The sequence below is a fragment of the Achromobacter marplatensis genome, assembly GCF_049060505.1.
Lineage (GTDB): Bacteria > Pseudomonadota > Gammaproteobacteria > Burkholderiales > Burkholderiaceae_B > Achromobacter > Achromobacter marplatensis_A.
On the sequence record NZ_JBMGRB010000005.1, the window covers coordinates 280,858 to 396,200 of the forward strand.

Below are 115,343 nucleotides of genomic sequence, written 5' to 3' on the forward strand. Positions count from 1 at the left end.
TCAGAAGTACAAGGACCAGGGCTTGGTCGTGGTGGGCGTGCACACGCCGGAGTTCCCTTTCGAGCGCTCGACCGCCAATGTCCAGAAGGCGCTGGAACGCTTCAAGATCACGTATCCGGTGGCGCAGGACAACCGCTACGCCACCTGGGAGGCCTACCGCAACCAGTATTGGCCGGCGGTCTATCTGATCGACAAGCAAGGCCAAGTGGTCTACCGCCACTTCGGCGAAGGCAACTATGCCGAAACCGAAGCGGAGATCCAGCGCTTGCTGGCTCAGCCGGGCTAGGCGGGGATGGCGAACTGGCCCCCCGTCTGATCCGCGCACCCGTCGCGGATTTTCTCCGGTGCGGGTGGCCTAGCGGCCGGTGTCGGGATAGTTGGGCCCGGCGTCATGGAAGCCGCCGTTGCTGTACGGGTTGGCGGCGCCGGGATGGGGCGGGCCGCCCTTGCCGGGGGCGCACCCCGCAAGCAGCAAGGCGGTGGCCAGCAGGGCGATCAAAGGCTTCAACGAGGATTTCATGGCGGTCTCCTGCGGCTGCCCAAGGCAGGCGCGTTGCGTGCAGCGCATGATGACGATTATAGGGCGGCGCGCTACACATCCAACTCCAGCGTGCCGCAACTCCGGGAGACGCAAACCATCATGCTGCGGTTCGCCGCGCGTTCTTCGTCGCTCAGCACGTAGTCGCGATGGTCCACCTGGCCGGACAGGACGCCCGCCTCGCAGCTTCGGCATAGCCCCTCGCGGCAGGCATGCGGCCAGGCGATGCCGGCGGCTTCCAGTACCTCCAACACGGACTTCCCGGCGGGAACGTGGTAGCTTCCGCCGCTACGGGCCAGGACAAGGGTGAAGCCGGAATTGGGGTCGGCGGCGCTGGTCTCCGTTGCGGCTTCGGCCCCGGCTAGGGAGAAGCGTTCAACATGCAGTTGAGCGGCAGGCAGGCATTGGCGTTCACAGGCCAGCGCTACCGCGTCCATCAATGGCCCGGGTCCACAGCAATAGACATGGGAGCCCGGTTGCAGGACACCGGTCAGATGCGGATCCAGATCGCATCGCGCGCCGCCTTGTTCATCGTCGAAATGCAGACGAAGACGGTTGGCATGGGCCGACAGCTCATTCAAGAACGCGGCGTGCTTGCGGCTGCGCGCGCAGTACAGCAGCGTCCACGATTCCCCGCGTTGTTCGCACGCGAAGATCATGCTCAAGATGGGGGTGATGCCGATGCCGCCCGCGATGAAGTGATGGGCGCCGGCCTGGGGGTGCAAGCCGAAAAGCGAGCGGGGCTCGCCGACGGCCAACAGATCGCCTTCGCGCAGCGTGTCGTGGATATGGCGCGACCCTCCGCGCGAATCGGAGGCCAGCCCCACGCCCAAGCGGTACACGCCACGGTCGGCAGGGTCGCCGCACAACGAATACTGGCGGATCAGCCCGTTTCCCAATTTCACGTCGACATGGGCGCCCGCCGCATAGGCAGGTAAATCGGCGCCGTCGGGACTGCACAGCAGCAGCCCCAGCACGCCTTCCGCCTCGCGAGTGATCCGGCTGATGATCAGCGGCCGCATGTCAGGCGACCTCCCGGTTGGCGGCAATCGGGATGATGCCGGCTGCTTGTTGCCGCTCCTCTTCAAGCCGCCGGGAGACGACCCAGCGGAATTGCGACAGGGCGGCGTCGACGGACAGCGGCACCATCTTGAAGTCCGGCGCCAGCGACAAGGAGCGTTGCTGCGCCGTGATGATGTCGCGGTCTTCGTCGAAAGCGGCAACCACGCTTTGATGGATGGACGCGGTGACTTCAGGCCGGTCGATCGCGAAATTGTGCGGATGCGCAAAGAAGTAGTGGGTCGAGTTTTCCGTTTCCGGCGTCAACGCCTGACAACCCCGGAATTCGGCGGCATCCACACGCTGGCCTTCCTGCGCGCCGGTGCCGGTGGGGGCCATGCCGGAATCCATCAGCAGGATGCCGGGGAGGGTGAAGTTGTAGATGTTCCAGCGGTCGACTCGGCCCGGCCATTGCTTGACCTTGGTGGCGAAGGCGGGGGCCTCCGTGTCGATGGTCCAGCGCGTGATGCGCACGCCGTCAGCCAACCTTTCGACTTTGGGCGACACGGCGGCGTAGTCTTCGCTGCCGCCCAGCGTCGTGGGGTGCACGAACGGTAGATGGGAGAAATCCAGAAGGTTGTCGGCGATCAGCAGATAGTTGACGTCATAGTGGATGTAGCCGTCCTGACTGCGCCAGTCGGGATGGTCCAGCCATTGCGTGTCGGGGATCAGGGCCGTGTCGGCGCGTGCCGGATCGCCCATCCAGATCCAGATCCAGCGATGCCGTTCTTCGACGGGGAATGTGCGCACGCGGGCCTGCGGCGGAATGCGGGGCTGAGCGGGCGCCTCCACGCAGGCGCCCGTCGCATCGAATTTCAAGCCGTGATACAGGCAGCGCACGCAGTCGCCCTCGCGTCGCCCCACGGACAGCGGCGCGCCACGGTGGCAGCAGCGGTCTTCCAGCGCCACCAGCCGGCCGGCGCTGTCGCGGTACATCAGCACGGGAACGCCGATGATCGTGCGCGAGAAGAGGCTTTCCGCGCTGACTTCCTTGTCCCAGGCGGCCACATACCAGGTGTTTTTGACGAACATGATCGATTCCTATTGCACGTAGCGCCACGCGCCGTTCTTGATCTGAACCATCACGGCGGCGCGTGCGTCGTAGCCGACGTGGTCGCGGGCCGACATGGTGGATATCCCTTGCGACGTCACGACGTCCCGGGTGGCTTCGAGCGCGTCGCGCAAGGCCGACCGGAATTCGGCGGTGCCGGGTTTTGCCGTGTCCCGCGCAGCCGTCAACGCCTGTTGAAGCACGATGCTGGCGTCCCATGCATTGGCGGCGAACACCGACATGGAATCCTTGCCGTAGGCGGCTTCGTAGCGTTGCGTCAGGTCGGTGGCGACCGCGCGGATCGGGTTGGCGGCGTCAAGCTGGCTTGCGACCACCACGGGGCCGACGGCGAACACGGCCCCTTCGGCATCTTTGCCGGCGATGCGCAGGAACTCGCGGTTGGCGATGCCGTAGGTCTGATAGATGCCGCCCGGGTAGCCCCGTTCGCGCAGCGACTTCTGGGGCAACGCGCCAGGTGTGCCCGATGCCGCCACCAGGATGGCGTCCGGGCGCGCGCCAAGGAGCTTCAGCGTTTGGGCGGTGACGCTGGTGTCGGTCTTCACATAGCGTTCAGCCGCCACCAGCTTGATGCCGGCCTGTTCGGCCTGCATGCGGGTTTCGGCCAGCCAGCTGTCGCCGTAGGCATCCGCAAAGCCGATGTAGCCCAGCGTCTTGATGCCTTGAGCCTTCATATGGGCAACCGTGGCGGCCACCATCAGGTTCTCGTTCTGGATGACCTTGAATACCCATCGCCGTTGCGGGTCCATCGGTTCCACGATCTTGGCGCTGGCGGCCAGGCTAAGTAGCGGCACTTGCTTTTCTTGCGCGATGGGCACCAGCGCCAAGGTCGCGGGCGTCACCGAAGCGCCGAGGATCACGTCTACCTTGTGTTCGTCGACCAGTCTGCGAAAGGCGCGGGAAGCCTGGGTCGTGTCGGAGGCGTCGTCCAGGACGGTGTAGCGGATCGCCTCGCCGCCCAGTTCGCGCGGCAGCAGGTCGATGGCGTTTTTCGCCGGTACGCCGAGCGACGCGGCGGGCCCGGTCAGCGACAGCACTACGCCCACGTTGATGTCGGCACTGGCGGGGCTACAGGAAAGCAGGGCGCAGGAAAACAGCGCCCCTGAAGTGAGGCGGATACGGGGTTTCAAGATTTGTCTCCTAGTCGGAACGCCGATCTGCGCGGCGCTTGACAGCAAGATAGGCAGATGCGGAATATGCGTCAATGTCATAGGCCTAATACTGGGAATGCACCTTATGCATAACGAGAAGTTCGACCTGAACCTGCTTGCCGTTTTCGACAGCCTGCTGCGTGAACGTAGCGTGACGCGCGCGGGCGAACAGCTGGGTTTGTCGCAAAGCGCGATGAGTCACGCGGTTAACCGGCTGCGGTCGTTTTTCGATGACCCCTTGTTCGTGAAGACGGGGCAGGGCATGCAACCCACGCCAAAATCGGAAAGCCTGGCGCCCACGGTGCTGGACCTGATGGCGACGATACGCGCGCAGATACTGTCCCAGGCCCAGTTCGATCCTGCCGTGGCCAGGCGCGCGTTCACGCTGTGCATGACAGACATGGGCGAACTCGTGTTCTTGCCGCCGCTGATCAGGCGCTTGCGCAAGCTGGCTCCGCATTGCACGTTGCGGTCGCGGCAAGTGCCGGTTCCGCAGATCGAACCCCTGCTGGCCTCAGGCGAAGTAGACCTTGTGCTGGGCTCGTTGCGGGCCGCGCCGTCCGGCTTGTTCCAGCAGCAGCTATTCATGCATAAGTTCGTCACGCTGGTCAGCGTGAAGAACCTGGAGGTGGGCGACACGATGACGCTGGAGCAGTTCCAACGAATGCCGCAGATCGTGGTGACGTTGGCGGGGCGTTCGTCCGAGGCTTATGACAGCGCGATCGAAGAGCAGGGAATCACACGCAACGTCTTCCTGTCGACGCCGCATTTCCTGGTCGTGCCTTTGCTGATCGACCAGCACCCGGACCTGATTGCGACGGTGCCCCAAGAATTGGGCAATGTGTTCGCCGGCTACGGGTCGGTCCGGGTGCTTGAACCGCCCATGCCTTTGCCGTCATTCGCATTGCGGCAGCACTGGCATCCGCGCTTTCACCAGGATCCCGCCATCGTATGGCTGCGGGAGCTCGTGAAAGAGACCTTTGACGCGTATCCGTTGATACCGGACTAGCCGGTTCTGACCATGAACGCGCTTCCCGGCGGTCAGCTGGCCACCGTTTTCCGTTTGGTCCGCGGTTGGTCGCAGCGCTGCCGGTACGCGTTCACCGCCGGGGAGTCGGCCAGCTGGAAATAGGGATGCGGATACTGCGCTTCCCGCATCGCGTCGTGCAGGCGCCGGCCCCATACGCACTGCGCCTGGGCTTCGTCCCACAGCCGCTCGGCCTGTTCCGGTTGGCCGTGCCGCCACAACGTCAGGCCGTAGTCCGCCACGATTTCTTCGTTGCGCGGGATGCGACGGTACGATTCGCGCATCAGGCGCAGGCCCTCTTCGGTGTTGCCCCGCAACGCTAGGATCCAGCCCAGCGTGCCCTGGTTGTAGGGGTTGGGGCCAGCGCGGCGGATGGACTCGCGCACTTGCGCTTCGGCCTGCGGTAGAAAGTTGGGGAAGTCCGCCAGGTAGTAGGCGATTTCGTTGTCGTAGTCCGCGTCGCCTGGGCGTTGCGCCCGTCCGCGCTTGGCTTGTCGTTGCTGCAGAAGCTGCGCATCGGCCAGGGCGAAGGCGGGCATGGCCAACAGCCGTTCCAGGTTCAGGCGGTCTTGCACCAGCGCCGTGTCCGGGCGTTGCAGCGATTCCGGAAAACGCCACTGACGCGCGCGCAGTACCCATTGCCGGGCTTGGTCTTGCTGGCCGGCCATCAACAGCAGGTGGGCCAGGTCCAGCTGTTGGCGTGGCGTGTCGGCGCAACGCATGGCGCCGATCGATTGTTCCGCGCCTTCCAGGTCGTTCCGGGATAGCTTCCGGTTGATGGCATCCAGCTCGCCGAAGCAGGCGCGGTTGTCGGTCGTGCGGGATTCGATGGACAGCGAGATGCTGCCTGCCGGCATGTTGTGGCTGAAGTAGGCCGTCGCGCCCTGGCGGGTGGTGTAGCCCAGGTCGACCCATTGCTCGCCCCAACGCTGGCGCAGCGTCAGAATGTAGGGCCACGCGGGCAGCGGTTCGTTGTCGCCGCTGGAATGCAGCTGGAAGAAATGGCCCCATGGGCCGTCGCCGATGCGCCGGATCAGGGTGAAATCAGCGGCGGCGTGCGGTTGCGTGGTCCAGACCCAGGCGGTTCGGCCCTGTGCGTCGGTGACGCCATGCAGGATGCCGTCGCCGCTGGGCGTGCCCTGGATCGCGTCGTTCTTGGCGGTCAGGAACAGGCGGTACGGCGTGTTGGCGGCGGGCTGGAAGGTGTCGCCGTCGTACAAGCCAAGCGTCAGGCTGCGGCCGTGGCTGCCTTCGCCGTATTCGGGCATGCCGGCCGGGGGCGATGCGGTGCGGGCGGTGGTCTTGCTGGGGGCCGGCGTGTCGGCGGCATGCGCGGCGGGCGGCATCAGGCATAGCGCGGCGGCGAGCACGAGCGCGGTGATCGGAAGGGGCTGCAAAGGCGTCATAAGGACTGCTTGGGATACCGCGGAGTGGGCGTGGCGGGATTGTGCACGACAACGCGCGCCGCGGCGAATCCGGCGCAGGTGGGGGCTGTTGCCCCCAAACACTCAGGTCAGTTCAAGCGTGCGGGCGGACGGGGGTTCAGCCGCCGCCATGCTCCAGGCGATAGAACTGCTGGCTGGCAATCAGCGTGGCGCCGCAGGATGTCTTCATGCCTTCCAGCGCGGTGCGCCGGTCGGAACTGACGCCCGGCGCGCCTTCGACGATGACGTGCTGGCCCGCGCAGGTGGGGCAGGCGACGCGGTCGCCCAACCGGGCCATGGGCTGGCCGAAGATCATCACGCTCTCGTCGCCGGTGACGACCACCCCGCCGTGCGAGGTGCGGTCGCCCTTGCGTATTACGGATCGCTCTGCCATGGCGGTACGGGGCTCCGGAGGGTTGGTAAAAAGTGCTTACAGGTAGGTGCCGTCCGGCGCCATCCTGGGGGTGCCGATCACGAAGGTGCCGTCGGGCGCCATGCGGACCGGGCCATCGCCGCCCAGGTATCGGCCGTTGGGCGCGCGCTGCGGTTTGCCGGCCACATAGGTGCCGTCGGGGGCACGCGTGATGGGGCCGCCGTCGCCGACGTAGGTGCCGTCCGGGCAGCGGCGGGGCGTGCCGTTGATGAAGTGACCGTCAGGCATTTGATGGAAGGATTTGTTCATCGCGTTTCCTTGCGTGCGGGAACACGAATCATATCCAGGGTGCGTGATGCGCTTTGTAATAGGACGTGTCATCTTCGAACGTAAGTGCTGGACAGATATGGGATCATCGGGCCTCTTTCGGGCGGTCGCACCCGCAAGCGGGTGGCCGCGATCTTGCCATTCATCAAGACCAATATGACCGATATCGACACATTGCTGGAGCCCATCCCGGGCGATGCGCCTTGTGGCGCCGACATGGTGTTCTCGGCCGAGTTCGACGCCATCCGCGAAGCCCGCCGCCAGGACGATCCGCATCTGGACCAGGGCGATTGGATCATCGACATCAAAGAGGCCGACTGGCCGCACGTGATCCGCGTCTGCACCGAGGTGCTGCGCGACCGCAGCAAGGACGTGCGCGTGGCGGCATGGCTGGCCGAAGCCTGGGCCAAGACGCGCGGCTTTGCGGGTTTGCGTGACGGATACCTGCTGCTGGATGGCCTGTGCCGCCGCTATTGGGATGGGCTGCATCCCGTGCCCGAGGATGGCGACGTGCAACAGCGGGTGGGGAATCTGGCCTGGCTGCTGTCGCGATCGCAGCAGCTGATCCGCGAATTGCCGCTGACCCAATCCGAAGGCGGCCGTTTTGGCGCGGCGATATGGGAAAGCGCGGCGCAGTTGGCCAACGCGGTCAAGCGCACGCCGCAGCACGCCGCGGACCTGACGCGCGGCAAAGTCACCATGGACCAGTTCGACGCCGCGCGCCGCGATACGCCGCCCGCGTTCTATTCCGAACTGGAAGCCAATTTGCAAAGCTGCTTTGCCGCGGTCGACGTGCTGGAACGCACGCTGGCCGAATACCTGGGCGACGAGGGGCCGGCCTTCTCGCCGGTGCGCGACGCGTTGAAGGACGTGACCGCGCTGGTGCACCGCTTTGCCCGCGAAGCCGGGCTGCTGGTGCGCGCCGACCTGGCGCCGTCCGCGTCCGCAGCGACCGCGCCGGGAATTCCTCCCGCCGCCACGCGATTGGAGCCTTCCTTGTCCGCCGCCAACCCACCGACCGAATCCACCGGCTTTGCCGCGCCGGCTCGCGGTCCGCTGCAAACGCGTGATCAAGCGCTGGCGCAATTGCGTGAAGTGGCCGAGTTCTTCCGCCGTACCGAGCCCCACAGCCCGGTGGCCTACCTGGCCGACAAGGCCGCCAGCTGGGGCGAGATGTCGCTGCACCTGTGGCTGCGCACCGTCGTCAAGAACGGCGAGGCGCTGTCGGGCTTGGAAGAACTGCTGGGCGTGCCGAAACCCTCCGACAACAACGGCTAAAGGCGGTGTCGTCCCGCCCAGGCGGCGGGGCCGCCGGGCGCTAGCGGCTGGCCCGGAATTCGATGCGGCGGTTCTTCGCGCGGCCTTCCGCCGTAGCGTTCGTCGCCACCGGCTGGTCAGGGCCCGCGCCCAGCGTTTCGAAACGCGCGGGGGGCAAGCCCTTGTCCACCAGATAAGCCCTGACCGCATCCGCGCGCGCCTGGCTTAGCGCCAGGTTGGTGCTGCGGCTGCCGGAACTGTCGGTGTGTCCGATGATCTGCACCTTCTCGCTATGCAGCTTGGGCACCACGTCGGCCACCAGGTCCAGCAATTCGCGCCCGCGCGCGGTCAGCGTGGTGCTGCCGGTTTCAAATTCCACGACGCGGTTGGTCAGCACCTTGTCCAGCAGGCCTTGCTCGTCTTTGCTGGCGGACACGCGCAGGCCGTTCACGATCTTGTACGTCGGGTTCAGCGAGGTGGCGAAGGTGCTGGCGATCTGCTGGCGGGATGCCTCGTTCTGGACTTCGCCGCGCAGGCGGATCTGTGTGCCGTCGATTTCCAGCTGGCCGCGATTGATCTGTTTCAGGGGCGGCCCGATCAGCTTGCCCACGTGTTCGGACCAATTGGGCGGCGCCACGACGCCGCCCACGTCGATCTGGTCGATGACATTGCCCACGCCGTAGACCTGCTGCAGCCGCGCCAGCACGTCGGCCTTGGTGGCCTCGTCGGGCACGGAACCGCTGGCGACCACCTGGCCGGGCTGCGGCACGACGTTGGCGGGAACGACCGTTGCGCCGTCCTGCGCCGCCGCGGCGCATGAAAACAGCGCCGCCATGATCAGGAGAGAGACACGCATGGTCAGGCTCCGGTGAAGACTTCGCGGAAAGTGTCCAGCGCCATGCGCAAGGACAGCCGCGGTTGATCCAGATAGCTGGAAAGCTTGGCCAAGCCGTGACTGGCCGAAACGTGGTTGCGCACCCAGGGCGCGTCTTCCAGCACGATGTGCTGTTCGGCAAACGCCTGCGGGGTGGACAGCAGGCTGGCCAGCGTCTGTGCCGACGCGCCACGGAAACCGATCACCAGCCGGTGCTTGCCGGCGATGCGGCCGATAAAGAGGGTGATCTCGAAATCCGCGCGCGACAGGAACGGTGCGATCAGCGTCATCCAGTACGCCGCCACCAGGTTCTTGTAGAGCGGATCGTCCGGCAGCGGCAGGGCCAGCCCCTTGTCCAGTTGCGAAGAGCCGCTGGACATCACCGGTTCCAGCAAGATTCCCAGCGCCAGGATGATGTCGTGCAGGCTGGCGGCGTGGCCGTTTCCGCGAAGCATGGCCTCCAGCCGCTCAATCGTCTGCAAGTCCACGAAGGCGTCAAAGCCGTCGTCGGCGGCCGTGCGGATTTCGCCTTCCAGTTCGTTCAACTGTTGCAGGGCCGCGCTGGGATCGGCGTCGGTCATCAGCATGCCGGCCGCGCCGCTCATGCGGTTCCACATCCTGCTGAAGGCGATGGGGCTGCGCGCGATGAACTCCAGCGGCCGCTGCACTTCAACCGAGGTTGCCGACAGAAACGGAAACCGCCGTCCCGACTGGTCTTGGCTGGGTTGCAGATGGCCGGCGATGGCCAGTTTCCCGCGCGATCCCAGGATGGCGAAGGGGGTGGGCTCGGTGTCGTCGTATAGCGCCTTCCAATGCGGCTCTTGCGCCAGGATCTCCATGGTGTTGGCGACCCACGCGTCCAGCGTGGCCATCAACTGCGGGTGCGACGTGTTCTTCACGAAATCGCCGCGCGTGGGGATCTTGCCGAAGTAGGCCGTTCGGAACAGGGGGGACTGCACGTTGCTCATTGCGGCGCTCCGGGTCGCGGCTGGGCGGAGGGTTCGGGGGAGGCGCCCACCACGGAGGAGGGCAGTCGCAGGTTGCGCAAGCCCTGGCTGCCGGGCTCGCTGCCGCCGGCGCCGGGCGCCTGGGCGTTGCTGATGATGCGCAGCTTGACGGGCACGGTCACATTCGACTTGCCCCAGCTCATGTTGAAGCTGCCATCGGGGTTGGACGTGCGCTGGGCGGTAGAGATCAGGCGTTCCAGGCCGAACCGGCCCGGCTCGTTGACGATCTCGACGACGCTGCCGTCGAACGTCGTGGCGGTGATGCGGGCGCCGGGCGCGCCTTGCGCGTTGGGCCAGACGAAGTTCACCCACTGCGGCGGCGTGTTGCGGTAGCGCAGTTGCTGGCCGTCGATCTCGATGGTGTATTCCGTGACGCCGCCCGCCGGCTTGGGCTGGATCTGGAATAGCGTCTGCGGCTGGGTGGCGGCGCCGGCGCCCGCCGCGCCACCCGACAAGGGGGCGACCCATTGCGCGAAATTGGCCGTGAAGGTCGGCTGCAGGCTGACGCCCATGTCGCCCCAGGTGCGTGCGGTCAGGATGTCGCCGCGGCGCACGGTCAGCGGCCCCAGCGTGTCGTTGACGTACTTCGCGATGCTGCCCTGCGGTCCGAAGACCTGGCCGATCTCGTCGCTGCTGGCTTCGACGCTGGCGCGGCCGGCGAAGGGGTATTTTTCCGCCAGCGTCTGGTTGAAGGGTTGATAGACCTGCGCGTTCCAGACCTTGTTCAGTTCGGATTCGGCGGGCTGCATGGTGACCGAATAGGCCTGGATCAGCGGGCGCACCAAGAGCGGGCGCAACGTTTCGCGCTGCGTGGGGCTCATGCCGGCCAGCATCTGCTCATCCACCAGCTTCAGGGCATCCGCCAGTTCCGAGTCCTTGCCTTCCAGCGTCTGGCGCATCAGTGTCAGCGCGCCGGGGCCGGGGTCGCCCTGGTTGTTCAGCAGGTTGAAGCGCGTGCGGATTTTCGACAACGCGCCCATGTAGTTGCCCAGCAGCGATTGGTTGTCACGCGTGACCACCAGGCGCGCCACGTCCGAAAACTCGCGGCCGACGGGGCCCATGGGCATCGCCTCGCCGTTGGCGGCGGCCGCTGCCGGCGCGGGGGGCGTCTGGCGCAGGATCACGCGCTTGAACCAGCCCACCACGCCACTTTGCGCCTGTTGCAGCCCGGCGTTGATCAGCGAGGGGTTGTCCCAGGACGTTTGCTCATAGGTCGTGTTGATGAGCTTGGCGATGGGGGACGTCTGCGGGTCGCCCAGGCGGTTCATCGCCGCGACCGATTGGTCGAAACTGGTGAACGGCTTGATCGTCACGCCGCGCAGGAACTTCTGCCATTCCTCCGCGTACTCCGTCTTGTACATCGTCGCCAGGCTCTTCTGGATCTGTTCGGGGCTGCCTTCCAGGGTCAGGTCGTCGCGGGCGTTCACACCCAGTACCCAGTCGCTGGTCTGCACCTCCTTCTTGGCCGCTTCGCCGATGGCGGGCTGGATGTACTGCTCCCAGGCTTCGCGCGTGAACGTGCCCGGAATGGCGTAGCTGCCCGCTACCACGCCGGCATCGTTTTCGCCGACGATGCGCGCCACGGTCATGGTCTGGAAACGCGTTGCGGCGCGCGCTTTCAACGTGGCGTAGGCGCGTTCGCGGGCCGGCATGCCTTGCATGACCGAGCGCAGGCTGCCGCGCGTCTTCTCGACCAAGGCCAGATTGGTGTCGATCTGCGGCCAGCCGGCGTCCGGCGCGCGGCTGACGTAGAACGAGATCAGGCGTTCGGCGCTGCGGATCAACTGGTCGCGCGGCATCGCGCCGCGGTTGGTCTCCAGCCAGCCGCGCCAGAAGCGCGTGATCTGATCCGACAGGTGCGTGGGATCCACGTGCTGATGGTTGGCCATCATCAGGTACGTCTTCAGCGCGTTGTAGGCGTCATCCGCGTTGGTGGGCGAGGCATCCTGGAACAGGGTGTCGCCACCCGCGTTGTGCGACGCGCGGGCGGCCTGCGGCGCGGGCTGCGGCGTGCCGCCTGTAGCGGCCGCGGCGGCCGAGATGTCCACCTTGGCCAGGAAGTCCTCCAGGCTGGCCTTCACGGGCGTCAGCATGAATTGGCGAGCGCCGTTGTAGTACTCGGCCAGCAGGCGTTCCTTCAGCACGTCGCCCTGGTACAGGCCCAGCCCCAGCGACCACGGCCGGCTGGACGAATAGCGGTCCAGCTGTTCGATGCGGTCTTGCAGGATCTCCATGGCTTCCAGCCGGCTCTGCAGGTCGGTGCGTTCGCTTTGCAGACGGACCACTTTGTCCATGTCGGCCTGTACGTTCTGCGCCAGCTGCCGGTTGCCCAGGTACGACCAGCTCCAACCGCCCAACACCAGGCCCAGCGCCAACACCAGGCCAAAGAAGGTCAGGTAGCGCATGCGGGTCTTGGCCGGGCTGGCGTGCTGGCGCACGAGTTTCTTGTCGGCGAAGATGACGCTGGAAAACAGGTCGCGCAGGAAGAACCCATTGTGCGACGACACGTTGCGCGCTTGCGCCCGCTGAGCGGGATGCAGGTCGAAACGTTCGGCCAGCCGCTCGGTGGAGGTGCTTTGCGACACGCCTTCCTGCAAGGCGCTGGTGAAGTAGAAGCCGCGGAACACGGGCTTGTACTGGAACGGATTGGTTTCGAACAGGGTGGACAGGAAGGTCCGCAGCGCGGGCTTGATGCCGGCGAATTCCAGCGGGAAGGTCAACAGGCCGGGGGGCAGTTCGCGGTTGCTGCGCAACGAGATCTGGGCGGTGCCCATTTCCTTCAAGCCTTCGTACAACTCGTCGAAGCGCTCGTCGAACAGCGCCAGCACGTCGCGGTTCTCTTCCGCGCCGTAAGGCAGGGTGGCGCCCCAGACGCGGTCGCGTTCGTGCTGATCGTAGTCCGAGAAGAACTCGCTGAAGCCGGAGATCAGGTCGGCCTTGGTGAAGATGATGTAGACCGGCGCAAACACTTCAAGCCGGTCCGTCAGCTCCTGCACGCGCTGGCGCAGGTTCTTGGCCAGGTTGATCGCGAATTCGGGGCCAGAGCCCGTCAGTTCTTCGATGCTGGCGGCCACGATGATGCCGTTGATGGGGGCCTTGGGACGATGGCGCTTAAGCAGATCCAGGAACCCCATCCACTCGTTGCGGTCTTCTTCGTGCACCGAGTAGCGGCCCGCCGTGTCCAGCAAGATACCTTCCGTGGTGAAAAACCAGTCGCAGTTGCGTGTGCCGCCCACGCCGCGCACGGCCGCGCCGTTCTTGTCGGCGAACGGGAATTGCAGGCCCGAATTGATCACCGCGCTGCTTTTGCCGGCGGCCGGGTTGCCGATCACGATGTACCAGGGCAGTTCATACAAGGCCTCATTGCCCGACACCTGGCCGATCTTCGAGGTCTTGATGGTGCGCACGGCCTGCGTCAGCCGGGCGCGCAGCGCATCCACCTCGCCGCGGTTGGCGGCGGCGCCGGTCTGCGCCTGCTGCTCCAGCATGTCGCCCAGTTGCTTGTTGGCATGCCGCGCGCGCCGGCGCCGCCACACGAACACGCACAGCCACAGGAACAGGAAAATGCCCAGGGCGATGGCGGCCCAGGTCAGGCCGATCTCGACGGTGTCGGCAAACAGGAACAGAAACACCACCAAGGCCAGCAGGCCGATCGCCATGAAGGTGCGCGGGTTGGCCAGAAGGCGCGACGACCAATGCCGGCCTTCGCTGAGCGCGCTGGATATTCCGGAAAAGAAACCTGAGGGGCTACGCATGATTTTTGACTGTTTTTTTGTGGGTCAGGCGGAGGGGGGAAGCGCGGGGGCAACAAGCGCGCATGCGCGTAGCGCGGGGTCCTGGGTCAACACGACAAGCACGGGGCCTTCCATTTGGGCGCAGGCCTCATTGGCCACGACAAGGGTCAACAGGTGTGAGGCCGCGCCGGTGTAGCCGCACGCGGCGCCGACGGCCAGGCAGTCCTGGTTCGGGTCCAGCTTGGGAAACAGCGTGGTGGCCAATCCGGCCGCTTCCAGCGGACGGCTGCCGCGATGATCGGCATCGCTGACCAGCGCGACGATCGCGTCGGCGGGTTGCGCGCGCCGTTCCAGAAATTGCGTCGCCAACGCCGCCAGCATGGGTTCGTTGAGGGCGCCCCGCGCATCGGCCGCGGTGGCGCGTTGCGCCGTGGGTGACAACGTCAACGTCATTGCGCCGTCTGGCGGCGCAACCGGCGTTCCGGCGTCGTGCCAGCCCAAGGCCAGGTCCACGAGCAGTCCGGCCGCGGCTTCGCCGGGGATGCGGCCCTGCGGCGTGGCGTTGCCGGCCAGCGCGCCTTGTTGCTCCCAGTCCTGCACGCGATTCGCGTCGATGTAGGAATCGGCCGCCGCTACAAGGCGCAGCGTGGCGATGGCGGGCGTCAACGGTTCCTGGGCCAGCTGGCGCAGCAGGCTATCGCTGTCCAGCGCGTTTTTCGCGGCGTGGGGGCGCATGCCAAGACGGGAGTCTGGCCAGACGGCCGCCGCGCGCGCCTGCTTGCAGGCATGGTCGCGTGCTGCTTCAGGCCACTGCACGGGCAGCGCCAGTTCCAATTGCAGCAGCGGCCACGCGTCGTCGCGTTCCGGCGTGCCGCTGTCCAGCACCCGTGCGCGGGCTTCTTGCGACAGGGTCTGGACGACATCGCCCAGCAACGCGGTGGCCCGGACGATGTCCTCGGCCAGGGCCACTTTGGGAGCCTGCTGCCCCGCTGCCGCGTCGCGCAGTAACTCCGTGTCCAGATGTGCCGCGCGCGCGGCGAAGATGGGAAAGCCCTTGGCGTTGATCAAGGACACATCCAGCGCGGGGCGCTGCTGTTCGGCCACCGCGGCATGGATGGACGCGGGGTCGTTGCCCAGCGCGGCGCGCGCGGTGCTGGCCAGCACGACCAGGCGAGCCGTCGCTGGCGTGGCGGGGGCGGTTTGCCCGTCGCCATCGGTGGCGGCCGGCGCCGGGTTGGCGCGGGCTTCGCGCCGCGCTTGCACGATGCGCTTGCCCGCCCATCCCGCCGCGATCAGCGCCAGCGGCAAGGCGAACAGGTACAAGCCGATATCCACGCCGGTGGGCAGCGTGTGCGACTCCTGCCACCAGATGATGACGGCCAGCCAGACGACGCCGAAGACCATGGCCAGCACGAGGCCGGTTTTAAGCACGCGGGTCATGAGGCTCCATGAAAATAGCGGTTGCGGGGGCGCGCGAAGGCGGCGTTCGTTGCATGCTGACGTGGCGGCATGACGGCATCATGGCGAGGCTCCGGCGCCGCGCTGCATGACGCCCGCGCGACGCAGTTCCGTGTGACCGAAGTCCATCAGCTTCCAGCGTCCGCCCCACGTCAATCCGACGCGTTCGGCGGTCTGGCCGAACAGTTCGTAGCCCCGCATGGCCCACGGGTCTTTCTCTGACACGACGACCTTGCCGTCGCGCAGGAATGCGCTGTCCGCGGCAAGGCCATATTGGTGATAGCTCTGGTAGGCGCCGGCGTTGGTTACGTGCGACCCCTTGGCCGCCAGCTCGGTCTGCCGCTCCGGGCTCCGATAGCCTTCGATCAGCACCATTTCATAGCCGTGTTCTTCGCGCATCACCCGGTATGCGGCCAAAAGACGTTGGCGGTAATCGGCATCCAGCAGGTTCCAGTCGCGGCTGGCGCCACCCAGGTTCGGGCGTACCAATTCGACCTCGCGCGTGGTGAATATTTCGGGGGGTAGCGGGGGCGGCGGAACCAGCCGTTCACCGGTCAATAACGCCTGGATTCTAGGGTCCGGACCTGCCGTTCGGTCCTCGTAAAAAAATGTGTGATTGTGTCGCATGACGAAAGCGAAAAGTGACGGAAGCAACACGACTGCCAGCCCCCCGGCGATCTGCCAGCGATAGGCCGAGAACGTGGCTCCCGCCTTTCCCAAACCCGTTCGAACGCCCTGCGCGGAGCCCCCCACGACACCCGCTGCCTCACCCGCGCGACGGGCCAGCGCACGGCGCACGCCCAGCGCCAACGCGCGGACGCTTCGCGCCGTTCCCATCCGAAAAGACGGGAAGACGAGCAGCGCCGATACGCCTATCGCAAGCAGAAAATAAAGGGGCAGCAGAAGTAGCAACGGTATCCCTCAATCACGAAGGCGTAATCTTTTGTTCTATTTGGGATTGAGGCAAGCGCTAGGGCGTTGCAAACAGCGTCTGTGCCTTAGGAATCGTAACAAGAATCGGTGATCAAAATGCGTGGCTCGGGTATTCTCGATCACCTTGGTTACGAGGGGTCCGTGGGCCCTTCGCCGACACGGGACCTTGCATGGCAGAAGACGAAAAAAGATCGCGCACACCGACCTCTATTCCAAGTTTGCTAGCCGGGCGCGCTTCTCCAGACGAGGCGCGCGAATCGTCGCGCATCCTCGCCGCGCTGGAAGGGCGCGTGCCCGATGCCGAGGTCAAACACCTGGCGCCCAAACGTCGATCCAAGGGGCCGATGTGGGTGTTGCTGCTGCTGTTGCTCTGCGTCGTAGGCGCGGGAATGTGGGCGGTGTTCGACACGCCCGCCTTGCCCGATGTCGTGGCCAGGGCAGACGCGCCGGCAGACGCGCCGGACGCTTCAGCGCGCGCTCAATCCGCATTGCCAACTGCCGCGATGGCGCCCGCGCCCAGCGCGCCCGAGCCACCGGCCTCCAACGCGGCCACGATCGTGGAAGACCATCCCTTGGCGCAGCTGACGCGGGACCGCGACCGCGATGCGGGCGAACCCACCAATCCGCTGTCCGCGCTGGCAGTGACCGCGGCTGCGCCCAAGCCCGCCGCCGTATCCGCGGCGCCCCATTCCGCTAGCGCCAAAGCGCCGGGCCCCACGGTGCAGCGCGCCGAGCACGCGCGTGATCCGGCGGCCACCGCCAAGGCTTCCGCCGCGCGTGGCAAGCCGGCGCCGCGCAGCGATAGCGATGCCGCGCTGCTGGCCACATTGATGTCCTACGGCTTGCCGCCGGCCTCGCCGCCAGGCACCAAGGTCTATAAGAGCGATGGTATTTTCATACGTGAATTGCCGGGCTCGCCGTTGTCGGCGCGGCTGGCCGAATGCCGCAAGCTGGGCTTCCTGGAAAGCGAGCAATGCCGCCTGCGCGTATGCGCGGGTCACTGGGGCACCGCTGCGGAATGCCCCAATGCCCAAGCTCACACCGAGCCCTGATGCGTCCTTGATGAAGGTTCTTCCGTGATGGATTCCACAGCGACGAACGGTCTGTTCAGTTCCGCCGCCCGCCTGTACCGCCTTGAGGGTGAAGGCGCGCTCGCCGCGCTGCAAGTGGAAGGCTGGGTGGCGCGTGAGGCCCTGTCCGGCGTGGCGCAACTGCGCATTGTGGCGCTGTCCGACAACGCCGGCCTGGCGCTTCACGACATGATTTCACGCCCGGTGACGTTGTGGACGACGCGCGCCGATGGCAGCGAGATCAGCCGCAGCGGCCTCATCCGCGAGGCCGAGCTGCTGTCCGGCGACGCGGGCCTTGCGCGCTATCGGCTGACGGTCGTGCCGTGGTTGTGGCTGGCCACGCAGCAGCGCGCAAGCCGCCTGTTCGAAGACAAGCCGGTGCTGGACATCGTGCGTCATGTGCTGGACTGCTACGAAGGTTACGTTGCGCGTATTGCGCCCGGCGTGGACCAGGCGCTGGCCGATCTGGCGCCGCGTCCGTTTGTGACGCAATACCGCGAGACCGACTATGAATTCATCAGCCGGCTGTTGGCCGAAGCGGGATTGGGTTGGACGGTGATCGAGGCCGCCGACGTGCCCGCGAAGCATGCCGTGCTGATCTTCGCGGATAGCCGAAACCTGGACGAGGACGCCGAATCGGCCAGTGGCGGCGTTCGTTTCCATCGGGCAGGCGCCACCGAAGCGCGCGACACGGTGCAGGCCATTGCGCGCCGCCGTCGTCGTATTCCGGACCGCATCACGGTGCTGGGCTGGCACCCCAGCAGCAAGCGCGCCATCGCGGCCGAGGCGCTGGTCAACCCGGCCAACGGCCACGACGATGCCGCTGGACTGGAATGGTACGAGCCGCTGGGCCACGGCGGCGTTGCCGACGAGGCCCAGGCCAAGCGCCAGGCGGCATTGGCCATGGAAGCGGTGCGTGCGCAGGCCGAGATCTTCGTCGGCCAGGGCGGCGTGCGCACCTTCCGTTCGGGCACGCGTTTCACGTTGCAAGCCATGTCGTCGCTAGGCCCCGTCAACGAAGCGGGCTTCGAGCCCGTCTTCGCGCTGGACCGTGTCGAGCACGTCGGCATCAATAACCTTCCACCCGAGACCCGCGCGTCGCTGGCGCAGCGGCTGGGCGGACTGGACGCGCATTTGATGCTGGACGACGATGCCATCGCGGCGCCGGGCGCGGAGCGGGACGACACCGTTGAGCCGGCCCCCGATGCGGCCGTGTTGGCCAAGGCGCACGAGGTCGGCTACGCGAACCGTTTCGACGCCGTGCGTTGCGATCGCCCGTGGCGGCCCCAGCTGCCGCAAACGCGCGGCGCCCGCCTGGCTGGCGCGCCGTCGGTCCACGGCGTGCACACGGCGATCGTGACGGATGCGGAAGGCGCCACGCAGGTCAAGGGGCAGGACGAGATACTCAGGAACCACCGCGGTGACGTGCGTATCCGTTTCCATTGGCAAGCCGAGGGCAAGGACGGAGAAGCCAAGAGCCGTTGGGTGCGCGTGGCGCAGCGCCAGTCAGGCGCTGGCATGGGCATGAGCTTCGTGCCACGCATCGGGCAAGAAGTGCTGGTGCGCTTCCTGGACGACGATGTCGATCAGCCCGTGGTGATCGGCGCGCTATACAACGGGCGCGGCGAAGGCGGCACGCCGGCTACACCGGGCGGACGTCCGGGCGGCCAGGCCGATACGCAGGTCTACGCCGCGGCGCGGGACGGCATGCCCAGCGCGCAGGCGAACCTGGCGGCGGGCAATGCGCCGGCCTGGCACGGCGCGGCCGGCGGCGACGAGAACCACCGCAATGCCGCCGCGCTGACCGGTTTCAAGAGCAAGGAGTTCGGCGGAGCGGGCTACAACCAGATCGTCTTCGACGATACCGACGACCAACTGCGCACGCAGATCAAGAGCACGCAGGGATCCAGCGAACTGAACCTGGGCCATCTGATCCATCAGGCAGGCAACTACCGCGGGGGGCTGCGTGGCCTGGGCGCAGAGTTGCGCACCGATGGCTACGGCGCCGTGCGCGGCGGGGCGGGCGTGCTGCTCAGCACCTACGCCACCGACGGCAACGCCAGCGCGGCAGGCGATGCGGCTGGCTTGCTGGCCCTGGCCAGCCAGACGGACCAGATGGCCCGATCGCTGGACTCGGTCGTGGGCGCTCATCAGGGCATGCGGCTGGCTACGGTGCTGGGCACCAAAGGGCCCGCCGCAAGCGTGCCGGACGCCGAGCGGGCGCCGCTGGCGGCGATGCACCGCATCACGTCCGGCACCGTGGCCGCGGACGGTCTGGCGCCGGCGCAGGCCGACGCCTCGGCCAAGCATACGCAGGCCGCCCAGGGCAAGGTTCCGCATTCCACCGACCCGGTGGTGCTGATGGCCGCGCGGGCGGGACTGGCGCAGATAGCGGGGCAGCACATGCAGTACGTGGCAGGCGACTCGGTGCATTGGTCATCGGGAAAAGACCAGAACCTGGCCGTGATGGGCGCATTGCGCCTGCATACGGGGCAGGGCCTGGGGATCGTCGCGGGCTTGCAGCAAGGCGGCGCCGATTCGGGGCTGGACCTGATTTCGGCGACGGGCGACGTGGACGTGCAGGCGCAGCACGACATCCTGCGCGTCCAGGCCCAGAAAGACATCACGATCGGCAGCGCGCAGACGGCCGTCGACTATGCCGCGCCCAAACGCATCCGCATCGCGAACGCGGCGGGCGCCAGCATCGTGCTGGAAGGCGGCAACATCACCGTGACCGCGCCGGGCCGCATCGATGTGAAGACGGGCAACAAGCAGTTCGCGGGACCGGATCAACTGCCTTATCCTTTTCCGCAACTCCCCGAGAGCGTCTGCGTCAGTTGCGCGGTGGAGGCGGCGGCGGGCGGACATGCCATGACGGTGAAGAATGCTTGAGGACCGCGATACCTGGATCGATCCCGCCCGGCCCGAGGTGGGCGACGCGCTGTTCGACGAGGCCTGGACGCATCCCGACGACCCTGGAAGGTATGTCCTGCTTGATGCCAGCTTCTCCCCCGGCTTGCCCGAACGGCTGTCGCGGTGGGTGGAGGCGGGAGATTTTTGCTCGCTTTACGCCGGGCGCTACGAAGGCGACGGCCTCGATCAGGTGGCGCCCTATCTGTTGCGGTTGCCCTGGGTGCCCGCGCTGCGCAAGCCCTTATGCGAAAAGCTGATGCGGGTGACACAAGGCAAGCCGATGCTGAACCTGCTGCGGAGCGAGGCGTCGCTGGAGCAACTGGCGGGTCACTTAAGCGCGCAGATCGAGGCGGTCAATGCCGAAGGTAAGGCGTATCTGTTGCGCCTGGCCGATACGCGCTCGTTCGCTGCCCTGATGGAAGTCCTGGCGCCGGCGCAGCGCCAGCGTTTGCTGGCCGGCATCCGGCGCTGGGCCTATGTGGACCGGTCAGGCGCGTTGCGGCAGATAGAAGGAAGCCCCGATTTCGACCCGGACGCCGATACGCGGCCGTACCTCATCGCCGCGGATCAGCATCGCCATTTGAACCGTCTGGCATTGCCGGATGCCATATTGCGTTTCGTGCAGCTGCGCGCGTCGGTATTCGGCGCGCTCGACTGCACGCCCGCGGCTGCGCATCAGCTTATCCGGGATGGCGTGATGCGCCTGGCGCGCCGTGGGCTGGACAACGAAGCGCTGGCTTATCGGCATGCGCTGACGTTGCTGCGCAGCCGAGGTTTGCTGGTTTCTGTCCGCCATTCTCAAGAGTCCGCCGCTTTCGGCGTGGAATCGTAATCATGACTTTGAAATTTCGCTTCGCGAATCCCTGCCGTGAAATCCCTTCGGATCTGGATTTCAAGGAACAGCGCAAGGCTTGCCAGCGCATGGGCGAGAAGGCAGGAACGGATTGCTCGATCGAGCTGTTCTTCGGATTCTTCTTCGACGGCACGCGCAACAACATGTATTTGTCCGACAAGGCCGGGGACCACACGCAGACCAACGTGGCGCGCTTGTACAACGTATTCGACGACACGAATGATCCCAGCTACAGCGCGCGTCAGCACCGCTTCCGGACTTATGTGGAAGGCGTGGGCACGCCTTGCGTTGACAAGGTAGGCGACCCGGGCACCGGCGCGCATGCGCAGGCCGGCGCCGCCGCCGGCTGGGGCGGTGAAGCGCGCATCAATTGGGCCTTGCTGGAATTTCAGAATCACCTGTATTCCCACTTCACGTCGCGTGAACTGTTCGAAGATCTGGGTCAGGACCCACGGACCCTGGTGCGCGAAATGAGCGCCGACATGTCGTTGTCGCGCCTACAGGTTGAAGACCTCGCCAAATCCGCCAAGATCCCGCTGTCCGCCTATAGCGACATGAAGCCCGGCGATGCGGCTGAAGTGCTGGCCAGGCGCACGCAAGGCTTCGTGGATACGCTCTTGCGAGTCCGGCAGGTCAACTATACCGAACCGAAGGATATGGCACGTTATACGGTGCTGTCGCGGCGCAACCGGGAGCTTCGGGAGCGGCTCTCCGGCTACTTGACGGCCAATCCGAAGATAGAGCGCATCCGCGTATCCATCTTCGGGTTCTCGCGTGGTGCGGCTGAAGCGCGTGTATTCGCCAACTGGCTGAAGGATGCTTGCGATGTGCCGGAAGGAATGTCGTTCTACAATCCTCGCGGGGATGGGGTGTTGCGGCTGGCGGGTATCAAGGTCGACATCGATTTCATGGGGCTATTTGATACGGTGGCTTCCGCTGGCATCGCCCAAAGCGCCGCCGAGAACATCTGGGACGGACATGGGGCCTGGGCGCGTAAGCCGGACATGGAGATTCCCAGCCATGTATCTCGATGTGTTCATATGGTCGGCGCACATGAGGTACGGGGTTCTTTTCCGTTGGATTTGATCGATGGGGCGGGCTGCGAGGAGATCGTCTATCCCGGCGTCCATTCCGATGTGGGGGGCGGCTACAAGCCGGCAGAGCAGGGGCGCGGCCAGAATGACAGCGACAAGTTGTCGCAGATCCCCTTGTGCGACATGTACCGAGAGGCCGTGCAAGCCGGCGTTCCGCTGAGGCTGCACCGTGCGCCAACGCGCTTCAAGGTCCAATTCGACGTGTCGCCTGAGTTGCGAACCGCGTTCAACGCCTATGTGGAGGCAACTCGGGATATTTCCGCCCGGCAGGCGTCGACCCGCCAGATCATGTATGGTCATTATGTGCAATATTTGCGTTGGCGCCGTCTGCGCGCGGAACGCGGGCCAGAGTGGATCGGTGGCATACCGAGCGCGCTGCGGGCCAAGGCGAACTATCCGCAAGACTATGAGGATCTGGTCCAGGCCAATGACGAGTTGTTGCTGGAAGTGCGAAAGCTGACGACGGACAACGCGCTTGAGCGAACGGGCATGCCTTCCATCATGCCCGGCCCGGGCGCGGAAGGCGCTCGGCTCTACGACAGCATCATGCTGATGCTGCGTGGCACGAAGGAGAAAATGTGGTTGGAGCAGATTCGTAACGTCTGGAACCTGCCGGGCAGACCTGCCGCCGGGGTGGTCACTCTGCTGGACAACTTCGTGCATGATTCGCGGGCCTGGTTCAAGCCGCTGGGCAAGGACGATGACGTCTGGGGCGAGATTCAACGAGACCGCGTTAAGCAGTTGGAACAACGCGAAAAGCAGGCGGCTCACTACGCTGCCACCGCTCGGCCGGATTTGGCGCTGGTGGCAGGGCTGAATAAGGAAGAGCGGGAGGAATTGGCTAGATACCGTGCTAACCCGAACGACTTGGCGCTGCAGTCAAACGGGCGGGAATTCTATTGGCAATGGGGGTACTTGCGCTGGCGCTCTATCTATGTCAATCCTCAGGTCCGGGCGCAAAAAGAGGCGCAAAAGGATCAAGAAGACACGATCCGGGCGTTGCAGAACATGCCGATAAACTTTAATGCTCTTCCTCGGTTCTGATCATGCAGATATTGCACTTGCCGACGTCTTGGTCTGCGCTGTTCCAACAGTTTCGCCTTGGCGTCAAGCTCGCACTCGGGGGCCTCGTGATCGCTTATGCCCTTGACTGCGGGGCCGTACAGGCGCAGCCCATGCCGATTCCCGAGACGATCGCGGTGCGGCTGGGTATTATCAACTATCTGGATGAAGGTCTGGCTCCTGTCTACATCAATCAAAGCTGGGCCGGGGGCGTCCGAGGCCGTGCCTATACCTCGGGCACCTGCTGCGTTTCAATTCCCTCCCAGTGGAAGCCTGGCATGACGATGCGGATCGAGTGGAACTCAGATTCGATGTTCGAGCGTGGGGAAAACGATCTGGCCGCGCGGGATGCTCCAGTCTTGCCCTACCCGCCGTTTCACAGTGGTTATGCTTGGGCGATCTTCCTGCCTGGTGGTGAAATGCGTGTACAGCCCGGCCCGACGAGGCCGGGGGCACCGGATTTCTTGCAAGGACTACCCGAGCCCGGAGAGGCGACCGAGGTTGAACTGCGGAGCTTTATCGAAAGGACCAGGCCGAAGCCATAAGCGAACGTTCTGGAGTGCAGATGCACAAGCGCATAATCACCGGTCTTGCATTGGCGTACGTCGGTCTGCTGTCGGGTTGCAATGGTGAGCCCCGCTACCAAGGACTTTCCTTTGTGGCATACAACTACACGCCCTGGGACCTGGACAGGATCGAGTTGAAGGACGGAAAAGGCAATTCGGCGGTCTCGGGCTCGATCGGAGCCGGCGGGGGCGAGGGCTCGGTGACATGCTGCTATACCTTGACGGGCAGCGACTTCAAAGTCGAATGGCGTGGCGCGGACGGCGAATTGGCCAGAAAGCACATGTTCGACGGCAAGTTGGACGAAGTCATCTTCAATAAAGAAACGCCGGTCCATTTCCCGCCTTCGGAGATGCCAGCAGGCGATGGGCCGCTTTATCTCGAACTGCACATCTATCCCGACGAACACATGGAAATAGCGCTCAGCCGCAAGCTGCTGGGCCAGGTTCGGATTCCCATTGTCGATGCGACGCGCTGGCTGTATGCGCAGCATCGCGACGCATTGGGAAGTTATCGAAGCAGCTCGGAACTCAGGCGCGTGGTCGCCAAAGTCGCCAAGAGGGCGTGGGTCAAGTATCGCATCGAGGACCCGCAGGACATGCGGCAGTACATGTTCCTGTATTTCACGGTGGCATCGAATTTCGATACGAACACCGAGATTGCCGCGATGCTGGAAAAGCCTGGCCGCAAGCCCGGGGAGTTCGCGGTTGCCGTGCAAGGAATGCCGCAAGAGAAAATTGCGCAGCTAAAGGCGGTGGGGACACCGCCAGGAGAAAAGAATGGCTAACCCCTACGCTGGCGAATTGTCGCCGATCGACCGCACGCCGGCCTCGGTGCTGAAGAAGATCGCCGAGTGCGAGGCCGCGTATCCTAAGGACGACCGCCAGGAGTGCGCTGCGGTCGTGCGTATCGGCTTTTTCTTTGACGGGTTTGGCCGTGGGTGACGTGGCCGAGCCCCGAGGCGCGACAGTGAGTATGCGCAGGCGCATGATGGCGGCACTGATCGCGGGCGGCTTGCTGACCGGCTGCAATGGCGAACCAAGCTACCAAGGATTTTCGTTCGTGGCGTATAACTACACGCCCTGGGACCTGGATGCCGTTCAGATCACCGACAGCGAAAGCCGTTCTGCGGGCACAGGGTCGATCGGTCCTGGTGGTGGAGAGGGCACCGTCACCTGCTGCTTCACGTTGCGAGGTACCGATTTTGCCGTGAAGTGGTCGGGTCTGGACGGCGAAGAAGCGATCCGGCACCTCTATGACGGAAAAATGGACGAGCTGTTTTTTCACAAGGAAGCCCGCGTGCATTTTCCCGCATCCGATTTGCCGCCGGGGGACGCGCCGCTGTACCTGGAGCTGCATATCTATCCCGACGAGCACGTCGAAATCGCGCTTAGCCGAAAGTTGCTTGGGCAAACGCGGATTCCGATTATTGAAACGACTCGATGGCTGTACAGGCAGCATCGCGACGCCCTGAACGCGTATCGTGATATCTATGAAGTGCAGCGCGTGCTGGCAAAAGTCGCCAAGACGGCCTGGATCAAATACCGACTTGAAGACAGGCTGGACCTGCAGCAGTACATGTTCCTGTATTTCACGGTGGCATCGAACTTTGATTCGGATCCGGATATTGCCGCTTTACTGGCAAGTCCCGGCAGGAAACCCGGAGATTTCGCGGCGGCTGTCGAATCCCTTTCCCCGGAGACGGTCGCCCGACTAAAGGCGACGGGAACGCCGCCAGGCGATAAGGTCGCCGGATAGACCGGGAAAAAAGGCGACTCAATTTCCCACAGGATGCCGATCATGCAGACATCGCAATCGCCAACGTTCTGGCCGCTCGGACTTCGCTTGCTCCGGTTTGGCATCAAACGGATGCTGTGGCTGTGCATGAGCGCTTCTGGTCTTGCGGGAGCGATCGCGCAGGCGCAGCCTATGCCGATTCCGGAGACGATCGGGGTGCGGTTGGGGATCATCAATTACCTGAATGAAGCGCTGGCTCCCGTCTACATCAATCAAGGCTGGGCGGGAAATGCGCAAGCCCTTGCCTCTACCTCGGGAACGTGCTGCGTTTCGATCCCTTCCCAGTGGAAGCCGGGCATGACGATGCGGATCGAGTGGAACTCCGATTCGATGTTCAAGCGCGGGGAAAATGAACTGATCGCTCGGGATGCGCCCGTCCTGCCATACGAACCCTTCCACAGCGGCTATGCCTGGGCGATTTTCCTGCCTGGGGATGAAGTACGTGTGCAGCCCGGCCCGACGAGCCCGGGGGCACCGGATTTCTTGCAAGGGCTACCCGAGCCCGGAGAGGCAACCGAAGCGGAGCTGCGGCAGTTCATCGAAAGCACCAGGCCGAATCGCTAGGCCATCGGGGTCATCACAAGGAAGCGCTATTCAGGGGGGAAGGATGAATAAAGGGCTGATCGTCTTGCTGGCGGGGCTTGGAATGCTGTCGGGTTGTACCGATGAGCCTGGTTACCGGGGTTTGACGTTCGTCGCCTTCAACTACACGCCCTGGGACATCGACACCATACAGATTATCGATAGCGACGGACATACGGCGACTTCCAGTGCGATGGGCGTGGGTGGTGGAGAAGGATCGGGAACGTGTTGCTATACCTTGAATGGCACGGAGTTCACGGTGAAATGGCGTGGTGCCGATGGGGCTCTGGCTCAAAAGCACATGTTTGATGGAAAACTGGATGAGGTGATCTTCAACAAGGAGGCTCACGTTCATTTTCCGCCGACCGATCTGCCGCAGGGCAAGGGCCCGCTACCTGCAGCAGTACATGTTCCTGTATTTCACGGTGGCATCGAACTTTGATTCGGATCCCGACGTGGCGGCGATGCTGGCCAAGCCGGGTCGGAAGCCGGGCGACTTTGGCGCCGCCGCCGCTGCCATGTCGCAAGCCCAGATAGCGCGCATCAGGGCGGCCGGGTCGCCGCCGGGTGACAAGAACGGCTGATCAGGCCGCGCCTACCGCGGCGGCAGCACTTCGATCGTGACGGTGTTCGACCGCAAGCCGTTGGACTCGACATACACCTCATACTTGGCCGGGCTGGCCGGTAGCCCGGCGCGGGCCGCCAGGTCAGTGCTGAACTGCGTGCCGACACTCATGCCTGGTGCGACGGGTTTCCCCCGTGGCGGGCGCGAACTTGCGATGGTGTCGACCTCGACGCCGGGACGTGTCGGCAGCTTGTATTCGAACGCCACCTCATCGTAGGCCTTGCGTGTTTCAAGATCGGTCGCCACGATGCGCGGCAAGGTCGGGTGCTGCACGGCAGGCACGATGCCGCGCACACACACGGGAATGACCAGCACGCCGGGCCCCCGCGGCCAGACGCGGGCAGGCGCCGCGATGTGGAGCTGTTCGTCGTAGCCGTCGTTGGCGGGCATGCAGGCATGGTCGCGCATGCTGTTGATCGGCACGGATGCGAAGGAAGCGGGTTCGGTCCAGTCGGAATTCATGGTCTTCTGCGGCGTGACGGATGGAGGTTGGGCGGACGCTGCCGGGGTGAATGCCCAGGCGGCGGCGGTGAACAGCAGGACAAAGGCGCGCGCCGGGAAGCGGCGCCGCGCGTCAGGATGTGGTCCAGCCATTGGACATGTCCACCTTGCGTACCGCTTCCGAGCACGACGGGCAGAAGCGGATGCTCTGGCAGTCGCCGCCGAACATCACGCATGCGCCGACGTTGCTGGAATTGGCCTGGTTGGCGGGCAGGCCGAAGTGGCAGTGGTTGCCCGCGTCTGAATAAAAGTAGCGTCCCCCGTCCAGCTTCGACGCGTCATACAGTTCGCCGCCTTCGTTGGCGTTGGCCCATTCCGGCCCGCTGGGCGTCATGCCCAGCAGGTGGCCCATCTCGTGGACCAGCGTTTCCTGCTGGTACGCCATCGTCGCCAGCTGCCAGGGTGTGCGCACGGCGACGCCCAGGATGTTGGTGCCCAGGAAGGCCACGCCGCCGGCGGCGCTCTCCAAGAGCTTGACGCGCAGAATGATCCGGCCCGACGTGGGCACGGGTAACAGGCCCGCCATGCGTACCCTGACGCTCGGGCACGCACTGGGTTCGCTGGCGTCGCCTGCGATCGGCGTGACGCGATCCTTCGGCACCACGGCCCGTTTGACCGTCCCCGCGGCATCCGTATATTCGAACAGGCATTCCAGGAACCAATCGTCGTTCGGGTCGATGTTCAGCCAGAGGTAGGCGGGGTTGCCGTCGGGGCCAAGCAGGTCCATTTCAACGTCGCCCACGCCGGGGCCGGCGTTGGCGCGGATGATCAGTGGTGCGACCGGCCATTGCGCCGCCAACCGGTCGATATGGCAGACCGCGATGGTGTAGGGCTCGTGCCGGGCGCCTTCCGAGCGCGGATAGACGGACTGCACCAGCTGGCGCATCCGCGCGTCGCCTTCGTCCGTCCAGACATCCGAATTGGCGTCGCCGCGCGTCTGTACGTAGGGTAGTTGCAGCACGTCGATGCCATGGCGCGCGTATTCGTCGGCGGTCGGCTGAAAGCCGTAGCGGCGCTCCATGTTTTCCGGGCCGGGCATGCGGATCTCCTGGATGTACATGCGGCGCACGGTTTCGATCATCTCGGTCATGACCGTCTGGTTCTGGTCGTTCAGAACCTCGAACAGATAGCTGTTCAAGCCCGCGGCGGGCAACGTGATGTTGTCGACGACCTTCGTGCCGTCGGGATCGGTCACGTACTGGTAGGTGGACTGGTCGGGGTCGCGGTACAGGGGCTGCCGATCGCGTTCGCGGGCCGTATAGACGGCGTTGGTCCGGCGGGCCATGACTTTGACCGTGAACCGGTGTTCTCCGCGGCGATTGAACGACACGCGGATCTTTGGCCGGTTGGTCTGGCGGTCCAGGCTGTTCAGCGCCTGGCCGTCGTTCCAGCGCGCTTCCGAAGTCTTCAGGTTCACGTACTGCAATTGCGCGCCGCTCTGGCTGCGGTAGGTCGACACGGCGAGCGTGCCGCCCGGGGCGCCGCCACCGTCCGCCGGACCGCTCGCGCCGCCCGTGCCGTCCTGGCCGGCGGGCCGCGTCGCGGTCCCCGGCAGTCCGATGCCTGCCGCGTCCATGGCGCGGCGGACCAGGCCCGGATAGGGCGAATTCGCCACGGCCGGGATACTCATGATGGTTTCGGCCACCTTGGGGAGCGTGATGCTGGTCACGCTGGGCGACTGGAGGATCGCGCCCACCACGGTAGGAATGGCGGAATCGCTAAGGCCGGGCGTGCTCAGGATCGCGCCGGCCACCGCCGGGATGTTGTCCGCGTTGACGTCCGGCATGGCCAACAGCGTGTTGACGGCGGATCCCAACGTTGCGCCCTTGTCGCCCATGGCGTTCATCGCTTGCGTCATCAGGGGCTGGATCGCCGCGCCGACGCCGCCCTGCGAGCCGCCCGCCGCGGCCAGGCCGGTGGCGGCTGACAACGTCGAGGCCATGTTGCCCGCCTGCGCGGCCATATCGCCGGCTTGCGCCGCCATGCCGCTGGCCCGGGCGGCGGCACCGGCGGCCTGCGTGACCGACGCCGGCATCGCCGACGCCAACGCGCCCGCCGCGCCTTCCGTCAACGACGGCGCGGCGCCAGCCATCAGCGACGGCGTCGCATCGCCCATTAATGATGGGGTAGCTCCGCCCATTAGTGACGGCGCCGCACCGGCCATCAGGGAAGGCGTCGCGTTGGCGATGGCGCTGCTGGCCATCTGGCCGGCTCCGGTGCTGCCGATGGCGGCGCCAGCCATGTCGCCCGCCTTGCCGGCCGCGGCGGACATCATGCCCGTACCGGTCTGCTGCACCGAGGCGACTGCGTTGTTCGCCCGGGCGGCAATGTCCTGGATGGGCTTGAGCGCATCGCTGGCCATCGACTTGGCGCGGTCGAGCATGCCCGACGCGCTGTCCTGCAGGGATGCCAGACCGCTGGATACGGCGCTGGCGCCCTTGGCCAGCGTCGCCCCTATCCCACCCTCCGCCGCAGTGCTCGAAGCGGCTGTAGAGGCTGTGGTGGCCGCGGCGCTGCCTGCCAGCGCGTCGGATGCCCCGGCAGCGTTGACGGCCTGGCCCGATCCCGCCAGGGCTTGCAGCATTTGCTCGGGCCGGTGCACCAGTTCAGCCTTCACCAGCATCACGTCGCCCACCTGCGTGGAGGGCAGGGCCGGCAAGGCCGCGGCGTCGCTGGCCGGACCGATCAGATTGTGCGACGCGCCTTTCACCGAGAACATGCCCGGCCCCTTGAACACGATATCGGCGCCGTCCATGATGATGCTGCCGCCACCCGCCTGCAGGGTGATGCGCTGGTTCGCCAGGATCTCGATGCTGTCCGTGGTCGACGTGATGGTGACGTCTTTTCCGGCCAACAGTTCCAGCATGTCGGTATGCGCGTGTATCGACACCGGCGCATTGGCCGCGATGGCGCGGATGCCGCCGTCCTGCACGAACAGGCTGGTCGCGCGTCCCGATGCGCTGGCGAAGGTCTGGCGTGCCGCGACATGGCCGTCGGCCTGCGCGGTGACGTGCAGGTTTTCGCTGGCGTGCACGATGGCCGACGCGGGGGTGGCAAAGTTCAGCGATGCAGGCGCGTCGATCAGCATGCGCGCGCCATCGATACGTTCGACGGGGTCCGTGCCGCTGCGTTCGCCGTTGGTGGCTTTGACCGCTTGCTGGCCGCCGACATTGGCCGGATAGCGCCCCTTCGCCTTGGGGTCCACGGCGTCGATCAGCGCATCGAACGTGTCGGTCGCGGCCAGTGGCCGCGCTTGGCGCTGTGTGGCGGCTGCGTTGATGCGCTGGGCGGCATGCTGCGCGCCACGCATGAGCGCCAGCGCTTGCGGGGCGTCCGCCAGCGTGGATCGGGCATTCGTTTGCGCATTGGCCGACAGCAGCATGCCTTGCCCTGATCGAACCACGGTCCACGCGTCCGAGCGCAGTTCGAAACCGGTGCCGCGCCATTCGCCGCGATGGGAGTCGTCTGGCGCCTGCTTGACCAGATAGCCCAAGCCCAGTTGTGAAGCCGCGATCGAACTGGACAGCCGCGTGCGGACCTGGCCCGCCGTGTCGTCGAACAGCCATTGGCTGTGGCCTTGGCCATCCAGGCCCTGGCTGTGCCAGCCGCTCAGCGTGCCGGGGTGGTTGGCCTCGGCGTTCACGCCGGCCGACCACGGGGGTAAATCGGCGTCGTTATACAACTGCGCGACCACGACCGGCTGATCGATGTCGCCGTCCAGAAATTCGACCAGCACTTCGGTGCCTTGGCGCGGCAAGTGATGTGCGCCCCAATTGGGACCCGCCTGCGCGCCGGTGACGCGCAGCCACGTGCCCGAGCTGTCGTCGCCAGGCGCATTGCCGGCATCGTCCCCATGGCTGCGGTGGGGCAGGCCGCCGGACAGCGGGCGCTTGCCGCGCTGCCAGGGGAATTGGACTTTGACCCGCAGGTCGCGGCCCGAGGTGATGGGGGCGTCCTGCGCCGTCACGACCACGGCCGTCACGCCTTCCGGCGCGGTGGGCTTGGCGCGCCAGCCCGGCAACAGCGCGGCCGCCGCCGGCACGGCGCTGAACGTGTTGCGATACGCGCCGCGTTCCAGGTCCGGCGCGTCCAGTACCTGCGCGGCCTGGGCGCCCAGGTTGTTGACCGCTTCGTGCGTTACGCCCAGCAGCGTATAGCGGTTGCCTCCCATTTCGTCCAACGCCTGGCCCGACCCTTCCGCATAGCGGTCGTGCTGCGTCAGGGCGAACGTGTGGCCCGGCATCATCTGCCGCGCGGTGCCGCCGCCGTCGAACCGCACCGTGCGCGATTCATGCGCTTGCAGGCTGCGTGCCGCAAGGGCTTCGGCGCCGGCATCGTCCGTGTAGCGGCCGTGGCCGTCGAAATCGTAGTCTTCCAACGGCGGCACTGCGCCCACGTCCAGGTCCGAGCGGGCCTCGGCCCCGTGCGCAAGCAGGGCCCGCTCGTTCCAGGCGACACGCGTGACGCGGTTCGGCTGGACGATGCGCGCCGCGCCGAACCGCAAAATGCTGTCCTCGGATTCGGTCGCGTCGGCGCGATGGAACCGCAGGGGCGACGCAGGAGTCTCCGGGCGCGCGGCGCCGGCGTCGAACACGACAAGGCGATGCTGCGCGCCGCCCGTGCCGCCGCCCTCCTGGCCGTCGCTTTGTTGGTGGTCGAAGCGGAAACTCAGCCCCGACTCGGCCATCAGGCGCAGCACGAAAGCCAGATCGGTTTCTCGATATTGCGTGCGGATCGGGCGGGGCGCCAGCGGCTCGGTGATGTCGAAGGAAAACGACGCCAAGGGATAGTCCGCGAAGATCTCGCTCAGGATATCGGTGGCCGATTTGTCCTGATAAAGAAAGCTGTCGCGGCGCAGGCGCAGGGTCGCCAACCAGGGCGCGGCGTGCAGCCGGTAACGCGCCAGGCCGCCGTCGGCGCCCAATGCGTCTACCCCTTCCACGACGGCATGCCAACGGCGGCGGCTGCCGTCGGCCAGCAGCAGGTCCACGCTGATTTCCTTGCCCAGCAGCGGTTCCACGTCCAGCTCGGCCGAAGGGGCCAGGCAGTCCAGGGTCAACGCGAAGAGTTCCGAGACACCTTCTTGCAGGCGCATGCGCTCGGCCGTCAGCGCGTCGCCCAGCGGCGTGCGCACTTGAAGCAGGCGCGCGTTCTGGGATAAGGCGGCGGCGTCCAGGCTGCTGTAGCCCTCAGGCGAGAAAGAGCGATCGATCATGGTGCGTGGCCGTCCGGGGTGGACCGTCAGGGAAGCGAGATGGTCAGGTGAGCGGCGCGCGGGCCGAGTTTGACGATGTCGTGATACGGCGCCATCGCCGTCTGCATGTCGCCGTTCAGGAAATGGCTCATGCCCAGATACGCCAGCAAACCCAGCAGCGCGAAGATGGCGCCGATGCTCCACAGCGGAACATCGCGCTTCAAGGTGTGCGCGATCTTGTCGGGCAGCGCCCAGTGCGGCGCGAAGCCCGCGCGCTTGCCGCGCAACAACGCGATTTCGTCGCCCAGGCGCGCCGTCAGGTAGCCAAGCTTTTCCTGGCCTTCGATCATGTACTTGCCCTGGAAGCCCAGCAGCAGGCACATGTAGAACACTTCCAGGGATTGCAGCCGGGGCGCGCCTTGCGCGCGCAGGTCTTCAAGACGGGCGAAGAAATTCTCGCCTGCCAGTTGCTCGCCGAACAGCGTCAATTGCAGGGGCTGCAGCATCCACGCATCGCGGATCGAGAATCCGGAATTCAGCACGGTTTCGTCGACGGCGGCGCAGAACGCGTACTTGGTGGCGTACACATCTTCGGCTGGGATTTCCAGCTTCTTCGCGGTGCGCTCGAAGTCCGCCAGGAACTGCTGCACGCGCGCCGAGAAAGACGCCGCGCTGGCGGGTTGCTGTCCGCTCTTGAGCAGGAACAGCATCAGGAATCCGTCGTACAGCAGGTCCAGCAGAGACTTCGCGGGCCGTGAGCCGTAGAAGTCGGCGGCACGGGGAGGAAGCGTGGTTCCGGGCATCAGAGAGGGCGCGTCGGCGGTCATGGCGGGCTCTTTCGGTGGACAGCGGTTAGCGGGTGACGGCGATCAGGTCCAGCTTCAATTCGGGGATGCCGGACGGGGCATAGATCGCGATGCTTCGTGCCTGCAGCATGCGGTCGTAGAGCGATCCGCGTGTTTGCAAGGTGAAATAGCAGGCGCCTGGCTTGACGGGCACGGCGGGCGGCACTTGCGGCGTGTAGACCAACTGCACGCCGGGCATGGCGGAAAGCACCAGCTTTTCCACATCGTCGGGCGCGCCGACCTTGAAGCGCAGCGGCACGGTCTCGGCCAGTTCGCTGGCCGGCGTGGCGGCCGACACCGACAGGTACAGCGCGGTGGTTTCATCGAGCTTGCCGGAATCCAGCCGGCCGACGTGGAACGACGGCCGCACCTCGTCGAGGACAACCGAGAAATAGCGGGTCGAAATGACCGTGTCGAGCAGGTCTCGCAGAATGTCGTCCAGTTTCGCAAAGGCGGCGCCGGGCTGGTCGTGGCGGTACGCGGGCAGGTCGGCCAGCGTATGCACCTTCGAGAACGTCATCAGCGCGCCGGCCAGTCGCAGCATTTCCTGGAACAGGCGCTCGGGGTGAAGTTGCGGGTTATGGAACAGGTGGGACAGCGCCGAATAGGCTTCATTGGCCGTGTGCAGCAGCCAGAACGACGCCACATCGCCGGAGCGGAACTCGATGATGTTCTTGCTGGGTTCGCGGTGAAAACCGTACAGCGCATTGACCTTGGCTTGCAGCGCATCCAGCAGCCGGCGCAACTGTTCGAACAGCGCGCCGCAGGCCTGCACGGTCAGGCTCGGCGCGATATAGCCGGTGTCCAGTTCATAGCCCGCGCTGGCGGTGCGGCGCACGCGGGCCACGGGGATGGTCAGCAACGCGTCGCGGGGCTCGTGTTCGGACAACAGCCGCACGTTCTTGCGCAGAAAGGCCAGGTTAGCCGTGCTGGCGTTGGTGTAGAGGTCGGGCGCCGGGCTGTCTTGATGCGCGTAGCGGGCGTCGAAGCCCGGGCCTTGCGCGCCATCCCGGTAGTTGCCGCCAATGTCCTTCATGGGGTGCAGCGCCAGATAGAACACCGCGTCGCTCGCGCCGTCCAGGCCATCCAGCGCCACGGCCGGCGGCAGGTCATCGTTGTGGGGCGCGTTGTAGATTTCGCCGTCAGGGAAAATGGCCGACAGTTCGGTGGCGCGCAGCATGCCGTTGGCCAAGGCCGCGGCGTCGAACCGCACGGTGCGCAGGCCCCATGAGTACGGGTGCAGCGCGCGGCTCATCTCGGCCAGGCGGGCCTCGTGATAGGCGTCTTGCCGCTGAAAATGTTGGGGCCGTAGAAACAGGCCCTCACCCCATAGGACTTTCGCTGAATAACTCACGTTGGCTGGCTCTTATAGATATATATAGGTAGCGGGCGTTTCGTAGTGACGTGGGTTGCAACTGCCTTCAGTTCGGACACTGCACCGAAGCGAGGCGGGACGGATCGAATTCAGGCACGCCGGGGGGCAAAACGATCTTGCCGGTCGCGACGGTCATCGCGCAGGCATGGGCGCCCAAGACAATGCCGGAGTCCTCGGCGGACTTCACTTCAAACACATATTTCCAGCGCTGCGGCGCAGGTGCGTAGAACAAGGCCGCCACTGCGATATACGTGGCGGCCTTAGGCACTTTTTCCACGCTCTCGTAACGCTGTCCGGGTGTCAGGATGACCTCGCGTGAAGCGATGAGGCTATCGCCCAGTGCCGCCTTTTCCTGCGCAGTATCAACCAATTGTGTGAGCGGCGCGCGCAGGAATGCCTCGGCATTCTTCAAATAGTATGTTTTCGTAACGATGGCCATGGGTTGGCCACTGCTCGCGTTCAAATTTTCTCCGGCATGGATCGCCAATTTCACGTCGATCGGCGCATTCGGGTCCTTTTTCAGGCCCGTAATGTCGAGCGCGCTGCCGGTCATTCCGGCCACGGCGCCGATCGCCGAAACGGCCGCACAACCGCTGATTGCCAAGCTGGCCGCAATCAACGAAAAGGCCGCCAAGCATCGCGATAAATTGAGATGTTTTGACATGGCTCTTTATACCGGAACATTGCGGCAGTATGAAGATCGCGGCACGTTAGGCGACGTTTCGCGCAGAGTTACATCGCGTTAATCACTGTAGTGGTGTACTAACAAAAAGTTGTTGAAATACGCGGCCTTGGTTACAACCCCACGTGCCCAGAAAATGCAACTTTCCCGTCTCTTTCTGATCGGCGGAATGGTGGCTTTGATGACAGGCTGTGCCGCCTCCGTCAAACCGCAGACCGACGCCGAATTCAAGCAATCGATTACGCAGGCCACGCAGAGTCTTGCCTCGAAGGGGGGCGAGCAGGCCGTGGCGGAATTCGAGGAGATCGCGCAGCGCAATCCCTCGCGAGGCGAGCCCTGGTCGTACATCGCGAAGATCCGTTTCGATGAGCAGAAATACGGCGAAGCGATCGTGGCGGCAGACGAAGCCCTGAACCGTGACCCGGAAGATTTCACCGCCAAGACGGTGCGCGCCGTGGGTGGGCTGCGCGTGGCCATGCAGTCGCTGGCGGATCTGCGCGCGGATGCGCTGCTGGCGGGCAATGCCCGCACCGACGCGGTGGCGCTGGCCGCCGCGATGCGCGAAACCCTGGGCCAGGATGTCCTGTTCCCCGAAGGACGCAAGCCGCCCGCGCGGTCGCGCCAACCCGGCAAGCGTGCTGAACCGCCCGCGGCGGACGCCGGCACGCCGTCCACCGCTGCGCCCGCCGTGGCTACGCCCGCCAGAACCGCGTCACCCGTTGCATCTCCTCCGAACCAGGCACCCGCCGCGCCGTCCGCGACAACGCCGGCCACGCCCGCCGCTACCGGCGGACGCGCGCCGGATCCGTTCGGCAATCTTCTCAAACCCTGACCGGCTTGCGGGCGCCGGCGCCACCGGCCTTGTCAGCCTTACCAACACGCACCTCGCTGGGAGCCCTCATGGCTAAGAAAGAAAGCGTTCAGAAACGACTCCAGAAAGTGCGCCCGCCGCGCGTCCAACTGACTTATGACGTTGAGAAGGGCGATGCGATTGAACAGAAAGAGCTTCCGTTCGTCGTGGGGGTGGTGGGCGACTTCAGCGCGCAATCCGAAGCAGAGTTGCCGCGCCTGAAAGACCGCAAGTTCGTCAACATCGACGTGGACAACTTCGATGACGTGATGAGCGGGTTGGAGCCGCGCGCGGCCTACCGCGTCAAGAACCGCCTGACGGACGAGGGCGGCACCTTCGGCGTGGACCTGAAATTCCGTTCAGTGGAAGACTTCCGGCCAGAAGCCGTGGTGCAGCAGATTGAACCGCTTAAAGAGCTGTTGGACATCCGCACCAAGCTGGCCGACCTGCGCAACAAGCTTGCCGGCAACGACCGGCTGGAAGATCTGTTGGGCGAGGTGCTCAGCAGCACTGAAAAATTGCAGCAACTGACCAGTGAAGCCGGCAAGAACGGCAAGGGAGGCAGCCATGAGTAATTCCGCCGCCGCGCAGAACTCGGCCGCTCAAGCCGCCGAGGCCGATTCGGGCCTGCTCGACCAGATTGTGGAACAGAGCCGGGTGGCGAAATCCACCGCCGAACACGACCGCGCCAAAGATCTGATCGGCGAACTCGCCCGTGAAGTCATGAAAGGCACCGTCGTGGTGTCGGACAATCTGTCGGCCATGCTGGACGCTCGCGTCGCTGAACTGGACCGCCTGATTTCCGCGCAGCTCAGTGAAGTTATGCACGGCGCCGAATTCCAGAAGCTGGAAAGCACATGGCGCGGCCTGCACTACCTGTGCCAGGAGAGCAACACCGGCCCGATGCTGAAGATCAAGGTGTTGAACGTGACCAAGCGCGATCTGGTGCGCGACTTCCAGACCGCTATCGACTTCGACCAGAGCTTGATGTTCAAGAAGGTCTACGAAGAAGAGTTCGGCACGTTCGGCGGCTCGCCATTCGGCGCGCTGCTGGGCAACTTCGAGATCACGCGTCAGCCCGAAGACATGTATTTCATCGAACAGATGTCGCACGTGGCCGCCGCGTCGCACGCGCCGTTCATCGCGTCCGCGTCGCCCGAACTGCTGGGCCTGGATAGCTTTGCGGACCTGGGGCGCCCGCGCGACCTGGCCAAGGTGTTCGATACCGTTGAATACACCAAGTGGCGCAGCTTCCGGGATTCGGAAGATTCCCGCTATGTCGGCCTGACCATGCCGCGCTTCCTGGGCCGTCTGCCATACGACCCGAAGGAGGGGACGTCGGTGGAAGGCTTTAACTTCGTCGAGGACGTAGACGGCACGGACCACGCCAAGTACCTGTGGTGCAACGCTGCCTGGGCGTTCGGCGCGCGCCTGACCGCTGCATTCGCCGATTTCGGCTGGTGCGCTGCCATCCGTGGCGTGGAAGGGGGCGGTCTGGTGGAGAACCTGCCCACCCATACCTTCAAGACGGACGATGGCGAAATCGCCCTCAAGTGCCCGACCGAAATCGCGATTACCGATCGGCGCGAAAAGGAACTGAGCGACTTGGGCCTGATCCCGCTGGTGCACTGCAAAAACTCCGACTATGCGGCCTTTTTCGGCGCGCAGTCGGTGCAGAAGGCAAAGAAATACAACACCGATAGCGCCAACGCCAATGCAGTGCTGTCGGCCCAGTTGCAGTACATCTTTTCGGTGTCGCGCGTGGCCCACTACCTGAAGGCCATGATGCGCGACAAGATCGGCAGCTTCGCGTCCGCGCAGTCGGTCGAAAGTTTCCTGAACCGCTGGGTCTCGCAGTATGTCCTGCTGGACGACAACGCCAGCCAGGAACAGAAAGCGCAATTCCCGTTGCGGGAAGCCTCGGTGCAAGTCGCCGAAGTGCCGGGTCGCCCCGGCGTGTTCCGGGCCGTGGCATTTTTGCGGCCCCACTTTCAGCTCGACGAGCTTTCGATTTCGTTGCGTTTGGTCGCGGAGCTTCCCGCCCAGGCCCAGAAGTCCTGATGCCCGTCCGATAAGCGGTTTTTCAACTTGAGAGGCTATGAATGAAGGACATTTACGTCAAATTTGGCAATCCTGCGCTTAAAGGCGAGTCCCAGGACAAGGACCACCCGGACTGGATCGAAGTCGGCTCTTGGCGCCACGAGATCATCCAGCCGCGTTCGGCCACGGCCTCGACCTCGGGCGGCCACACCGCCGAGCGCACCGAGCATGGCGAAATGGTCTTCACCAAAGATCTGGATGTCGTCAGCCCGCTGCTGTATCAGCACGCGTCCGGCGGTACGACTTTCGACGAAGTGACGATCGATTTCCTGCGTGCCGACGGGGAAGGCAACCGCGTCAAGTACCTGGAAATCAAGCTCAAGTACGTGATTATTTCGCGCGTGGCGCCGGAAGTCGTCAGCGAAGGTCTGCCGCACGAATCGTTTTCGCTGAAATATGCCGCCGTGCAGTGGAAATACACGCAGCAGAAGGTGGGCGGCAACCAGGGCGGCAACGCCCAGGGCGCGTGGAGCCTGACCAAGAACGACAAGACGTACTCGGTCTGAACCCGACCGCGTAGACAGCGCGCGCCGCGCCCCTTGCCCGGCGCGCGGCTTGCGCCGAACGGAGGTCCGTAATGAAAGGGTTCGAGCCGAGCCTGTTCGACAAATTGTTCGACGGCGACGGGCAGGCGCCGCATGCCTTGCGACGTTTGTCGGTGGAAGAAATCAAGGAAACGGTCGCGCGCGACATCGAAGCGCTGTTGAATACGCGCATGGTCTTCACGGAAGAATCGCTGAAGCGCTACCCCAATTGCCAGCGGTCGATCCTGACCTATGGGCTGTCGGATTTCTCGGGGCTCAGCCTGGCCAGCCACTACGACCGCGAGTTCATTTGCCGGTCTCTGGAGCAGGCCATCGCGCGGCATGAGCCGCGGCTGACGCACGTGCGGGTCGTGCTGCAAGTGGACAGCCGCGCGACGTCGGTCCTGTATTTCGCGATCACCGCGATGCTGGATGTGGGTCCGGCACACGAGCCGGTGACGTTCGACGCGACGTTGCAGCCGTCGACCTTGCAGTATTCCGTCAGCAAGGGATGGGCCAAGGCTGCGGCCGTCGCCGGATAGACAACAACGTACACGGGCGCGGGCGGCACGCCGCCGGAGAGGAAGGAAAAGATGGAAGAACTGCTGCCCTATTACGAACGCGAACTGGGTTTCTTGCGCGGGTCGTCACGCGATTTCGCGCAGCGCTATCCCAAGATTGCCGCGCGGCTAGGCTTGTCGGGCGAAACGTGCGAAGACCCGCATGTAGAGCGGATGATCGAGTCGTTCGCCTTGCTCGGCGCGCGCATCAACAAGAAGCTGGACGACGACTATCCGGAGTTCACGGAAGCGCTGTTCGAGGTGATGTACCCGCATTACCTGCGCCCGTTCCCGTCGTGTTCGGTGGCGCAGTTCGATATGGGCGGCGTGGCGGCCCAACTGACGGCGCCGGTGCGGATGCCGCGCGGCACGGAACTGAAATCCCATCCCGTGCGAGGGGTGGCCTGCCGCTTTCGCACCGCCTACGACGTCACGCTGGCGCCGGTGGCCATCCGCCGCGCCAGTTTCGCGTCCACGGCCAACGCGCCTTCGTCGACGTCGTTGCCGGCCGGCGTGACGGGCCGGCTGTCGCTGACGCTGGCGTGCCTGGCCGAGACGCAGAATTTTTCGAATCTGGCCGTGGACACGCTGCGCGTCTACCTGCATGGCGAACCGTCGTTTGTGGCCGCGTTGCGTGATTGCCTGTTCCTGCGCACGGCCGCCGCCTATATCGAAACGCTACCCGGCCGCTGGCACCGCCTGGATGATGTGCCGCTGGCGCAAGTGGGGCTGGCGGAAAACGACGCGCTGATCGATTTTCCGGCCAGTTCGCACCCGGCCTACCGGTTACTGGCCGAGTATTTCGTCTTCGCCGAGAAGTTCAATTTCGTCGATATCGACCTGGCCGCGTTGCGGCGCGCGGCAGGCACGGCGCGCGAATTCACGCTGCATCTGCCCGTCAAGGGCCTGCGCGCCGATTCCAACACGGCGCGCTTGCTGGAATCGGCGTCGCCCGACCATTTCCGGCTGGGATGCACGCCGGTCGTCAACCTGTTCGCGCAGCGCGCCGACCCCATCCGCGTGACCCATGCGGCGGCGTCCTATCCCGTGGTGGCGGACGCCCGGCGCGCCTATGGCTATGAGGTGTATTCGATCGATCGTGTTCGGCAGGTTCGGCAGAACGCGCAGGGCGATTCGGTGGTGGAGTTTCGTCCGTTCTACTCGCTGCACCATGGTGAAACGCCAGAGCGCGCAAGCCACTACTGGACGGCGCGGCGCGATGCGATGGTGGCGGAACGCAGCCCCGGCTACGAGATGGAGATGTCCATCGTCGATATCGATTTTGATCCCTCGGTACCGCAGACCGAGACCCTTAGCCTGGACCTGACCTGCACCAATCGCGACCTGCCCGCGCATCTGGCGGTGGGCCAGTCGGGCGGCGACCTGTTCCTGGAAGGGGGGTCCGTCGCTCGCGAAATCCGCATGCTCCGCCGGCCAACGCATACGCATCGATTTCAGCAGGGCCGCGCCGCGCATTGGCGCTTGATCTCGCATCTGGCGCTGAACCACCTGTCGCTGGTGCAAAGCGGCTTGCCCGCCCTGAAAGAGACACTGCGGCTGTATGACTTGTCGCATGCGGCGGTGGCCGCGCGGCAGATCGAAGGCCTGGTGGGGTTGGACTACAAGCCTGCAACGCACTGGATGCCGGGCGAGCCGTTCGCCACTTTCGTGCGCGGCATCGAGATCCGGCTGACGATCAATGAAGACAACTTCGTCGGAACCAGCCTGCATGCCTTCGTGGCGGTGATCAATCGCTTCTTCGGCCTGTACGTGCACGCCAACAGCTTCGTGCAGCTGGTCGTGTTGTCGCGCCGTGGCGCGGAAGAAATTCTACGGTGCCCCCCGTGCAACGGCGACGCGATCCTAGCGTAATCGAAGCGCTGCTGGCCGAGCCGCAGCGCTTCAAATTCTTCCAGGCCGTCCGGGTCCTGGAGCTGTGGTTCGCCCGTCAGGAGGGCACGCGCGCGAAAAATGCGGTGCCTGCCCACCTGCGATTCCTGAACTCGTCGTCACTGGGCTTTCCGGCAAGCGAGATCGCGGCGCTGATGGCTTACGACAAGGACGGAGTGCCATTGGAGGACACCGCGTCGCGCCTGGCCGCGCTGGCCGAGGGCAAGTTGGGGCGGGTGGAAATCGAGCCCGCTTTCTTCGGCCTGCTGGGCGGGCAAGGCGCGTTGCCGCTGCATTACTCCGAGATACTGAGCCACCGCGAGAGCGCCAAGCGCGATCGCGGCGCGCGTGCCTTCTTCGACATCTTCTCGAACCGGGCGTCGGCGCTCTTCTACGCGGCATGGAAGAAGTACCGCATGCCGATACGCCACGAAACCGAGCAGGACCACCACTATCTGCCGCTGCTGCTGGCGCTGGGCGGTATCGGCCATCCCGCGCTGCGCGATCGCCTGCACCAGGGCGACGGGCAGGTGTTCGACGAATCGCTGGCGCACTACGCCGCCGCCGCGCGGCAGCGGCCAGTGTCGGCGGCATTCCTGCAGCGGGTGCTGTGCGACTACTTCCAGGTGGACATGCGGGTGGAACAGTTCGTCGGGCGCTGGTATCACGTGCCGCCCGAACACCGCACGCAGTTGGGCATGCCGGGCGCGGTGCTGGGCGTATCCGCGATGGCTGGCGACCGCATCTGGCAGCGCGACCTGCGCATCCGCCTGTGGATCGGCCCTTTGTCGCGGGCCGCCTTCGCGGATTTCCTGCCCGGCGGCGCGCGCGCGCAGGCGCTGGAAAAGTTGCTGACGATGTTTGGCGGCATGAGCTTCGAATACGAGGTGCGGCTGATCATGGCCCAGGCGGATGTGGCCGGCAGCGTGCTGGGCGGTGAGGGCGAGGGGGCCCGCCTGGGCTGGAATTCTTTCCTTTGCACCGCCCCTGTCGACGCCGACCGCGACGATGCCAGCTACGAACTGCACACCATCCATTGAGCACACAACGAACGAGAACATGGCCATTCCGCTGAAAACCCTGATCGCGAAGCTGAACCAGACCTGCCGCCAGGCCGCCGAACGCGCCGCAAGCCTGTGCATGGCGCAAGGGCACTATGAAGTGGATCTTGAGCATCTGTTCCTGGCCTTGCTGGAGCGGCCCGCCAGCGACTTCAGCATGGTGGCGCGGCGCAGCGGCATCGAAGCGTCGGTGCTGGAAGCCGACCTCAATGCCGAGATCCGCGGCTTTAAGAACGGCAATACGCGCACACCGGTTTTTTCGCCGCACTTGCCGAAGCTGTTCGAACACGCCTGGCTGATTGCGTCGCTGGATACGCAGACCACGCGCATCCGCTCCGGTCATCTGCTGCTGGCGCTGTTGGCGGAGCCCGACCTGGCGGCGCTGGCGCGGCGCGGGTCGCGCTTGTTCGAGTCGTTTCGGCTGGATGCGCTGAAGCATGACTTCGCGGCGTTGACGGCGGGTTCGGAAGAGGCCGGTCAGGCCGTTTCGCTGGGCGACGGCGTCGATGGCGCCGCCGGCCAGGATGCCGCCGCGCCAGCTGCCGCCTTGTCCAAGACGCCGGCGCTGGATCAATACACCACCAATCTGACGGAGCGCGCGCGCGAGGGCAGGATAGACCCCGTGATCGGGCGCGACGCCGAAATCCGCCAGATGATCGACATTCTGACGCGGCGTCGCCAGAACAACCCCATCCTGACTGGCGAGGCCGGCGTGGGCAAGACGGCGGTGGTCGAAGGCCTGGCGCTGCGCATCGTGGCGGGTGACGTTCCCCCTTCGCTGGCAGGCGTGGCGCTGCGCACGCTGGACCTGGGCCTGTTGCAGGCCGGCGCCAGCGTCAAGGGCGAATTCGAAAACCGCCTGAAGCACGTGATCGACGAGGTCAAGCAAAGCCCGACGCCCGTCATCCTGTTCATTGACGAAGCGCACACGATGATTGGCGCGGGCGGCCAGGCGGGCCAGAACGACGCCGCCAACCTGCTCAAGCCGGCGTTGGCGCGCGGCGAATTGCGCACCATCGCGGCCACCACCTGGAGCGAATACAAAAAGTACTTTGAGAAGGACGCGGCGCTGGCTCGCCGCTTCCAGGTCGTCAAGGTGGAAGAGCCCAGTGAGGCGCTGGCCGCCAGCATGCTGCGCGGCATGGCGCCGCTGATGGAAAGCCACTTCGGCGTGCGTGTGCTGGACGAGGCCATCGTGGCCGCGGCCCGGCTGTCGCACCGCTACATCAGCGGCCGGCAATTGCCCGACAAGGCGGTTAGCGTGCTGGACACGGCATGCGCCAGGGTGGCGTTAGGCCGCAGCGCCACGCCGGCCTTGATCGACGACGCGCGCCATCGCCTGGCACGGTTGGACACCGAGCGCGCGGCGCTGCATCGCGAGGCCGCGACAGGCGGCCCCGCCACCCGCCTGCGCGAGCTGGACGAGGAAATGGCTGCCGTGCGGCAGACGCTGGCAGACGCTGAAGCGAGATTGACGCAAGAAAGCGAGCTGGTCCGTCAGATCCATGCGCTGCGCGAGGAGCTGGAAGCCGCGGGCGTTCCGGCAACGCCCGAGCCCGCAGGCAAGCGGCGGCCAGCCAAGGCGGAACTTTCGCCGGGCCAGGCGCAGCTGGCGGAACTGCAACAACAGTTGCGTGCGCTGCAAGGCGACGCGCCGCTGGTGCCCGCGTTCGTCGACGCCCAGGTCATCGCCGAAATCGTGTCGGCCTGGACCGGCATTCCGCTGGGCCGCATGGTGAATGACGAAATCCGAACGGTGCTGGAACTGCAGCCGCTGCTGGCGGAACGCGTGATCGGGCAGGACCACGCGCTGCATGCGATTGCGCAGCGTGTGCGAACGGCGCGCGCCGGATTGGAGGACCCCAACAAACCCAAGGGTGTGTTCCTCTTCGTCGGGCCGTCGGGCGTCGGCAAGACCGAAACCGCGCTGGCCGTGGCCGACGTGCTGTATGGCGGCGAGCGCAAGCTGGTCACCATCAACATGAGCGAATACCAGGAGGCGCACAGCGTGTCGGGGCTGAAGGGTTCGCCGCCGGGCTACGTCGGGTACGGCGAAGGCGGCGTGCTGACCGAAGCCGTGCGTCGCCAGCCCTACAGCGTGGTCTTGCTGGACGAGATCGAGAAGGCCCATCCAGATGTGCTTGAGCTGTTCTTCCAGGTGTTCGACAAAGGGGTGATGGACGACGCCGAAGGCCGCGAGATCGACTTCCGCAATACGCTCATCATCCTGACGTCCAACGTGGGCTCATCGGCCATCATGCAGGCCTGCCTGAACAAAAGCGCGGCCGAACGGCCTGATGCCGAGGCGCTGCAGGCCCTGCTTGCCCCGCAGTTGTACAAGGCCTTCAAGCCCGCCTTTCTGGGCCGCATGAAAACCGTTGCCTACTATCCGATCGACGACGACGCGCTGGTGCGCATCATCGGACTGAAGCTCGGCCGCATCGCCGCGCGCGTGCAGGCCAACCACCGCGCGGCGTTCGAGTGGGACGATGCGCTGGTCGAGGCAGTGCTGGCGCGCTGCACCGAAGTCGATACCGGCGCGCGCAACGTCGATCACATTCTTAACGGCACGCTGCTGCCGCAGATTGCCGAGCAAGTCCTGGGCCGCATGGCGCAGGGCGAGGCAATCGCGCGTATCCGCGTGACGGCGGGCAAGAACGGCGATTTCCGCTATCGCCTGGCCTGACCCCGGAACCCAAGCCATGCCTCCCGATTCCGCGTCCCTCTCCCGCCTGCCTGCCGCCGCCGCCGATCAGGCCAACCGGCTGCTCGACCTGGGCACGCCGCTGGGGCCCAACAAACTGGTGGCCGAAACGCTGGAAGGCGTCGAAAGCCTGTCCGACGGCGGATTCCGCCTGGAGCTGACGGCGTTGTCCGAAGACGCGCATATTCCGCTGAAGGCCCTGCTGGGGCAGCCGGTGACGCTGCGGCTGCAAACCGCGCTTGACCGCAGCCAGCCTCGCCTGTGGCACGGCCACGTGACGGGCGCGGCGTATCAAGGCGCCAATGGCGGCATGGCGCGGTACGGCCTGACCGTGGAGCCGTGGCTGGCTTTCCTGCGCCAGCGGCACGATAGCTTTGCGTACCAGGACCGGACGGTGTTCGAGATCGTCGAGAGCATCTTCGCCGACTACAAGGGCAGCGGCGTGCTGGCGCCCCAATGGCGCTGGGACCTGCGGGACCGCGCCAGCTACGCCAAGCGCAGCCTGACGATCCAGTACCGCGAGACCGACTATGCGTTCGTGGACCGGTTGCTGGCCGAAGAGGGGCTCTTCTACTGGGTAGAGCACGACGCCGATGGCCACACCCTGGTCATCGCCGACCACAACGGCGCCTTCAAGCCCGGGCCGCAAGCCAGTGTGCGTTTTGCCCGCGCGGATGTCACCGAAACCGAAGACAGCATCCAGCAATGGAGCCGGCGCCAGCGCTGGCAGACCAACGGCGTGCGGCTGGCCAGTTGGGACTATCGCGGCGCGCAGGCGCGTCCCGTGTCCGCGCAGGCCGCCGCCGGCAAGCTGGCCAACGACAGGGAACTGGTGCACCACGACTACCCGGGGCAATACGCCTACGAGGACAGCGCCCAGGGCGAACGGCTGGCGCACAATGCCTTGGCCGCGCTGCGAGCGCGCCAGGACTGCGTGGAGGGCGCCGGCACCGTGCGCACGCTGGCGCCCGGGCAACGGTTCGAACTTACCGGCCATTACCAGCAAGACGCGCAGCCCGCGTATGTGGTGATCGCCATGACGCACCGCGCGCGCAACAATTTTGATGCCGACCTGGGCCGCGCCGTCAGCGAATCGGGCGCCGCGAAGGCGGACGAGGAGTTCTACCGCAACCGCTTCACCTGCATCGGTATCGACACCGAGTTCCGTCCCGTGACGGCGGACGGTCATGGCGCGCGGGTGCATCCGCGCCCTACGGTGTTCGGTGCGCAGACGGCGCTGGTGGTGGGCGCTGACGCCCCGGTGCTGACGGATCGCGACCATCGGATCAAAGTGCAATTCCACTGGCAACGGGGCAAAGCCTCCAGCAGCCGCCTGGCGCATCCATCAGGTGACGAAAACGCGCCCGCCAAGGACGAACTGGGCACCTGGGTCCGCGTGGCGGAGCCGGTGGCCGGCGGCGACTGGGGCGGCCATTTCGTGCCCAGGGTGGGGCAAGAAGTGCTGGTGGAATTCCTGCACGGCGATATCGACCGGCCCGTCGTGGTGGGAGCGCTGTACAACGGCGAGGGCGCCGAAGACGCGCCGCACAATCAGGTGCAAGCGGGCGGCGCCAACGCAACGGGCAACGCGCCCGCCTGGTTTGCCGGGGGCCAGGACGGCCATGCGCACAACGTGGTGATGTCCGGGTTCAAGACCCAGGCATTGTCCGACAGCGGGACGGGCACGGGGGGATACAACCAGCTGGTCCAGGACGATACGCCGGGCCAGTCGCGCTTGACCGCGTCCACCACGCAAGCGGACAGCCGTTTGAACCTGGGCCATATCAAACAGCAACGCGACAACGAGCGGCTCGATGATCTGGGCTTCGGCGCCGAACTGTCCACCAAGGAAGCGGTGGCGGTGCGCGGCGGCTCGGGTCTGCTGATCAGCGCCGACCTGCGCGAAAACGCCGATGGCGCGCTGTTGGACAGCGCCGAAGCGGCCAAACAGGTCAAGATCGCGATGACGGCCGCCAAAGAGCTTGCCGAGACCGCGGTCAGGCAAAAGGCGATCTTGAAGGACGACCCCCAGACACTGCCCGCGCAAGAGGCGCTGGCCCACATCCTGGACGTGGTGGAGACCACGCAGGACGACCCGAACACGGCCGGCGTGGCGGTGGCGGCCTATGGCGAACCGCACATCCAGGTCAGCGCGCCCAGCGGCATCGGCCAGTACACGCCCGCCGACGCCTTCCTGGTGGCGGGCAAGACCTTCGCCCAGGTGGCGCCGGACGTGAACTGGGCCAGCAGCGCCAATCTGGCGATGGGCGTGGCCGCGGGGGCCGTCCTGTACACCATGGGGCTTGCGGCGTCCGGCGGCCGGCCCGTCAAGGAAAGCGGCCTGCGGCTGCACGCGGCGGGCGGCAAGCTGCGGGTGCATAGCCAGGACGCCAAGATGACGTTGACGGCCGAAAAGGCCGTAACCGTCGCGTCGGCGGACGCCAGCGTGACGGTCCAGGCGGCCAAGCGCGTGCTGGCCACGGCGGGCGGCGCCTATCTGCGCATCGAGGGGGGCGGCATCCAGTTGCATGCCCCGGGCAAGGTGGAACTGAAGGCGGGCGTGCATAACTGGGTCGGGCCGCAATCCGCGCCGATCCCCGACATGCTGCCCGCAGGGGATTTCCAAGGCTGCCAATTGAAGATGCAAAGCGCGGCGGCGTCCGGCGCGGCGGTGGTCGACCTCTAGGACGGATGCGGAAATATGAATTCCTATACGTCGGGCATCGAATTGGCGGAGACCGTGCAGCGGCTTGCAGCCTCCCGTGGGGATTCCCGCTGCCTGCTGCTGATCGACCCGTTGCTGCGGGACCCGGCCGACGACCCGGAATGGGAAGGGCTGGCGGGCGAACTGGCCGCGCGCGAGACGCCGGTGCGGCTGGCGCACCCGGACATCGACCCGCGCGTATGGCCGCGCCTGATCGGATTGGATTTGACGCGCCCGCGCGATGCGGACATCAGCCGCGCCGCCGCAGGCATGGCGATCAAAGATTGGGAGCCCGCCGCTTTGGGCCAGGGCGATGGCCGGCGGATAGGCGGATGGATATTCGGGGCGGGCGCCGCAACGGCGTTGGCCAGCCACCTGGGGCGCACCTTGTTGGCGGTCCGGGCGGACGGAGGAAGAACCCTGTTGCGGCTGCACGACCCGGCGGTGCTGGATCTGGTCTGGCGCCAGGTTTCCCGGCAGCAGAAAGCCGACCTGTTGGGTCCGGCAGGTCTTTGGGTGAACGTCGACCGTTGGAAACGGTTGGCCCGGTACGACATCGACGAGCCGCGTACCGGCTCGGCCATGCGTTTGGACGGCGATCAGTGGCGGACGGTCCGGACTTTCGCCGCAGTCAACCGCGCGTGGCGCGCGGTGGCGCCCAGGGCCGGCGAGATATTGCCGGAAACGTTGGAGCAGGTCGTCGCTTGCGTGCGCCGAGGGGCCGAAGCCGGGCTGCGTGACCTGCGCGATTGGGAGGCCATCGCCTTGCGCGCGCTGACGGTGCATCCCGAATTCGATCAGCATCCGACGGTGGCGGAAATGCTGGCTGCCCGGCCCGACGATATCGGCTTTTCGCGGCTTGTCATGGCGTTGACGGATGCGGACTGGGCGGCGATCGCGCATGCCTGCCGGCAGCCAGGCCGCGCGCACATTCCAGGTTAGGACACACGAATGAGTAATGCTTGTAGCGTATGCCAGGCGGGCGGCTTGCCGATTCTTCCCACGCGGTATGCGGTGGTGCCGGCGAGTTTTCCACAGGCCGGCCTGAGCGACTTCAGTGGTGAACGCGTGACCGGCGTGGAGTTGGACGCGTCGCGCTACAAATACGTGACGCGCACGCTGCGGCAGGGGTTCCTGTACCTTTTCTACGAGAAAGGCCCGCAGGGCGCGAATTACTGGGAAGTCTATTCGGTAACCGCCGACGGCACACTGTGGCGCTGCGACGATGCGGACAGCGCCCGGCTCGAACCCTCGATGAAATGTGCAAGCCAGGGACACAACCCGCTTCGCATGCACTACATCGTCATCGAAAAGCCGGAGCAGTGCGGCACGGTATGGCTGGCCTACAGTGAACACAAATGGAGCCCTCAAACGCGCGCACGCTACGCCACGCCCGCGCATCGCGCATCGCGGATGCAAGCGATCGAGCCTTCCGTTTGGGCCCAGGGCACCTGCGAGGCCAAGAACCATCAGTCCATCCTTGCCGTCGAATCGAATTTCAAGAAAATCCTGGAGTACGGGGACCATCAATTCAGCAGCTTGACCGGAGAGCCCCCCGCACTGCCATGCACGGGCTTTGATCGCGTGCGCGTCCTGAGCCGCGCGGACGGGTCTTACGATGAGGCGTTGTTGACCGAGCAATTCACGAAGACGCCTTGGTATCCCCGAAATCGGCCGGTTGGCGACCGAAAAGACCTGGTGCTTCAGCAGCTGCTGGCGCAGATGCTGGACAAGTGCGGCGACCCCACCATGGGCGTCAGCTACTGGCCGATGGCCTTGGCGCTCTGGGACGCCATCGGCATCGCCGATGAACTCAATGGGTACTGCAACGACGCGCTGGGCGCGATAGCCCGGTACGGCGAAGAACGCGCGTTGGAGATCACGGCAATCAGCAATATCGAGGGCGCGAAGGCGGCGCTGGAAGGCAAGGCCGATGACGCGGCAAGGCGCACGGCCGAGGCCGTGCAGCTTGGCCAGCGCAGCGGAAGCCGGCACTACGAGGTGATGCGCCGCAATCAGATCATCAACCAGAATGTGCAGGATATGCCAGGCAAGCAGGCGCTTGCGGGCTTGGAAAACGAGCGCTCGAACGGTGTGATATCCAATGCCGAGTACCAGCGCCGCCGGGGCTTGTTGCTGGACCAGTACGTGCCGGCGGCGCGCAGGGCGCAGGCAGAGGCGGACTTCAACGCCTACGACGCCGAGATCGCGCTGGCGGACCGCACGCGCGACCAGAATCTGGAGAACTATCGCCAGGACCGCGTCCGGCAAGCCTGGGATCGCTACAACGACAATATCGATTGGGACAAGCTGCGGCGTTTCAAGGGAAACTACGACCGGTTCCAGGAGGCGGCGACGACGCTGGCAAACGCCAGGACGGTGGAACTGATCAAGTGGCTGGAGTGGGACCTTCTGTTCGATACGCTGGAGGACTACAGCGAAGACGTCGAAGACGATGGCCACGAGTTCATTGAAGTCGTCGCCGACATGACCGAAGGCATCGGCGCCAGCGAAGCGGGGGCGCGCTACCTGAAGACGCTGGTGGAAGTGCGGCGGGACGCCAGCGATCGAAGGTCGCTCTTCTGGCGGGCGGTGGCCGCGAACCAGAAAGCGCTTAAACCGCAGGTCACGGCCGCCGTGGATGAAGCCGTCAAGGGCAAGCAGACGCTGCTGTCCGTGGGTTTGGCGATTGTCGAACGAGCGACCAGCAACCTGAAGACGTTTGCCGGGTACTACAAGCGAGCGGTGTCGCTGGTTGGCGAAAGCAACGCGCAGAAGTTGGGGCCTTTGCCGCGCGCGATGAAGAACGCGGGTGTCGACAAGCTGATGATGACGGCCGGGGACACGGTATTCCGTTGGCTGCGCCTGAACGGCCTGGGCGATTACGTTGGCGAAAAGATCATCCAGAATATATTCCTGATGTCCACGGGCATCAGCGACGCCGACGCCCTGGCGCTGGTGCGCCAACAGGCACGCTACGACGGCGTGGCGCGCCAGGTCGCGCTGCAACGGTTGCGCACGGCACGCACGTTCCTTGAGGCCAACGAGGCCATTGCGAAAGAGCCTGGCCACCAGGTCATGCGCGACATGTGGAGCAAGATTCGGCCCGCGAACGGGCGCAATGGTGCGACCACCATGCGGATCACGGTCGTGGTCGGCTTGATTGAACTCGTGAATTTCACGAAGCTCATCGCGGCGACCGACAAGACGACCACGACGTATGCGAAGCTGATCGCGTCGGCCGCCACATTGAGTGCCGCCGTGATCGACATTGCGATCGTGCCGTATCAATTGGCCGGAAAGAAAGCCTTTGGATTTCAAAAATGGAAGCTGATGGGCGGCATGCTCGGGGCCGGGGCCTCGTTCATCACGGCGTCGATCGATTTCAACGAAGCGACCGAACGCAGGGAAAAGAAGCAATACAAGCTGATGGTGCTGGTCGGCATAAAATCAGCGCTTGGATTTACCGCCGCGGGCGCCGCGGTGATCACGGCGATCGCCACTTCCGCACCCCTATTGAAGATCGTGGGCCGGCGCTTGGGGCTGAACGTCGTCGTGATCGCGGTGGACGGCATCGCCGCGCGGGTTGCCGTCGCATCCGTCGCCCGCGTGCTCGGTCTGCTGGTGGGCTGGGAAATCGCGGTGGTGCTGGTCGGTATACAGTTGCTGGCGTGGTACTTCACGCCCGACACCCTGGAAGAGTGGTGCGAAACCAGCGCTTTCGGCCGCCGGACTTTCGGCACGCCCGTGGACGACCCCAAGAAGCAGGAAGAAGGTTTCGTCGCCGCCCTGGCTGACGTGGTGTAAGGAATACGATGACCAAGGAATCGAACGATCCCCTCCGCAAGATCACGGGAACCATCAGCGGCCTGAGCAAGTCCCGCCGCAATCGGGATTTCGTCCTTAGCCAGATGGGCAAGGATGTTGGCGCGTCCGCCGTGTCGGCGGGCCTGGCAGACATGGGGGGCGCGGGGATCGCCATCGCCACGATGGACACTTCGGAAACAGCGGATTTCGTAGAGTTCCAGGTCAACGGCGAATCCGTGCGTGGCTGGTTCTGGCGGTTTCCATTTCAGGACGGCGATGCGGTCGATGTGGTGGCGGAACCCGACGGCCAAGCAGCCTGGACGGCGTATGGCGTCCGGCGCGATGCCGATGCCCTGGTGGCGGTGTATCCCCATTGTTTCGAGGGACGCCGGTCGCACTACCGGTCTACGTTCCGGTTCTGGGGCATTGTCGTCGCTGCGATTTTCATCTTCATGATGTGCCTGGATGCCGTGCTGGCGTTGTTCAAGGGCACGTTCAGCATCCAGAACCAGTTGGATGCCTATGGAATCTATGCCATGTATCTGCTGCCGGGCCTGCTGCTGGTGTTCGGCTTCCTGGCATGGCGCGGGGGCCGCAAGACGGAAGGCTTCGCGCAGGTGGCTGAAACCATCTTCAAAGGCTTCGGGTGGGCCGATCCGGGCGGCATCAATTTGCGTGAAATATCCAGGAAAAAGCGCCGCGCAGGCGATGGGAAGGATTACGGCATGCGCTATTTCCGGTACTGAACCGGGCCGCGCGCAATGGACTTCACCGGTTTCATTTCAACGTTCCAGAACAACCGGCCACTAGGGGACTTCGATCGGCAGCATCGCCTGGCCCAGAAAGTGCGCCTGGATGTTCCGCTGCTGGCCCAGCATTGCGTCGTGACGATGAACGCCAATAGCCTGGTGTCGGTGGACCGCTGGTATGGATGGCGCGGCTTCGTCGCGTTGCTCGGCGCGATAGGGGTGGGCTTTGGGCTGGGTGGCATCCTGATGCTTGCCTGGATCCTGGTCGTAGATGGCCTGCCCAACGAGAACGGCCTCTGGGAGGCGGTCTTCATCAGCATGGCGATGCTGGCCGCATTGGCGGCAGCTGGGGCCTGGCTGGCCGGCAAGGAAATGTTCCGCTGGACGCATTACCCCATCATGCTGGATCGCAAGCATCGCCAGGTGCACGTGTTTCGCCTGGACGGCACCGTATTGTCGGCGCCGTGGGACAAAATCTATTTCACGCTGGGAAAAGGCAGGGGACCATTCGGTGCGTTCAACTGGGACATTCGCGGGCTGGTGCTGGACGACGACGGCCAGACCGTGCGCGAGACCTTCGCCTTCGCCATTGCCACCAGCCGGCAGGAGAACGCCTATTCCCATTGGGAGTTCCTGCGCCGCTACATGGAGGAAGGGCCACAGGCCGTGATCCAGGAGGTCACATTCTGCATGCCGGTGGACGGCAGGCGCGAGACCTTCGCCTTCAGCAAGGAGCGGGTCTTCGCCAACGACGCGCAAAGCCCCGCCCTGATGTACGTCACGATGATCCCTTTCAACTACCTGCACACCCTCATGCGGTGGGCGGTGATGCGGACCAGCCGGATTCCGGCGTTTCCCGCCGACATCGCAGCGTCGCTTTCGCCGGATCCCGGCGACCCGTACATGCGCGACGCATCCATCAACCCCGAGGACCTGCGTCAGGCCCAGGCGCGGCTGCCACGCTAGCGGCCCGCGTCCTCGGCCTGCGCCGGACCGCGACCTGTGGCATGCTGCGGCCGGTCCATTTTCCCGCGCGGCGACACCGTCCTGCCATGTCCACGTTCCTGCTCCGTGTTTGCGACTTCCTGCTGCTGGCCGCTGCCGCGGCGATCTTTGGCGCCTGCCTGACCTCCGTGCTGACCACCGACGCCTATGGCTGGGTAATTCCGGACGCGCCGTACGTCTATGAACCGCGCGACTTCTATGCCGACGCCGTGTTGGCGGGGCTGGCGGGCCTGCTGGCCTTGATCGCGGCCGAAAGGGGGGTGAAGGCGCCGCAGTCAGCCGCGTGGCGGGCCGGGGCGGGATTGGCTGCTGCGCTGGTCGCCGTGTACCTGGCGCCGCCCTCGCCGCAGGTTTTCGGCAATACCTGGGCGCCTGGCGAAGCGACGCGGGAACTCTTCCTGGGGCAGTGGCGGCTGGCGCTGCCGATCGCGCTGGGCGTGGCGGCGCTTCGGGCCGCCCTGTGGCGCCTGTCCGGCCGGCGGCTGCGCTAGGGGCAAGGGCCGGCGCTGAGCCGGCCGGCAACCCCGAAATCTCGCGGAATTCCCGGGATTTGCGCTAGGATTACCGCGCACATCCCGCCGCAGAGTATCCGCCCGCCAGGAGAACCCCGCATGACCTCGCTTGATTCGTTTGCCATCACCAAGAAGTGGCCCGCCGCCCATCCCGACCGCATCCAGCTGTACTCGCTGCCCACGCCCAACGGCGTGAAGGTCTCGATCCTGCTGGAAGAACTGGGCTTGCCCTACGAGCCGCACCGCGTCAGTTTCGACACGAAGGACCAGTTCACGCCCGAATTCCTGTCGATCAGCCCGAACAACAAGATTCCGGCCATCCTGGACCCCAATGGCCCGGACGGTAAACCGCTGGCGTTGTTTGAATCCGGCGCCATCCTGATCTACCTGGCCAGCAAGACGGGCCGGTTCATCCCGGCTGACACTGCGGGGCGCTACGAGACGCTTCAATGGATCATGTTCCAGATGGGCGGTATCGGGCCCATGTTCGGCCAGTTGGGTTTTTTCCATACGTTCGCCGGCAAGGAATACGAAGACAAGCGTCCGCGCGACCGCTACGTGGCCGAGTCCAAGCGCCTGTTGGGCGTGCTGGACCAGCGCCTGCAAGGCCGCGATTGGGTGATGGGCGATGAATACACCATTGCAGACATCGCGATCCTGCCGTGGGTGCGCAACCTGGTCGGCTTCTACGGCGCTGGCGATCTGGTCGAGTTCTCGCAGTTCAAAAACGTGGCTCGCGTGCTGGAGGCCTTCGTCGCCCGCCCGGCGGTGGTGAAGGGCCTGACGATCCCCGCCGCATAACGGCGCGGGCAAACAGCCGCCATGGAACTCCGCCAGCTGCGTTACTTCGTCCGCGTCGTTGAAGCGGGCAGCATCGGCCGCGCGGCCATGTCCCTGGGCATGGTCACGTCCGCGCTCAGCCAGCAGATCAGCCGGCTGGAAGGCGAGCTCTCGACCCGCCTGCTGCAACGCAGCGCCAGCGGCGTCGTGCCGACGGATGCCGGGCTGGCGTTCTTCCGGCAGGCGCAGCTTGCCTTGCGGCACGCCGACGATGCCGTAACCGCCGCGCAGCAGGCCCGGCTGGCCGGCCATGTCAGCGTAGGGCTGCCGTCGACCACGGCGGCCATCCTTGGCGCGCCCTTCCTGCAAGCCATGAACGAGCGCTATCCGGATATCCGCCTGCATCTGGTCGAGGCGCTGTCGGGTCATTTGGCCGACATGCTCAACGGCCGTCTGCTGGACCTGGCGATCGTGTTCCATGCCGAGTCCGCGCGGCGCTGGAGCATCATGCCGCTCCTGGATGAACCGCTGTACCTTTGTGCCCGGCGCGACATGCCGGGCGTACCCGATGGCGACACGACGCGGCTGGACGCCATTGCCCATCTGCCGCTGGTGTTGCCCAGCGGCCGCCATGGCCTGCGCGCCCTGGTCAACAACGCATTTCAGCAATTGGGGCAGACCCCGCGCGTGGTGGCCGAAGTCGATGGCCTGTCGTTGCTGATGGATGTCGTGCAATTGGGCAATGCCGCCACCATCCAGCCCAGCTCGGCCACCGCGCGGATCGCGCCCGGCCAGTTGCACATGGCGCGCATTGACGACGCGCACCTGTTTCGCCCCAATCTGCTGGCCAGCCTGTCCGACGAGGAACTCTCGCCCGCGGGGCTGGCCGCCCGGCTGGTGCTGGCGGACGTGTCGCGCACGCTGGCGCGCGACGGAAAATGGGCGGTCGTGGCCCTTCACGAATCGTGAACACCCGTTGACGCCCGCCTGATATCGCAACTGCCGGCCGCTGAGTACAGTCGCCCCATTGATTTGGGGACGATGGCATGGTGGACGTCTTGGTGGTGGGAGGGGGCAATGCGGCGCTGTGCGCGGCCCTGATGGCGCGCGAGGCCGGCGCAAGCGTGATGCTGCTTGAAGCCGCGCCACGGGAATGGCGCGGCGGAAATTCGCAGCACACGCGGAATCTGCGTTGCATGCACGATGCGCCGCAGGATGTGCTGACCGACGCCTATCCCGAAGAGGAATACTGGCAAGACCTGCTGAAGGTCACCGGCGGCTTGACCAACGAACATCTGGCGCGGCTGGTCATCCGCGAATCGTCGACGTGTCGCGACTGGATGCGCCGTCACGGCGTGAACTTCCAGCCGCCGCTGTCGGGCGCGCTGCACGTGGCGCGCACCAATGCGTTTTTCATGGGGGGCGGCAAGGCGCTGGTGAACGCGTATTACCGCAGCGCCGAGGCGCTAGGCGTGCAGATCCGCTACAACGCGCCGGTCGATGCGCTGGAGCTGGAAGCAGGGCGTTTCAAGGCCGCGCGCATCGGCGCGGAGCGCATCGAGGCGCGCGCCTGCGTGCTGGCGGCGGGCGGCTTCGAATCCAACCGGGAATGGCTGCGCGAAGCGTGGGGCCAGAACGAGCGCGGCGAATGGCCGGCCGACAATTTCCTGATCCGCGGCACGCGCTTCAACATGGGCGTGCTGCTGAAGTTCATGCTGGATGCGGGCGCCGACAGCATTGGCGATCCGTCGCAATCGCATTGCGTGGCGATCGACGCGCGCGCGCCGCTGTACGACGGGGGAATCTGTACGCGCATCGACTGCGTATCGCTGGGCGTGGTGGTCAACCGCGACGCCGTGCGCTTCTATGACGAAGGCGAAGATTTCTGGCCCAAGCGCTACGCCATCTGGGGCCGCCTGACGGCCATGCAGCCGGGGCAGATCGCCTATTCCATCATCGACGCCAAGGCCATCGGCCGCTTCATGCCGCCCGTATTTCCGGGCGTGCAGGCCGATACCCTGCCGGAGCTGGCCGCCAAGCTGGGCCTGGACCCGGCAACGTTCGAAAAAACCCTGCACGACTACAACGCGGCTTGTCGCGTCGGCACGTTCGACCACACCGCGCTGGACGATTGCCATACCGAAGGCCTGACGCCCGCCAAGACGCACTGGGCCAGGCCGATCGACACTGCGCCGTTCTACGGCTACGCGCTACGCCCGGGCATCACCTTTACCTATCTGGGCCTGAAGGTGGACGACACCGCCGCCGTCCGGTTCAACGATGTGCCCAGCGACAACCTGTTCGTTGCTGGCGAAATGATGGCCGGCAACGTGCTGGGCAAGGGCTACACGGCGGGGGTGGGCATGTCCATCGGCACCGCGTTCGGCCGCATTGCCGGCACTCGGGCTGCCGCCGCCGCGCGCGCCCAGACCCTTGCGAAGAGCACGATATGAAGCAGCTTGAAGCCCTGACGCGCGAAGCGCAGTCCTTTTCCACCCCGCATGCCGAGGCGGCGCCCGGCATGGTCGAGCAGCCTGTGCGCTGGCTCGGCAAGCAGGCCCCCCCCCAGCCCGACCTGCTGACCGCCGACGAGACCGAAGTTGCCCGCGTCATGCAGATCTGCAACGCCTGCCGCTACTGCGAGGGGTTCTGCGCGGTGTTCCCGGCGATGACGCGCCGGCTGGAATTCGGCAAGGCCGACCTGAACTACCTGGCCAACCTGTGCCACAACTGTGGCGCCTGTCTGCACGCCTGCCAGTACGCGCCGCCGCATGAATTCGCGGTGAACGTGCCGCAGGCCATGGCCAAGGTACGCATGCAGACCTATACCGATTACGCTTGGCCTGCTGCGCTGGGCACGCTGTACAAGCGCAACGGCCTGGCCTTGTCCCTGGCCACGGCCGGCGGGCTGGCGCTGTTCCTGGTGCTGGCGGTGCTGATGGCGGGGGGCCTGTTCCACGAACCCATGGCCGGTAATTTCTACGCCGTGTTCCCGCACAACACGCTGGCGTTGATGTTCGGCGTGGTGTTTGGATTTTCGATGCTGGCGCTGGGGGTAGGCGTCACGCGCTTCTGGCGCAACGTCAGCCCGGGGGCGGCCTCGGGCGCGGCGGTGGCGGAAGCGGCGCACGACGCGCTGCGCCTGCGCTATCTGGATGGCGGGCACGGCAAGGGCTGCAACAACGCGGACGACGCTTTCACGCTGTGGCGGCGCCGCTTCCATCACTTCACGTTCTACGGCTTCATGCTGTGCTTTGCCGCGACCTGCGTGGCCACGCTCTATCACTATCTGCTGGGCCAGCAGGCGCCCTATCCGGTGCTGAGCGCCCCGGTGCTGCTGGGCACGGCGGGCGGCATCGGCCTCTTGATCGGTCCGGCGGGGTTGCTGTGGCTGAACCTCAAGCGCCATCCGCAGCAGGGCGACGCGGCACAAAAGCCGATGGACCGCGGCTTCATCATGCTGCTGTTCCTGACCAGCGCCACGGGCCTGGCGCTGCTGGCCGGGCGCGATGGCGGCGCGATGGCGCTGTTGTTGGCGATCCATCTGGGCGTGGTGATGGCGCTGTTCCTGACGCTGCCCTACGGCAAGTTCGCGCACGGCATCTATCGCTCCGCGGCGCTGCTGAAGTGGTCCATTGAAAAGCGCCAGCCCAACAAACTGCAACTCGGATCCGACTAAGCGGAGCCGTCCATTGTGGGCATGACGGCGCCTCTTGAAAGCGCCGCATTCGAATACAAACCAGGAGACATTCATGTTCCGTACCCGACTGCTGGCGCGCATTGCGCTGGCTGCCTGTCTGGCGCCGGCCCTGCCGGCCGCGCAGGCGCAAACCTTCCCCGTCAAGCCGATCACTGTGGTGGTGCCGCATTCGGCCGGAGGCACCTCCGATATCCTGGCGCGCACGATCGCGGCCGAAGCCGCCAAGACCTTGGGCCAGACCATCGTCATCGACAACAAGGGCGGCGCCAATGGCACCATCGCCGCCAAGCAGGTGGCCTCGTCCGCACCGGACGGCTACACGCTGCTGCTGGCCACCGCCAGCACGCACGGCATCAATCCATCCCTGTATTCGCGTATCTCTTATGATGCGGTGAAGGACTTCACGCCCGTGACGCTGCTGGCGACCGTGCCGAACGTGCTGGTCATCGGCCCCAACGTGAAGGCAACCAGCGTCAAGGAATTGATCGCCTACATCCAGTCGCAGGGCGACAAGATCAACATGGGGTCGGCGGGTGCCGGCACGCCGGGCCATCTGGCCGGCGAGATGTTCAAGAGCGCCGCCAAGCTGCAATTCACGCACGTTCCCTACAAGGGCGGCAGCCCGGCCATTACCGACCTGATTGGCGGCCAGATCGATTTCATGTTCACCACCATCCCCGGCGTGTTGCCGCACGTGAAGGCGGGTACCTTGCGCGCGCTTGCGGTGACCTCGCCCGAGCGTTCGCCGGCGATGCCGGACGTGCCGACGATGGCGGAATCGGGCCTGCCGGGTTTCCAGGCGGTATCGTGGCATGGCATCGTCGCGCCGGCCGGCACGCCGGATGCGGTGGTGGCCACGCTGAATACGGCGCTAAGCAAGGCGCTGGCCGCACCCGCGGTCAAACAGCGCTTGATGGAAGAGGGCGCGCAAGCGTCCAGCGTGAACACAGCCGCATTCGGCACGTTCATCCAGTCGGAAATCGCCACGTGGGCGCAAGCCGTCAAGGACTCGGGCGCGACGGCGAATTGAGGCCCGGCGGCGTAACGCATGCGGCGACGCCCGCGCGGGGCTGAGCGCCGCCGCATGCTAGGATTCCCGCCATGTTGACGACCCTGTTGTTCTCGCTGCTGGCGGCTGTCCCGGGCAACGCCACCTTTGATCTAAGCTGCTATTACGCCCGAAAAGACGCGGGTGGGATGCTCGAAACCGCCGAACATTGCGCGCGCGCGGACAACGACGCGCTGGTGCTCCGGCCCGAAATCCTGCGGGCGATGGATTTCAATGCCGACGGCCTGTCGCCATTGTTCACCAACCAGTCCTGGCATTGGGTGCGGTCCGACGGCAAGTCAGTACCGGTGCTGACCTACGACAACTTTGCCGATGATTTCGAAGCCGGCCTGACGCGCGGCCCGTGGTCTGGCGGCATGGCCTATTACGACACCGCGTTGAATCGCGTCATTGCCACGCCCTTCGAGTGGGTAGACCGGTTCAGCGCCGGGCTGGCCGTGGTGTGCGAAGGCTGCCGCAAAGCGTTCACGCCGGATGGCGAACACAGCTTCATGACGGGCGGCGAATGGGGGGCGATCGACCGCCAGGGCAAGTTGGCGCTGCCCCTGCGGCCGGATGCGGCCTCGTTGCTGCGCGAGGTCGAGGCGGCACGCGCCGCCTCTGCGCCCACCGCGCGATAGACGGCCTGCAACGTGTACCGAAACTGCAAATATGCTGCGCGGGGCGCCGTAGGAAACCCCGTTGTCATTGCCGCCGGCATCAAGCCAGGATCCGGTCCGGCTTACCGCGCCTGATACGCGTCGCACAGCGCCAGATATTCGTCGCCGTCAATCTCCAGCGCCATCGCCGAGATCAGCACGCGCTTCCTGTCCGGCAGGGACGTCTTCAACTGGATCTGCTTGGCGGTCGGAATGCCCACGTAGTTCTGGTTGACGTAGGTGTTCTCGGTGATGGCGCCCCACGGAATGACGGTGCCGTCCGTCAGTTTCAGACCGTCGCGGGTGAACGTAATGACCGGCGTGGCGGGGCCGAACGCGCGCTTCAGGCATTTGACGACCAGCCAGATGGCGATGGCGGTGATGGCGCCGAAGAACACCATACCGCCGGTGTTGCCGCGCGCATTCAAGGTCAATGCGCCGAAGGCCAGTGTGGCCAGCAACCACACGACGGCGCCGGCGATCAGGCGATTGCGCGAAAAGTACACCGGACGGTCCGCAAGCGTTTCGGATTGCCGGGCGGTAGAGCTATAGATTTCCATGTCGTGGCTACAAAGAAAGATGATGGGATGCCTGGCCGGCGAAATACCGGTCAGCGCGTTGGCTTATGCGCCGGGCAGGTACTGGCGCAGACAGGCCAGCATGACCGGTTCATTGACGATCTTCGAGCGGTCGATCTTGTGGGTCTTGCCGCGCGCGACGATGATGAGGGTCTCGTCGGTTTCCATGCCTTCGCTATCGGACTGCGTGCGGATGGAATCGATGGCGGCCCACGGAATCAATTGGCCCTTGTAAGTCAGCCCTGACGCGCTCATGGACAGCGGGCCGAAACCGACGGTGTCCTGGGCCTGTAGCCGGCGTAGCGTGGCGGCCTCCAGATTGCCGCCGATCGATGCTTCAAGCTGGTCGGCCAGCCCATAGCCGTCTTCCCAGATCGCCAGGCGGATGCGGACGCGTTCGCCGGTGCGCGTGGTCAACACCAGATGGTCGCGGTTGTGCTGATGGCGAATCGACGCCACATCGGCATAAGCCAACTGGCGGGGGCCGATGTGCAGTGCGTGGCTGTCCAGGGTCAGTTCGCTTGGCGCGCGCCACCAGGCCACCAGGTCCGACCCGCGCCACAGCAGATAGCCGACGGCCGGCAAGGTCAGGAAGAAGACCAGCCACATGGCGCGGTAGCGCAGCATCTCGATGAGCAGGCGGCGAGGCAGCAGCCAGATGTCCAGCGCGGCCAGCAACTGGGCGCTGAACAGGTAAAGCAGGGCGAACGCGCCGGCGTAGCAGCCCAACGCATAGCGCGGCAAAACACGAGGATAAGAGGCGGTCATAGGCAAGGGGCCGCAACGCGGCACCGCTGGAAAATGAAAGCCTGGAACTCTAATGGATGGCTGTGGCGGGCCCGGTTTCTATCTGTATCAAGAAACGGATTTTCATGTCCTGAACCTGTTAAGCAGCTGACTCAGGCACTGCCCAGCAGCTTGCCCAGCGTCGCCATCCCTTGTTCCAGGTCCACGCTCCACGGGTGGCCGTGGTTCAGCCGCAGGAAATTGCCAAACGCACCCGATGAGGAGAACAACGGGCCCGGCGCAATGCTGATGCCATGGTCCAGCGCGGCACGGTGCACCTTCAGCGTGTCGATATGCGCCGGCAGTTCCACCCACACGAAATAGCCGCCAGACGGCCGCGTGGCGCGCGTGCCCTTTGGAAAGTAACGGGCCACGGCTTGCAGCAGTTCGCCTTGCTGCAAGGCAAGCGCCTGGCGAAACTGGCGCAGATGGCGGTCGAAACCGCCTTTTTCCAGATAGGCCGCGATGGCGGCTTGCGTGGGCGCGGCGGTGGCCAGGCTGGTGGTCAGCTTGTTGCGCATGATCTTGCGCGTGTAGCGTCCGGCCGCCACCCAGCCCACCCGGTATCCCGGCGCCAGCGTCTTGGAAAACGACGAGCAGTGCATCACGATGCCTTCTGTGTCGAATGCCTTGGCCGGACGGGGCCGCGTTTCGCCGAAGTAGAGTTCACCGTAGACGTCGTCTTCGATCAACGCCACGCCGTGCCGCGTCAGCAGCTTGACCAGCGCTTCCTTCTTGCCGTCGGGCATCAGGCTGCCCAGCGGATTCTGGAAGGTCGTCATCAGCCAGCAGGCGCGCGGCCGGTGCTGCAGGATGGCCTGTTCCAGCGCTTGCAGGTCGATGCCTTCGCGCGGATGCGTCGCCACCTCGATGGCGTGCAATTGATTGCGTTCCAGCGATTGCAGCGCGGCGTAGAACGTAGGGGATTCGACGATCACCGCGTCGCCCGGGTTCGTGACTGCGGCCAGGCTCAGGTTCAGCGCATCCAGCGCGCCGTTGGTGATGATGATGTCGTCGACCGGCACGGACACGCCGTCCGCCAGATAGCGCAGCGCGATGGCGCGGCGCAGCGCCGCGTCGCCGGGACTGAGGTCGTCGATGGAACCCCATGGATCCAGCTGCTGCACGGTGGACGCCATGAACTTGGCCAAGCGTCCGTAGGGCAGCAGGGACGGACTGGGGAAGGCCGAGCCGAAGGGAACCATGTCGCGGCGCAAGGTGGCGTTCAGCACCTGCAGCACGTTGTCGCTGACATCCACGGGATGGCGGCCCGCGCTGGCGGTCGACAGCCCGTCCGGTTCGGGCAGGGCGGTGTGGGGGGCGCGCAGGACGTAATAGCCGGAGCGGTCCCGCGCGCGGATCAGTCCGCGTGCTTCCAGCAGGTAATAGGCCTTGAATACCGTAGACGGGCTGACCCCTCGGCTGGTGCTGGTCTGCCGCACGGAGGGCAAGCGGTCGCCCACTTGCAGCAACCCTGATCGGATCGAGGCGGTAATGTCTTCTGTCAGGCGTTCATAGCGCTTCATGAAAGCTCCGTTTCTTTGTGGCCGTGTTCATGGGAATCAGAGCGACATCCCGATAGCGCGCATGACAAGGCGCAGCGCGTAGGCGGTCACGCCAAGCGCGGCCACGCTGGCGGCCCAGATCAGCGCCAGCCACAGCAGACGGCTGCGCCATGACGTCGGTGCGGGGGCGGGGCGGTTCATCGCGTTCATCAGTGGAACTCCTCGCCGGTACGGACCTTGCCGCGAAAAACGTAGTACGACCAGGCGGTGTACATCAGGATAATGGGAATGATCAGCAAGGCTCCCACCAACGCGAAGCCCAGGCTTTGCGGTGGCGCAGACGCGGTCCAGATCGATACATCGGGCGGGATGATCGCGGGCCAGATGCTGATCCCCAAGCCGCTGTACGCCAAAAACACCAGGCACAGCGACAGCAGGAACGGGCCGGCGGCGGGCAGCTTGCGCACGCGGCGAATCAGGTCGAAACCGGCCGCCGCCACCAAAAGCGGCACCGGGAAGAACCAGAACATGTTGGGCAGGCTGAACCACCGCTGCGCGATCTGCGGCTGCGCCAGCGGCGTCCAGATGCTGAGCACGGCGATGACGGCCAGCAGCGCCAGCGTCAGCGGCCGGGCGATATCGCACATGTGGCGGTGCAGCCGGCCCTCGGTCTTCATGATCAGCCAGGTGCAGCCCAGCAGGGCGTACCCCGCCAGCAAGCCCACGCCCGTGAACATTGAGAACGGGCTGATCCAGTCCCATGCGCCGCCGTGATACGCGCGATCAACCACCGGAATGCCCTCGATGTAGGCACCCAGCGTCACGCCTTGGAAAAAGGTGGCGCATACGGAACCGAACACGAACGCGCGGTCCCAGAAGGGGCGGTGATGTTCGTCCGCCTTGAAGCGGAATTCGAAGGCCACGCCCCGGAAGATCAGGCCCAGCAGCATGAAGACCAGCGGCAAGTGCAGCGCGCTGAGAATGACGGAATAGGCCAACGGAAATGCGGCCATCAGGCCGGCGCCGCCCAGCACCAGCCAGGTCTCGTTGCCGTCCCACACCGGCGCCACCGTGTTGACCATGACATCGCGTTCATCGCGGTCGCGGATCAACGGGAACAGGATGCCGATGCCCAGGTCGAAGCCGTCCATCACCACGTACATCATCACGCCGAACAGGATGATGACGGCCCATATCAGTGCAAGATCGATGCCCATGGCCTCAGACTCCTGATTGCGTGCGTTGCGCGGGCTGGGCGCCCGCCTGGGTGGATGCGGCGGACAGCGGCCGAGACGGCTGGCGCGGTTCGCCCGGCCCGCCGGACAGCGGCGCGTGGCCGGGCGCGGGGCCGGGGCCCATGCGGATCAGCCGCAGCATGTACGACACGCCGGCGCCGAACACCAGCAGGTACACAACCACGAACAACGCCAACGTCAGCGTCAGTTCGCCCAGCCCGTGGGGCGTGGCCGCATCCGCCGTGCGCATCACGCCATAAACGATCCACGGCTGGCGGCCGATCTCGGTCACATACCAGCCGGCCAGCATTGCCACGATTCCGGATGGCCCCATCCATAGCGCAAAGCGTTGCAGCGCGCGCGATTCGTACAGCCGGCCGCGCCAGCGCGTCCTCAGCGCCCAGCCCGCCAGCAGGATCATCAGCGTGCCCAACCCGGCCATGACGCGGAACGACCAGAACACCACGGTCGCGTTGGGGCGGTCTTCAGGCGGATACGACTTTAAACCGGGAAACTGGCCGTCCCAGCTATGCGTGAGGATCAGGCTGCCCAGGCGCGGCACGTTCACCGCGTATCGCGTTTCCTCGCGCTCCATGTCGGGAATGCCGAAGAGCGTCAGCGGCACGCCCGCGCCCGGTTCGTTTTCCCAATGGCCTTCGATGGCCGCGATCTTGGCGGGTTGGTGCTTCAGCGTGTTCAAGCCATGGATGTCGCCCACCACGGCTTGCAGCGGCGCGACCAGCAACAGCATGCCCATCGCCATCGCGAACATCTTCTTCACGGCCGGGCTGCGGTCGCCGCGCAGCAGGTGCCAGGCGCCGGACGCGCCGACCAGCAGCGCCGTGGCCAGGAAGGCGGCGATGCCCATGTGCGCCAAGCGGTACGGGAACGACGGATTGAAGATTACGGCCAGCCAATCGGTGGGCACCACGCGGCCGTCCAGGATTTCGTACCCGGCGGGCGTCTGCATCCAGCTGTTGGACGCCAGGATCCAGGTGGCCGACACCAGCGTGCCCAACGCCACCATGATGGTCGAGAAAAAGTGCAGGCCCGGGCCCACGCGCGACCAGCCGAACAGCATCACGCCCAGGAAGCCGGCTTCCAGAAAGAAGGCGGTCAGCACTTCATAGGCCAGGAGCGGCCCCGTGACGCTGCCGGCGAAATCGGAAAAGAAGCTCCAGTTGGTGCCGAACTGATAGGCCATCACCAGGCCGGACACGACGCCCATGCCGAAGTTGACGGCGAAGATCTTGGTCCAGAAATGGTACAGGTCTCGGTAGACGGTTTTTTGCGTTTTAAGCCACAGACCTTCCAGCACGGCCAAATAGCTGGCCAGCCCGATGGTGATCGCGGGGAAAACGATGTGGAAAGAAATGGTGAAGCCGAACTGTATTCGGGCAAGCAATAGCGCGTCGCTATCCATAGCGGTCTTCCTGACTTCGTCGCCGGCGCGGGCAACCGTCACAAGACGGCACGCGCGGGCGGGTGTTGAACCTACCGCACGAAGTTAGGGTATGGCGACTGCGTAGTACAGATTCAGAAAACGCTTAAAAAAGCGGATCAGTTTTATGAAATACAGGCGGTTTCGCGAACCGTCATAGGGGAAAAGCCATCAGTTCAGATGCAATGCGGGGGGGCGAGTTACAAAAAAAGCAGTACAGGCGCTGCGGGTGCGTCCCCTGATCCGCAGGCCGGGACGCACGGCTCAGGGCGCAGGCCTGACGGCCAGCGGGGCTGCGGGCACCCGTTGCGCGCGCTGGCTTAACCAGACGCTGGCCACCACGATCGCCATGCCGGCCATTTGCGCGGCGCTCAGGCTTTGACCCAATACGCCCCAGCCCAACAGCACTGCGGATATCGGGCTAAGGAACCCCAGCGATGACACCACTGCGGGCTCCAACCGGGATACGCCGCGAAACCACAGCACGTAGGTCAACGCGGCGCCGATCAGTCCCAGATACGCCAGTCCTGTCACGTTCAAGGCGGTAAGCGGCGGCAACGCGGGCTCTGCCAGCAACGCCACCGGCAACAACAGGATGCCGCCCGCGGTCAATTGCCAGGACGTGAAGGTCAAGGCCGACACGGGGGGCTGCCAACGCCGGCTTAGTACAGTGCCCAACGCCATCGACGCCGCGCTGGCCAGGCCGGCGCCAATGCCCACCGGATCCAAGGCAGCCTTGGGCGTCAGTACCAGCAGCGCCACGCCAGCCAGGCCCGTGATCGCTGCCACCACGGACAGGCTGCGGATGGGCGAACCCAGCAGCGCGCGAGCCAGCAGAATCACCCCCAGCGGCTGAAGGGCGCCCAATGTGGCCGCCACGCCGCCGGGCAGGCGGTACGCAGCGACGAACAACAACGCCCAGAACACCGAGAAATTCAGCGCGCCCAGGATGCAGGCGCGCAGCCACCAGATGCCGTGCGGCAACTGGCGCACCGCCAGCAGCAGCAGGACGCCTGCGGGCAGGGCGCGCAACATGGCGACGGTCAGCGGGTAGTCCGCGGGCAGCATCAAGGTGGTGACGACGTAGGTGCTGCCCCAGATGGCGGGCGCCGTCGCGGTCAGCAGAAGATCGGAACTGCGGCTCATGGGGGTTTCCAGTCGGTAGGGGTGTCGCCGACGCCGTTTTTCGCGTTGCCGGATCCATATCCACAGGCTAATTGAATCCAGGGGATACGATAATATCCATTCCATTCGCAATATCATTCACTGTAGGTGAATAATAAATGGGCCGTGCTGACAGCACTGTAGGTGAATAATCAATGGACCATCTGACGGCACTGAAGGTGTTCAGGCAGGTCGTGGAGCAGGGCGGCTTCGCGTCGGCGTCGCGCCAATTGGGCCTGTCGCCCGCCGCAGTCAGCAAGAACATTGCCGAACTGGAACGCCATGTGGCCGCAAGGCTGCTGAACCGCACCACCCGGCGCATGAGCCTCACCGAAGCGGGCACGCGCTATTACGAGCAGGTCGCGCGCATCCTGGATGACCTGCAAGAGGCCGAGCAATCGCTGGGCCCTTTGCAGAGCGAACCTTCGGGCACCCTGCGCGTCAGTGCGCCCCTGTCGCTAAGCCTGCTTCGCATCTGCCCCGCCATTCCGGCATTCCTGGAACGCTATCCCCAGGTGTCGCTAGACCTGAATCTGGAAGACCGGCGCGTCGATATCGTGAAAGAAGGATTCGACCTGGCGATCCGGGGCACCGATCGCCTGGAAGATTCCAGCCTGGTCGCCCGCAAGCTGATGACGCTGGACCATGTGCTGTGCGCGGCCCCGTCCTACTTCCGGCGCGTGGGCATGCCAGCTTCGCCCGAGGCCGTGCGCGCCATGGAGCGGGTGCAGTTCACGTTGTCCGGCCATGCGGACGAATGGGTGTTCACGCGCGCCGGGCAGACGCAGCGCGTGCCGGTTCAGGGGCGCTACAAGGTCAGTTCCAGCCTGGCCGTGCGCGATGCCGTGCGGGCAGGATTTGGTGTCAGCCTGATGCCGCGCGTGTATGTGCAGGACGATCTGGACAGCGGCGTGCTGCAAGCCGTGCTGCCAGATTGGCGGCCCGTCGAGACTTATGTCTATGCGGTTTATCCGTCGCGCCGCCACATGGTGGCCAAGGTGCGGGCGTTTGTGGATTTTCTGTTTGAAGAACTGGGCGCGCAGCCTGCTTGACCGCCGCGCGCCGTCAAGACGTCAATCCATGTGCTGACCGCCATTCATGGCCACGTTGCTGCCGGTCATGAAGCCCGCCGCATCGCTGCAGATGAATGCGACCAAGGCTGCGACTTCCTCGGGCTGGCCCAGTCGGCCGACCGGGATCTGCGGCAGGATCTTTTCCTTCAGGACTGCTTCGGGCACCACCTGCACCATCCGCGTGTCCAGATAACCGGGCGATACGGTGTTGACCGTGACCCCCTTGCTGGCGAGTTCCAGCGCCAGCGATTTGGTGAACCCGTGCATGCCGGCCTTCGAGGCCGCATAGTTGGTTTGCCCGAACGCACCCTTGCTGCCGTTCACGGACGAAATGTTCACGATACGGCCCCATCCGCGGTCCGCCATGCCGCCGCACAGCGGCTGCGTCATGTTGAACATCGAATCCAGGTTGCTGCGCAGGACTTCCGACCAGTTCTCGTAACTCATTTTGCGCAGGCGGGCGTCCCGGGTGATGCCGGCATTATTGACCAGGATGTCGATCTGGCGGCCGTCGCGTTCCAGGCGGCCCATCAGTGACTGGCACGAGGCATAGTCGCCCACGTCCACCTGGTAGAGGTCGAAGCGGCGTCCGTTGGCCGCTTCTTCATCGGCCCATGCCCGCGTGGCGTCTTCGCTGGCGTGGTAGGTGACGATGACGTCATGGCCGGCGTCGCAGAGCGCCCGCGCGATGGCCCGCCCCAGGCCGCCGCCGCCAGTGACCAGCGCCGTGCGTTTAGCCGTCATGGCGGCCGCCCGGTTGGCTCGCATCGCGTAGCGCGGAGCACGCTGCCGCCATCTGGTTCGACATCGTGGACCACATTTGCGTCATGGGCGAGGCGTCGGCGGCCATGCCGGCGCTGGTGGCGCTTTTGAACCAGCCGCTCATGGCTTCGCCCAAGCCGGCGGCCAGGGCCGCCTGTTCTTCCAGGGCGGCGTGGGTAATGGCCTGGCTGGCCTCCAGTTGGCATTGCCATTGCTTGCGCGTGATCTCGCCCAGGGCGGGGGCGATTTCCTGCCAGTTTCCACCGTGGTTCAGCGGGCCGAGAGTGGCCAGGTAGCGGGCGGCGTTGTCGTCGGCCAGGCGGCGGCCAAGCGTCATCCAGCGTTGTTGGCTTTCTTGCGCAAGTTCAGCCAGCCGTTGGCAGTAGGCGGCGTTGGCGCCGGCGATTCCTTGGGTCGTGGGGGCAGTAGTCTTCTTCATCATCCGTCCTTTTAAAAAAGTGGTAAGGGGAAACGAATCAGCCCTCAAGCCGTCTGGCCCAGGGTCTTGCGAATATGCGCCGCCGTGTAGTTGCCCGGGAGGCGTAGCGAACCGAACTACGAGCGTCAACAATAGCCCAGCCAAGGGCGGTACGGCCAGCCCCGGCCCCTTTCATTGTGGGCGCCGCTGCCCATGCGTTCCTTGACGCGGGTCAAGCCGGACCAGCGTCTTGACGCTGAGTCGCGCATAGTGTCCTATCCATCCAGGGAGTCATTTCACCGTGACGGAATTTCCAGCGAGGCACTTTTGTCGACATCAGGAATGACGGTTCGGGTGCCATCATGGCGCTATCTGCCGGTGGCGTTCGCCCTGGTCGTTCCCATTTTGCTGTGCGTGGCCTGGACATGGCTGCATGCCAAGAGCGAACAGCGCCATGCGGCCGAAGCCGCGGCAAAGATCGTCCGCGTCCAGGTCGAGAATATCCTCTCGCAGGCCTGGGACCTGCTGGATCGGGTAGCGGAACTGACGCCCCAGCCGTGCGCTGCCGTGCTGCCTTCGCTGCAACGCTGGAGCGCGCTGAACCCGTACTTCCGCGCGCTGGTGCTGGCCAACAGTGACCACATTTATTGTTCGTCGGTGATCGGCTCCGTCGATTTCTCCATTGGGGACTTCCGCAAATGGCCCATCGAGGGCACGCCCGACCGCTGGCTGTTTTCCGTGGCCGGCACGCCGTTGGCGCCCGGCCGGCCGGCGATCCTGCTGGGCAAGCCAGGCGCGCCGGGATACAGCGGCGCGGTCGCCGTGGATGGCCGCTACATACTCGACCTACTGAACGCCGTCGCGACGCTGGGCGATTACCGGCTTGAACTCAGGGTGGGCGACGGCGCGCCGATCCGCAGCGAATCCGGGAATGGCGCATCTGGCCCGGCCGGCCTCGTGTACGAAGAAGTCACGCGCAACAGCGGCCGCGTGGCGCTGTCCATCAGTGTCAAGGCGCCGCCGGAAAGCCTGGTCACCGCCTGGCAGCAACTGATGTTGAGCTATTTACCCGTGGCCATGCTGATTGGCGCAGCGCTGGCGATCGCCGCCTACCGCCTGCAAGTCAACCGCCTATCGTTCAAAGAGCAGTTGCGTCGCGCCATGCGGGCCGACGAATTCCAGGTGTACTACCAGCCGGTATATGGCCAACAGACAGGCCAATGCGAAGGCGTCGAGGCGTTGATGCGCTGGAACCGGCCCGGGGTGGGATTCGTGCGGCCAGATATCTTCATCGCGGCCGCCGAGGCCGAGGACATGATCGTTCCGCTGACGCGGCATCTACTGCGGCTGATCGAACGCGACCTGCAAACCTGGAACACGCCGCCAGACTTCCATGTCGGCGTGAACCTCGCGCCCGAGCATCTGTCCAGCAGTGGGCTCGTGGCTGAAATCCAGGCATTCCGCGCCAACGTCGTGGCGCGCAGGCCGCTGATCGTGCTGGAAATCACCGAGCGCAGCCTGATCTCGGACAACGGTCAGGCGCGCCGCAACATCGATGCGCTGCGCGCCGAAGGCGTGCGCGTGGCTATCGACGATTTCGGCACGGGCCACTGTTCGCTGTCGTACCTGCAGAAGTTTCCGGTGGATTACCTGAAGATCGACAAAGGCTTCGTGCACGCCATCCAGCCCACGGGCGAAGAGGCGCCCGTATTGGATGTGATCGTCACGCTGTCGCACCGGCTGAACTTGGCGGTCGTGGCGGAAGGCGTTGAAACGCAGGCGCAGTTCGATTACCTGACCTCGCGCGGCGTGGCGTTCATCCAGGGCTACCTGTTTGCCCGGCCCATGCCTTCGGCGGAATTCGTGCGCTGGTACGCGAGCCACTCGCCGCCGGGTTCCCAGCCCGCCTGAACTGGCCTGTCCGGTCAGGACGGCTTGGTCGCCGTCGCGGCTTTGGCGAAGAACAGGTCCGTGATGGCCTGGCTGTCCATGGGCTCGCCATTGATGGCGCGCGTCAGCAGTTCGGCGCCCAGCAACTGCACCGAGAACACCATGTCTGGCTGCACGCGCCGGATCTTTTCCAGATGCTTGCTGGTATTGACCAGGGCAACCGTCTTGGCGCCGCTGTCGCCGGTGGCTTCCTTGGCCGCAAGCACGATGAATGCGTTCTCGGCATCATCGGCGCGCAGCGCCAGCACGTAGCGCGCGCGCGTGACGCCCGCGGCGCGCAATACCTCCACGCTTGAGGGATCGCCTTCGATCAGGTCCGCCGCGGCGGGATATTCCTGCGGTGAACCCGAGGGCACGATGACCGTGACCTCTTCGCCGCGGCGGCGCAGCCCGTCGTAGACGCTTAGCGCCAGCGGGGTCTCGCCTGCAATGATGATGTGATTTTTACGCATGGCGGTGGAGAACCTGCCTTTGACCAGCCGCTTCAGGTTTCCGCCGATCACCGGGCCGGCGATCGCGCTGATGGAAGTGGCGAAAACGGTGATGCCAAGAATAATAATCGACGCCGTGAATAGCCTGGCGGTGATGGTGTGCGGCGTGATGTCGCCATAGCCCACCGTGGACATGGAGACAATCGAGAAGTAGAACGCGGTGCCCGCGTCCAGGATGGGCGGATTGAATTCGTTGCCCAGGTACAGCGTGCCGAACACCGCGTAAATCAACAGCGATAGCACGCTGACCAGCGCGAACAGCGAACCCGCCGTGACGCTGGCGCGGTCGAAGCGGCGCCAGTAGGCGATCAGCGCGATCACCAGTACCAGCGTATAGATACCCAGTCCCGCGCGCCCGCCCTGGCCCAGGATGCCGAAGGTGCCGATGCCGATCAGCAGCACCAGCGAGAAGGCCCATGCAATGCGAGCCTTCAATATCAGGCCCAGCGCGATCACTTGCAACCCCACGCCCAGCACCAGGCGTGGAATTTCCAGCAATCCCACCACGCGCATGACTTCATGCCAGTTATCCAGCGCCAGCCAGAATGAATATTCGCGGGCGCGCACTTCGCGCAGCACGGGATGCATGAAGGCATATCCGTCCAGCGCCACGAGGATGGCCAGGCACCAGTTGGGCGGAAAGAACGCCAGCACTTTTCTGAAACGCTGCCGCAGGGAAGGGGACGTGAGGGGCATGGGGGCGTGTCCTTTTTCGCCATTTTAGGGCGGCGAGCACACCGCGCTGCTATATCTAATAGGTATAGAAGGCTATCAACAAAGAATTACTGGATTGAGGCTCGAAGTCCTAAACTCCCTTCATCACGCGGCTATCCAAGAGGAAAACCGCTGATACGGGCGATAAGCCCGCCAGTAGTCAGGGCGGGCCCAGACCCCGGGCGTTGATCACGTTGCAGCTTGCGCGGGGACTAGAGACCCCGTTCAAGTTCACGGTCGGACCGTGCGTGAGCAGTATGAGGCACGAATGTTGGAATCGCGTGATCCAGGTAGAAGGCATCAGTGCCGGCTGATGACTCCGGGTTCACGTGTTGTTTTAGCGCGGCGTCTTACCTCTCGGGGGCAGCGCCGCGTTTTTTTCGCCTGTTGCATGGCGCGCGGCCCACGCCGCCCGGCCATCGCGGCTGCGATTCGTCTTAGGTTGACGCGCCTGCGTCCGCCGTCTCGCGGCGCCAGTCCTCCAGCCCGTCCGCGCGGCTGTCATGTCCAGCATCCCGATAGTCCAGATCCAACGTGATGTCTGCGGCGAACATGTAGCCCCAGCCATGCACGGCGCGGATCGGCAACGTCATCTGATTGGCGGCCGCCTTGCGACGCAGGCGGCTGATCATCACGTCCACGAAGCGACGGCGCGTGATGCCGCTATCGGCGTCTTCCGCGCCATCGGCATAGAAAGCATCGCGGCTGATCTTGCGGTCGGGTGCGGCCACCAGGCGCGACAGGAAGTCGCGTTCGCCCGTCGTCAGGCCCAATATGCGGCCGCCGGGGCTGACCAACGTCCATCCTTTATTCGCCAGCCGCCAGGTTTCCTGGGCGGGTTCTTCCGTGTGCGCGTCCGACGCCGCGTCCATGCCGTCCAGCCCCACGGCGCGGCGCACCAGCGCCTGCAGCACCGCGGCAAGTTCCAGTCCGCTTACGTCGGGCGGCAGGCAAGCGTCCGCGCCGCAGAGCAGCGTGCGGATGCGGCTCTCGGTATCGGCGAACGTGGCAATCGCCACGATGCCCAGGCCGCGGTCCACCGCGCGCAGCCGGACCGCGGCGTTGTGGATGTCGGGTAGCGGCGCTTCCAGCACCACCAAGGGGCTGGGCCTGCGGGAGTACCGGTCATAGACATCCACCAGGTCGTAGCAACGGCGGACGCTGAAGCCCAGGTGGGACAGGGCGTCTTCCAGCCTGGCATGCCTGGCGTCGTCCTGCCCTAGGAAAATGACATCCAGCGTGTTGTTCATTGATGCTTCCAATGAGGTTGCGCCGCGTGGGGGCGGCGCTTGAAAGGGAAGCGCGTCGGCCTCGGCTGTCCTGGCATAGCTCCCCTCTTTAAGCTGCGCGCCATGACGGGACCGTCTGGCGGTGTTGTTTGAATGTGGGCGGAAGGTCTGGACCTTTGTCCAGGTTCTATGCGCGCTTGCGGCCAGCCTGACCGGGCCGGGATCCTGCCTGGCGCGTGCCGCGGCGTTGTCGCCCCTGGCCGCCGATGACCCGATCCTGCATGGAAGTCACGCCCGTGTTTCATTTAAACACGGGCGTGTTTTTTTGTGAAGATACGTTTCTGTAGTTTCTGATGGTAACTTCGCGTTCCGGCCAAACCCCCTGGAAGCGGGTGAAACGCTGTTCATGGGGCGTTAATGACGGCAGATTATTTAGTATTACCGATACATTATTTTCTATTTTTGACGCCGGATTGCCCATAAACTTATGCGGATTTTTCCAGGCGGGTGCGGGCCTTGCCTCACGCAAGCGGTTCCGGCGCCTGTCTTGGAAAGTCCCGGTAAGTCAATAGCGGGTATGGGTTTTTCTGGATTACGCCAGCGGTGCCGTGCAAGCCCCGGCCAAGGGATAACCGGGGCAAACAGGTAAATAATGCGATTTATGGATTAGCCCGCAAATTGGGGTGTAGTCCGTTTCTTTGGCGCCAGTATTGAGATGTTTTAATCAAATAAATAAATTCATATTAATGTCTCAGGTTGATCGATTGGACACGTTTAGCCATCGTCTGCGCAACGCAAGAATGCTTCAGGGATGGACTCAAAAGGACTTGGCGGTCGCAAGCAACCTGTCGCAAAGCGCCATTGGCAACTACGAAAGCGGGCAACGCCTGCAACCCTCCAGTGATGCGCTCATCAAGTTGGCCCGCGCATTGCGGGTCAGCCCGATGTGGCTCAGCACCGGAGAGGGGCCGATGCTGAATTCCGGTTATTCCGAGCCGGCCGCCAGGGCCGGCGATGTCGACCCGCCGCCCGCCTGGCCGTTCGAATCGGTGTCTTACGCGACCTATTCGCGGTTGAGCTCGCAGGAAAAGCGGCAGATCGAATTGGTGCTCGCCGCGTATATCAAGGCGCGCGGCGAATAGAGCCCAACGCCTGGCCCGGCTGCGCGGGCCGTCGCGTGTTCGCCGCTGGTGTCTTTTCGCCCCTTGGCGGGTCGCTGCGCAACCGGCTGCGTAGACGTTCCACCGGATCCGCGATCAAGCCGTTAAGCAACGCCGAAAATCCGATACAACCCGTGACCACCAGCGCGGCAAAGAGCATGGGCTGGTTCGCTTCGACGTCGTTCAGCAGCCAACTGAAGAACATGATCACCAGCGAATGGCAGATGTAGATGGGATAGCTCAATTCCCCAACCGCCTTGTCCAACCGGTGGCGCGACTGGAACAGGAACGCCAGCGGCAGCAGGCCCGCGAACAGCATTACCGCCAGCGCATCGCGCACGTTGTGGTTCAGTCCGATCGAAAAGTGCAGCAGGCAATAAGCGACCAGCACGGCGGTGCCCGCTTCGGGCAGCCGATGGATGCGCCGGGTCCAGGCTTTGCATCGCGGCAGCAGCACTTGGTGGGACAGCGACCCAACCAGGAACAGCGCAAGTTCCGTTGGGAAGAAGCGGTAGGTCCACGGGTCGCTCATGCCGATGCCGGTGGCGATAAGCACGGCGCGCAACGCCAGCGACGCCGCCAGCAACGCCATCAGCCGGCGCGGGGAATGCAGCACGAAGGGCGCCACAAGATAGAAGCTCATCTCCACGCCCAGCGTCCACGCTTGCGGCACCAGCAGCCCCTGGTACAAGGGCACTTCACTGTGCGCGAAGCTGCCCGTGAAGGCCAGCGCGCCGTGTTCAATGCCGAAGAACATCAGCCAGTCCTGGCCCAGGATAAGCAAGTTCGCCACCATCAGGAACAGCTCAGCGGAAAACGGCAGGGTGTCGTAGATGCGAAAGAACGCGCCGCCGCTCAGCACGTGCGCCATCAACGTCAAGGCCGCCACCGCCAGATAGACGGGGAAGAGCCGCAGGAAGCGATTCGCGTAGAACTTGCCTGTGGCGCCCTGATAGTTGTCCGTCCCGGTCAGGACAAATGAAATCAAGAAGCCGGAAATCACATAAAAAAGCTGCACTGCAAGCCGGCCGCCGACCAAATGATCGGCGTAGCCGCCGCCCAAGTGATCCAGCACCACTGATAGCGCCAGTAACGTTCTCAAAAAGCCCATCGCCGTGTCTCCCCGTCGTTTTATTGTTGGCCCCATGGGCCGGACACCTGCGTTCGCGGTAGGTATGTGACCGACGGCGTTTCCCCCTGCTGCCCGGGGCGTGCCGGAAATATGGTCTGCAATGATTCTGCGCGTCACCTGAAAGCGCCGCCATGCGGCATTCGATGCAGCTGCCTGCATCATCGGTGTGGGCGTCGGTCTCCGTTTGCTGCTTTTGGATACGGCTGTAGGGGGGAGGAAAGGACGTCCTGCCCCGGCGCCGGTTACAGTTGGGGGTGTGATTTTTTTAGGAGTGCCATCCATGCTTACCCATTTGTCTTCGCGCGGCCGGGCGCTGTGCCTGAGCCTTCTGACTGTCGCATTGACGGGTTGCGCGGGGTCCACAGGGGGCGCGCGCCCGGAAGGCGCTGCGGCGGCCAATGCGGCAAGCAGCGCCGATTCGTTGGCGCAGACCAGCTGGGAACTGGTGCGCTGGACGCAAGCCGGCGGCGCGTTGCGGGACATTCCGCATGGCGACAATGGTGAGCCGGTGCGCCTGACGTTCCTGGCGCAGGGCAAGCAATACCAGGTGAATGGCTTTTCGGGCTGCAATCGCTACATGGGTTCGTACAAGCTGGAACGCGGCAAACTCTTCATCAATGCGCCGGCCTCGACCCGCATGGCTTGTCCGGCGCCCGAACGCGCCAAGCTGGAAGCGGACTATCTGCGCGGCCTGACGGCCATCGATACCTTCACGCTGGATAACGGCGGCGCCCCGCGGCACCTGACGTTCAACCTGCGTGGCGGCGATGTGCTGGAATTCGAACGGCGCCAGGATCCTCCCACGCCATAATGCCCCACGCCGCGGATAGCCGTTTCAGGGTGTTTTCGGGCTGAAAACACGGCCGGGACGCGCCTACAATGGCGCTGCCCGATCGTGGCCGCCTCGCGCGGAGTCGGGCCGTTCCTTGCCGAGATTCCGGGAGACCCCCATGTCCTTTACCGCTTCCTTGCGCTGGTTGGCGCCCTGCATGCTGTCCGTCGGCCTCGTTGCTTGCGCATCGTCGCCGCAGCGCGCCGCCGACGGGCAGGATCCCCGTTACCAGCCAGCCTCGGCCTCGGACATCCTGGCGCAGACCAGCTGGGACCTGGCGCGGTGGACCCAGCCTGGTGGCGGGTTGCGCGCCATTCCGCATCCGTCCTCAGGGTCGCGGCCCCTGACCGTCACCTTCATCCACGACCGGGGCGCCCCGCGCATGTCTGGCTTCGCGGGCTGCAACCAGTACAACGCGCCCTATACCGTGGCCAACGGCCAATTGATCGTGCAGGCGAATCCGGTGGCGACGATGATGGCCTGCGCTGCGCAGAACATGGCGCTTGAGCGCGCCTTCCTGGACGGCCTGACCCGCATCACCGCCACGTCACTGGACAACACCAATAACCCACAGCGCATGACGTGGGTGCTGAGCACCGGCGATACGCTGGACTTCGGCCGCCGCGTCGACCCGGTGGCGGGCGGCCAGGCGGGGCCGACCAAGCTGGTCTACGTGAATTCAGAGCGCGTGCCCTGCAACGCCGGCGCGGGCCGCACCCTGTGTTACCAGGTACGCGATAGCGCCGCGCAGCCGTGGCAGTTCTGGTACGGGGATATCACCGGCTTCAATTTCCAGCCAGGCATCCGCTACCGCCTGCGCGTGGTCGAGGTCGCCGACCCGAATCCGCCAGCCAACGGTTCGTCCATGCGCTGGGTGCTGGACGCCGTGATCGAGCAGGAAATCGTTAATCGTTGAGCCGGATCAAGGCGGGCGGGGCGCAGGGTAACGCGCCCACCGATTACTATTACGGGCTTCGCCGTCCGCTTTTCTTCGCTTTGCCATGACTTCCGTCGTCAATATCGCCGCCTATAAATTCGTTTCGCTGGATGCGCTGCCCAACCTGCGCGCCCGCCTGCTGGCCTTGGCCGGCGACGCCGCGCTCAAGGGCACCATCCTGTTGGCCGAAGAGGGCATCAATCTGTTCCTGGCCGGCTCGGCAGAGGGCATCGAGCACTTTCTGCAAACGCTGCGCGCGGATGCGCGTTTCGCCGACCTGGAAGTCAAGTTCAGCCACAGCGAAGGCGTGCCGTTCCGCAAGCTGTTGGTGAAGATCAAGCGCGAGATCATCCGCATGGATCACCCCACGATCCGTCCCGAGGCCGGTCGCGCCCCGGGCGTTGACGCGCAGACGTTGGCCCGCTGGCTGGACCAGGGCATGGACGACGCTGGCCGCCCCGTCGTGATGCTCGACACCCGCAACGCGTTCGAAGTGGATGAGGGCACGTTCAAAAACGCGATCGATTGGCGCATCGACCGCTTCACGCAATTCCCCGCCGCAGTCCAGGCGCACCGCGCCGAACTCGAAGGCAAGACCGTCGTCAGCTTCTGCACGGGCGGCATCCGCTGCGAGAAAGCGGCCATCTACATGAACGAAGCCGGCATCCAGAACGTGTATCAGCTGGACGGCGGCATCCTGAAGTACTTCGAGGAGACCGGCGGGCTGGGCTACGAAGGCAAGTGCTTCGTGTTCGACGAGCGGCATTCGCTGGACCCGGGGTTGGCGCCTAGCAAGGCGTAGGTCCGGTCGCACAACAAAAAGCCCACCAGTTTCTTGGTGGGCTTTGTACTTGCTGCGCGGGTTGCGTGATCAGCGCACGCGCATGCCGGGCTTGGCGCCCGGAAACGGTTCCAGCACGTAGATGCCGGCGTCCACGGCTTCGTCCGCGTGGCTGGCCGCCAGCACCATGCCTTCGGATACGCCGAATTTCATCTTGCGCGGGGCCAGGTTGGCCACCATGACGGTCAGTTTGCCGATCAGGTCTTCGGGCTTGTAGGCCGACTTGATGCCCGAGAACACGTTGCGGTGGCGGCCTTCGCCCACGTCGAGCGTCAGGCGCAGCAGCTTGGTCGAGCCTTCGACGTGTTCGCAATTGACGATCTGCGCGATGCGCAGGTCGACTCGGGCGAAGTCGTCGATCGAGATCGTTTCAGCCACCGGCTCGCCGCCGGGCACCACCACCGGGGCGGCGGGCGGTTCGAACAGGTCTTCCAGCATCTGCGGTTCGACGCGCTGCATCAGGTGCTTGAACGGCGCGACGCGCTGCGGCAGCACGGCGGCGTCGGCCCACGTGAACGGAGCCTGGGCGCCGAACAGTTCCAGCGCCACGCGTTCGGTCAGCGACGGCAACACAGGGGCCAGCATCACGGACAGGGCCTTGAAGCCCGCCAGCGAACGCGAGCAGATGTCCTGCAGCGCGGCTTTTTGCGCGCCGTCGGCGGTCGCGATGCCCTTGGCCAGCACCCACGGCTGGGCCGTGTCGAATGCCTGGTTGATGCCGTCGGCATACGCCATGATTTCGCGGATGGCGCGGTTGTATTCGCGCGCTTCGAAGGCGGCACGGATGGATTCCGCCTGTTCGGCGTATTCGGCGGACAGCGCGGCGGTGTCGCCCGAATAACCCAGTGCGCCGTCGAAGTGCTTGGTGATGAAGCTGGCGGCGCGGCTGGCGATATTGACGTACTTGCCGACCAGGTCGCTGTTGACCCGGGCGATGAAGTCCTCGGGGTTGAAGTCCATGTCTTCGACCCGTGCGTTCAGCTTGGCGGCGATGTAATAGCGCAGCCACTCGGCGTTCATGCCGATTTCCAGGTAGCGCAGCGGCGAGATGCCGGTGCCGCGGCTCTTGGACATCTTTTCACCGCTGACGGTGATGAAGCCGTGCACATTCACCGCGTCCGGCGTTTTGCGGCCAGCGAACTTCAGCATCGCGGGCCAGAACAGCGCGTGGAAGTACACGATGTCCTTGCCGATGAAGTGGACTTGCTCGGTCGTGCCGTTGGGATCCAACAGGGCGTCGAAATCCAGGCCCTTGACCTCGCAATACGATTTCAGCGACGCCAGGTAGCCCACCGGCGCGTCCAGCCATACATAGAAGTACTTGCCCGGCGCATCGGGGATCTCGATGCCGAAGTAGGGCGCATCGCGCGAAATGTCCCAGTCCCCCAGCTTGGCTTCGCCGTCTTCGGCGCCCAGCCATTCGCGGGTCTTGGCCAACATTTCCGGTTGCAGGTGTTTGCCGCCGTTGGCGTTCGACCCCGTGGTCCATTGCTGCAGGAATTCCACGCAGCGCGGGTCGGACAGCTTGAAGAAGAAGTGGTCCGACGACTTCAGCACCGGGGTGGCGCCAGTCAGCGCCGAGTACGGGTTGATAAGCTCGGTGGGCGCGTAGACGGCGCCACAGACCTCGCAGGAATCGCCGTACTGGTCCTTGGCGTGGCACTTCGGGCATTCACCCTTGATGTAGCGGTCGGCCAGGAACATGCCCTTGACCGGGTCGTAAAACTGTTCAATCGAGCGCGTTTCGATCAGGCCCTGGGCCTTCAAGGCGCGATAGATATCGTGGGACAGCGCGACGTTCTCGGCGGAGTCCGTGGAATGCCAGTGGTCGAAACGGATGTGGAAGCCGTTCAGGTATTGCGGACGCTCAGCGGCGTAGCGGGCAACCAGCGCCTGCGGCGTGATGCCTTCCTTTTCGGCCTTCAACATGATGGGCGCGCCATGCGCGTCATCCGCCCCTACGAAGTGCACCGTGTGGCCCGCCATTCGCATCGAACGGACCCAGATATCGGCCTGGATGTACTCCATGATGTGGCCGATGTGGAAAGATCCGTTGGCGTAGGGCAGCGCAGTGGTGACAAATAGGGTGCGAGACATGGTTGTCAGTAGAGGTTGAGGGGAAAAAGGGAGTTAGCCGGCCATTTTAGGGCAACGGAGACGACTTGCCCGGCCAGGGGCGGGCCGGTGCCCGAAAACGACGCAACCCGCCTATCGCAACGCTGCGAAGGAGGCGGGTTGAAGGAATGCGGGGACAGGCCGCGCGCCGGCGGTCTGCGCGGAGACGCCCGGGCGACACGCCGCGCATTGGCCGGCTTGCGCCGCAGGGCGGCGCAAGCGCTCACGCAAAGCCGCCGTCAGCGGATTTCGCGGGCTTCGACGTCGATCACATCGCCGCGCGGTTGCGTGGCGAAGGGGGCGGTGGCGGACTGGAACGGACCCGGTCGAGCGCCTTGGCGCTGGCTCCAATAGGCGCGAACGCCGAAAGGTTTGCCGCGCACCTTGGCGACCACGTACAGGATCGCCACGGCGAGCGCCGTGGACAGCATGAAGACCAGCGCCATCGCCATGCCGATCAAGGCCAAGGCGGCGAATAGGACGGCACGGAAGAAGCGGATAAGTGTGTTGGTCATGAAGGTCGGATGCAAAACGCAGCGAAAGGTTCCCGTGTATCCGCTATCCTTTAGGGGACGGCGGCCCGCAGAAGCCGCGCTGCCTACGGAACCATAGTGACATGAGTATAACGATAGAACACATCCGCGCCGCTTTGCGCGCCGCGCACGACCCCAACACCGGACTGGACCTAGGCGTTTCTGTAAAAGATCGTGACATTCAACTCGCGGGCGGCCGCGCCGCGCTGACGCTGGAACTCGGCTACCCGGCCGACAGCGTCCGCGACCAGGTCCGCGACATCGCCGTGGCGGCGCTGGCTGCCGCCGGCGTGCCCGACGCGCAGGTCACCGTTACCTGGAAAGTTGCCGCCCATGCCGTCCAGAAGGGCTTGAAGCCCCTGCCGAACGTGCGCAACATTATTGCAGTGGCCTCGGGCAAGGGCGGGGTGGGCAAAAGCACCACCGCCGTGAACCTGGCGCTTGCACTGTCCGCCGAAGGCGCCAAGGTGGGCGTGCTGGACGCCGATATCTACGGCCCCAGCGTGCCGACGATGTTGGGTATTTCCGGCCGTCCCGAAAGCCTGGACAACAAAAGCATGGAGCCGCTGACGGGCCACGGCCTGCAGGCGAATTCCATCGGCTTCCTGATCGACGCCGATTCGCCCGCCATCTGGCGTGGCCCCATGGTCACGCAGGCGCTGGAGCAACTGCTGCGCCAAACCAATTGGCGCGATCTGGACTATCTGATCGTCGACATGCCGCCGGGAACCGGCGACGTGGCCCTGACCCTGGCGCAGAAAGTGCCGGTGGTGGGCGCCGTCATCGTCACGACGCCGCAGGACGTGGCGCTGCTGGACGCGCGCAAGGGCTTGCGCATGTTCCAGAAGGTCGAGGTGCCGATCCTGGGCGTGGTCGAGAACATGGCCATCCATATCTGCTCACAATGCGGGCACGCCGAACACATCTTCGGCGAAGGCGGCGGCCAGCGCATGGCCGAGCAATATCAGACGCCCTGGTTGGGCAGCCTGCCGTTGACGCTGGCGATCCGCGAGCAGACGGACGCCGGCACGCCGACCGTGGTGTCGGACGCGGGCAGCGAAGCCGCCGCGTTGTATCGGGGGATTGCCCGGAAGCTGGCAGCAGGCGTCGCGGCGCTACCGCGCGACATGGCCGGAAAATTCCCGTCCATCGTCGTACAACAGCCGACCTGACGCATGCGGTGGGCAGCCCGAGCCTTCTTGGCTGGACTTTGCATGGTATCGGGCGAGGCGCTGGCCAAACGTCCGGAGATCATCGTGGACCCCGGCGGCGTGCCGCCGGCCGCGCTCCAGGCGATTACCGAGGCGGTGGGCGCGATCGCGCGGCTGGCCGAAGACCAGGACGGCGGTGAAATCAACCGGTTGCGGCGTCGCGCGCGCGACGCGACGCTGGCCGCCCTGGCTACCCAGGGCTACTTTTCGCCCACGGTCACGCTCGAAGCCGGCACCGATATCGGCGGGGAAACCTGGGATATCGGCATCGTTTCCGGCAAGCGCACGACGGTGTCGGAAGTCGACCTGACGTTCACGGGCCGCATCACCCGCCCCGAATTCGCGCAGCGCGTGCAGAAGCTGCGCGACGACTGGCAGCTGAAGGCGGGGCAGCCGTTCATCAACAGCGACTGGAACAAGGCCAAATCAAGCCTGCTGGACCAGGTCTCGACCCGCGACTTCATGCTGGCGCGCATGACTGCGTCACAGGCCGACATCCAGGCGGATGCGGCGTCGGCTGTGCTGCGTGTCACGATCGACAGCGGGCCCCAGGTTCGCATGGGCGAACTGAATACCGAGGGCCTGAAGCGGGTGCCGGACAAACTCGTCCAGCGCTACGTGCGCTATTCCGTGGGCTCGGCCTACGACCAGGACCGTCTGGACACCTGGCAGCAGGACCTGCAGTCCACCGCGTTTTTCCGTGGCGCCTTTGTCTCGCTCGAGCAGCCGGGGAGCGCGCAAGAGCAGCTGGCGCAAGACGTGAAATCGGACCGGGCGCGCGCGCCGGGCTCGACCGATCTGGCCGCGGCCACGCCTGCGGGCGACCCCTCCGTGTCCGGCGCCGTGCCGCCGCCGCCCGCCGCCTATGACTCCGACGGCGAAGTGACGCTTCCCGTGCAGGTGCGCGTGGTCGAAGCGCCGCCCAAGCGTTTCACGGCGTCGCTGGGCGTGGACGACGAAGCGGGCGTGCGCGTGGAATCGCTGTACCGGCAGAACGTGGTGTTCGGCCAGCCGGTCACCATGGAGACGGGTTTCAGCGTGGACCGGCTGCGCCAACGCGCCTATGCCGACTTTCTGTTGCCGCCCACCGCGCGCGGCTATAAGGATTCCTTCGGCGTGCTGGCGGACCATTCCGATATCCAGGGTCTGGACGTCACCCGCTACGCGCTGGGCGCGACGCGGCTGCAAGAACGCAAGGGCGCGGGCGACAGCCGCGTGGAATACGAAACCCGCTGGGGCCTGTTGCTGGCGCAGGACCACGTGAAGATCGACGGCGGCGATGAATACACCTTGCCGACGCTGACCGCGACGGCCGAGTGGCTGCGCCGCGATGTGGACAACAAGTACGACCCGCGCGAAGGTCACCTGATCGCGGTGGGTGGCGGCGTGGGCGTGACGCTGGACACCGGCGAGCCCTACACGCGCGCCCGCTTGCGCGCCCAGAAATGGTGGCCCATCGGCAAGCTGGACGTGCTGACCGTGCGGGGCGAAGTCGGCCGCGTCTGGTCCAGCAGCAAGGTGCAGGTGCCGGACGATTTCGGCTTCCGCACAGGCGGCGCGCGCTCGATTCGGGGCTACAAGTACCAGAGCATCGGCGTGCAGCGCGACAACGCCGTCGTGGGCGCGCCCACGCTCGTCGTGGGCAGCGTCGAATACGACCACTATTTCGATGAGCGCTGGGGCATGGGCGTGTTCGTGGACGCCGGCGACGCCGCGGAGTCGTTCGGCGACATGTCGCTGGCGGTGGGCTATGGCGTGGGCGCCCGGGTGCGCACGCCGGCGGGCCCGCTGTTCCTGGACCTGGCCTACGGCCAGCGTGAACGCGACCTGCGCCTGCACTTTTCGTTGGGGATCGCGTTTTGAAGGTGTTGCGCAAAATCCTGCGCCACATCCTGGTTTGGTGGTTGCCGGGCCTGGCGATGCTGGCGCTGCTGGCCAGCGGATTCCTGTTCTGGCTGGTGGGGTCGCAAAACGGCACCCGCCTGCTGTTGACGACGGCGGCCCAGCAATTGAACGGGCAGGCGCTGGCGGTGAATGGTTCGCTGCTGCGCGGCGTGTCGGTGGGCAAACTGGACCTGGATGTGGGCGGCACCCGGATCGACATCACCGATCTGCATCTGGACGTGCATTGGCGTGCGCTGGGCGACCGCCTGCTGCATGTGCGCGACGTCTCGGCGGGGTCGGTGCACGTGACGCTGAGCGCGTCGCCCGAGACGACGCCCGAGGAAGACGACGGCACGCCGTTCACGCTGCCGTCGCTGCCGGTGGACATTGCCGTGGACAGCGTGGCGCTGGGCGACTTCCAGCTGGACCAGGACGGCCAGCCGCTGCCCGTCACGTTGGGCGGCCTGAACGCCACTTTCGCGGCGGGCAAGCAGGGGGCGCAACTGCGCATCGCCAACCTGCGCGTCGGCCATGAGGTCGGGCAGGCCGAGGTATCGGGTCAGGCCGATCTGCAAGGCATGGCCGATCCCTGGCCGTTCACCGCTCGGTTGGACGTGACCGCCCGGGGTTCCGGCCCGGATTCCCCGTTGTGCCAGGCGGACAAGCTGAGCGGCGTGTTCGACACGCGCCCGGGCAACGCCAATACAAAGGCCGATCCCAAGACCAAAGCCGATCCCAAGACCAAAGCCGACCCCAAGGCCAAGGCCGATCCCAAGGCCGCCAGGCCGTCCGAGCCCGTCGGCCCGCCCGCGCCCGCTTGCCAGGTGCTGCTGCGCGCGGACGCCGCGGGTTCCCTGGACGGCATCCAGGCCAAGCTGGACGGCGTGGGTTCCGGGTTGCTGCTCGAGGTGGTGGCCGACCTGGCGCCACGCACCGCGCTGGTGTTGCGCAGCGCCCGCGCCAATGCGCAACTGCCCGATAAATCAACGCTTGCCGCGCAACTCGATCTGCAGTCCGATGCCGCCCAGGGCGCGGGCCGCGACCGTATCGTGGGCACCATCAGCGCCCAGCGCCTGGATCTGGCGCCCTGGCTGGGCGAGGCTATACCGCCCGCCGTGCTGACCTTGCGCGGCGACGTGCAGGCCGATATCGAAAACCTGAGCCAATTGCGGCACGCCGCCGTCGACTTGCGTTTCGAAGACGGCACGCGCTGGAACAAACAGCCGCTGACCGGGGCATTGAAGGCGCAGGTCGACCTTGCCGCGCCGGAGGCCTCGGCGCCGGGCGCGGCGACGCCTCCCGGTAGCGCCGAGCCGGATCCGCTGGCCGGCTTGCGCATTCATGGCCTGGACGTGGACGTGAAGCTGGGCCGCAACCGGATTCAGGCCAAGGGCGAACTGGACGCCAAGGACGGTTCCTTGACCCTTGACGCCCAGGCGCCCCAATTGGACGCCTTCTGGCCCGGCATTCCGGGCGGTGCTGAGGTCAAGGGCAAGTTCGCGGGCACGGTGGCCGCGCATCGCGGCGAGGTGACTGCCGGCTACACGCCGCCCAAGCCGCGTCCCGGCGTGTTGGGGCAGGCTCCGGCCAAGGCCAATATCGTATTTACCGGCGCCTGGGGCAAAGGCGCCGCCGGTCAGCCTGATGCCGAACTGCAGGGATGGCGCGGCGCATTCTCCACGCTGACGGCCGATACCGCCGGTTTTACGGTGACGGCGGACCGACCGGTGACGCTGGCCTACCTGCCTTCCGCCGTGGCGCCCCAGTGGCAATGGCAAGTCGGCCAGACCGCCTTGAGCCTGACACTCCCGGGCAAGGAACGCCTGACCCTGGCGCACCAAGGGTCGCGCGGCGGCGGCAAGCGCTGGGAAACAGCCGGCCAGGCCGATAACCTGGTCATCACCGCCGCCATGGCCCGCCAGGTGATCACTGCCGTCGATCCCGAGGCGGCCTCGAAGTTGGGCAAGGGGCCCAGCCGGGTGAATGCAATGGTTCCCGAAGGCCAGCGCCGCATCGCGCTGGACGTGCTGTGGGACCTGAAATTCGACGGGCGGCTGGGCGGCAAGGCCCGTATCGCTCGCCGCGACGGCGATTTGCTGATTCCGGGAGATCCGCCTATCCCCTTGGGGGTAAAGGCGCTGGTGCTGGACCTGACCGCCACGCCCACCTCGGCCAATGCCAGCCGGCTGGACGCCAAGATCAACCTGGCGACCGACAAGATGGGCACCGTCAACGGCACCGGTTCTGCCGTGCTGGTCGTGGATGCCAAGGGCGGCATGGCGCTGGACCCGCGCCAGCCCCTGCGCGCCAAGTTGGACGCCGATATCGCCGACCTGGCCTGGGTCGGCCTGTTCGTGGGCGATTCGATGGAGGTCGGCGGCACCGTCAAGGCCAATCTGGAGGCCCAAGGCACCGTGGCCGGAAAGTGGTCCGCCAGCGGCACGATTCGCGGTGACAAGCTGCGCGTGGTGCGTATCGACGACGGCGTGCGCCTGATCGACGGCACCCTGTCCGCGCGTCTGGACGGCGACCGGCTCGTGCTGGACAGTCTGCGTTTTCCGGCGTCGTTACGGGTAATGCCAGCGGAATGGCGCACCAAGGAATGGATCACGACCAACCCCGAGGCCAAGGGCGGCTATGCCGAGGCCCGTGGCCAGTGGAACATCATGGACGGCGGCGGCGACATCAAGCTGACCTTGCACCGGTTCCCCGCGCTGCAGCGCTCGGACCGCTACGCCATGGTGTCCGGCGTCATCGACCTGAAGGCGGCCATGCCGCGCATCGAAATCGTGGGCGACCTGAAAGCGGACGCGGGCTGGTTCAGCCTGGAAATTCTTCAAGGCGTGCCCTCGCTGGATGACGACGTCAAGGTGGTCCGCGCCGGGCAGGACCCGACAGCGGTGTCGACGCCGTTGCAGACCAGCATGAACCTGAAGTTCGACATGGGGCCGCGGTTCTATATCACCGGAATGGGCCTGGATGCCGGCTTGCTGGGATCGATCCGGATCCTGCTGAACGAGGGCCGCTTGACCGGCGTGGGCCAGTTGCGCACGCGGGGCGGCGGCATCGAGGCCTATGGTCAGAAGCTGCGGCTGAGCCGGGGCACGCTGACCTTCCAGGGGCGCTTGGACAATCCCCTGCTGGATATCGAGGCGCTGCGCACCGGTGAACAGGTCGAGGCGGGCGTCAAGGTCGTGGGCACGGCGCAGCGTCCCCGAATTGACCTGGTGTCGTATCCCGACGTCAGCGACGTGGAAAAGCTCTCTTGGCTGCTGTTGGGCCGGGGCCCGGACGAAAGCGGCAGCGACGCGGCCCTGTTGGTGTCGGTGGGCACGGCGCTGTTGGGGGGCGGGCAACCGTTCTACAAGCAATTCGGGTTGGACGATGTCAGCGTGCGCACGGGCAACATTGGCAGTTCCGGCAGCATCCTGCCGGACCGCACTGTCGCGGGCGACGTCAACCGGGACAGCGATAGCCAGTTGGCGACGCAGTTCCTGGTGGCGAGCAAGTCGTTCGCCAACGGCATCACGCTTAGCGTCGAACAGGCGCTGGCGGGCAGCGACACGGTCGGACGGGCCAGCTACCGGCTGGCGCGCGGCCTGTCCGTGGACTTGAAGGGCGGTTCCGTCAACGGCATCGCGCTGGTCTACCGGACGTTCTGGGGGAATTGAACGCGGGCGGGCGGGGCGGGATAAAGGCGTCCCGCCCGGCCCGCCGGCGGGCGGGGCGCGCTCGGGATAAAATGAGGCCCATTCCTTCCCCTTAGCACCATTCCCACCATGAGCATCAAAAGCGACCGCTGGATCCGCCGCCAGGCCGAAGCCGGCATGATCGAACCCTTTGAAGCGGGTCAGGTCCGCACGGCCAATGGCGGGCGCATCGTCAGTTACGGCACCAGCAGCTACGGCTACGACGTGCGTTGCGCCGACGAATTCAAGATCTTCACGAACATCAATTCCACCATCGTCGACCCCAAGAATTTCGATGAAGGCTCGTTCGTGGACTTCAAGGGCGATGTCTGCATCATTCCGCCGAACTCGTTCGCCCTGGCCCGCACGGTCGAATACTTCCGCATCCCGCGCAGCGTCTTGACGATCTGCCTGGGCAAGAGCACCTACGCGCGTTGCGGCATCATCGTCAACGTGACGCCGCTGGAACCCGAATGGGAAGGCCACGTCACGCTGGAATTCTCGAACACCACGCCGCTGCCCGCCAAGATCTACGCCGGCGAAGGCTGCGCGCAGATGTTGTTCCTGGAAAGCGATGAAGTGTGCGAGACGTCCTACGCCGATCGCGGCGGCAAATACCAGGGTCAGCGCGGCGTGACGCTGCCGCGCACCTGATCCGTCAGCCGCCCTGGCCGGGCGCGGGGCGCAGGTAGTCGATATCCCACTCGGTTTCACCGGTCTGGATAAACCCGTGCCGGCGGTAGAAACGGTTGGAATCGCTGCCGCGCAGCGCGCCCACGGATACCGGCAGCCCCCGGCTGTCGGCGTCTTGCAGGATCCGGCGCATGACCTCGCTGCCCAGGCCTTTTCCTTGCGCGGACGGCGCCACGTACAGGTGGTCCAGCCGCAAGCCCGTGCCCTCCGGCCGCAGGGCGTAAAACCCCACCATTTGCCCGTTGTGCTCGATCGCCCAGGTATGTTCGGGGCGGAAAGTGTTGCGCAACCGGGCCCGCGCCCGTTCCGGGTCGAACCGGCCCAAGCGCGTCAGGCTGTCCCGCATGGCATCGATCCGCAGGTTCGCCAACGCGTCGAAATCCGCGTCCGACACCGGCCGGTACTGCGTTGCGCCCTCTGACAGCGCATCGTAGCCCTGGCCCAGGAATTGCAGGATGCAAATGCCGTGGCCATACGGGTCGCTAAGGTGTGCGATGCGGCCCCAGGCGTGAGAGGCTGCCGGGTCTTCCAGGAGGGCGCCGGCCGCGACGGCCTGCTGCACGGCGCGGTCCACGTCTTCCACCACGACATCCAGGTGCACGGGCGTCCAATGCCGCGCGTAGTCGCGCGTTTGGCGCGCTGCGCTTGCCGCGGGCGTGCCGGCGGGTTTCTCCAATAGATAGATGGGCGCATCGGCACCCAGCATTTCCGCCGCCTTCGGGCCCAACCGCCGATGCAGCGTCAAACCGAAGGCGCGTCGATAAAAGTCGATGGCGTGTTCAAGCTCGGGGACGTCGATGTTGACCAGGATCCGCATAAGGGTTTTCCTTTTGGGGGAAGCAAGAAACCATATCACGGGCCCGTGGCGGCATGCGGGCCTTCGTGTCTGCCGCGCGCGCTAAAGAAACCGGCTGGCTTGGCCGTAAAAAGGATATATGTGTTTGCCGATTTGGCGACGTCATCTCTGCAAGCTGAGCAAGGCCCCGACCCCCGTGCGTTACCCCCATATTCCCTGGCTGCCCCTGTTGTTCTATCCCGCGCTGCCAGTGGCGGCTGCGGTCGGCCTGATGCTGTGGCGCGATTGGCCGCCGGCGCTGACGCTGATCGTGCCGTTCGTGCCGTGGGTGATGGCGCTGATCGGCGCGGCGATCTGCTTGATGTATCAGCGGTCGCAAACCATGGCGCTGATGCTGTGCGTGCTGGCCGCGACCGCGGTCTGGCCCACACTGGTGCGGGAAGCGCCGTGGGCGTTGGGGCCCGCGTTGGCGTGGTGGTCGGTGGCCTATACGGTCAATGCGCTGTGGTCCGAGCGGTCAAGCATGCTGTTGGATATGGCCGCGCGCCTGGGGCTGATGGCCGTGGGCGTGGCGGTGATCGCGCTGGTCGGCAAGGACGGGTTGACCGACGTCTTCGGTACGCTGGCGGTGCAGGGAAAGCTGGCGCGGCTGGGCGTGCCGATCGAAACGCTAGTGGCGCTATTGTTGACGGGCCTGACGTTGACGTTGCTGCTGCTGCGCTACGGGCGTCCGCAGCAAGCCGGGCAATGGTTGGGGTTCGTTTGCATGGCATGGGCGTTGCCGCGTGGCGCACAGCATCCGGTTGAACTGGCCCTGATGTCGGCCGCGGCGTTGACGGCGCTGTGCATTTCACTGGCGCATGAAGGCTTCCACATGGCGTTCCGTGACGAGCTGACCGGCTTGCCGGGCCGGCGCGCGCTGAATGAACGGCTGCAGCGCATGGGCCGCGTCTATACGCTGGCGATGGCGGACGTGGATCACTTCAAGGTTTTCAACGATACCCACGGGCACGACGTGGGCGATCAGGTGCTGCGCATGGTGGCCTCGCAGCTGCGTCGCGTTCCCGGCGGCGGGCAGGCGTACCGCTATGGCGGAGAAGAGTTCACGTTGGTGTTTCCCGGCAAGACCGCGGCGGAGAGCATCCCGCACTTGGAAACGGTCAGGCGCGCTATCGAGGCCTATCAAATGCGCTTGCGCGACAAGCCGGCCCGCCCCAAGGCGGACCAGGCGGGCCAACGCCGGCGCGGGTCGCGGGGAGGGCGCGGCGCGCGTCCGCTGCGGGTGACGGTCAGCATCGGCGTGGCCGAGCGTGGCGACGCCTTGCGGGCGCCGGACGCGGTGATCAAGGCGGCGGACCAGGCGCTATACAAGGCCAAGGACGGCGGCCGTAATCAGGTCTGCGCGTATGGTATTCGGCGCAAGGCCGGGGCTTGAATCGCCCCACGGCGCTACCTGCCTGACAACGCCAGCGCCATCAAGGTTTCGTCGTAGAGTTTCCCGTTCACGCATAGCGCTTCGCGTTCCGTGCCGTATTCCACAAAGCCCAGGCTGGCGTAAAGCGCCGCCGCGGCGACGTTGTTGGCGGTCACGCTCAATTGCACTTGCCGGATGCCGCGCATGGTCTGCGCATGCGCGATCGCCGCATGCATCAGCAGCCGGCCCAGGCCGCGCCCGCGTTGGGCAGGGGCGACGTACATGCTCCAGATGTGCGCCTTGTGGCGCATCTTCAATTTGCGCTGACGGCCCACGCCGACCATGCCGGCAAGCGCGTCGTCCGCGAACACCCCGAACAGCGCGCCGTCGTCCAGCGGCGTGATCCACCCCCGGATGTCCTCCAGTGTCAGCGTGTGTTCCTCTTCGTAACTTGATCCGAACGATTCGGGCGTTTCCACCAGCGCATCCAGGCGCAATCGGCGCAGGGACGGGGCGTCAGGGGCGGTCAAGCGTCTGACAAGCGAATCGGGCATGGGCGCAAGTGTTGGGAATACGGAACGGTCGGGGGGGATTCGGGCAGTATAGGCGGGCCGCTTGCCTATAATAGGCACATTGCCGCTTGCGGTTTTCACAAAGGAGCCAACGATGTTCGGTTTCCTCAAGATAAACCAGGACGCCAAGCGCGACGAAGTGCAGGAAGAGTTCGTCGCGCGTGTGGCGGATGCCGCGCAAGACTTTGTACAAGCCGCCAGTTCCACGGGCGCAGTGTTGGACTATTCCCTGTCCAGCGTCCACGCGCTGGATGACGCGCTCGAGGCCGCCCACGTCGGGACCTTGCCTCTTACCCCCATGCAGACTGTCGGCGCCGCCGCCTACCTCTACGAGATCGGGCGCCGGGCGCACGGTGGCCTCTACGAGGTCTGCGACGACGAAGACCCGGTCGTGCTGGTGTGCGGCGACCCCGGCTCCGAAGTCTGTTTTGGCGCCATTGCCAAGGTCGAACGGCGCATCCGGTACGGCGCCTCCGAGGCGATCCCCGCCTATTTCGAGATGTTCACGGCTGCCTTGCAGACGGGCGAAGCCCAGACCATCCGCTAGGTTTGATCCCCCCGCCGCCGTTGCCGCTGTGCTGAAAGCGCCCGCTTTTGGCGCGATGACAACGGCCGTTCAGGCCTTCTGGGGATTTCCCTTAGGACTGTAAGAAAAACAGCCCTACAATTCCGCCATTCCCGCCTCCCCGGCGGGTGCTCGCGCCGTCTGTCATCAGGCGGATTTTTACTAGAAGTACATTCGCGCCGCGATAAGCGTCCGATCCCGTCTTGCCCCAGGAGCGCCTGCATGAAATTCCGCTTCCCCATCTTCATCATCGACGAGGACTACCGTTCCGAGAACGCGTCCGGTTTGGGTATCCGTGCCTTATCTGAAGCGATCGAGGCCGAGGGCGTCGAGGTGATCGGGGTGACCAGTTATGGCGACCTGAGTTCGTTTGCGCAGCAGCAAAGCCGCGCCAGCGCCTTCATCCTGTCGATCGACGATGAAGAGTTCGACGTGGATTCGCCCGAGGACGTGGCCAGCGCGATCAAGAACCTGCGCATGTTCATCGGCGAACTGCGCTTCCGCAACGCCGACATTCCCATCTACCTGTATGGCGAGACGCGCACGTCGGAACACATCCCGAACGACATCCTGCGCGAGCTGCACGGCTTCATCCACATGTTCGAGGACACCCCCGAATTCGTGGCGCGCCACATCATCCGCGAAGCGCGCAGCTACGTGGATTCGCTGCCGCCGCCGTTTTTCCGCGAACTGGTCAAGTACGCGCAGGACGGTTCGTATTCCTGGCACTGTCCCGGCCACTCCGGCGGCGTGGCGTTCCTGAAGAGCCCCGTGGGACGCATGTTCCACCAGTTCTTCGGCGAGAACATGCTGCGCGCCGACGTCTGCAACGCCGTGGACGAACTGGGCCAGTTGCTGGACCACACCGGCCCCATCGCCGAGTCCGAGCTGAACGCCGCGCGCATTTTCCATGCGGACCATTGCTTCTTCGTCACCAACGGCACGTCCACGTCCAACAAGGTCGTCTGGCACGCCAACGTCGCTGCCGGCGACGTGGTGGTGGTGGACCGCAATTGCCACAAGTCGATCCTGCACGCCATCACGATGACGGGCGCGATCCCGGTGTTCCTGCGCCCGACTCGCAACCACCTGGGCATCATCGGCCCGATTCCGCTGGAAGAATTCCACCCGGACAATATCCGCAAGAAGATCGAAGCCAACCCCTTCGCGCGCGAAGCGGTGAACAAGAATCCGCGCATCCTGACGTTGACGCAAAGCACCTACGACGGCGTCATCTACAACGTGGAAATGATCAAAGAGCAGCTTGGCAGCTATGTCGACACGCTGCACTTCGATGAAGCGTGGCTGCCGCATGCCTCGTTCCACGAGTTCTATCAAGACATGCACGCCATCGGCCAGGACCGTCCGCGCAGCCACGACGCGATGGTCTTCGCCACGCACTCCACGCACAAGCTGCTGGCCGGCATTTCGCAGGCCTCGCAGATCATCGTGCAGGAATCCGAGACCCGCAAGCTGGACCGCAACGTCTTCAACGAGGCGTACCTGATGCACACGTCGACCTCGCCGCAGTACGCGATCATTGCGTCGTGCGACGTGGCCGCCGCCATGATGGAGCCGCCCGGAGGCACCGCGCTGGTCGAAGAAAGCATCCGCGAAGCCCTGGACTTCCGCCGCGCCATGCGCAAGGTGGAATCCGAGTTCGGCAAGAACGACTGGTGGTTCAAGGTCTGGGGCCCGAACCGCCTGGTGTCCGAAGGCATCGGCAACCGTGACGAATGGATCCTGGAAGCCAACGACCACTGGCACGGCTTCGGCGAAATGGCCGAAGGCTTCAACATGCTGGACCCGATCAAGGCCACGGTCATCACCCCGGGGCTGGACATGTCGGGCAGCTTCGGCGAAACCGGCATCCCCGCCGCGCTGGTGTCCAAGTACCTGACCGAGCACGGCGTCGTGGTCGAAAAGACCGGTCTGTACTCGTTCTTCATCCTGTTCACCATCGGCATCACCAAGGGCCGCTGGAACACGCTGTTGACCGCCTTGCAGCAGTTCAAGGACGACTACGACCGCAACCAGCCGCTGTGGCGCATCCTGCCGGATTTCTGCAAGGTCCATCGCCGCTACGAGCGCATGGGCCTGCGCGATCTCTGCCAGGAGATCCACGAGGCCTACCGCGCGCGCGACGTCGCCCGCCTGACCACCGAGATGTACCTGAGCGACATGGTGCCGGCGCTGAAGCCGTCGGACGCCTTTGCCCGCATGGCGCACCGCGAAGTCGAACGCGTCGACATCGACAAGCTGGAAGGCCGCGTGACCGGCGTGCTGCTGACGCCGTATCCCCCGGGCATCCCGCTGCTGATCCCGGGCGAACGCTTCAACCGCACGATCGTGCAGTACCTGCAGTTCGCACGCGAGTTCAACGAGCGCTTCCCCGGTTTCGAGACCTATATCCACGGCCTGGCCGACGAAGTGGGTCCGAATGGCGAAAAGCGCTACTACGTCGATTGCCTGATCGAAGAGTAAGACCCGCGGGTCTGGAGTCCTGATGTTTGATGTAGCCGTACTCGGCGCCGGCGCCGCTGGCATGATGTGTGCAGCGGTGGCCGGCCAGCGCGGCTTGCGCGTGGTGCTGGTCGACCATGCCGACCGCCTGGCGGAGAAAATCCGCATTTCGGGCGGCGGACGCTGCAATTTCACCAACATCGGCGCCGGACCCGCCAATTTCCTGTCCGACAATCCGCATTTCTGCCGCTCGGCGTTGTCGGCCTATACCCCGCAGGATTTCCTGGCGCTGATGAAGCGCCACCATATCGCCTGGCACGAAAAGCACCGCGGCCAGCTCTTCTGCAACGATTCCAGCGAGTCCATCATCGACATGCTGCGCGCCGAGTGCGACGCGGGCAATGTGCAATGGCGGATGGGTTGCCCGGTGTCCGAGATCGGGCACGGCGACGCGGGCTTCGAACTGCGCACCGGCCAAGGCGTGATTCGCGCGGCCAAGCTGGTCGTGGCGACCGGCGGCATGGCGATTCCCCAACTGGGGGCCACGGATTTCGGCCTGAAGATCGCGCGGCAGTTCGGCCTGAAAGTGGTCGAGCCCCGGCCGGCGCTGGTACCGTTGACCTTCGACCCCGCGCAATGGCAAGCGTTGTCAGAGCTCTCGGGTGTGGCGCTGGAAGTGGGCCTGCACACGGGGCAGGGCAAGGCGCGCGGCGAATTCCTGGAAGACCTGCTGTTCACCCATCGCGGCCTGTCCGGCCCGGCAATCCTGCAGATCTCCAGCTATTGGAAACCCGGCGAACCCATCGTGATCGACCTGGCGCCGGGCCGCGACCTGGCCGAAGAACTGCTGGCGTCCAAATCCGGCAACCGGCAGCAACTGCACACGGTGCTGGCGGGCCTGTGGCCCAAGCGGCTGGCTGATCGCTGGTTGCATCTGGCCGAGCAGGGCGGCAAGCCGGGGCTGGCCGCGTTGCGCCTGGCCGACGCGCCAGACAAGACGCTGCGTGCGCTGGCGCAGGACATCCATCAATGGTCACTGGTGCCCAGCGGCACCGCTGGCTACAAAAAGGCCGAAGTCATGCGCGGCGGCGTGGACACGCGCGGTCTGGACCAAAAGTCGATGCAGGCAAAAACCACGCCGGGCCTGTATTTCATCGGCGAAGCGGTCGACGTCACCGGCTGGCTGGGCGGCTACAACTTCCAGTGGGCCTGGGCATCGGGCGTGGCCTGCGGCAAAGCGCTGTAGGGCTGGCGCCCGGCGCATAGCCGGGCGCTATGACGCGAATTGCGACAATACCATTGTGATATCAAATAAAAATACATATCATTTATGTTTTCGATATTGACTTGCGCCTTCCCTCTGGAGGGCGGGTCCACCGGAGACATGCATGGCCTACACCCTTCCGACCCTGCCGTACGCCTATGACGCCCTGGAACCTCACATCGACGCGATGACGATGGAGATCCACTACAGCAAGCACCATCAAACATATGTCACCAGCTTGAACGCGGCGCTGGACGGGGCTGGGATCAGCACCGACGAGCCCGTCGAAGCGCTGGTGGCGCGCCTGGATCAACTGCCCGAGTCCATCCGCGGCGCGGTGCGCAATCACGGCGGCGGCCACGCCAACCACAGCCTGTTCTGGTCGGTCATGTCGCCCGAAGGCGGCGGCGAGCCCGACGGCGCGCTGGCGGCGGCCATCGAATCCGAACTGGGGGGCCTGGCCGCCTTCCGCGACGCGTTCACCAAGGCCGCGCTGACCCGCTTCGGCAGCGGCTGGGCCTGGCTGTCCGTGACGCCAGCCGGTAAGCTGGTGGTCGAAAGCAGCGCCAACCAGGACAGCCCGTTGATGCAGGGCAACACCCCCATCCTCGGTCTGGACGTGTGGGAGCATGCCTACTACCTGAAGTACCAGAACCGCCGCCCGGAATACATCGGCGCCTTTTACAATGTCGTGAACTGGCCCGAAGTGGCTCGCCGCTATGCGGCCGCGAAGGGCTAACGCCATCTCTCTCAAGGAGGGTAGCGGCCCTATGAACACTTTCAGCCGTCATCGCGTGCGGCCCGCGGCCACCAGCATCAGCGTGTGGACGCTTGCCGTCCTGGTGTCGTGCCTGGCGCTGCATCAGCTCTGGGCGTACCTGGACGTGCGGGCGCCGCATGTGGCCGACGCCCTGCTGGGCGGCTTGGTGGCCGCGGCCGCCACGGCGCTGGGCACCTTGCCCATCCTGTTCGCCCGCACCATCCCGCAAAAGGTGCAAGACAGCATGTTCGGCTTCGGCGCCGGGGTGATGCTGGCGGCCAGCGCATTCTCGCTGGTGGCGCCGGGCGTCGAGGCGGCCGAGTCCCAGGGCATGGGCCCGTGGGGCGCCGGCCTGACGGTGGGCGCCGCCATCCTGCTGGGGGCGGCGGTCCTGCTGGTCATGGACCGGACCTTGCCGCACGAGCACTTCATCAAGGGCCGTGAAGGCATCGAGGCCCACCGCCTGCGCCGTACCTGGCTGTTTGTGTTCGCCATTACCCTGCACAACCTGCCCGAAGGCCTGGCCATCGGCGTGGGCTACGCGGGCAGCGACCCCGTGCGCGGCACGGCGCTGGCCACCGGCATCGCCATCCAGGACATCCCGGAAGGGCTGGTGGTGGCCGTGGCGCTGTTGGCCGCCGGCTACAAACGCGCCTTCGCCGTGGCGCTGGGCATGTTGTCCGGGCTGGTTGAACCGCTGGGCGCGGTGATCGGCGCGGCTATCGTCGGGTTCTCCGCGGCAATGCTGCCCTGGGGCCTGGGTTTCGCCGCCGGCGCCATGCTGTTCGTCATCAGCCACGAAATCATCCCCGAATCGCACCGCAAAGGGCACGAGGTCTATGCCACCTGCGGCTTGATGATCGGCTTCGTGTTGATGATGCTGCTGGACACGGCGTTGGGGTAGGCCTGGCGGGCCTCTCGGGGCGTTCGGCCCCGAGAAGTCCCGCTTTTCCAGCCTCCAGATTCGTTGTATGCTTGGCGCCGCTGTCACGCATGTTTGCGGGAGAGAGCGGCCTATCAATACGGGCCGCCGCCGAAGGCGCAATTCGCCCAGAATCGCTCAGGTAACCGATATCGCACATGCTTGCCCTGTCCCGGCCTTCTTGCCGTGTGGACGGGGCAAAACAGTACTCTGGAGAGACCTGGCGCCGCCCCTGAACAAGGGACACATAGCGTGTAGCCCAGGCGCCGAAGGTGCAAACCCGCCACGCGCGGGGCAACTCTCAGGCAAAAGGACAGAGGGGCGGAAGATTCAGCCGTAGCCGCGCGGGCGTCGTCCGCCTGTCGCGACCGGCATTCCGTAACCCTGGCAGCCCACTGCCGTCCCGGAGTTTCCGCGCATGTCCGCAACCCTCAAACGCACCCCGCTGGCCGAAGAACATATCGCCTCCGGCGCCCGAATGGTCGATTTCGGCGGATGGGACATGCCCTTGGCCTACGGCTCGCAGCTGGAAGAGCACCATGCGGTGCGCCAGGATGCCGGCATGTTCGACGTGTCGCACATGCTGAACGCCGACGTCGTCGGCCCGGACGCCTTTGCCTTCCTGCAGCGGTTGGTCGCCAATGACGTGGCCAAACTGACCGTGCCGGGCAAGGCGCTGTACACCTGCATGCTGAACCCGCAAGGCGGCGTCATCGACGACCTGATCGTCTACTTCTTCGCCGCGGATGAATGGCGCGTGGTGGTCAACGCCGGCACGGCCGACAAAGACATGGCCTGGATGCAGCGCGTGAAGCAGGCCGGCAATTTCGATGTCACCATCACCCCGCGCCGCGACTTGGCCATGGTGGCCGTGCAGGGCCCCAACGCCCGCGCCAAGGTCTGGGCCGCCCGCCCGGCATGGCAAGCCGCCACGGAACCGCTGACGCCTTTCGTCGCCGCCATCGTGGGCGACGACACACTGGTCGCCCGCACGGGCTATACCGGCGAAGACGGCTTTGAAATCGTTTTGCCCGCCGCCGACGTCGTGCAGCTGTGGCGCGACCTGGCTGCCCAGGGCGTGCGTCCGGCGGGCCTGGGCGCGCGCGACACGCTGCGCCTGGAAGCCGGCATGAACCTGTACGGCCAGGACATGGACGAGCTGACCCACCCCAACCAGGCCGGCCTGACCTGGACCGTGTCCCTGAAGGATGCCGAGCGCCACTTCATTGGCCGCGACGCACTTGAGCAGTTCGCCACGCCCGCCACCTTCATCGGCCTGAAGCTGCAAGAGCGCGGCGTGATGCGCGCCCACATGGCCGTGCGCACGCCGGCCGGCACGGGCGAGCTCACCAGCGGCACGATGTCGCCCACGCTGGGCGTGTCGATCGGTTTTGCCCGCCTGCCGCAAGGCGTGCGTCCGGGCGATACGGTCGAGGTCGATATCCGCGGAAAATGGGTCCCCGCCCAAGTCTGCAAACTGCCGTTTGTCCGTAACGGCAAAGCCGTCGAACACTCGTAAACTCGAAGCTTCGCGCGTGCGCCGGCCCGGTCCGGGCAAGCGTCGCCCGCGCGAGGCGCGCAACACCATTCATCTACCCGCATTCCCTCAGGAGTTCCCATGAGTCTGCCCACCGATCGCAAGTACACCCAGTCCCACGAATGGGTCAAAGCTGAAGGCGACGTGTTCGTCGTCGGCATTACCGACACCGCCCAGGATCAATTGGGCGATCTGGTCTTCGTTGGCGACGTGAAGGTCGGCGCCAAGCTGAACGCAGGCGAAACCGCTGGCGTGGTCGAATCGGTCAAGGCCGCCTCCGACATCTATGCGCCCATGGCCGGCGAAATCGTCGCTTTCAACGACGAGCTGGAAAACAACCCCAGCCTGATCAATGAATCGGCCTTCACTGCCTGGATCTTCAAGATCAAGCCGGTTAACGCGGCCGATGCCGACAAGCTGCTGGACGCCGCCGGCTACGAAGCCGTCGCCAACGGCTAAAGCCGGTCCGAGGCGGGCGCGGCCTGTGCGCCGCGCCCGCCCTGACGCACCACCACCCCGAGATTCCCCATGTCGCGCGCCCTAGACACCCATACCGACTTCATTCCCCGCCACATTGGCCCCTCCGACGCCGACCAGGCCGCCATGCTAAGCGTGATCGGCAGCCCCAGCCTGGACGCCCTGATCGAAGAAGTCGTGCCTTCGAAGATCCGCAGCCAGGCCCCGCTGGCGCTGCCGCCCTCGCGCAGCGAAACCGACGTGCTGGCCGAGCTGAAGCAGATCGCGGGCCGCAACAAGGTCTACCGCAACTACATCGGCCAGGGTTACTACGGCACGCAGACGCCCAACGTCGTGCTGCGCAATATTCTTGAGAATCCCGCCTGGTACACGGCCTACACGCCGTACCAGCCGGAAATCTCGCAGGGCCGCCTTGAAGCCCTGCTGAACTACCAGACCATGGTCGCCGACCTGACCGGGCTGGATATCTCCAACGCCTCGCTGCTGGATGAAAGCACCGCTGCCGCCGAAGCCATGACGCTGGCGCGCCGCGGCGCCAAGTCGCAAAGCCCGGTGTTCTTCATTTCGCGCCATGTGCACCCCCAGACCATCGAAGTCGTGCGCACGCGCGCCGAAGGCTTGGGGCTGGAAATCGCGGTGGGCGACGAGGCCGAAGGCCTGCCCGAGTGCTTCGGCGTGCTGCTGCAATACCCGCACAGCACGGGCTCCGTCGCCGACTACCGCAAACTGACTGAAACCGCCCATGCGCAAGGCGCCGTGGTGGCGTGCGCGACCGACCTGTTGGCGCTGGCCGTGCTGGCCGCGCCGGGCGAGTGGGGCGCGGACATCGCCATCGGTTCGGCGCAGCGCTTCGGCGTGCCGTTCGGCTTCGGCGGCCCGCACGCCGGCTTCATGGCCTGCAAGGATGGCTTCAAGCGCAACATGGCCGGTCGCCTCGTCGGCGTGTCCAAGGACTCGCAAGGCAATCCCGCGATGCGTCTGGCGCTGCAAACGCGCGAACAGCACATCCGCCGTGAAAAGGCCACGTCCAACATTTGCACCGCGCAGGTGCTACTGGCCGTGATGGCCGGCATGTACGCCGTCTGGCATGGCCCCGAGGGCATCCGCCGCATTGCGCAGCGCGTGCAGCGCAGCACCGCCATCCTGCGCGGCGAACTCATCAAGCTGGGCGTGAAGGTCGTGAACGACACGTTCTTCGACACGCTGTTGCTGGAAACGGGCGCAGCCACCCCGGCCATCCTGACGGCCGCCGAGTGCGAGCACATCAACCTGCGCCGCGTCGATGGCGCCCGCCTGGCGGTGTCGCTGGACGAAACCGTCACCGTCGCCGACCTGCAAGCGTTGGTCAACGTGTTTGCCGCCGGCCTGGAACGCGATGATGTCGAACTGGACATCGACGCGCTGGATGCGGCCGCCGCCAGCGGCATTCCCGCATCGGTCGCGCGTGAAAGCGCCATCCTGACGCACCCGGTCTTCTCCAGCGTGCAGTCCGAAACCGACATGCTGCGCTACTTGCGCCGCCTGGCCGACAAGGACCTGGCCCTGGACCGCACGATGATCCCGCTGGGTTCGTGCACCATGAAGTTGAACGCCACCGCCGAGATGATCCCGATCACCTGGCCCGAATTCGCGCTGATCCACCCGTTTGCCCCCGCCTCGCAAAGCCAGGGCTACAACGAGCTGATCGACCGCCTGTCGGCCGCGCTGTGCGAAATCACCGGCTACGACAACATCAGCCTGCAGCCCAATTCGGGCGCGCAAGGCGAATACGCCGGCTTGTTGGCCATTCGCGGCTATCACCAGGCCAACGGCCAGCATCAGCGCAATGTCTGCCTGATCCCGTCGTCCGCGCACGGCACCAACCCCGCGTCGGCGCAGTTGGCCGGCATGGACGTGGTGGTGGTGGCGTCCGATTCCAACGGCAACGTCGATCTTTCCGACTTGCGCGCCAAGATCGAACAGGTCGGCGACAAGCTGGCCGCGCTGATGATCACGTACCCGTCCACGCACGGCGTGTTCGAAGAAGCCGTGACCGAAATCTGCGACCTGGTCCACCAGGCCGGCGGCCAGGTCTACCTGGACGGCGCCAACATGAACGCGATGGTCGGCGTGGCTCAGCCGGGCAAGTTCGGTTCGGACGTTTCCCACCTGAACCTGCACAAGACGTTCTGCATCCCGCACGGCGGCGGCGGCCCCGGCGTGGGCCCCGTGGCGGTGCGCGCGCACTTGGCGCCGTACCTGCCGGGCGTCGTGAACGAGCAAGGCAAGTTGCCCGGCGACGCGAAGGTCGGGCCGGTCTCGGCCGCGCCGTTTGGCTCCGCCGGCATCCTGCCCATTCCGTTCGTGTACATCTCGCTGATGGGCGCCGACGGCCTGCGCCGCGCGACGGAAGTCGCCATCCTGAACGCCAACTACATCGCGACCCGTCTGCGTGACCACTACCCGGTTCTGTACGCGGGCCGCAATGGCCGCGTGGCGCACGAGTGCATCCTGGACGTGCGGCCGCTGAAGGAAGTCAGCGGCATCAGCGCCGAGGACATCGCCAAGCGTCTGATGGACTACGGTTTCCACGCACCGACGATGAGCTTCCCGGTAGCCGGCACGCTGATGGTCGAGCCGACGGAATCCGAAGGCGTGGCCGAACTGGACCGCTTCATCGACGCGATGATCTCGATCCGCGAGGAAATCGCCCAGGTCGAACGCGGCGAACGCGATCGCGAAGACAACGTCTTGAAGAACGCGCCGCATACCGCGCAGATGCTGATGGCCGAAGAATGGCTGCACGACTACCCGCGCCAGCAAGCCGCCTATCCGGTGGCGTCGCTACGCGAGGCCAAGTACTGGCCGCCGGTGGGCCGGGTGGACAACGCCTACGGCGACCGCAACCTGGTGTGCGCGTGCCTGCCGATCGAAGCCTACGCCTGATGGCATGACTGCCCGGCGCAAGCCGGGCAGGGATCCTGATGTGAGGGATCCCGCAGGCAATAAAAAACCCCCATCTTTTTTCGATGGGGGTTTTTCTTTGGGCGGGGCGACGCAGGCTTACTTGGCCGCCGTGCCCTTGCTCAGCGTGCCGAAGTCTTCGGCGATGCTGATGAAGGTGTTCAGCAGGATTTGCAGGTTTTCCTTGCCGATGCCGCCTTCGGCGTTCATGTCCATCTGCAGCACGGCCTGGTTCTTGTCGTCCAGGTAGGCGCGGGTCCAGCGGTATTCCTGGTTCCAGGTGTTGATGGCCTTCAAGGCCATCGGCTTCTTGGTCTTGTAGGTGGCCGTCACGACCAGGTCCAGGCACTTCTCGGTGAAGTCGTTGCACAGGAATTCCAGGCGCAGGTCGCTGGCGCCGGTGGTGCCGGGATCCAGCACCAGCACCGGGCCTTCGTCGCCATCGCTCTGCTTCACGGTGTAACCCATGTCGTCGAGCATGCTGCTGACCATGTCCAGGTCGAAGTTCTGCATCATGCCGGCGGTCGGGGTGTCGGTCACCGCGGGCTCTTCCTGGCCCGGCATCGTTTCCTCTTCGGGCTCCTCATCCATGGAGTCCATGCCGGCTGCACCCAGCAGGCCCGAGAAGAGTTCGTCGGCCGGGATCTTCTTGCCGTTCAGATCGCCCATGCCGTCGGCAAAGGTGAACTTGCCGACGATGTTGTCGCCTTCGTTCTTGCCGACGTTGAACATTTCAGCCATGCCCGACATCTGGCGCACGTTTTGTTCGGCTTCTTCGGCGGCCTTGTCGGCAGCCATGCCATCCTTCTTGACGGCGTATTGCGTCATCAGGTCTTTGACCATCGGCTTGGAGATGATCAGCGTGGCGTCGATGCGCTTGATGGCTTGAACCGCGATTTCCTGCGGCGTCAGGTTCTTGACGTCGGCGGGGTTGGCCAGGTCCAGCGTGAAGTTCAGCTTGCTTTCGCCCTTGCCGGTCTTCCAGCTGATCGGATCGATGCTGAACGACGGGTTGCCGGCCAGCAGCTTGCCCGCGTTGTCCAGCAGCACCTGGATCTGCTCGTCCTTCAGGCCTTCGTCTTCCGTGCTGGCCATGTATTGGCGCACCAACTGGTTGTAGGTGTCGGACAATTGCTTGACGGCCTGGCCGTCCAGCTTGGCCAGCTTGATCACGGCTTGGCCGTTGCCGAGCGCGACGTCGTTCACGATGATGTCGCCGGTCTGGTAGGCGGCTTGCACGTTGATCGATTTGTCGTCTTCCGACAGCTTCACGCCGTAGCCGAAGTTGTCCAGCGACAGCTTGATGTCGTCTTCGGGGCGGGTGACGTCGATGCGCTTGATCTTCAGGTCGGAATCGCCGATCGACACGCCAAACTTGCCCACGCGGCTATTGGCGTCGATCGTCATGCCGGCGATGGAAACCTTGGCGGGGTCGCTGCTCTTCGAGGCGTCGATCGTCAGCGTGTCCATTACGCCGCGTGCGGTCACGCCTTGCAAGGCGCGATCGAACTCGCCGGTCACGACCATGCCGCTGAAATCCACCGAGGTGCCTTCGTGCGTGACCTTGACCGGGGCGATCTTGGACGTGGAGCTGGTGATGCCGCTATAGCTGATGGTGGCGTCGCTGATCAGCGGCGATACGCCCTTGGTCAGTTCGAACACTTCCTTCAGGTTGTCCGTCTTGGCCATTTCGGCATGGACGTAAGCCAGCTTGGGCGCAAGGGCGCCGGTTGCCAGGGCGCTCTTGGGGAAGGGGCCGTGTTCCACGACCGCGTCGAATTCAATCATGCCGGCGGGCATGGCGTCGGGGCTCTTGTCGTTCTTGACAAGCGACAGGCCATAGCGGGCCTGGGTCGAGAACAGGCTGCGTTCGTACTTCAGCTGGTCGATGCGCAGGCCGAACAGCGGCGTCAGCTTGGCCAGCTTTTCGTTGGCCTCGGCCAGATGGCGCTGCGAGCTTTCCTCAATACGTTTGCCGGTGTACCACGTGGCGCCTACCCAGCTTCCCGCTCCCACTATGACCACGCCGAGGGTGATCGCTACGCTCTTTTTCATCGTTCTGCTTTTTTCGTTGATTATCGAGTCATATCCGACAGGCGAGGCGTTTATTGCCATCGCGCCTTGGCGGCCAGCAGCCGCCGTCGGTATACACGTATTCATCGGCCTGTAAGGGCCCGCGGCGAGTATACCGAGGCGCGCCGTAACCTGAGCGTGCGCGCAGTTACTGAAGATTTCAAAATGAAAGGCCAGCGCACAAGCGCTGGCCTTCTACCGATGGGCGGGCGCCCGGTAAAGCCGCCTTCGGGGGTAGCAAGCATGCAGAGCATGTGCGCGGCGTGGGGCTTTATTCCTGCAATATGACGGCTTGGCGCCGGATTACAGCGGATCCAATGGGTAAATCGGGCGGCGAACGTGCTTGAAATCCAGTTGACTGTAATCGGATGTCGTGACGCCCACGCCCGTGCATTCGATCACCTCGGTCGCCATGTCCGAGAATCCCGCGCGCCAGTGCACGCGGCTTTTCAGCACCACATAGCGCTTTTGCAGCGGATCGATGCCGGCCGACAGCAGGCAATTGATGTCGAAGGGTTCCTGGTGGCGCGACACCACCACGATGTCGACGCGGCCCGTGTCGATGACGACGGTCAGGCCCGTGTCATTGCGCACGCCCCGATACATTGGGCCGCGGTTCAGGTAGACGCCGTCGAACACCAGTTTGACGCGGCCGGTCACTTCCAGCGGTTCGCTGGCTTCCTTGATGGCGGGCATGGGCAGCTTGCCGCCCAATTTCAGCGTGAGGGTGGCGCCTACGCCGGCGGCGGCGGCTTCGTTCGCGGCCTGCGGGTCGCAGATGGCGTAGAAGACGACGTTGTCCAGTTCCTGGCGCAGCACTTCGGCCAGCACGGCGGTGGTGTCCATGGTGCCGCCGGAACCGGTGTTGTCAAAGTGGTCCAGCAGCACGACGGGGCCCTGTTCGATCGTCTTCGCGCGGGCAATGGTGGGCGCCAGCGGTTCAGGGTGGAACACCCAGTCCGCGCGGCCGGCCCACGCGCGTTCCAGAAGCTCGTCGCGGTATTGCCGCGCCTCGTCCGGCTTGCCGTCCGTACAGACGACCGCGCTCAGGCCGGCTTCGCGGATGTCGGCATGCGGAAAGCCGACGAACACGGAGGCCGCCAGCACGCCATTCGCCTCAAGTTCCTTGCACCGTTCCTGCAAGGGCTTGTTCGGCGCAGCGTGCGTGCCTTGGCACATGATGTGCGGCAGCATCGGCTTGTTGGCCCAGCTCATGACGGGGCGAACCTCGCCTTTGAGCGTGCGCACGATCACGTTGGCGGCGCGCACGCCCGCTGCGCGGATGTCCACGTGGGGATAGGTGTGGAAGCCGCTGATGACGGTGGCGTTGTTCACGATGTCGTCATAGATGTTGGCGTGCATGTCCAGCGTGACGGCGACGGGCGTCTTGGGGTCGATTTCACGCAGCCGGCGCAGCAGGTCGCCCTCGGCGTCTTCCACCCCTTCGGCCACCATCGCGCCGTGCAGATCCAGCAGAATGGCGTCAAAGCCGCCCAGCTTGACCTGGTCCAGCACCAGTTTGCACAGCCGTTCATGCGTCTGGGCGCTGGCGGGGCCGCTTGGCCAGGACTCGGCGGCCACGGGCACGACGATGTCGACGCCTTCGCGGCGGGCCACTTCGATATACCCCCCCAATCCGCTATCGGTATTCTCGTAGGCCTTGATGGCGCGTTCGCCGGCCAGGATTTCGGGATTGCCGCGGAAAAAGCGTTCCAGCGGGGTCGGCACGGGCGAATAGGTATTCGTCTCGTGCTTGATCATTGCCAAAAGCCAACGCATGGGAATTCCTGTGGGTTGCTGTGGAAAGTCAGTTCGCTTTGGGCGGCTGGGGCCACGGATGCTGCGCGGGGCGCATTTGCTCCCAGGCGCGCGCCACGCGCAGCACGCCCAGATCATCAAAACGCGCGCCGGCGATCTGCAGCCCGATGGGCAGGCCAGCCCGCGTATAGCCGCAATTGACGGACGCGGCCGGCTGTTCGCTCATGTTGAAGGGCAGCGTGAAGCCGATGTGGTGCATGGTGGTGGCGACTTCATTGGTCGGCGACGGCCATTCAGCGTTGTAGGCCACCACGGGCGCCACGGGCGAGAGCACGTAATCGAACGGGGCGCAGGCCGCCACGGTCTTGGCGCGCACGTTCAGGGTGTCGTAGTAGCTGCGGAAGACGGCTTCGCCGGACTGCCCGCCGCCACTTTCCGCCCAAGCGCGAATGAATGGCAGGATTTTCGCGCGGCGCGCGTCGGGCAGCGCGGCAAGGTCGATCGCCGAGCGCGTGCGCCAAAAACGGTCCACGCCGTCCAGCATGTCGGGCGTCATCCAGGGCAGCATCGGGGTGACGATGGCGCCGGCGGCCTCGAAGGCTTGGGCCGCGGCTTGCACCGCGTCGCGCACCTCGGGGTCTAGCGGCAGCCCGCAGCCAGCTTCCATCAAGAGGCCGATTCGCAGCCCGCGCACGTCTTGCGCCAGGTTCAGCCAGTCGAAGTCCTGGAAGGGAAGGCTCATGTGGTCGCGCGCGTCGGGTTGCGACAGCACGCCCATCATCAGCGCCGTGTCCGTGATCGTGCGCGTCATCGGGCCGGCGCAGCGGCCCATGAACGGCGGATCGATGGGAATGCGGCCCAGGCTGGGTTTCAGCGTGGCGATGCCGCACCAGGCGGCCGGCAGGCGGACGGAACCGCCAATGTCGGTGCCGATATGCAGCGGCCCATAGCCGGCGGCGGCAGCGGCGCCCGCGCCGGCGCTGGAACCGCCGGGATTCTTGGAGAGGTCCCAGGGGTTGCGCGTCAGTTCGTGGAAGCTCGACAGCCCCGAGGACAACATGCCGTAGTCGGGCATGGTGGTCTTGCCCAACAGCACGGCGCCGGCTTCGCGCATGCGGGCGGCGGGGGGCGCGTCGGCGGCGGCCGGGGTCAGGTCGGTGGCGGCGGTGCCCAGCGGAATGGGCGTGCCACGGGTGGCGATGTTCTCTTTGATGGTGGCGGGCACGCCGTCCAGCGTGTAACCGCCCGCGGACAGCGGTTCGCCTTTCAGCCAGCGGGCTTCGGAGGCTCGCGCCATCGCCAGCGCGGCTTCGGGATCCAGCGCATAGGTGGCCTTCAGGTGCGGTTCCCAGCGTTCGATGTGTTCCAGCACGGCGCGCGTGGCTTCAACGGGCGAAAGCGACTTGTCGCGGTAGGCGTGCAGCAATTCCTGGGCGGACAATTCATGCGGTTGTGACATCTTGGTTCCAGTGTGCGGATGGAGACATTCAGGGCGTCAAGGCGTGGGCGCGTGTGCGTGTGCGTGCGCCAGCGTGGCCGCGACGGGCTGGAAATTGCGGAAGTCCCAGTCGCGCCCGGGCGCCGCGTCAATCAAGGCGCGGGTGTACTCGTGGCGGGGCTCGGTCAGCACGGTTTCCGCGGAGCCGGTTTCGACGACCTTGCCGCGCTGCATCACCATGATGGTGTCGCAGATTTGCGCGGCCACGCGCAGATCGTGCGTGATGAACAGCACGCCGACGCCGGTGCGCTGGCGCACCTGCTCCAGCAGTTCCAGCACCTGCGCCTGCACCGACACGTCCAGCGCCGACACCGCTTCGTCCGCCACCAGGATTTCGGGGTCCATGACAAGCGCGCGCGCAATGCAGATGCGTTGGCGCTGACCGCCGGAGAACTGGTGCGGATAGCGCCGCATGGCGTCCGGGCTGAGGCCCACGACGGTCAGGGTTTCGCCCGCGCGCTTCAAGGCCTGGTCGCGCGGCATGCCGAAATTGAGCAGGCCTTCGATAATGGATTCGCCCACCGTGCGGCGCGGATTGAGCGAGCGGTAGGGGTCTTGGAAGACGATCTGGATACGCCGGCGAACCGGGCGCAGCGCCGAGCCGGATAGCGTGCTGAGGTCTTCTCCGCCCATCATCATGTGGCCGGCGGTGGGTTCGATCAGGCGCACGATGCAGCGCGCCACCGTGGACTTGCCCGAGCCGGACTCGCCAACGATTCCCAGGATCTCGCCTTTGCGCAGCGTCAGGTTGACGTCGGTGGCGGCGATGACGTTCTGCGCCGCCTTGCGGGAAAACAGCGAACTCTTGCCCGCGTAGGTGCGGCCCAGCCCCTTGACGTGCAGCACGGGCTGGCCGTCGGGCGCGTCTCGGCGGATCGGCACCAGGCTGGGCACGGACGACACCAGCCGCCGCGTGTAGGACTGCTTGGGTTCGGCAAGGATCTCGTTGCGGGTGCCGCTTTCGATCAGGTCGCCGCGATTCATCACCACGATGCGGTCCGCGATCTCGGCAACCACGCCGAAGTCGTGCGTGATGAACAGCACGGCGGTCTGGTGCTTGACCTGTAATTCCTTGATCAGCGCCAGGATCTGCTTCTGCGTGGTGACGTCCAGCGCGGTGGTGGGTTCGTCGGCGATCAGCAGCTTGGGTTCCAGGATCAGCGCCATCGCGATCACGATGCGTTGGCGCTGGCCGCCGGACAACTGGTGCGGATACGCGTCGAAGATGCGTTCGACGTCCGGCAGGTGCACCGAGCGGAACATGTCCAGCACCTTGGCGCGGCGTTCGGCCGCGCTCATGCTCTTGCGATGCAGGCGCAGCACTTCGTCGACCTGCTTGCCCACCGTATGCACGGGGTTCAGCGCGGTCATGGGTTCCTGGAACACCATGGCCATGCGGGTGGCGCGCATCTCGCGCAGCCGGCGTTGCGAGGCGGTGGCCACGTCTTCGCCTTCGACGCGGATGGAACCGGCGCTGATGGACAGGATGCCCGGCGGCAGCAGGCCCATCACGGCCAGCGACGTGACGGACTTGCCCGATCCGGATTCGCCGACCACGCACACCGTTTCGCCGGCATGCACGTCCAGGCTCAGGTTGCGCACGACGCGGTTGCCCGCGCCGCCGACTTCCACCGACAGGTTGCGGATGGCCAGGATGGCGGACGAGGTATCGCCCGCGGGAGGGGTGGGGGAATAGGTCATGGGCATCAGATCCTGCGAACCATTTTGGGGTCCAGCGCATCGCGCAGGGCGTCGCCCAGGATGTTCACGCTAAGCACGGTCAGCGACAGGAACAGGCCGGGAAAGAGAATCAGCCCGGGCAGCATGCGGAAGTACATGCGACCTTCGGACATGATGTTGCCCCAGGATGCGATTTCGGGCGGGATGCCCGCGCCCAGGAAGCTCAGGATGGCTTCGGTCAGCATCGCGGACGCGAACACGTAGGTGCCCTGCACGGTCAGCGGCGCGATGGTGCTGGGCACCATGTGGCGCCACAGCAGCAGCGGTAGCGGCGTGCCGAGCGCCAGCGCGGCCTCGACGTAGGGTTCGCCACGCACGGTCAGGATCTGGCCGCGCACAAGCCGCACCACCCGGGGTATTTCGGGGATGGTGATGGCGACGAGTACGGTCGTGATGCTGGCGCCGGTGACCGAGACCAAAGCGATCGCCAGCAAGATGCCGGGAATCGCCATGATGGCGTCCATCGTGCGCATGATCAGCCCGTCCAGCGAACGGAACCAGCCGGCGATCACGCCGATCACCAGGCCGATGACGACGCTGACGACCGCGGCGCCCAAGCCGGCGATCAGCGAGATGCGGGCGCCGTAGGCCACGCGCGACCAGACGTCGCGCCCGAAGGCGTCGGTGCCGAACAGATAGTCGGTGAAGGGCTGTTTGAGCCGCGCGCCCGGGTCGATGAAGGTGGGGTCGACCGTGCCCAGCAACGGCGCGAACAGCGCGATGGCGATGATGGTGACCAGCACCACCAGCGCCAGCATGACGGGCCAGCTTTTCAAGCCCTGGCGGATTTGCCGCCAGGCGGTCACTTGAGGGTTGCCGCCTCCGGGAAGGTCGGCTGCCGCCTGCACGGCGGCGTCGGTTGGCGTTTGCATCGGGCGGCCTCAGTATCGGATACGCGGGTCGAACACCGTGTAGGCGCAATCGACAACGAGATTGATGAACACGTAGACGAACGCGAAGAACAGCGTCAGCCCCTGAATGACCGGATAGTCGCGTGCCAGCACGGCTTCCACCACCAGCCGGCCCAGGCCGGGGATGTTGAATACTGATTCGGTCACGACCACGCCGCTGATCAAGAGCGCGATGCCCAGGCCCACCACCGTGGCAATGGGCACGGCGGCATTGCGCAGGGCATGGCCCAGCAGCACGCCGGTTTCACCCAGGCCCTTGGAGCGAGCCGTGCGGATGAAGTCTTCGCCCATGACCTCGATGACGCTGGTGCGCGTGATGCGCGCGATCAGCGCCACGTAGACCGTGGACAAGGCCAGCGACGGCAGGATAAGCCGGTGCAGGTAGGGCCAGAAGCCCTTGGCCAGCGGCGCGTAGCCCTGCACGTTGAACCAGCCCAGCTTGATGGCGAACAGCCAGATCAGCAGGTAGCCCGTGACGAACACCGGCACTGAAAAGCCCAGCACCGAAAAGCCCATCACGGCGCGGTCCAGCAGTCGGCCTTGCCGCCATGCCGCCAGGATGCCCAGCGGAATGGCGACGACGAGCGTGAACAACAGGGTCAGCACCGCCAGGCTCATCGAAGGTTCAAGACGTTGCACGATCAGTTTGGTGACCGGCACGCCAGACATGAGCGAGGTGCCAAGATCGCCTTGCAGGAGCTTGCCGCCCCAGATGAAGAACTGCTTGATGACCGGTTGGTCCAGGCCCATCGTCTGCCGTATCTGGACGATACGTTCAGGCGTGGCGCCGTCGCCAGCCATGATGATGGCCGGATCTCCCGGGCTGAAACGCAATATCGCGAAGACCACCACCGCGACCATCACCAGAACGGGGATGGTCGCGAGGAGCCGGCGTGAGACGAATGCCAGCATGTATTTCCCCCTGAACTGCTTGCCCCTTTAAGGAGCTTTCTTGACGTTCCAGAACGCAAAGACCGGTGCATGCACCAGGCCGGAGAGCTTGGTCGAGTAGACGGTGGGCACGGACATCTGGCCCAGCGGCACGTACAGGCCTTCGTCGATGCCGATGCGCTGCAATTCGTCGGCGATTTTCTTTTGCTCGGCGGGGTCGGAAGTCAGCGCGAACTTGGTGCGCAGTTCTTCCACCTGCGGCATGTCGGGCCAGCCGAACCAGGCGTTGTCGCCGTTGGCGGCGGCGGGCGCGGAACGCACCGGGTCCATCACGTCGGTGGCGTACCAGTTGGTGTTGTGGATGTTCCAGCCGCCTTCAGCCGGCGCGGCCTTGGACGCGCGGCGCGTGGCCACGCTTTGCCAGTCCATGGCGGCCAGGTTGACGTTGAAGCCGGCCTTGCGCAGCGCTTGTGCCATCACCACGGGTTGCGCGGACAGCGTGCCCACGTCGGTCGCGTGCATGACCAGGATGGGCGTGTTGTCGTAGCCTGCTTCCTTCAGCAGGGCCTTGGCCTTTTCGATGTTCGCCGGCACCACGACTTCCTTGCCGATGTCGCTTTCCATCGGCGTGCCGCAACCCCACAACGAGGCGCAGGTCTTCCAGTATTTCGGATTGCCGACCAGCGCCTTCATCACGTCTTCCTGGCCGATGGCGTACATCGCGGCCTGACGGATCTTCTTGTTGTTGAACGGCGGATACTTGAAGTTGAAGCGGTACATCGTGAAGTAGCCGACCGGGCTGAGCGACTCTTCCTTCAAGTCCTTGTTGCCTTCGATCATCGGCAACAGGTCATACGGGAACTGTTCGACGAAATCGATCTCGCCGCCCAGCAGCGCGTTGGCGGTGGTCAGGGCGTCGGGCATGACGTCCCATTCGACCTTGTCCACGTTCACGACCTTGCCGCCGGCCAGGGCGCTTGCGGGCTCTTTGCGCGGCACGTAGTCGGTGTTCTTGGCATACACCGTTTTCACGCCCGGCTTGAATTCGATGACCTTGAACGGGCCCGAACCGGTCATGTCGGTGATGGGCTGGCCAATGGCCTGTTCGGCGATGCGCTTGGGCATCATGAATGGCGCGGTGCCGGTCGGCTTGGACAGGGCGCGCAGCGCCAGGTCCGTGGGTTCTTTCATGACGATACGAAAATTCTTGTCGTCAATGACTTCGATCTTGTCGGTGAATTTCAGCAGCGTGCGGCCCATGCCGTCGCCTGCGGCCCAGCGCTTGATCGAGGCCACGCAGTCTTCGGACGTGACGGGCTTGCCGTCGTGCCACTTCTGGCCGTCGCGCAAGGTCATCGTGTACGTCTTGCCATCGGGCGAGACTTCCCACTTCTCAAGCATCTGCGGCTGGATCTTGTTGTCGGCGTCGGTGGCCAGCAACGTGTCGTAGATCATGTAGCCGTGCCACGTCGTGATGTACGCGGTGGTGGCGTGCGGATCGGTTAACCGCAGCGGCGAGTGCATGACGGACTTGATGACGGTTTCGGCGTAAGCGCCGTGGGCCATCATCAGCGTTGCACCGGCCAACGTGGCCGCTCGAACAAACTTGAGCATGGAGATTCCCCTTGAAGCGTAGTGAGCGGCACTGTCGGCCGCTACGTCGTTAACGCGCCGCGCAAGGGCGGCGTGCGAGGGTCAGGCGGTCGCGGCTCGGCCGGAAAACACCGGTCCGCAAGGCGCCATTCTGATACCGGGACGCAACCGTGTCCATGGTTGTTTTGCCGCATCCATCAGCATGGAGCCCGGCGCCGCGCAAACTAGAATCGTCTGGGAGATCGACGTGAAATCCGCCCGGAAGTGGGCGGAACTCTTCACCACCAGAATCGCGGCGCGCGTGGGCTCCACCCCCGCGAACCGGAACATCTCCTGGTCGGCCATCTGCACCTTGTTCGACGCGACGATGATGCGCACGCCGCCGATGCGCAGGCAGGCGCTGGGGCCCAGGTCCATGTGGAAACCACGGTAGAACGCGCCATGCGTGTCGAAGCGTCCGTCTGAAGTTTTCTCGACAATGAACTCGCTGTCCAGCGGTTCGTCGTCGGGAATACCCGAGTGTCCACCTAGTGCAATCCGTACCTTGTTGCCGACGCCCGCGCGGTGCGCGGCCAGGGCCGCGGCCGGGTCCACAATCAGACCAATGGAAGCGTCGCGCGCATCGTGGCGGATCAGGGCGCGCAGCACGCCGGTGGTGTCCGAACTACCGCCGGCGCCGGGGTTGTCTTGCGCGTCGGCAATGACGATGGGCTTGCGGGCGTTCTGCGACAGCCGCATGGCTTCCTGCACGGCTTCGTCCGGGGTGTATAGCTTGCCTCCGAAGTCGCGCTCGGCGTTCAGCACCGCTCGCGCCATTTCCGCGGCGGCGGCGTCGGCGTCGGCTTGCGTCGTGCCGTAGGCCCACACGGTGGGCGCGCATTCCGGGAAGTCTGCAGCGGGGAATCCCGTGGCGAACGACAGGCTGGTCACGCCGCGCGATTCAATCTCGCCCACTAGCGCGTACAGGCTGCGCGAGGGCTCGATATCGGTGGATTGCCAGCAGAGCGAAATCAGATAGGGCAGGGCGCGCAGCGACGCATAGGGCCGCGGCACGCCGGCCAGGCGTAGCGACAGCAGCGCGGCGGCGCGCTGCCCGGTTTCGGCCATGTCGATGTGGGGGTAGGTGCGGTAGCAGACCAGCGCGTCGGCGTGGCGCACCATGGCGCGGGTGACGTTCGCGTGCAGGTCCAGGCTGGCGACGACAGGTACGTCAGGGCCGACGAGTTCCCGCACGCGCTTGAGCAGTTCGCCTTCACCGTCGTCCACGTGTTCGGTGACCATGGCGCCGTGCAGATCGAGGTACACGCCGTCTAGCGGCATCGCCTCGGCCAGGCCTCGCAGGATCATGGCGCTGATGCGTTCGAACGCGTCCTTGGTGACCAGCCCAGACGGACTGGCGGCCGCCCAGGTGGTGGGCACGAGCGTGTGCTGTCCCATGGCTTCGATGAAGCCCGCCACGGGGATGTTCGCGCCCGCCACGGCCGCGAACATCGCGGGCCCGCTGACAAGGCGTGGCCAGCCTCCACCTTTCTCGGCGAAGTCTTCCCAGGTGGCGCGCGAGGGCGCGAACGTATTGGTTTCGTGCTGAAAACCGCCAATCCCGATGCGCATCTGGCATCCCCTTGTCGTCTTGGTGTTCGGAAGGCGCGGGGACGACACCGCGCCTGGTTCAGTACTCCCCTGGCGCCGGCGCACACCCCGCGATCCACGGATCGGGCGCAGCGGCGCCCCCTCGAGGGGGAAGCGCGCAGCGCTTCGGGGGGGGGCTCACTTCGCCACGGGCATGGTGAATTCCGCACCCTTGGCGATGCTGTCCGGCCAGCGCTGCATCACGCTCTTGTAGCGGGAATAGAAGCGGATGCCTTCTTCGCCGTAAGCATGGTGGTCGCCGAACAGCGAGCGCTTCCAGCCGCCGAACGAATGCCAGGCCATGGGTACGGGGATCGGCACGTTGATGCCGACCATGCCGACCTTGATCTGGCGGGCAAAGGCGCGCGCCACGCCGCCGTCGGACGTGAAGCACGCCACGCCGTTGCCGAATTCATGCGCATTGATCAATTCGACCGCGCTGGCGAAGTCAGGCACGCGCACGATGCACAGCACGGGGCCGAAGATCTCTTCGCGGTAGATGTTCATGGAGGGCTTGACGTTGTCGAACAGCGTGCCGCCCAGGAAGAAGCCCTTTTCGTTGCCGGGCACCGTCAGGCCACGGCCGTCCACGACCATGTCGGCGCCGGACGCGATACCGTCTTCGATGTAGCCCATGACCTTGTTGCGATGCTGCGCGGTCACCAGCGGGCCCATTTCCGCATCCGGCTGCATGCCGTCCTTGACGACCAGCGCCTTCACGCGCGGGATCAGGCGTTCGACGACCTTGTCGGCCACGTCGCCCACGGCCACGGCCACGGAAATCGCCATGCAGCGTTCACCGGCCGAACCATACGCCGCGCCCATCAGCGCATCGGTCACCTGGTCGAGATCCGCATCGGGCATCACCACCAGATGGTTCTTGGCGCCGCCCAAGGCCTGCACGCGCTTGCCGCGCTTGGTGCCTTCGGAGTAGATGTATTCGGCGATGGGCGTCGATCCGACGAACGACAACGCTTCGACGTCGGGATGCGCGATCAGGGCGTCCACGGCCTGCTTGTCGCCATGCACCACGTTGAAGACGCCGCCGGGCAAGCCGGCTTCGGTCAGCAGTTCGGCCAGGCGCAGCGAGGCGGACGGGTCGCGTTCCGACGGCTTGAGCACG

Annotated in this window: 95 protein-coding genes and 2 riboswitches (2 of these 97 only partly in view); of the genes, 53 read left to right on the forward strand and 42 right to left on the reverse strand. The window is 65.3% G+C overall.

Features of this window, described 5'->3' with window-relative positions; genetic code table 11:
- A protein-coding gene (locus ACI0FO_RS15030) for a thioredoxin family protein (RefSeq protein WP_416027797.1) crosses the window boundary here: on the forward strand, positions 1–286 show its 3' portion. The gene continues 251 nt to the left of window position 1, outside the view; the window shows 286 of its 537 coding nt (coding positions 252–537); the start codon falls outside the window, past its left edge; its stop codon occupies positions 284–286.
- A 69-nt stretch (positions 287–355) separates the two neighbouring features.
- Here the strand turns inward: ACI0FO_RS15030 and ACI0FO_RS15035 are convergent, their stop codons facing one another.
- From ACI0FO_RS15035 to ACI0FO_RS15050, 4 genes are all read right to left on the reverse strand, one after another.
- On the reverse strand, positions 356–520 hold the full coding sequence (locus ACI0FO_RS15035; protein ID WP_416027799.1) for a hypothetical protein: 165 nt from the start codon (positions 518–520) through the stop codon (positions 356–358).
- Positions 521–591: 71 nt separating this feature from the next.
- On the reverse strand, positions 592–1,560 hold the full coding sequence (locus ACI0FO_RS15040) for a PDR/VanB family oxidoreductase (protein ID WP_416027800.1): 969 nt from the start codon (positions 1,558–1,560) through the stop codon (positions 592–594).
- Between the two features lies 1 nt (position 1,561).
- A complete protein-coding gene (locus ACI0FO_RS15045) occupies positions 1,562–2,629 on the reverse strand; it encodes a Rieske 2Fe-2S domain-containing protein (RefSeq protein WP_416027802.1) in 1,068 nt (355 codons plus the stop codon).
- 9 nt (positions 2,630–2,638) lie between these two features.
- Positions 2,639–3,796, reverse strand: a complete 1,158-nt coding sequence (locus ACI0FO_RS15050; RefSeq protein WP_416027804.1) for an ABC transporter substrate-binding protein — start codon at positions 3,794–3,796, stop codon at positions 2,639–2,641.
- Positions 3,797–3,902: 106 nt separating this feature from the next.
- Between ACI0FO_RS15050 and ACI0FO_RS15055 the strand changes: the two genes are divergently transcribed.
- A complete protein-coding gene (locus ACI0FO_RS15055; RefSeq protein ID WP_416027805.1) occupies positions 3,903–4,826 on the forward strand; it encodes a LysR family transcriptional regulator in 924 nt (307 codons plus the stop codon).
- A gap of 32 nt (positions 4,827–4,858) precedes the next feature.
- Here ACI0FO_RS15055 and ACI0FO_RS15060 read toward each other — a convergent pair whose 3' ends face one another.
- From ACI0FO_RS15060 to ACI0FO_RS15070, 3 genes are all read right to left on the reverse strand, one after another.
- Complete coding sequence (locus ACI0FO_RS15060; RefSeq protein WP_416027806.1) at positions 4,859–6,250, reverse strand: tetratricopeptide repeat protein; 1,392 nt, start codon at positions 6,248–6,250, stop codon at positions 4,859–4,861.
- Between the two features lie 136 nt (positions 6,251–6,386).
- Positions 6,387–6,662 (reverse strand): PAAR domain-containing protein, encoded by a 276-nt coding sequence (locus ACI0FO_RS15065; protein WP_105557034.1) that lies wholly within the window; start codon positions 6,660–6,662, stop codon positions 6,387–6,389.
- A gap of 36 nt (positions 6,663–6,698) precedes the next feature.
- Positions 6,699–6,950: a hypothetical protein gene (locus ACI0FO_RS15070; protein WP_105557033.1), complete on the reverse strand. Its 252-nt coding sequence runs from the start codon at positions 6,948–6,950 to the stop codon at positions 6,699–6,701.
- 174 nt (positions 6,951–7,124) lie between these two features.
- Between ACI0FO_RS15070 and tssA the strand changes: the two genes are divergently transcribed.
- Positions 7,125–8,246 (forward strand): type VI secretion system protein TssA, encoded by a 1,122-nt coding sequence (tssA, locus tag ACI0FO_RS15075; protein WP_416027809.1) that lies wholly within the window; start codon positions 7,125–7,127, stop codon positions 8,244–8,246.
- Between the two features lie 40 nt (positions 8,247–8,286).
- Here tssA and ACI0FO_RS15080 read toward each other — a convergent pair whose 3' ends face one another.
- From ACI0FO_RS15080 to ACI0FO_RS15100, 5 genes are all read right to left on the reverse strand, one after another.
- Positions 8,287–9,081 carry an OmpA family protein gene (locus ACI0FO_RS15080; protein WP_105557032.1) on the reverse strand — a complete coding sequence of 265 codons (795 nt, stop codon included), beginning with the start codon at positions 9,079–9,081 and terminating at the stop codon, positions 8,287–8,289.
- A 2-nt stretch (positions 9,082–9,083) separates the two neighbouring features.
- Positions 9,084–10,067, reverse strand: coding sequence for a type VI secretion system-associated protein TagF (gene tagF / locus ACI0FO_RS15085; RefSeq protein ID WP_416027811.1), 984 nt, complete (start codon positions 10,065–10,067; stop codon positions 9,084–9,086).
- A complete protein-coding gene (tssM, locus tag ACI0FO_RS15090) occupies positions 10,064–13,765 on the reverse strand; it encodes a type VI secretion system membrane subunit TssM (RefSeq protein WP_416028105.1) in 3,702 nt (1,233 codons plus the stop codon). The genes tagF and tssM overlap by 4 nt, the downstream gene beginning before the upstream one ends.
- Before the next feature lie 120 nt (positions 13,766–13,885).
- The gene (locus ACI0FO_RS15095; RefSeq protein WP_416027813.1) at positions 13,886–15,280 is read right to left on the reverse strand and encodes a hypothetical protein; all 1,395 of its coding nucleotides are present in this window, start codon (positions 15,278–15,280) and stop codon (positions 13,886–13,888) included.
- A 78-nt stretch (positions 15,281–15,358) separates the two neighbouring features.
- Positions 15,359–16,210 (reverse strand): M15 family metallopeptidase, encoded by an 852-nt coding sequence (locus ACI0FO_RS15100; protein ID WP_416027814.1) that lies wholly within the window; start codon positions 16,208–16,210, stop codon positions 15,359–15,361.
- 191 nt (positions 16,211–16,401) lie between these two features.
- On the opposite strand from ACI0FO_RS15100, the gene ACI0FO_RS15105 reads away from it, so the two are divergent.
- From ACI0FO_RS15105 to ACI0FO_RS15155, 11 genes are read left to right on the forward strand one after another with little or no spacing between them, the layout of a single operon-like run.
- The gene (locus ACI0FO_RS15105; RefSeq protein WP_416027816.1) at positions 16,402–17,283 is read left to right on the forward strand and encodes a hypothetical protein; all 882 of its coding nucleotides are present in this window, start codon (positions 16,402–16,404) and stop codon (positions 17,281–17,283) included.
- A 27-nt stretch (positions 17,284–17,310) separates the two neighbouring features.
- Positions 17,311–20,193, forward strand: a complete 2,883-nt coding sequence (locus ACI0FO_RS15110; RefSeq protein ID WP_416028107.1) for a type VI secretion system Vgr family protein — start codon at positions 17,311–17,313, stop codon at positions 20,191–20,193.
- Positions 20,186–21,046, forward strand: a complete 861-nt coding sequence (locus tag ACI0FO_RS15115; protein ID WP_416027818.1) for a DUF4123 domain-containing protein — start codon at positions 20,186–20,188, stop codon at positions 21,044–21,046. The genes ACI0FO_RS15110 and ACI0FO_RS15115 overlap by 8 nt, the downstream gene beginning before the upstream one ends.
- A 2-nt stretch (positions 21,047–21,048) precedes the next feature.
- Complete coding sequence (locus tag ACI0FO_RS15120; protein WP_416027819.1) at positions 21,049–23,205, forward strand: T6SS phospholipase effector Tle1-like catalytic domain-containing protein; 2,157 nt, start codon at positions 21,049–21,051, stop codon at positions 23,203–23,205.
- A gap of 2 nt (positions 23,206–23,207) precedes the next feature.
- Positions 23,208–23,768, forward strand: a complete 561-nt coding sequence (locus tag ACI0FO_RS15125) for a DUF3304 domain-containing protein (RefSeq protein WP_416027821.1) — start codon at positions 23,208–23,210, stop codon at positions 23,766–23,768.
- A 20-nt stretch (positions 23,769–23,788) separates the two neighbouring features.
- Entirely contained in the window at positions 23,789–24,574 is a 786-nt protein-coding gene (locus tag ACI0FO_RS15130; RefSeq protein WP_416027823.1) for a hypothetical protein, read from the forward strand.
- Positions 24,567–24,731: a hypothetical protein gene (locus ACI0FO_RS15135; protein ID WP_416027825.1), complete on the forward strand. Its 165-nt coding sequence runs from the start codon at positions 24,567–24,569 to the stop codon at positions 24,729–24,731. Before ACI0FO_RS15130 ends, ACI0FO_RS15135 begins: the two co-directional genes overlap by 8 nt.
- Before the next feature lie 43 nt (positions 24,732–24,774).
- Positions 24,775–25,545, forward strand: a complete 771-nt coding sequence (locus ACI0FO_RS15140; protein WP_416027827.1) for a hypothetical protein — start codon at positions 24,775–24,777, stop codon at positions 25,543–25,545.
- Positions 25,546–25,587: 42 nt separating this feature from the next.
- Entirely contained in the window at positions 25,588–26,148 is a 561-nt protein-coding gene (locus ACI0FO_RS15145; RefSeq protein ID WP_416027828.1) for a DUF3304 domain-containing protein, read from the forward strand.
- A gap of 43 nt (positions 26,149–26,191) precedes the next feature.
- Complete coding sequence (locus tag ACI0FO_RS15150; RefSeq protein WP_416027830.1) at positions 26,192–26,608, forward strand: hypothetical protein; 417 nt, start codon at positions 26,192–26,194, stop codon at positions 26,606–26,608.
- Positions 26,574–26,750, forward strand: a complete 177-nt coding sequence (locus tag ACI0FO_RS15155) for a hypothetical protein (RefSeq protein WP_416027832.1) — start codon at positions 26,574–26,576, stop codon at positions 26,748–26,750. The genes ACI0FO_RS15150 and ACI0FO_RS15155 overlap by 35 nt, the downstream gene beginning before the upstream one ends.
- A gap of 11 nt (positions 26,751–26,761) precedes the next feature.
- On the opposite strand, the gene ACI0FO_RS15160 is transcribed toward ACI0FO_RS15155, so the two are convergent.
- The 5 genes from ACI0FO_RS15160 to tssJ all read right to left on the reverse strand — a co-directional run bounded on the left by ACI0FO_RS15160 (position 26,762) and on the right by tssJ (position 35,370).
- A complete protein-coding gene (locus ACI0FO_RS15160; protein WP_416027834.1) occupies positions 26,762–27,385 on the reverse strand; it encodes a hypothetical protein in 624 nt (207 codons plus the stop codon).
- Positions 27,366–32,507 carry a type VI secretion system tip protein TssI/VgrG gene (gene tssI, locus ACI0FO_RS15165; protein WP_416027836.1) on the reverse strand — a complete coding sequence of 1,714 codons (5,142 nt, stop codon included), beginning with the start codon at positions 32,505–32,507 and terminating at the stop codon, positions 27,366–27,368. Before tssI ends, ACI0FO_RS15160 begins: the two co-directional genes overlap by 20 nt.
- Before the next feature lie 26 nt (positions 32,508–32,533).
- On the reverse strand, positions 32,534–33,313 hold the full coding sequence (gene icmH, locus ACI0FO_RS15170; RefSeq protein ID WP_105557019.1) for a type IVB secretion system protein IcmH/DotU: 780 nt from the start codon (positions 33,311–33,313) through the stop codon (positions 32,534–32,536).
- A 25-nt stretch (positions 33,314–33,338) separates the two neighbouring features.
- A complete protein-coding gene (gene tssK / locus ACI0FO_RS15175; protein ID WP_416027837.1) occupies positions 33,339–34,685 on the reverse strand; it encodes a type VI secretion system baseplate subunit TssK in 1,347 nt (448 codons plus the stop codon).
- A gap of 67 nt (positions 34,686–34,752) precedes the next feature.
- On the reverse strand, positions 34,753–35,370 hold the full coding sequence (gene tssJ / locus ACI0FO_RS15180) for a type VI secretion system lipoprotein TssJ (protein ID WP_416027839.1): 618 nt from the start codon (positions 35,368–35,370) through the stop codon (positions 34,753–34,755).
- A gap of 154 nt (positions 35,371–35,524) precedes the next feature.
- Between tssJ and ACI0FO_RS15185 the strand changes: the two genes are divergently transcribed.
- The 20 genes from ACI0FO_RS15185 (at position 35,525) to ACI0FO_RS15280 (ending at position 60,023) form a co-directional block, all read left to right on the forward strand.
- The gene (locus ACI0FO_RS15185; RefSeq protein ID WP_416027841.1) at positions 35,525–36,220 is read left to right on the forward strand and encodes a tetratricopeptide repeat protein; all 696 of its coding nucleotides are present in this window, start codon (positions 35,525–35,527) and stop codon (positions 36,218–36,220) included.
- 68 nt (positions 36,221–36,288) lie between these two features.
- A complete protein-coding gene (gene tssB / locus ACI0FO_RS15190) occupies positions 36,289–36,813 on the forward strand; it encodes a type VI secretion system contractile sheath small subunit (RefSeq protein ID WP_105557015.1) in 525 nt (174 codons plus the stop codon).
- Positions 36,806–38,299 carry a type VI secretion system contractile sheath large subunit gene (gene tssC, locus ACI0FO_RS15195; protein WP_105557014.1) on the forward strand — a complete coding sequence of 498 codons (1,494 nt, stop codon included), beginning with the start codon at positions 36,806–36,808 and terminating at the stop codon, positions 38,297–38,299. The genes tssB and tssC overlap by 8 nt, the downstream gene beginning before the upstream one ends.
- 41 nt (positions 38,300–38,340) lie before the next feature.
- On the forward strand, positions 38,341–38,844 hold the full coding sequence (locus ACI0FO_RS15200; RefSeq protein ID WP_006395404.1) for an Hcp family type VI secretion system effector: 504 nt from the start codon (positions 38,341–38,343) through the stop codon (positions 38,842–38,844).
- A 71-nt stretch (positions 38,845–38,915) separates the two neighbouring features.
- Complete coding sequence (gene tssE / locus ACI0FO_RS15205) at positions 38,916–39,404, forward strand: type VI secretion system baseplate subunit TssE (protein WP_416027845.1); 489 nt, start codon at positions 38,916–38,918, stop codon at positions 39,402–39,404.
- Between the two features lie 51 nt (positions 39,405–39,455).
- Positions 39,456–41,294 carry a type VI secretion system baseplate subunit TssF gene (gene tssF / locus ACI0FO_RS15210; RefSeq protein ID WP_416027847.1) on the forward strand — a complete coding sequence of 613 codons (1,839 nt, stop codon included), beginning with the start codon at positions 39,456–39,458 and terminating at the stop codon, positions 41,292–41,294.
- A complete protein-coding gene (gene tssG / locus ACI0FO_RS15215) occupies positions 41,258–42,352 on the forward strand; it encodes a type VI secretion system baseplate subunit TssG (RefSeq protein WP_416027849.1) in 1,095 nt (364 codons plus the stop codon). The genes tssF and tssG overlap by 37 nt, the downstream gene beginning before the upstream one ends.
- 19 nt (positions 42,353–42,371) lie before the next feature.
- Positions 42,372–45,059: a type VI secretion system ATPase TssH gene (tssH, locus tag ACI0FO_RS15220; RefSeq protein WP_416027851.1), complete on the forward strand. Its 2,688-nt coding sequence runs from the start codon at positions 42,372–42,374 to the stop codon at positions 45,057–45,059.
- A gap of 16 nt (positions 45,060–45,075) precedes the next feature.
- Complete coding sequence (locus ACI0FO_RS15225) at positions 45,076–47,763, forward strand: type VI secretion system Vgr family protein (protein WP_416027853.1); 2,688 nt, start codon at positions 45,076–45,078, stop codon at positions 47,761–47,763.
- Positions 47,764–47,778: 15 nt separating this feature from the next.
- Complete coding sequence (locus ACI0FO_RS15230; protein ID WP_416027855.1) at positions 47,779–48,723, forward strand: DUF4123 domain-containing protein; 945 nt, start codon at positions 47,779–47,781, stop codon at positions 48,721–48,723.
- Positions 48,724–48,732: 9 nt separating this feature from the next.
- Positions 48,733–51,588, forward strand: a complete 2,856-nt coding sequence (locus ACI0FO_RS15235) for a T6SS effector BTH_I2691 family protein (protein ID WP_416027857.1) — start codon at positions 48,733–48,735, stop codon at positions 51,586–51,588.
- A gap of 8 nt (positions 51,589–51,596) precedes the next feature.
- Positions 51,597–52,334 carry a putative type VI secretion system effector gene (locus ACI0FO_RS15240; RefSeq protein ID WP_416027859.1) on the forward strand — a complete coding sequence of 246 codons (738 nt, stop codon included), beginning with the start codon at positions 51,597–51,599 and terminating at the stop codon, positions 52,332–52,334.
- 15 nt (positions 52,335–52,349) lie between these two features.
- Positions 52,350–53,303, forward strand: coding sequence for a DUF6708 domain-containing protein (locus tag ACI0FO_RS15245; protein ID WP_416027861.1), 954 nt, complete (start codon positions 52,350–52,352; stop codon positions 53,301–53,303).
- Positions 53,304–53,389: 86 nt separating this feature from the next.
- On the forward strand, positions 53,390–53,833 hold the full coding sequence (locus tag ACI0FO_RS15250; RefSeq protein WP_416027862.1) for a hypothetical protein: 444 nt from the start codon (positions 53,390–53,392) through the stop codon (positions 53,831–53,833).
- Positions 53,834–53,953: 120 nt separating this feature from the next.
- Positions 53,954–54,655 (forward strand): glutathione S-transferase N-terminal domain-containing protein, encoded by a 702-nt coding sequence (locus ACI0FO_RS15255; RefSeq protein WP_416027864.1) that lies wholly within the window; start codon positions 53,954–53,956, stop codon positions 54,653–54,655.
- A gap of 21 nt (positions 54,656–54,676) precedes the next feature.
- Positions 54,677–55,603, forward strand: coding sequence for a LysR family transcriptional regulator (locus tag ACI0FO_RS15260; protein WP_105557003.1), 927 nt, complete (start codon positions 54,677–54,679; stop codon positions 55,601–55,603).
- 77 nt (positions 55,604–55,680) lie between these two features.
- Positions 55,681–57,087, forward strand: a complete 1,407-nt coding sequence (tcuA, locus tag ACI0FO_RS15265; RefSeq protein ID WP_416027866.1) for an FAD-dependent tricarballylate dehydrogenase TcuA — start codon at positions 55,681–55,683, stop codon at positions 57,085–57,087.
- The gene (gene tcuB / locus ACI0FO_RS15270) at positions 57,084–58,313 is read left to right on the forward strand and encodes a tricarballylate utilization 4Fe-4S protein TcuB (RefSeq protein ID WP_416027868.1); all 1,230 of its coding nucleotides are present in this window, start codon (positions 57,084–57,086) and stop codon (positions 58,311–58,313) included. Before tcuA ends, tcuB begins: the two co-directional genes overlap by 4 nt.
- 73 nt (positions 58,314–58,386) lie before the next feature.
- Positions 58,387–59,364, forward strand: a complete 978-nt coding sequence (locus ACI0FO_RS15275) for a Bug family tripartite tricarboxylate transporter substrate binding protein (protein WP_416027870.1) — start codon at positions 58,387–58,389, stop codon at positions 59,362–59,364.
- 71 nt (positions 59,365–59,435) lie between these two features.
- Positions 59,436–60,023 (forward strand): hypothetical protein, encoded by a 588-nt coding sequence (locus ACI0FO_RS15280; RefSeq protein ID WP_416027872.1) that lies wholly within the window; start codon positions 59,436–59,438, stop codon positions 60,021–60,023.
- A 101-nt stretch (positions 60,024–60,124) separates the two neighbouring features.
- Here ACI0FO_RS15280 and ACI0FO_RS15285 read toward each other — a convergent pair whose 3' ends face one another.
- The 7 genes from ACI0FO_RS15285 to ACI0FO_RS15315 form a co-directional block, all read right to left on the reverse strand.
- Positions 60,125–60,601 carry a hypothetical protein gene (locus ACI0FO_RS15285; protein WP_416027874.1) on the reverse strand — a complete coding sequence of 159 codons (477 nt, stop codon included), beginning with the start codon at positions 60,599–60,601 and terminating at the stop codon, positions 60,125–60,127.
- A gap of 63 nt (positions 60,602–60,664) precedes the next feature.
- Positions 60,665–61,387 (reverse strand): hypothetical protein, encoded by a 723-nt coding sequence (locus tag ACI0FO_RS15290; RefSeq protein ID WP_416027875.1) that lies wholly within the window; start codon positions 61,385–61,387, stop codon positions 60,665–60,667.
- Between the two features lie 131 nt (positions 61,388–61,518).
- Complete coding sequence (locus tag ACI0FO_RS15295; protein WP_416027877.1) at positions 61,519–62,931, reverse strand: PLP-dependent aminotransferase family protein; 1,413 nt, start codon at positions 62,929–62,931, stop codon at positions 61,519–61,521.
- A gap of 36 nt (positions 62,932–62,967) precedes the next feature.
- Entirely contained in the window at positions 62,968–63,120 is a 153-nt protein-coding gene (locus ACI0FO_RS15300) for a DUF2474 domain-containing protein (RefSeq protein ID WP_416027879.1), read from the reverse strand.
- A complete protein-coding gene (cydB, locus tag ACI0FO_RS15305; RefSeq protein WP_416027880.1) occupies positions 63,120–64,127 on the reverse strand; it encodes a cytochrome d ubiquinol oxidase subunit II in 1,008 nt (335 codons plus the stop codon). Before cydB ends, ACI0FO_RS15300 begins: the two co-directional genes overlap by 1 nt.
- 4 nt (positions 64,128–64,131) lie before the next feature.
- Positions 64,132–65,568, reverse strand: coding sequence for a cytochrome ubiquinol oxidase subunit I (locus ACI0FO_RS15310; protein ID WP_416027882.1), 1,437 nt, complete (start codon positions 65,566–65,568; stop codon positions 64,132–64,134).
- 282 nt (positions 65,569–65,850) lie between these two features.
- Positions 65,851–66,732 (reverse strand): EamA family transporter, encoded by an 882-nt coding sequence (locus ACI0FO_RS15315; protein ID WP_416027884.1) that lies wholly within the window; start codon positions 66,730–66,732, stop codon positions 65,851–65,853.
- Between the two features lie 173 nt (positions 66,733–66,905).
- Here ACI0FO_RS15315 and ACI0FO_RS15320 point away from each other — a divergent pair, with 173 nt between their 5' ends.
- Positions 66,906–67,802 carry a LysR family transcriptional regulator gene (locus ACI0FO_RS15320; RefSeq protein WP_416027886.1) on the forward strand — a complete coding sequence of 299 codons (897 nt, stop codon included), beginning with the start codon at positions 66,906–66,908 and terminating at the stop codon, positions 67,800–67,802.
- A gap of 21 nt (positions 67,803–67,823) precedes the next feature.
- Here the strand turns inward: ACI0FO_RS15320 and phbB are convergent, their stop codons facing one another.
- Together phbB and ACI0FO_RS15330 are read right to left on the reverse strand one after the other, a co-directional pair.
- The gene (gene phbB / locus ACI0FO_RS15325) at positions 67,824–68,567 is read right to left on the reverse strand and encodes an acetoacetyl-CoA reductase (protein WP_416027888.1); all 744 of its coding nucleotides are present in this window, start codon (positions 68,565–68,567) and stop codon (positions 67,824–67,826) included.
- Entirely contained in the window at positions 68,557–69,024 is a 468-nt protein-coding gene (locus tag ACI0FO_RS15330) for a hypothetical protein (protein WP_416027889.1), read from the reverse strand. The genes phbB and ACI0FO_RS15330 overlap by 11 nt, the downstream gene beginning before the upstream one ends.
- 321 nt (positions 69,025–69,345) lie before the next feature.
- Between ACI0FO_RS15330 and ACI0FO_RS15335 the strand changes: the two genes are divergently transcribed.
- Entirely contained in the window at positions 69,346–70,914 is a 1,569-nt protein-coding gene (locus tag ACI0FO_RS15335; protein ID WP_416027892.1) for an EAL domain-containing protein, read from the forward strand.
- Positions 70,915–70,928: 14 nt separating this feature from the next.
- Here the strand turns inward: ACI0FO_RS15335 and kch are convergent, their stop codons facing one another.
- Positions 70,929–72,140: a voltage-gated potassium channel protein gene (kch, locus tag ACI0FO_RS15340; RefSeq protein WP_416027894.1), complete on the reverse strand. Its 1,212-nt coding sequence runs from the start codon at positions 72,138–72,140 to the stop codon at positions 70,929–70,931.
- Between the two features lie 455 nt (positions 72,141–72,595).
- Positions 72,596–73,408 (reverse strand): response regulator transcription factor, encoded by an 813-nt coding sequence (locus tag ACI0FO_RS15345; RefSeq protein WP_416027896.1) that lies wholly within the window; start codon positions 73,406–73,408, stop codon positions 72,596–72,598.
- Positions 73,409–74,133: 725 nt separating this feature from the next.
- Here ACI0FO_RS15345 and ACI0FO_RS15350 point away from each other — a divergent pair.
- Positions 74,134–74,529 carry a helix-turn-helix domain-containing protein gene (locus ACI0FO_RS15350; protein WP_416028109.1) on the forward strand — a complete coding sequence of 132 codons (396 nt, stop codon included), beginning with the start codon at positions 74,134–74,136 and terminating at the stop codon, positions 74,527–74,529.
- Here ACI0FO_RS15350 and ACI0FO_RS15355 read toward each other — a convergent pair.
- Entirely contained in the window at positions 74,510–75,658 is a 1,149-nt protein-coding gene (locus tag ACI0FO_RS15355) for an acyltransferase family protein (RefSeq protein ID WP_416027898.1), read from the reverse strand. The two genes, ACI0FO_RS15350 and ACI0FO_RS15355, sit on opposite strands and share 20 nt — an antisense overlap.
- 301 nt (positions 75,659–75,959) lie before the next feature.
- Between ACI0FO_RS15355 and ACI0FO_RS15360 the strand changes: the two genes are divergently transcribed.
- From ACI0FO_RS15360 to ACI0FO_RS15370, 3 genes are all read left to right on the forward strand, one after another.
- A complete protein-coding gene (locus ACI0FO_RS15360; protein ID WP_416027900.1) occupies positions 75,960–76,490 on the forward strand; it encodes an META domain-containing protein in 531 nt (176 codons plus the stop codon).
- 139 nt (positions 76,491–76,629) lie between these two features.
- The gene (locus ACI0FO_RS15365) at positions 76,630–77,427 is read left to right on the forward strand and encodes a DUF4377 domain-containing protein (RefSeq protein ID WP_416027902.1); all 798 of its coding nucleotides are present in this window, start codon (positions 76,630–76,632) and stop codon (positions 77,425–77,427) included.
- 85 nt (positions 77,428–77,512) lie between these two features.
- Entirely contained in the window at positions 77,513–78,250 is a 738-nt protein-coding gene (locus ACI0FO_RS15370; protein ID WP_416027904.1) for a sulfurtransferase, read from the forward strand.
- A gap of 69 nt (positions 78,251–78,319) precedes the next feature.
- On the opposite strand, the gene metG is transcribed toward ACI0FO_RS15370, so the two are convergent.
- Entirely contained in the window at positions 78,320–80,386 is a 2,067-nt protein-coding gene (gene metG / locus ACI0FO_RS15375; RefSeq protein ID WP_416027906.1) for a methionine--tRNA ligase, read from the reverse strand.
- Positions 80,387–80,643: 257 nt separating this feature from the next.
- Positions 80,644–80,919: a hypothetical protein gene (locus ACI0FO_RS15380; RefSeq protein ID WP_050448114.1), complete on the reverse strand. Its 276-nt coding sequence runs from the start codon at positions 80,917–80,919 to the stop codon at positions 80,644–80,646.
- 101 nt (positions 80,920–81,020) lie between these two features.
- Here ACI0FO_RS15380 and apbC point away from each other — a divergent pair, with 101 nt between their 5' ends.
- The 4 genes from apbC (at position 81,021) to dcd (ending at position 88,375) form a co-directional block, all read left to right on the forward strand.
- Complete coding sequence (apbC, locus tag ACI0FO_RS15385) at positions 81,021–82,109, forward strand: iron-sulfur cluster carrier protein ApbC (protein ID WP_416027908.1); 1,089 nt, start codon at positions 81,021–81,023, stop codon at positions 82,107–82,109.
- Positions 82,110–82,112: 3 nt separating this feature from the next.
- A complete protein-coding gene (locus ACI0FO_RS15390) occupies positions 82,113–84,011 on the forward strand; it encodes an autotransporter assembly complex protein TamA (RefSeq protein ID WP_416027910.1) in 1,899 nt (632 codons plus the stop codon).
- Positions 84,008–87,703: a translocation/assembly module TamB domain-containing protein gene (locus tag ACI0FO_RS15395; RefSeq protein ID WP_416027912.1), complete on the forward strand. Its 3,696-nt coding sequence runs from the start codon at positions 84,008–84,010 to the stop codon at positions 87,701–87,703. Before ACI0FO_RS15390 ends, ACI0FO_RS15395 begins: the two co-directional genes overlap by 4 nt.
- A gap of 108 nt (positions 87,704–87,811) precedes the next feature.
- On the forward strand, positions 87,812–88,375 hold the full coding sequence (dcd, locus tag ACI0FO_RS15400) for a dCTP deaminase (protein WP_006226186.1): 564 nt from the start codon (positions 87,812–87,814) through the stop codon (positions 88,373–88,375).
- A 4-nt stretch (positions 88,376–88,379) separates the two neighbouring features.
- Here the strand turns inward: dcd and ACI0FO_RS15405 are convergent, their stop codons facing one another.
- Positions 88,380–89,231, reverse strand: a complete 852-nt coding sequence (locus ACI0FO_RS15405) for a GNAT family N-acetyltransferase (protein ID WP_416027914.1) — start codon at positions 89,229–89,231, stop codon at positions 88,380–88,382.
- Between the two features lie 175 nt (positions 89,232–89,406).
- Here ACI0FO_RS15405 and ACI0FO_RS15410 point away from each other — a divergent pair, with 175 nt between their 5' ends.
- Complete coding sequence (locus tag ACI0FO_RS15410) at positions 89,407–90,645, forward strand: GGDEF domain-containing protein (RefSeq protein ID WP_416027916.1); 1,239 nt, start codon at positions 89,407–89,409, stop codon at positions 90,643–90,645.
- Between the two features lie 14 nt (positions 90,646–90,659).
- On the opposite strand, the gene ACI0FO_RS15415 is transcribed toward ACI0FO_RS15410, so the two are convergent.
- The gene (locus tag ACI0FO_RS15415; RefSeq protein WP_416027918.1) at positions 90,660–91,154 is read right to left on the reverse strand and encodes a GNAT family N-acetyltransferase; all 495 of its coding nucleotides are present in this window, start codon (positions 91,152–91,154) and stop codon (positions 90,660–90,662) included.
- 136 nt (positions 91,155–91,290) lie between these two features.
- Between ACI0FO_RS15415 and ACI0FO_RS15420 the strand changes: the two genes are divergently transcribed.
- The 8 genes from ACI0FO_RS15420 (at position 91,291) to gcvP (ending at position 102,109) form a co-directional block, all read left to right on the forward strand.
- Positions 91,291–91,743, forward strand: a complete 453-nt coding sequence (locus tag ACI0FO_RS15420) for a hypothetical protein (RefSeq protein ID WP_416027920.1) — start codon at positions 91,291–91,293, stop codon at positions 91,741–91,743.
- Positions 91,744–91,983: 240 nt separating this feature from the next.
- Positions 91,984–94,245, forward strand: a complete 2,262-nt coding sequence (locus ACI0FO_RS15425; RefSeq protein ID WP_105556975.1) for an arginine/lysine/ornithine decarboxylase — start codon at positions 91,984–91,986, stop codon at positions 94,243–94,245.
- A 22-nt stretch (positions 94,246–94,267) separates the two neighbouring features.
- Positions 94,268–95,470, forward strand: coding sequence for an NAD(P)/FAD-dependent oxidoreductase (locus tag ACI0FO_RS15430; RefSeq protein ID WP_416027922.1), 1,203 nt, complete (start codon positions 94,268–94,270; stop codon positions 95,468–95,470).
- A 142-nt stretch (positions 95,471–95,612) separates the two neighbouring features.
- A complete protein-coding gene (locus tag ACI0FO_RS15435) occupies positions 95,613–96,227 on the forward strand; it encodes a superoxide dismutase (protein ID WP_416027924.1) in 615 nt (204 codons plus the stop codon).
- Between the two features lie 31 nt (positions 96,228–96,258).
- Positions 96,259–97,152, forward strand: coding sequence for a ZIP family metal transporter (locus ACI0FO_RS15440; protein WP_416027926.1), 894 nt, complete (start codon positions 96,259–96,261; stop codon positions 97,150–97,152).
- A gap of 86 nt (positions 97,153–97,238) precedes the next feature.
- Positions 97,239–97,335, forward strand: a riboswitch (glycine riboswitch).
- Positions 97,336–97,370: 35 nt separating this feature from the next.
- Positions 97,371–97,497, forward strand: a riboswitch (glycine riboswitch).
- Between the two features lie 91 nt (positions 97,498–97,588).
- On the forward strand, positions 97,589–98,689 hold the full coding sequence (gene gcvT, locus ACI0FO_RS15445) for a glycine cleavage system aminomethyltransferase GcvT (protein ID WP_332007636.1): 1,101 nt from the start codon (positions 97,589–97,591) through the stop codon (positions 98,687–98,689).
- Positions 98,690–98,788: 99 nt separating this feature from the next.
- A complete protein-coding gene (gcvH, locus tag ACI0FO_RS15450; protein WP_416027928.1) occupies positions 98,789–99,166 on the forward strand; it encodes a glycine cleavage system protein GcvH in 378 nt (125 codons plus the stop codon).
- A gap of 69 nt (positions 99,167–99,235) precedes the next feature.
- On the forward strand, positions 99,236–102,109 hold the full coding sequence (gene gcvP, locus ACI0FO_RS15455; RefSeq protein ID WP_416027930.1) for an aminomethyl-transferring glycine dehydrogenase: 2,874 nt from the start codon (positions 99,236–99,238) through the stop codon (positions 102,107–102,109).
- A 117-nt stretch (positions 102,110–102,226) separates the two neighbouring features.
- Here gcvP and ACI0FO_RS15460 read toward each other — a convergent pair whose 3' ends face one another.
- The 9 genes from ACI0FO_RS15460 to ACI0FO_RS15500 form a co-directional block, all read right to left on the reverse strand.
- Positions 102,227–104,182: a DUF945 family protein gene (locus ACI0FO_RS15460; protein ID WP_416027932.1), complete on the reverse strand. Its 1,956-nt coding sequence runs from the start codon at positions 104,180–104,182 to the stop codon at positions 102,227–102,229.
- Between the two features lie 321 nt (positions 104,183–104,503).
- Positions 104,504–105,979 (reverse strand): M81 family metallopeptidase, encoded by a 1,476-nt coding sequence (locus ACI0FO_RS15465; RefSeq protein WP_416027934.1) that lies wholly within the window; start codon positions 105,977–105,979, stop codon positions 104,504–104,506.
- Positions 105,980–106,007: 28 nt separating this feature from the next.
- Positions 106,008–107,417 carry an amidase gene (locus ACI0FO_RS15470; RefSeq protein ID WP_416027935.1) on the reverse strand — a complete coding sequence of 470 codons (1,410 nt, stop codon included), beginning with the start codon at positions 107,415–107,417 and terminating at the stop codon, positions 106,008–106,010.
- 36 nt (positions 107,418–107,453) lie between these two features.
- Entirely contained in the window at positions 107,454–109,157 is a 1,704-nt protein-coding gene (locus ACI0FO_RS15475) for an ABC transporter ATP-binding protein (RefSeq protein ID WP_416027937.1), read from the reverse strand.
- A gap of 5 nt (positions 109,158–109,162) precedes the next feature.
- Positions 109,163–110,068 (reverse strand): ABC transporter permease, encoded by a 906-nt coding sequence (locus ACI0FO_RS15480; protein WP_310031789.1) that lies wholly within the window; start codon positions 110,066–110,068, stop codon positions 109,163–109,165.
- 9 nt (positions 110,069–110,077) lie between these two features.
- Complete coding sequence (locus ACI0FO_RS15485) at positions 110,078–111,019, reverse strand: ABC transporter permease (RefSeq protein ID WP_105556965.1); 942 nt, start codon at positions 111,017–111,019, stop codon at positions 110,078–110,080.
- Positions 111,020–111,046: 27 nt separating this feature from the next.
- Positions 111,047–112,612: an ABC transporter substrate-binding protein gene (locus ACI0FO_RS15490; protein ID WP_105556964.1), complete on the reverse strand. Its 1,566-nt coding sequence runs from the start codon at positions 112,610–112,612 to the stop codon at positions 111,047–111,049.
- Positions 112,613–112,693: 81 nt separating this feature from the next.
- Entirely contained in the window at positions 112,694–114,202 is a 1,509-nt protein-coding gene (locus tag ACI0FO_RS15495; protein ID WP_416027939.1) for a M81 family metallopeptidase, read from the reverse strand.
- 156 nt (positions 114,203–114,358) lie between these two features.
- Positions 114,359–115,343 carry the 3' portion of a CoA-acylating methylmalonate-semialdehyde dehydrogenase gene (locus tag ACI0FO_RS15500; protein WP_416027941.1) on the reverse strand. It continues 509 nt past the right edge of the window, so only the last 985 of its 1,494 coding nucleotides appear in the window; its start codon lies off the right edge, out of view; its stop codon occupies positions 114,359–114,361.

Excerpts from the sequence above, each read along its gene's own strand:
- ACI0FO_RS15115 (WP_416027818.1), top strand. The coding sequence starts at position 20,186 with ATGCTTGAGGACCGCGATACCTGGATCGATCCCGCCCGGCCCGAGGTG.
- ACI0FO_RS15095 (WP_416027813.1), bottom strand. The coding sequence starts at position 15,280 with ATGACCCGCGTGCTTAAAACCGGCCTCGTGCTGGCCATGGTCTTCGGC.
- ACI0FO_RS15470 (WP_416027935.1), bottom strand. The coding sequence starts at position 107,417 with ATGTCACAACCGCATGAATTGTCCGCCCAGGAATTGCTGCACGCCTAC.
- ACI0FO_RS15300 (WP_416027879.1), bottom strand. The coding sequence starts at position 63,120 with ATGAACGCGATGAACCGCCCCGCCCCCGCACCGACGTCATGGCGCAGC.
- ACI0FO_RS15315 (WP_416027884.1), bottom strand. The coding sequence starts at position 66,732 with ATGAGCCGCAGTTCCGATCTTCTGCTGACCGCGACGGCGCCCGCCATC.
- phbB (WP_416027888.1), bottom strand. The coding sequence starts at position 68,567 with ATGACGGCTAAACGCACGGCGCTGGTCACTGGCGGCGGCGGCCTGGGG.
- ACI0FO_RS15135 (WP_416027825.1), top strand. The coding sequence starts at position 24,567 with ATGGCTAACCCCTACGCTGGCGAATTGTCGCCGATCGACCGCACGCCG.
- ACI0FO_RS15355 (WP_416027898.1), bottom strand. The coding sequence starts at position 75,658 with ATGGGCTTTTTGAGAACGTTACTGGCGCTATCAGTGGTGCTGGATCAC.
- ACI0FO_RS15110 (WP_416028107.1), top strand. The coding sequence starts at position 17,311 with ATGGATTCCACAGCGACGAACGGTCTGTTCAGTTCCGCCGCCCGCCTG.
- ACI0FO_RS15335 (WP_416027892.1), top strand. The coding sequence starts at position 69,346 with ATGACGGTTCGGGTGCCATCATGGCGCTATCTGCCGGTGGCGTTCGCC.
- tagF (WP_416027811.1), bottom strand. The coding sequence starts at position 10,067 with ATGAGCAACGTGCAGTCCCCCCTGTTCCGAACGGCCTACTTCGGCAAG.
- ACI0FO_RS15285 (WP_416027874.1), bottom strand. The coding sequence starts at position 60,601 with ATGGAAATCTATAGCTCTACCGCCCGGCAATCCGAAACGCTTGCGGAC.
- ACI0FO_RS15380 (WP_050448114.1), bottom strand. The coding sequence starts at position 80,919 with ATGACCAACACACTTATCCGCTTCTTCCGTGCCGTCCTATTCGCCGCC.
- ACI0FO_RS15145 (WP_416027828.1), top strand. The coding sequence starts at position 25,588 with ATGCAGACATCGCAATCGCCAACGTTCTGGCCGCTCGGACTTCGCTTG.
- tssE (WP_416027845.1), top strand. The coding sequence starts at position 38,916 with ATGAAAGGGTTCGAGCCGAGCCTGTTCGACAAATTGTTCGACGGCGAC.
- ACI0FO_RS15275 (WP_416027870.1), top strand. The coding sequence starts at position 58,387 with ATGTTCCGTACCCGACTGCTGGCGCGCATTGCGCTGGCTGCCTGTCTG.
- ACI0FO_RS15155 (WP_416027832.1), top strand. The coding sequence starts at position 26,574 with ATGTTCCTGTATTTCACGGTGGCATCGAACTTTGATTCGGATCCCGAC.
- ACI0FO_RS15250 (WP_416027862.1), top strand. The coding sequence starts at position 53,390 with ATGTCCACGTTCCTGCTCCGTGTTTGCGACTTCCTGCTGCTGGCCGCT.
- ACI0FO_RS15235 (WP_416027857.1), top strand. The coding sequence starts at position 48,733 with ATGAGTAATGCTTGTAGCGTATGCCAGGCGGGCGGCTTGCCGATTCTT.
- ACI0FO_RS15345 (WP_416027896.1), bottom strand. The coding sequence starts at position 73,408 with ATGAACAACACGCTGGATGTCATTTTCCTAGGGCAGGACGACGCCAGG.
- icmH (WP_105557019.1), bottom strand. The coding sequence starts at position 33,313 with ATGACCGCCGACGCGCCCTCTCTGATGCCCGGAACCACGCTTCCTCCC.
- ACI0FO_RS15485 (WP_105556965.1), bottom strand. The coding sequence starts at position 111,019 with ATGCTGGCATTCGTCTCACGCCGGCTCCTCGCGACCATCCCCGTTCTG.
- ACI0FO_RS15460 (WP_416027932.1), bottom strand. The coding sequence starts at position 104,182 with ATGAAAAAGAGCGTAGCGATCACCCTCGGCGTGGTCATAGTGGGAGCG.
- ACI0FO_RS15130 (WP_416027823.1), top strand. The coding sequence starts at position 23,789 with ATGCACAAGCGCATAATCACCGGTCTTGCATTGGCGTACGTCGGTCTG.
- ACI0FO_RS15150 (WP_416027830.1), top strand. The coding sequence starts at position 26,192 with ATGAATAAAGGGCTGATCGTCTTGCTGGCGGGGCTTGGAATGCTGTCG.
- ACI0FO_RS15420 (WP_416027920.1), top strand. The coding sequence starts at position 91,291 with ATGTTCGGTTTCCTCAAGATAAACCAGGACGCCAAGCGCGACGAAGTG.
- tssA (WP_416027809.1), top strand. The coding sequence starts at position 7,125 with ATGACCGATATCGACACATTGCTGGAGCCCATCCCGGGCGATGCGCCT.
- ACI0FO_RS15185 (WP_416027841.1), top strand. The coding sequence starts at position 35,525 with ATGCAACTTTCCCGTCTCTTTCTGATCGGCGGAATGGTGGCTTTGATG.
- ACI0FO_RS15480 (WP_310031789.1), bottom strand. The coding sequence starts at position 110,068 with ATGCAAACGCCAACCGACGCCGCCGTGCAGGCGGCAGCCGACCTTCCC.
- ACI0FO_RS15465 (WP_416027934.1), bottom strand. The coding sequence starts at position 105,979 with ATGCGTTGGCTTTTGGCAATGATCAAGCACGAGACGAATACCTATTCG.
- ACI0FO_RS15405 (WP_416027914.1), bottom strand. The coding sequence starts at position 89,231 with ATGCGGATCCTGGTCAACATCGACGTCCCCGAGCTTGAACACGCCATC.
- ACI0FO_RS15120 (WP_416027819.1), top strand. The coding sequence starts at position 21,049 with ATGACTTTGAAATTTCGCTTCGCGAATCCCTGCCGTGAAATCCCTTCG.
- ACI0FO_RS15240 (WP_416027859.1), top strand. The coding sequence starts at position 51,597 with ATGACCAAGGAATCGAACGATCCCCTCCGCAAGATCACGGGAACCATC.
- gcvT (WP_332007636.1), top strand. The coding sequence starts at position 97,589 with ATGTCCGCAACCCTCAAACGCACCCCGCTGGCCGAAGAACATATCGCC.
- apbC (WP_416027908.1), top strand. The coding sequence starts at position 81,021 with ATGAGTATAACGATAGAACACATCCGCGCCGCTTTGCGCGCCGCGCAC.
- ACI0FO_RS15260 (WP_105557003.1), top strand. The coding sequence starts at position 54,677 with ATGGAACTCCGCCAGCTGCGTTACTTCGTCCGCGTCGTTGAAGCGGGC.
- ACI0FO_RS15040 (WP_416027800.1), bottom strand. The coding sequence starts at position 1,560 with ATGCGGCCGCTGATCATCAGCCGGATCACTCGCGAGGCGGAAGGCGTG.
- ACI0FO_RS15065 (WP_105557034.1), bottom strand. The coding sequence starts at position 6,662 with ATGGCAGAGCGATCCGTAATACGCAAGGGCGACCGCACCTCGCACGGC.
- ACI0FO_RS15230 (WP_416027855.1), top strand. The coding sequence starts at position 47,779 with ATGAATTCCTATACGTCGGGCATCGAATTGGCGGAGACCGTGCAGCGG.
- metG (WP_416027906.1), bottom strand. The coding sequence starts at position 80,386 with ATGTCTCGCACCCTATTTGTCACCACTGCGCTGCCCTACGCCAACGGA.
- ACI0FO_RS15495 (WP_416027939.1), bottom strand. The coding sequence starts at position 114,202 with ATGCGCATCGGGATTGGCGGTTTTCAGCACGAAACCAATACGTTCGCG.
- ACI0FO_RS15200 (WP_006395404.1), top strand. The coding sequence starts at position 38,341 with ATGAAGGACATTTACGTCAAATTTGGCAATCCTGCGCTTAAAGGCGAG.
- tssJ (WP_416027839.1), bottom strand. The coding sequence starts at position 35,370 with ATGTCAAAACATCTCAATTTATCGCGATGCTTGGCGGCCTTTTCGTTG.
- ACI0FO_RS15490 (WP_105556964.1), bottom strand. The coding sequence starts at position 112,612 with ATGCTCAAGTTTGTTCGAGCGGCCACGTTGGCCGGTGCAACGCTGATG.
- ACI0FO_RS15295 (WP_416027877.1), bottom strand. The coding sequence starts at position 62,931 with ATGAAGCGCTATGAACGCCTGACAGAAGACATTACCGCCTCGATCCGA.
- ACI0FO_RS15350 (WP_416028109.1), top strand. The coding sequence starts at position 74,134 with ATGTCTCAGGTTGATCGATTGGACACGTTTAGCCATCGTCTGCGCAAC.
- ACI0FO_RS15360 (WP_416027900.1), top strand. The coding sequence starts at position 75,960 with ATGCTTACCCATTTGTCTTCGCGCGGCCGGGCGCTGTGCCTGAGCCTT.
- tcuA (WP_416027866.1), top strand. The coding sequence starts at position 55,681 with ATGGTGGACGTCTTGGTGGTGGGAGGGGGCAATGCGGCGCTGTGCGCG.
- ACI0FO_RS15430 (WP_416027922.1), top strand. The coding sequence starts at position 94,268 with ATGTTTGATGTAGCCGTACTCGGCGCCGGCGCCGCTGGCATGATGTGT.
- ACI0FO_RS15045 (WP_416027802.1), bottom strand. The coding sequence starts at position 2,629 with ATGTTCGTCAAAAACACCTGGTATGTGGCCGCCTGGGACAAGGAAGTC.
- ACI0FO_RS15370 (WP_416027904.1), top strand. The coding sequence starts at position 77,513 with ATGACTTCCGTCGTCAATATCGCCGCCTATAAATTCGTTTCGCTGGAT.
- tssH (WP_416027851.1), top strand. The coding sequence starts at position 42,372 with ATGGCCATTCCGCTGAAAACCCTGATCGCGAAGCTGAACCAGACCTGC.
- tcuB (WP_416027868.1), top strand. The coding sequence starts at position 57,084 with ATGAAGCAGCTTGAAGCCCTGACGCGCGAAGCGCAGTCCTTTTCCACC.
- ACI0FO_RS15055 (WP_416027805.1), top strand. The coding sequence starts at position 3,903 with ATGCATAACGAGAAGTTCGACCTGAACCTGCTTGCCGTTTTCGACAGC.
- tssM (WP_416028105.1), bottom strand. The coding sequence starts at position 13,765 with ATGGCGATCGGCCTGCTGGCCTTGGTGGTGTTTCTGTTCCTGTTTGCC.
- ACI0FO_RS15035 (WP_416027799.1), bottom strand. The coding sequence starts at position 520 with ATGAAATCCTCGTTGAAGCCTTTGATCGCCCTGCTGGCCACCGCCTTG.
- ACI0FO_RS15425 (WP_105556975.1), top strand. The coding sequence starts at position 91,984 with ATGAAATTCCGCTTCCCCATCTTCATCATCGACGAGGACTACCGTTCC.
- ACI0FO_RS15245 (WP_416027861.1), top strand. The coding sequence starts at position 52,350 with ATGGACTTCACCGGTTTCATTTCAACGTTCCAGAACAACCGGCCACTA.
- ACI0FO_RS15125 (WP_416027821.1), top strand. The coding sequence starts at position 23,208 with ATGCAGATATTGCACTTGCCGACGTCTTGGTCTGCGCTGTTCCAACAG.
- ACI0FO_RS15160 (WP_416027834.1), bottom strand. The coding sequence starts at position 27,385 with ATGGCTGGACCACATCCTGACGCGCGGCGCCGCTTCCCGGCGCGCGCC.
- tssC (WP_105557014.1), top strand. The coding sequence starts at position 36,806 with ATGAGTAATTCCGCCGCCGCGCAGAACTCGGCCGCTCAAGCCGCCGAG.
- dcd (WP_006226186.1), top strand. The coding sequence starts at position 87,812 with ATGAGCATCAAAAGCGACCGCTGGATCCGCCGCCAGGCCGAAGCCGGC.
- tssI (WP_416027836.1), bottom strand. The coding sequence starts at position 32,507 with ATGATCGATCGCTCTTTCTCGCCTGAGGGCTACAGCAGCCTGGACGCC.
- ACI0FO_RS15060 (WP_416027806.1), bottom strand. The coding sequence starts at position 6,250 with ATGACGCCTTTGCAGCCCCTTCCGATCACCGCGCTCGTGCTCGCCGCC.
- ACI0FO_RS15070 (WP_105557033.1), bottom strand. The coding sequence starts at position 6,950 with ATGAACAAATCCTTCCATCAAATGCCTGACGGTCACTTCATCAACGGC.
- ACI0FO_RS15225 (WP_416027853.1), top strand. The coding sequence starts at position 45,076 with ATGCCTCCCGATTCCGCGTCCCTCTCCCGCCTGCCTGCCGCCGCCGCC.
- ACI0FO_RS15330 (WP_416027889.1), bottom strand. The coding sequence starts at position 69,024 with ATGAAGAAGACTACTGCCCCCACGACCCAAGGAATCGCCGGCGCCAAC.
- cydB (WP_416027880.1), bottom strand. The coding sequence starts at position 64,127 with ATGGGCATCGATCTTGCACTGATATGGGCCGTCATCATCCTGTTCGGC.
- tssB (WP_105557015.1), top strand. The coding sequence starts at position 36,289 with ATGGCTAAGAAAGAAAGCGTTCAGAAACGACTCCAGAAAGTGCGCCCG.
- ACI0FO_RS15140 (WP_416027827.1), top strand. The coding sequence starts at position 24,775 with ATGATGGCGGCACTGATCGCGGGCGGCTTGCTGACCGGCTGCAATGGC.
- ACI0FO_RS15440 (WP_416027926.1), top strand. The coding sequence starts at position 96,259 with ATGAACACTTTCAGCCGTCATCGCGTGCGGCCCGCGGCCACCAGCATC.
- ACI0FO_RS15280 (WP_416027872.1), top strand. The coding sequence starts at position 59,436 with ATGTTGACGACCCTGTTGTTCTCGCTGCTGGCGGCTGTCCCGGGCAAC.
- ACI0FO_RS15365 (WP_416027902.1), top strand. The coding sequence starts at position 76,630 with ATGTCCTTTACCGCTTCCTTGCGCTGGTTGGCGCCCTGCATGCTGTCC.
- ACI0FO_RS15290 (WP_416027875.1), bottom strand. The coding sequence starts at position 61,387 with ATGACCGCCTCTTATCCTCGTGTTTTGCCGCGCTATGCGTTGGGCTGC.
- ACI0FO_RS15390 (WP_416027910.1), top strand. The coding sequence starts at position 82,113 with ATGCGGTGGGCAGCCCGAGCCTTCTTGGCTGGACTTTGCATGGTATCG.
- ACI0FO_RS15435 (WP_416027924.1), top strand. The coding sequence starts at position 95,613 with ATGGCCTACACCCTTCCGACCCTGCCGTACGCCTATGACGCCCTGGAA.
- ACI0FO_RS15310 (WP_416027882.1), bottom strand. The coding sequence starts at position 65,568 with ATGGATAGCGACGCGCTATTGCTTGCCCGAATACAGTTCGGCTTCACC.
- ACI0FO_RS15475 (WP_416027937.1), bottom strand. The coding sequence starts at position 109,157 with ATGACCTATTCCCCCACCCCTCCCGCGGGCGATACCTCGTCCGCCATC.
- gcvH (WP_416027928.1), top strand. The coding sequence starts at position 98,789 with ATGAGTCTGCCCACCGATCGCAAGTACACCCAGTCCCACGAATGGGTC.
- kch (WP_416027894.1), bottom strand. The coding sequence starts at position 72,140 with ATGCCCCTCACGTCCCCTTCCCTGCGGCAGCGTTTCAGAAAAGTGCTG.
- gcvP (WP_416027930.1), top strand. The coding sequence starts at position 99,236 with ATGTCGCGCGCCCTAGACACCCATACCGACTTCATTCCCCGCCACATT.
- tssF (WP_416027847.1), top strand. The coding sequence starts at position 39,456 with ATGGAAGAACTGCTGCCCTATTACGAACGCGAACTGGGTTTCTTGCGC.
- ACI0FO_RS15105 (WP_416027816.1), top strand. The coding sequence starts at position 16,402 with ATGGCAGAAGACGAAAAAAGATCGCGCACACCGACCTCTATTCCAAGT.
- ACI0FO_RS15320 (WP_416027886.1), top strand. The coding sequence starts at position 66,906 with ATGGACCATCTGACGGCACTGAAGGTGTTCAGGCAGGTCGTGGAGCAG.
- ACI0FO_RS15080 (WP_105557032.1), bottom strand. The coding sequence starts at position 9,081 with ATGCGTGTCTCTCTCCTGATCATGGCGGCGCTGTTTTCATGCGCCGCG.
- ACI0FO_RS15255 (WP_416027864.1), top strand. The coding sequence starts at position 53,954 with ATGACCTCGCTTGATTCGTTTGCCATCACCAAGAAGTGGCCCGCCGCC.